96 protein-coding genes are annotated in these 115,343 nt (G+C 74.5%); 52 read left to right on the top strand and 44 right to left on the bottom strand.

The features are described 5' to 3' along the window. Nucleotides 1–602: 602 nt before the first annotated feature. From LPU43_RS21430 to LPU43_RS21405, 6 genes are all read right to left on the bottom strand, one after another. Nucleotides 603–1,505 carry an NAD-dependent epimerase/dehydratase family protein gene (locus LPU43_RS21430; protein ID WP_229402396.1) on the bottom strand — a complete coding sequence of 301 codons (903 nt, stop codon included), beginning with the start codon at nt 1,503–1,505 and terminating at the stop codon, nt 603–605. A 47-nt stretch (nt 1,506–1,552) separates the two neighbouring features. Then, nucleotides 1,553–2,707, bottom strand: a complete 1,155-nt coding sequence (locus LPU43_RS21425; protein WP_229402288.1) for a cytochrome P450 — start codon at nt 2,705–2,707, stop codon at nt 1,553–1,555. Then, nucleotides 2,700–4,190: a class I adenylate-forming enzyme family protein gene (locus LPU43_RS21420; RefSeq protein ID WP_229402287.1), complete on the bottom strand. Its 1,491-nt coding sequence runs from the start codon at nt 4,188–4,190 to the stop codon at nt 2,700–2,702. Before LPU43_RS21420 ends, LPU43_RS21425 begins: the two co-directional genes overlap by 8 nt. 24 nt (nt 4,191–4,214) lie before the next feature. Further along, a complete protein-coding gene (locus tag LPU43_RS21415) occupies nt 4,215–4,952 on the bottom strand; it encodes a glycosyltransferase family 2 protein (protein ID WP_229402286.1) in 738 nt (245 codons plus the stop codon). Continuing rightward, complete coding sequence (locus LPU43_RS21410; RefSeq protein ID WP_229402285.1) at nt 4,949–5,980, bottom strand: 3-oxoacyl-ACP synthase III family protein; 1,032 nt, start codon at nt 5,978–5,980, stop codon at nt 4,949–4,951. The genes LPU43_RS21415 and LPU43_RS21410 overlap by 4 nt, the downstream gene beginning before the upstream one ends. A gap of 139 nt (nt 5,981–6,119) precedes the next feature. Then, nucleotides 6,120–7,484, bottom strand: a complete 1,365-nt coding sequence (locus LPU43_RS21405) for an alkaline phosphatase PhoX (RefSeq protein WP_229402284.1) — start codon at nt 7,482–7,484, stop codon at nt 6,120–6,122. Nucleotides 7,485–8,367: 883 nt separating this feature from the next. Here LPU43_RS21405 and LPU43_RS21400 point away from each other — a divergent pair. The 9 genes from LPU43_RS21400 to LPU43_RS21360 are packed head-to-tail and all read left to right on the top strand — an operon-like array spanning nt 8,368 to nt 20,708. Next, nucleotides 8,368–10,950, top strand: coding sequence for a lantibiotic dehydratase (locus tag LPU43_RS21400; RefSeq protein ID WP_229402283.1), 2,583 nt, complete (start codon nt 8,368–8,370; stop codon nt 10,948–10,950). A 30-nt stretch (nt 10,951–10,980) separates the two neighbouring features. Further along, nucleotides 10,981–12,336 carry a B12-binding domain-containing radical SAM protein gene (locus LPU43_RS21395; RefSeq protein WP_229402282.1) on the top strand — a complete coding sequence of 452 codons (1,356 nt, stop codon included), beginning with the start codon at nt 10,981–10,983 and terminating at the stop codon, nt 12,334–12,336. Further along, nucleotides 12,333–13,427, top strand: coding sequence for an arginase family protein (locus tag LPU43_RS21390; RefSeq protein ID WP_229402281.1), 1,095 nt, complete (start codon nt 12,333–12,335; stop codon nt 13,425–13,427). Before LPU43_RS21395 ends, LPU43_RS21390 begins: the two co-directional genes overlap by 4 nt. Beyond that, complete coding sequence (locus tag LPU43_RS21385; protein ID WP_229402280.1) at nt 13,424–14,473, top strand: hypothetical protein; 1,050 nt, start codon at nt 13,424–13,426, stop codon at nt 14,471–14,473. Before LPU43_RS21390 ends, LPU43_RS21385 begins: the two co-directional genes overlap by 4 nt. A gap of 8 nt (nt 14,474–14,481) precedes the next feature. Then, nucleotides 14,482–15,414 (top strand): PHP domain-containing protein, encoded by a 933-nt coding sequence (locus LPU43_RS21380; protein WP_229402279.1) that lies wholly within the window; start codon nt 14,482–14,484, stop codon nt 15,412–15,414. Further along, a complete protein-coding gene (locus LPU43_RS21375) occupies nt 15,404–17,977 on the top strand; it encodes a lantibiotic dehydratase (RefSeq protein WP_229402278.1) in 2,574 nt (857 codons plus the stop codon). Before LPU43_RS21380 ends, LPU43_RS21375 begins: the two co-directional genes overlap by 11 nt. Before the next feature lie 11 nt (nt 17,978–17,988). Then, a complete protein-coding gene (locus LPU43_RS21370) occupies nt 17,989–19,206 on the top strand; it encodes an MFS transporter (RefSeq protein ID WP_229402277.1) in 1,218 nt (405 codons plus the stop codon). After that, nucleotides 19,199–20,104 (top strand): phosphotransferase family protein, encoded by a 906-nt coding sequence (locus LPU43_RS21365; protein ID WP_229402276.1) that lies wholly within the window; start codon nt 19,199–19,201, stop codon nt 20,102–20,104. Before LPU43_RS21370 ends, LPU43_RS21365 begins: the two co-directional genes overlap by 8 nt. 28 nt (nt 20,105–20,132) lie before the next feature. Beyond that, entirely contained in the window at nt 20,133–20,708 is a 576-nt protein-coding gene (locus tag LPU43_RS21360) for a cob(I)yrinic acid a,c-diamide adenosyltransferase (RefSeq protein WP_229402275.1), read from the top strand. 48 nt (nt 20,709–20,756) lie between these two features. Here the strand turns inward: LPU43_RS21360 and LPU43_RS21355 are convergent, their stop codons facing one another. Next, nucleotides 20,757–20,984, bottom strand: a complete 228-nt coding sequence (locus tag LPU43_RS21355; RefSeq protein ID WP_229402274.1) for a hypothetical protein — start codon at nt 20,982–20,984, stop codon at nt 20,757–20,759. Nucleotides 20,985–21,192: 208 nt separating this feature from the next. Here LPU43_RS21355 and LPU43_RS21350 point away from each other — a divergent pair, with 208 nt between their 5' ends. The 3 genes from LPU43_RS21350 to LPU43_RS21340 are packed head-to-tail and all read left to right on the top strand — an operon-like array spanning nt 21,193 to nt 23,783. After that, on the top strand, nt 21,193–22,452 hold the full coding sequence (locus tag LPU43_RS21350; RefSeq protein ID WP_229402273.1) for a sensor histidine kinase: 1,260 nt from the start codon (nt 21,193–21,195) through the stop codon (nt 22,450–22,452). Then, nucleotides 22,440–23,099, top strand: coding sequence for a response regulator (locus tag LPU43_RS21345; RefSeq protein ID WP_229402272.1), 660 nt, complete (start codon nt 22,440–22,442; stop codon nt 23,097–23,099). Before LPU43_RS21350 ends, LPU43_RS21345 begins: the two co-directional genes overlap by 13 nt. A gap of 54 nt (nt 23,100–23,153) precedes the next feature. Next, nucleotides 23,154–23,783, top strand: a complete 630-nt coding sequence (locus LPU43_RS21340) for a CG0192-related protein (RefSeq protein ID WP_229402271.1) — start codon at nt 23,154–23,156, stop codon at nt 23,781–23,783. Between the two features lie 19 nt (nt 23,784–23,802). On the opposite strand, the gene LPU43_RS21335 is transcribed toward LPU43_RS21340, so the two are convergent. From LPU43_RS21335 to LPU43_RS21325, 3 genes are all read right to left on the bottom strand, one after another. Continuing rightward, on the bottom strand, nt 23,803–24,723 hold the full coding sequence (locus LPU43_RS21335; RefSeq protein ID WP_229402270.1) for a phosphatase PAP2 family protein: 921 nt from the start codon (nt 24,721–24,723) through the stop codon (nt 23,803–23,805). Between the two features lie 98 nt (nt 24,724–24,821). Next, nucleotides 24,822–26,468: an MDR family MFS transporter gene (locus tag LPU43_RS21330; RefSeq protein WP_229402269.1), complete on the bottom strand. Its 1,647-nt coding sequence runs from the start codon at nt 26,466–26,468 to the stop codon at nt 24,822–24,824. Beyond that, nucleotides 26,465–26,929 carry a MarR family winged helix-turn-helix transcriptional regulator gene (locus tag LPU43_RS21325; protein ID WP_229402268.1) on the bottom strand — a complete coding sequence of 155 codons (465 nt, stop codon included), beginning with the start codon at nt 26,927–26,929 and terminating at the stop codon, nt 26,465–26,467. The genes LPU43_RS21330 and LPU43_RS21325 overlap by 4 nt, the downstream gene beginning before the upstream one ends. A gap of 173 nt (nt 26,930–27,102) precedes the next feature. Here LPU43_RS21325 and LPU43_RS21320 point away from each other — a divergent pair, with 173 nt between their 5' ends. Both LPU43_RS21320 and LPU43_RS21315 read left to right on the top strand, forming a co-directional pair. Continuing rightward, complete coding sequence (locus LPU43_RS21320; protein ID WP_229402267.1) at nt 27,103–29,913, top strand: M14 family zinc carboxypeptidase; 2,811 nt, start codon at nt 27,103–27,105, stop codon at nt 29,911–29,913. Nucleotides 29,914–30,087: 174 nt separating this feature from the next. Then, nucleotides 30,088–30,942, top strand: coding sequence for an AfsR/SARP family transcriptional regulator (locus LPU43_RS21315; protein ID WP_229402266.1), 855 nt, complete (start codon nt 30,088–30,090; stop codon nt 30,940–30,942). Here the strand turns inward: LPU43_RS21315 and LPU43_RS21310 are convergent. The 5 genes from LPU43_RS21310 to lanL all read right to left on the bottom strand — a co-directional run bounded on the left by LPU43_RS21310 (nt 30,933) and on the right by lanL (nt 39,805). Then, nucleotides 30,933–32,840, bottom strand: a complete 1,908-nt coding sequence (locus LPU43_RS21310; protein WP_229402265.1) for an ABC transporter ATP-binding protein — start codon at nt 32,838–32,840, stop codon at nt 30,933–30,935. The two genes, LPU43_RS21315 and LPU43_RS21310, sit on opposite strands and share 10 nt — an antisense overlap. After that, nucleotides 32,837–34,690, bottom strand: coding sequence for an ABC transporter ATP-binding protein (locus LPU43_RS21305; protein WP_229402264.1), 1,854 nt, complete (start codon nt 34,688–34,690; stop codon nt 32,837–32,839). The genes LPU43_RS21310 and LPU43_RS21305 overlap by 4 nt, the downstream gene beginning before the upstream one ends. Before the next feature lie 90 nt (nt 34,691–34,780). Then, nucleotides 34,781–34,933 (bottom strand): hypothetical protein, encoded by a 153-nt coding sequence (locus LPU43_RS21300; RefSeq protein ID WP_229402263.1) that lies wholly within the window; start codon nt 34,931–34,933, stop codon nt 34,781–34,783. Then, nucleotides 34,911–36,815, bottom strand: coding sequence for an alpha/beta hydrolase family protein (locus LPU43_RS21295; RefSeq protein WP_229402262.1), 1,905 nt, complete (start codon nt 36,813–36,815; stop codon nt 34,911–34,913). The genes LPU43_RS21300 and LPU43_RS21295 overlap by 23 nt, the downstream gene beginning before the upstream one ends. Next, entirely contained in the window at nt 36,806–39,805 is a 3,000-nt protein-coding gene (gene lanL / locus LPU43_RS21290; RefSeq protein ID WP_229402261.1) for a class IV lanthionine synthetase LanL, read from the bottom strand. Before lanL ends, LPU43_RS21295 begins: the two co-directional genes overlap by 10 nt. A 262-nt stretch (nt 39,806–40,067) precedes the next feature. Here lanL and LPU43_RS21285 point away from each other — a divergent pair, with 262 nt between their 5' ends. The 8 genes from LPU43_RS21285 to LPU43_RS21250 all read left to right on the top strand — a co-directional run bounded on the left by LPU43_RS21285 (nt 40,068) and on the right by LPU43_RS21250 (nt 46,250). Continuing rightward, nucleotides 40,068–41,042: a DUF8189 domain-containing protein gene (locus tag LPU43_RS21285; RefSeq protein ID WP_229402260.1), complete on the top strand. Its 975-nt coding sequence runs from the start codon at nt 40,068–40,070 to the stop codon at nt 41,040–41,042. A gap of 224 nt (nt 41,043–41,266) precedes the next feature. Then, nucleotides 41,267–41,668 carry a YbaB/EbfC family nucleoid-associated protein gene (locus LPU43_RS21280; protein WP_229402259.1) on the top strand — a complete coding sequence of 134 codons (402 nt, stop codon included), beginning with the start codon at nt 41,267–41,269 and terminating at the stop codon, nt 41,666–41,668. Then, entirely contained in the window at nt 41,655–41,975 is a 321-nt protein-coding gene (locus tag LPU43_RS21275) for a type VII secretion target (RefSeq protein ID WP_229402258.1), read from the top strand. The genes LPU43_RS21280 and LPU43_RS21275 overlap by 14 nt, the downstream gene beginning before the upstream one ends. After that, nucleotides 41,972–43,288 (top strand): WXG100 family type VII secretion target, encoded by a 1,317-nt coding sequence (locus LPU43_RS21270; protein ID WP_229402257.1) that lies wholly within the window; start codon nt 41,972–41,974, stop codon nt 43,286–43,288. The genes LPU43_RS21275 and LPU43_RS21270 overlap by 4 nt, the downstream gene beginning before the upstream one ends. Then, nucleotides 43,285–43,701 carry a hypothetical protein gene (locus tag LPU43_RS21265; RefSeq protein WP_229402256.1) on the top strand — a complete coding sequence of 139 codons (417 nt, stop codon included), beginning with the start codon at nt 43,285–43,287 and terminating at the stop codon, nt 43,699–43,701. Before LPU43_RS21270 ends, LPU43_RS21265 begins: the two co-directional genes overlap by 4 nt. 611 nt (nt 43,702–44,312) lie before the next feature. Further along, the gene (locus tag LPU43_RS21260) at nt 44,313–44,867 is read left to right on the top strand and encodes a Uma2 family endonuclease (protein WP_229402255.1); all 555 of its coding nucleotides are present in this window, start codon (nt 44,313–44,315) and stop codon (nt 44,865–44,867) included. A gap of 204 nt (nt 44,868–45,071) precedes the next feature. Further along, on the top strand, nt 45,072–45,884 hold the full coding sequence (locus LPU43_RS21255) for a phytanoyl-CoA dioxygenase family protein (protein ID WP_229402254.1): 813 nt from the start codon (nt 45,072–45,074) through the stop codon (nt 45,882–45,884). Nucleotides 45,885–46,106: 222 nt separating this feature from the next. Continuing rightward, the gene (locus LPU43_RS21250) at nt 46,107–46,250 is read left to right on the top strand and encodes a hypothetical protein (protein ID WP_229402253.1); all 144 of its coding nucleotides are present in this window, start codon (nt 46,107–46,109) and stop codon (nt 46,248–46,250) included. Between the two features lie 34 nt (nt 46,251–46,284). Here LPU43_RS21250 and LPU43_RS21245 read toward each other — a convergent pair whose 3' ends face one another. The 3 genes from LPU43_RS21245 to LPU43_RS21235 form a co-directional block, all read right to left on the bottom strand. Beyond that, on the bottom strand, nt 46,285–47,142 hold the full coding sequence (locus tag LPU43_RS21245) for a hypothetical protein (protein ID WP_229402252.1): 858 nt from the start codon (nt 47,140–47,142) through the stop codon (nt 46,285–46,287). 244 nt (nt 47,143–47,386) lie between these two features. Beyond that, nucleotides 47,387–48,295 (bottom strand): hypothetical protein, encoded by a 909-nt coding sequence (locus LPU43_RS21240; RefSeq protein ID WP_229402251.1) that lies wholly within the window; start codon nt 48,293–48,295, stop codon nt 47,387–47,389. A gap of 392 nt (nt 48,296–48,687) precedes the next feature. Next, nucleotides 48,688–50,277, bottom strand: a complete 1,590-nt coding sequence (locus LPU43_RS21235) for a DHA2 family efflux MFS transporter permease subunit (protein ID WP_229402250.1) — start codon at nt 50,275–50,277, stop codon at nt 48,688–48,690. Between the two features lie 350 nt (nt 50,278–50,627). On the opposite strand from LPU43_RS21235, the gene LPU43_RS21230 reads away from it, so the two are divergent. Both LPU43_RS21230 and LPU43_RS21225 read left to right on the top strand, forming a co-directional pair. Beyond that, on the top strand, nt 50,628–51,179 hold the full coding sequence (locus LPU43_RS21230) for a hypothetical protein (protein WP_229402249.1): 552 nt from the start codon (nt 50,628–50,630) through the stop codon (nt 51,177–51,179). Beyond that, nucleotides 51,163–53,889 carry a M48 family metalloprotease gene (locus tag LPU43_RS21225; RefSeq protein ID WP_229402248.1) on the top strand — a complete coding sequence of 909 codons (2,727 nt, stop codon included), beginning with the start codon at nt 51,163–51,165 and terminating at the stop codon, nt 53,887–53,889. Before LPU43_RS21230 ends, LPU43_RS21225 begins: the two co-directional genes overlap by 17 nt. A 27-nt stretch (nt 53,890–53,916) precedes the next feature. Here LPU43_RS21225 and LPU43_RS21220 read toward each other — a convergent pair whose 3' ends face one another. The 3 genes from LPU43_RS21220 to LPU43_RS21210 form a co-directional block, all read right to left on the bottom strand. Further along, nucleotides 53,917–54,594 carry a TcmI family type II polyketide cyclase gene (locus LPU43_RS21220; RefSeq protein ID WP_229402247.1) on the bottom strand — a complete coding sequence of 226 codons (678 nt, stop codon included), beginning with the start codon at nt 54,592–54,594 and terminating at the stop codon, nt 53,917–53,919. Nucleotides 54,595–54,684: 90 nt separating this feature from the next. Then, nucleotides 54,685–55,920, bottom strand: a complete 1,236-nt coding sequence (locus LPU43_RS21215; protein WP_229402246.1) for a cytochrome P450 family protein — start codon at nt 55,918–55,920, stop codon at nt 54,685–54,687. Beyond that, on the bottom strand, nt 55,917–56,237 hold the full coding sequence (locus tag LPU43_RS21210; protein ID WP_229402245.1) for a putative quinol monooxygenase: 321 nt from the start codon (nt 56,235–56,237) through the stop codon (nt 55,917–55,919). Before LPU43_RS21210 ends, LPU43_RS21215 begins: the two co-directional genes overlap by 4 nt. Before the next feature lie 353 nt (nt 56,238–56,590). Between LPU43_RS21210 and LPU43_RS21205 the strand changes: the two genes are divergently transcribed. Beyond that, nucleotides 56,591–57,490, top strand: a complete 900-nt coding sequence (locus tag LPU43_RS21205; protein ID WP_229402244.1) for an SIR2 family NAD-dependent protein deacylase — start codon at nt 56,591–56,593, stop codon at nt 57,488–57,490. A 36-nt stretch (nt 57,491–57,526) separates the two neighbouring features. Here LPU43_RS21205 and LPU43_RS21200 read toward each other — a convergent pair whose 3' ends face one another. The 3 genes from LPU43_RS21200 to LPU43_RS21190 all read right to left on the bottom strand — a co-directional run bounded on the left by LPU43_RS21200 (nt 57,527) and on the right by LPU43_RS21190 (nt 60,358). Further along, entirely contained in the window at nt 57,527–58,750 is a 1,224-nt protein-coding gene (locus LPU43_RS21200; protein WP_229402395.1) for a multidrug effflux MFS transporter, read from the bottom strand. Between the two features lie 268 nt (nt 58,751–59,018). Continuing rightward, on the bottom strand, nt 59,019–59,219 hold the full coding sequence (locus tag LPU43_RS21195) for a hypothetical protein (RefSeq protein WP_229402243.1): 201 nt from the start codon (nt 59,217–59,219) through the stop codon (nt 59,019–59,021). 89 nt (nt 59,220–59,308) lie between these two features. Then, complete coding sequence (locus tag LPU43_RS21190; RefSeq protein WP_229402242.1) at nt 59,309–60,358, bottom strand: sodium:calcium antiporter; 1,050 nt, start codon at nt 60,356–60,358, stop codon at nt 59,309–59,311. Nucleotides 60,359–60,795: 437 nt separating this feature from the next. On the opposite strand from LPU43_RS21190, the gene LPU43_RS21185 reads away from it, so the two are divergent. The 6 genes from LPU43_RS21185 to LPU43_RS21160 all read left to right on the top strand — a co-directional run bounded on the left by LPU43_RS21185 (nt 60,796) and on the right by LPU43_RS21160 (nt 70,751). After that, entirely contained in the window at nt 60,796–61,338 is a 543-nt protein-coding gene (locus LPU43_RS21185) for an NUDIX hydrolase (protein WP_229402394.1), read from the top strand. A 31-nt stretch (nt 61,339–61,369) separates the two neighbouring features. After that, a complete protein-coding gene (locus tag LPU43_RS21180; RefSeq protein ID WP_229402241.1) occupies nt 61,370–62,581 on the top strand; it encodes a class I SAM-dependent methyltransferase in 1,212 nt (403 codons plus the stop codon). A 31-nt stretch (nt 62,582–62,612) separates the two neighbouring features. Continuing rightward, nucleotides 62,613–63,617 carry a GDP-mannose 4,6-dehydratase gene (locus tag LPU43_RS21175; protein WP_229402240.1) on the top strand — a complete coding sequence of 335 codons (1,005 nt, stop codon included), beginning with the start codon at nt 62,613–62,615 and terminating at the stop codon, nt 63,615–63,617. Nucleotides 63,618–63,892: 275 nt separating this feature from the next. After that, nucleotides 63,893–65,596 (top strand): tetratricopeptide repeat protein, encoded by a 1,704-nt coding sequence (locus tag LPU43_RS21170; RefSeq protein WP_229402239.1) that lies wholly within the window; start codon nt 63,893–63,895, stop codon nt 65,594–65,596. A 99-nt stretch (nt 65,597–65,695) separates the two neighbouring features. After that, a complete protein-coding gene (locus tag LPU43_RS21165; protein WP_229402238.1) occupies nt 65,696–67,222 on the top strand; it encodes a hypothetical protein in 1,527 nt (508 codons plus the stop codon). Nucleotides 67,223–67,475: 253 nt separating this feature from the next. Continuing rightward, entirely contained in the window at nt 67,476–70,751 is a 3,276-nt protein-coding gene (locus LPU43_RS21160; RefSeq protein WP_229402237.1) for a DEAD/DEAH box helicase, read from the top strand. A gap of 87 nt (nt 70,752–70,838) precedes the next feature. Here the strand turns inward: LPU43_RS21160 and LPU43_RS21155 are convergent, their stop codons facing one another. The 3 genes from LPU43_RS21155 to LPU43_RS21145 all read right to left on the bottom strand — a co-directional run bounded on the left by LPU43_RS21155 (nt 70,839) and on the right by LPU43_RS21145 (nt 74,507). Beyond that, entirely contained in the window at nt 70,839–72,401 is a 1,563-nt protein-coding gene (locus LPU43_RS21155; protein WP_229402236.1) for an aminotransferase class I/II-fold pyridoxal phosphate-dependent enzyme, read from the bottom strand. Nucleotides 72,402–72,424: 23 nt separating this feature from the next. After that, a complete protein-coding gene (locus LPU43_RS21150; protein WP_229402393.1) occupies nt 72,425–73,744 on the bottom strand; it encodes an NAD(P)/FAD-dependent oxidoreductase in 1,320 nt (439 codons plus the stop codon). Between the two features lie 301 nt (nt 73,745–74,045). Next, a complete protein-coding gene (locus LPU43_RS21145; protein WP_229402235.1) occupies nt 74,046–74,507 on the bottom strand; it encodes a hypothetical protein in 462 nt (153 codons plus the stop codon). Nucleotides 74,508–74,837: 330 nt separating this feature from the next. Here LPU43_RS21145 and LPU43_RS21140 point away from each other — a divergent pair, with 330 nt between their 5' ends. The 3 genes from LPU43_RS21140 (at nt 74,838) to prfH (ending at nt 76,929) form a co-directional block, all read left to right on the top strand. Beyond that, on the top strand, nt 74,838–74,981 hold the full coding sequence (locus LPU43_RS21140; RefSeq protein ID WP_229402234.1) for a DUF4334 domain-containing protein: 144 nt from the start codon (nt 74,838–74,840) through the stop codon (nt 74,979–74,981). A 179-nt stretch (nt 74,982–75,160) separates the two neighbouring features. After that, entirely contained in the window at nt 75,161–76,324 is a 1,164-nt protein-coding gene (locus LPU43_RS21135; RefSeq protein ID WP_229402233.1) for an RNA ligase RtcB family protein, read from the top strand. Further along, a complete protein-coding gene (prfH, locus tag LPU43_RS21130; protein ID WP_229402232.1) occupies nt 76,321–76,929 on the top strand; it encodes a peptide chain release factor H in 609 nt (202 codons plus the stop codon). The genes LPU43_RS21135 and prfH overlap by 4 nt, the downstream gene beginning before the upstream one ends. 148 nt (nt 76,930–77,077) lie before the next feature. Here the strand turns inward: prfH and LPU43_RS21125 are convergent, their stop codons facing one another. After that, complete coding sequence (locus tag LPU43_RS21125) at nt 77,078–78,502, bottom strand: MFS transporter (RefSeq protein ID WP_229402231.1); 1,425 nt, start codon at nt 78,500–78,502, stop codon at nt 77,078–77,080. 330 nt (nt 78,503–78,832) lie between these two features. Next, nucleotides 78,833–79,912, bottom strand: a complete 1,080-nt coding sequence (locus LPU43_RS21120; RefSeq protein WP_229402230.1) for a helix-turn-helix domain-containing protein — start codon at nt 79,910–79,912, stop codon at nt 78,833–78,835. A 190-nt stretch (nt 79,913–80,102) separates the two neighbouring features. Here LPU43_RS21120 and LPU43_RS21115 point away from each other — a divergent pair, with 190 nt between their 5' ends. Genes LPU43_RS21115 through LPU43_RS21105 form a run of 3 tightly spaced genes read left to right on the top strand, consistent with a single transcriptional unit; the run spans nt 80,103 to nt 81,698 of the window. Then, nucleotides 80,103–80,267: a hypothetical protein gene (locus LPU43_RS21115; protein ID WP_229402229.1), complete on the top strand. Its 165-nt coding sequence runs from the start codon at nt 80,103–80,105 to the stop codon at nt 80,265–80,267. After that, entirely contained in the window at nt 80,254–81,456 is a 1,203-nt protein-coding gene (locus tag LPU43_RS21110) for a helix-turn-helix domain-containing protein (RefSeq protein ID WP_229402228.1), read from the top strand. Before LPU43_RS21115 ends, LPU43_RS21110 begins: the two co-directional genes overlap by 14 nt. A 2-nt stretch (nt 81,457–81,458) precedes the next feature. Then, the gene (locus LPU43_RS21105; RefSeq protein WP_229402227.1) at nt 81,459–81,698 is read left to right on the top strand and encodes a hypothetical protein; all 240 of its coding nucleotides are present in this window, start codon (nt 81,459–81,461) and stop codon (nt 81,696–81,698) included. A gap of 32 nt (nt 81,699–81,730) precedes the next feature. Here LPU43_RS21105 and LPU43_RS21100 read toward each other — a convergent pair whose 3' ends face one another. The 12 genes from LPU43_RS21100 to LPU43_RS21045 form a co-directional block, all read right to left on the bottom strand. Then, on the bottom strand, nt 81,731–82,687 hold the full coding sequence (locus tag LPU43_RS21100; RefSeq protein WP_229402226.1) for an amidohydrolase family protein: 957 nt from the start codon (nt 82,685–82,687) through the stop codon (nt 81,731–81,733). Nucleotides 82,688–82,817: 130 nt separating this feature from the next. Continuing rightward, nucleotides 82,818–83,588 carry a GntR family transcriptional regulator gene (locus tag LPU43_RS21095; RefSeq protein ID WP_229402225.1) on the bottom strand — a complete coding sequence of 257 codons (771 nt, stop codon included), beginning with the start codon at nt 83,586–83,588 and terminating at the stop codon, nt 82,818–82,820. 179 nt (nt 83,589–83,767) lie between these two features. Further along, a complete protein-coding gene (locus tag LPU43_RS21090) occupies nt 83,768–84,649 on the bottom strand; it encodes a fumarylacetoacetate hydrolase family protein (protein WP_229402224.1) in 882 nt (293 codons plus the stop codon). Next, nucleotides 84,646–85,059, bottom strand: coding sequence for a RidA family protein (locus tag LPU43_RS21085; protein ID WP_229402223.1), 414 nt, complete (start codon nt 85,057–85,059; stop codon nt 84,646–84,648). The genes LPU43_RS21090 and LPU43_RS21085 overlap by 4 nt, the downstream gene beginning before the upstream one ends. 19 nt (nt 85,060–85,078) lie before the next feature. After that, nucleotides 85,079–85,615, bottom strand: a complete 537-nt coding sequence (locus LPU43_RS21080) for a cupin domain-containing protein (protein ID WP_229402222.1) — start codon at nt 85,613–85,615, stop codon at nt 85,079–85,081. Further along, nucleotides 85,612–85,983 (bottom strand): cupin domain-containing protein, encoded by a 372-nt coding sequence (locus tag LPU43_RS21075; protein WP_229402221.1) that lies wholly within the window; start codon nt 85,981–85,983, stop codon nt 85,612–85,614. The genes LPU43_RS21080 and LPU43_RS21075 overlap by 4 nt, the downstream gene beginning before the upstream one ends. Before the next feature lie 29 nt (nt 85,984–86,012). Beyond that, on the bottom strand, nt 86,013–87,626 hold the full coding sequence (locus LPU43_RS21070) for an FAD-dependent monooxygenase (RefSeq protein WP_229402220.1): 1,614 nt from the start codon (nt 87,624–87,626) through the stop codon (nt 86,013–86,015). Then, a complete protein-coding gene (locus LPU43_RS21065; protein ID WP_229402219.1) occupies nt 87,623–88,357 on the bottom strand; it encodes an SDR family NAD(P)-dependent oxidoreductase in 735 nt (244 codons plus the stop codon). Before LPU43_RS21065 ends, LPU43_RS21070 begins: the two co-directional genes overlap by 4 nt. A gap of 1 nt (nt 88,358) precedes the next feature. Then, entirely contained in the window at nt 88,359–89,477 is a 1,119-nt protein-coding gene (locus LPU43_RS21060) for an Ldh family oxidoreductase (protein WP_229402218.1), read from the bottom strand. After that, the gene (locus tag LPU43_RS21055) at nt 89,474–90,274 is read right to left on the bottom strand and encodes an ABC transporter permease (protein ID WP_229402217.1); all 801 of its coding nucleotides are present in this window, start codon (nt 90,272–90,274) and stop codon (nt 89,474–89,476) included. Before LPU43_RS21055 ends, LPU43_RS21060 begins: the two co-directional genes overlap by 4 nt. Further along, the gene (locus LPU43_RS21050) at nt 90,271–91,038 is read right to left on the bottom strand and encodes an ABC transporter ATP-binding protein (RefSeq protein ID WP_229402216.1); all 768 of its coding nucleotides are present in this window, start codon (nt 91,036–91,038) and stop codon (nt 90,271–90,273) included. The genes LPU43_RS21055 and LPU43_RS21050 overlap by 4 nt, the downstream gene beginning before the upstream one ends. 55 nt (nt 91,039–91,093) lie before the next feature. Next, nucleotides 91,094–92,092: an ABC transporter substrate-binding protein gene (locus LPU43_RS21045; RefSeq protein ID WP_229402215.1), complete on the bottom strand. Its 999-nt coding sequence runs from the start codon at nt 92,090–92,092 to the stop codon at nt 91,094–91,096. A 578-nt stretch (nt 92,093–92,670) separates the two neighbouring features. Between LPU43_RS21045 and LPU43_RS21040 the strand changes: the two genes are divergently transcribed. The 3 genes from LPU43_RS21040 (at nt 92,671) to LPU43_RS21030 (ending at nt 98,432) form a co-directional block, all read left to right on the top strand. After that, entirely contained in the window at nt 92,671–93,861 is a 1,191-nt protein-coding gene (locus tag LPU43_RS21040) for a cytochrome P450 (protein WP_229402214.1), read from the top strand. 157 nt (nt 93,862–94,018) lie between these two features. Further along, entirely contained in the window at nt 94,019–95,506 is a 1,488-nt protein-coding gene (locus LPU43_RS21035) for a M28 family peptidase (RefSeq protein WP_229402213.1), read from the top strand. Nucleotides 95,507–95,714: 208 nt separating this feature from the next. Then, nucleotides 95,715–98,432, top strand: a complete 2,718-nt coding sequence (locus LPU43_RS21030; RefSeq protein WP_229402212.1) for a PQQ-dependent sugar dehydrogenase — start codon at nt 95,715–95,717, stop codon at nt 98,430–98,432. A 48-nt stretch (nt 98,433–98,480) separates the two neighbouring features. On the opposite strand, the gene LPU43_RS21025 is transcribed toward LPU43_RS21030, so the two are convergent. Further along, complete coding sequence (locus tag LPU43_RS21025) at nt 98,481–99,194, bottom strand: hypothetical protein (RefSeq protein WP_229402211.1); 714 nt, start codon at nt 99,192–99,194, stop codon at nt 98,481–98,483. A 150-nt stretch (nt 99,195–99,344) separates the two neighbouring features. On the opposite strand from LPU43_RS21025, the gene LPU43_RS21020 reads away from it, so the two are divergent. Together LPU43_RS21020 and LPU43_RS21015 are read left to right on the top strand one after the other, a co-directional pair. Beyond that, the gene (locus tag LPU43_RS21020) at nt 99,345–99,515 is read left to right on the top strand and encodes a hypothetical protein (RefSeq protein ID WP_229402210.1); all 171 of its coding nucleotides are present in this window, start codon (nt 99,345–99,347) and stop codon (nt 99,513–99,515) included. Between the two features lie 284 nt (nt 99,516–99,799). Continuing rightward, complete coding sequence (locus tag LPU43_RS21015) at nt 99,800–101,428, top strand: isovaleryl-CoA dehydrogenase (RefSeq protein WP_229402209.1); 1,629 nt, start codon at nt 99,800–99,802, stop codon at nt 101,426–101,428. A gap of 56 nt (nt 101,429–101,484) precedes the next feature. On the opposite strand, the gene LPU43_RS21010 is transcribed toward LPU43_RS21015, so the two are convergent. Continuing rightward, nucleotides 101,485–103,269, bottom strand: coding sequence for an N-acetylglutaminylglutamine amidotransferase (locus tag LPU43_RS21010; RefSeq protein ID WP_229402208.1), 1,785 nt, complete (start codon nt 103,267–103,269; stop codon nt 101,485–101,487). Between the two features lie 346 nt (nt 103,270–103,615). Here LPU43_RS21010 and LPU43_RS21005 point away from each other — a divergent pair, with 346 nt between their 5' ends. Then, nucleotides 103,616–104,746 carry a carboxylate-amine ligase gene (locus LPU43_RS21005; RefSeq protein ID WP_229402207.1) on the top strand — a complete coding sequence of 377 codons (1,131 nt, stop codon included), beginning with the start codon at nt 103,616–103,618 and terminating at the stop codon, nt 104,744–104,746. Between the two features lie 73 nt (nt 104,747–104,819). Here the strand turns inward: LPU43_RS21005 and LPU43_RS21000 are convergent, their stop codons facing one another. Continuing rightward, a complete protein-coding gene (locus tag LPU43_RS21000; RefSeq protein WP_229402206.1) occupies nt 104,820–105,278 on the bottom strand; it encodes a DUF4383 domain-containing protein in 459 nt (152 codons plus the stop codon). A gap of 244 nt (nt 105,279–105,522) precedes the next feature. Here LPU43_RS21000 and LPU43_RS20995 point away from each other — a divergent pair, with 244 nt between their 5' ends. The 9 genes from LPU43_RS20995 (at nt 105,523) to LPU43_RS28580 (ending at nt 115,283) form a co-directional block, all read left to right on the top strand. Next, nucleotides 105,523–106,752, top strand: coding sequence for a trypsin-like serine peptidase (locus LPU43_RS20995; RefSeq protein ID WP_229402205.1), 1,230 nt, complete (start codon nt 105,523–105,525; stop codon nt 106,750–106,752). Between the two features lie 213 nt (nt 106,753–106,965). Beyond that, nucleotides 106,966–107,667, top strand: coding sequence for a GntR family transcriptional regulator (locus LPU43_RS20990; RefSeq protein WP_229402204.1), 702 nt, complete (start codon nt 106,966–106,968; stop codon nt 107,665–107,667). Nucleotides 107,668–107,808: 141 nt separating this feature from the next. Further along, entirely contained in the window at nt 107,809–108,693 is an 885-nt protein-coding gene (locus LPU43_RS20985; protein WP_229402392.1) for a dihydrodipicolinate synthase family protein, read from the top strand. After that, a complete protein-coding gene (locus LPU43_RS20980; RefSeq protein WP_229402203.1) occupies nt 108,693–109,694 on the top strand; it encodes a proline racemase family protein in 1,002 nt (333 codons plus the stop codon). The genes LPU43_RS20985 and LPU43_RS20980 overlap by 1 nt, the downstream gene beginning before the upstream one ends. Beyond that, nucleotides 109,691–111,106, top strand: coding sequence for an aldehyde dehydrogenase family protein (locus tag LPU43_RS20975; protein WP_229402202.1), 1,416 nt, complete (start codon nt 109,691–109,693; stop codon nt 111,104–111,106). Before LPU43_RS20980 ends, LPU43_RS20975 begins: the two co-directional genes overlap by 4 nt. 62 nt (nt 111,107–111,168) lie before the next feature. After that, on the top strand, nt 111,169–112,512 hold the full coding sequence (locus LPU43_RS20970) for an aminopeptidase P family protein (RefSeq protein WP_373321778.1): 1,344 nt from the start codon (nt 111,169–111,171) through the stop codon (nt 112,510–112,512). Continuing rightward, nucleotides 112,509–113,651 carry an NAD(P)/FAD-dependent oxidoreductase gene (locus LPU43_RS20965; protein WP_229402200.1) on the top strand — a complete coding sequence of 381 codons (1,143 nt, stop codon included), beginning with the start codon at nt 112,509–112,511 and terminating at the stop codon, nt 113,649–113,651. The genes LPU43_RS20970 and LPU43_RS20965 overlap by 4 nt, the downstream gene beginning before the upstream one ends. After that, nucleotides 113,638–113,892: a (2Fe-2S)-binding protein gene (locus LPU43_RS20960; protein ID WP_229402199.1), complete on the top strand. Its 255-nt coding sequence runs from the start codon at nt 113,638–113,640 to the stop codon at nt 113,890–113,892. Before LPU43_RS20965 ends, LPU43_RS20960 begins: the two co-directional genes overlap by 14 nt. Beyond that, entirely contained in the window at nt 113,889–115,283 is a 1,395-nt protein-coding gene (locus LPU43_RS28580; protein WP_255686425.1) for an FAD-dependent oxidoreductase, read from the top strand. Before LPU43_RS20960 ends, LPU43_RS28580 begins: the two co-directional genes overlap by 4 nt. The last annotated feature ends 60 nt before the right edge of the window (nt 115,284–115,343 follow it).

Here is a 115,343-nt window from a genome sequence, read left to right as displayed (position 1 = left end):
GCTCGAGGGCCTGCAGCGGGGCGGTGAGGCGCTGACACCGGCGCGAGCAATCACCGTGAGTCACCGAAGACGATGACACCGCCAGCTGTCACGGTGCGTACCCGACAGTGCCCCGCCGCCACCCCGCGCCGTCTCCTTTGCTCTGCACCCACGGACGCAACAGCTTGGTGAGCAGGGCCGACGAACGCAGGGCCGGTCGCAGCGCGACTACCCAGCGTCACTGTTGCATATGTGGAAGCAGAGCAAAGGCGGCAGGGCAGGGTGAGGCAGGTTACCCAGGGGACTACGCGGCGTACAGCGCGGAGAGCTACGGCACGCTTCAGGTAGTCGCCTCTCCCAGGATTAGCGGTGCCTTGGTCGTCCGCCCCCATGCGGAAAGCGTGGGTCGAGCCGGCCCTCGACACACACCGGAGCGAATCGATCGGCCTGAGCCGGCAGTAGACGGGCGCCCGGCCTGCGGCCGACGGCGGGGCCGGCGGGTCAGCGGGTAGTCCGGCCGGTCACCGAACCGGCTTCGGTGTGATTCGGGATGACCCGTTCCGTGCCGCTGGTCGGCTCGCGGTGGCAACCAGGGCGCCCGCAGATCCTTCGCCTGCCGCGCGTCACGAAGCGCGGAGCCGGGCCAGGTGGTCGGCGAGGGCCCGGCGCGGCCGGTAGCCCCGGGCGCGGGCCCGGCTGATGTCCAGCACCATGCCCCGGGCGAGCTGGTCGACGGCGTACCGGGTCAGCGTCGGCGCGCGCCGGGTCAGCCGGGACAGGGCGGTCGCCGCGCCGGCCGCGCCGCCGGCCAGCCCCACCGGCAGGTGCAGCAGCCGCGCCGGCTGGCCCGTCGCGGCGAGCACGTCGCGCAGCACGGCGTCACGCGAGTACGGCCGGTCGTCGGCGACGTTGTACGCCCCGGGCGGCCAGCCGGTTGCGGCGAGGCAGGCGTCGGCCAGGTTCTCCACGGCGGTGAGGCTGAGCCGCACGTCGGGGCCGGGCACGGGCAGCCAGCGGCCCCGGCGGGCTTGCAGCAGCCGGGGCAGCAGGTGCGGGTCGCCCGGCCCGTAGACCGCGCGGGGGCGCAGCACGACGGCCCCGGCGGCCAGGGCGAGCCGCTCCCCGGCCGCCTTGGTGCGCCCGTACGCGGTGAGCTGCCCGTCGACCGGGTGCTCCTCGGCGACGAGGGTCGGCCCTCCGGGCCGGTAGACGCTGGCGCTGCTGACCCAGACCACCGGGCGGGCGGCGGCGGCGTCCAGCAGCCGGGCGGTGCCGTCCACGTTGACCGCCCGGTAGGCGCGCTCGGTCGCCGGGCCGGGCACCGGGTCGCCGACCGCCGCCGCGAGGTGGACGACCAGGTCCGCCCCGGCGAGGTCGGGGACGTCGCGGGCGGCGTCCCACGGCACGTGCCGGCCGAGCGGGCCGGGCCGCCGGCCGAGGCAGCGCACCCGGGCCCCGGCGGCAGCGGCGGCGCGGGCCACGGCAGCCCCGCAGAACCCGCTGGCCCCGGTGACCACCACCTCCATCCCGGCCAACACGCGCTCCGCCCCGGTCGGCACACGATCCGCCCCGGTCAGCACGGCTCGGTTTCCGGCCGGGACGGGTCGGCCCGGACGACGAGGCGCGCCCAGCCCGGCAGCGCCGCGCGGGCGTCGGCGCGGGCGGCCACCACGACCGGCCGGTGCGGCGCGAGCGCGGCGAGGGTGTCGGCGAGCTGCGCGCGGGCCAGCCGGGCGCCCGGGCAGGAGTGCGTGCCCGCCCCGAAGACGAGCCGGGCGATCCGGGTCGGCGCGGGGTCGGCGCAGTCCGGGTCGGTGCGGTGCGCCCCGGCGGCGTGCCGGGCGACCAGCAGCAGGCGGTCCCCGGCCCGGACGGGGCAGCCGCCCACGGTGCCGTCGCCGGCGGCGACGCGGGGCAGCAGCGGGGTCGGCGCGGTCACCCGAAGCAGCTCGTCGACCAGGGCATTCCGGGTGTCGGCCGACTCGGCGTGCGCCCACAGCCGGTCGTCGGCGCACCAGGCGACGGCCCGGGGGATGCCGGCGACGGTGGTGTTGACGGCGGCGACGGTCAGCATGGCGGCCAGGCCCGCCTCGTCCGGGGGCACCGCCAGCAGGTCGGCCAGGTCGGCGACGGCCCGGCGGGCGGCGCGGGCCCGGCCGGGCGGGCGCGGGCCGGGTAGCTGCTCGGCGGCGGCCGTGGCGGCGGCCCGCCGGGCCGCCGCCGCCAGGGCCAGCGGATCGGCGTCCACCCCGAGCAGGGCGGCGGTGGTGGCGCCGGCCAGCTCGGCCACCACCGGCACCAGGTCCACCGGCTCGCCGGCACCGAGCGGGGCGAGCCGCCGCCGCAGCACCTCCGTCCAGACGGGACGCAGCCGGTCCACCCCGGCGGGCCCGAGCCCGTCGTGCAGGCGGCGGCGCAGGAGCCGGTGCTCGGGGCCCTCCTGGTCGAACAGGAGCCCGTCGCTGCCGAGCCGGCGGGCGGTCCCGCCGACGGTGCCGGCGGCGAGCCGGTCCAGGGGCACCCGGGTCAGCGCGGCGAGGTAACCCTCCGGGTCGTGGACCAGCACGGTGCGGCCCAGCCGCAGCGCCGGGCGGCGGCGGGTGGCGGAGAGCAGGGCGAACAGCACCGGGTACCGGCGCAGGTAGACCCGCCGGTCCCGGCGTCGCCCCCGCCCGCCCGACCCCCGTCGGTCCGGGCGGGCGGGGGTCACGGTCGGCCGCTCAGGCACGGCGGTACCTCCGGGGCGTCGAGGGAAAGTCGGCTCGGGCGGCGGCGAGGATGGCGGCGGCGGCCCGGTCGGGCTTGCGGGACCGGCCGCTGGTCGGCACCGGGGCGAGCAGCAGCGCGTCGGGCCGGGCGGCCCCCATCCGGGCCAGGACCGGCGCGAGGGCGGCGCGCAACCGGCCCGGGTCGGCCCCGGGCTCGGGTTCGACGACGGCGACGAGCCGTTCGTCGCCGTCGCCCGCCGGTACGCCGACCAGCACCGCGAGGTTGACGCCGGGGACGTGCAGCGCCGGCTCGTACAGGCCGGGGTAGATGTTCTCCGCCCCGCGCAGGATCATGTCCTTGCAGCGGCCGGCGAGGACGATCCGGTCGCCGTCGAGCCGGGCGACGTCGCCGGTGTCCACCCAGTCGTGCGGTTCCTCGCCGAGGTAGCGGTGGGCCTGCCCCGGCCCGGTGAGCAGCAGCCGCCCGTCCGGCCCGACCCGGGTCCGCACCCCGGGCAGCGGCGCGCCGACGAGGTCCCCCGCGCCGGTGAAGGCGGCCTTCTCCCGGGCCTCGACGGCGGCAGCGGGGAAAAGCTCGGTCAGGGCGTAGACGCCCCACGCCTGCTCGGCGCCGGCCCGCCGCACCCGGTCGAGCAGGGTGGCGCTCACCGGCGCGGAGCCGCTGTAGAACCGGCCGGTGAGCCGGGGGTTGCGCGCGAGCAGCGCCCGGAGCTGGGGCGGGGTGAGGTAGCTGGCCTGCGGGCGCAGGCGCGCCACCTGCCGGGCCAGGGCCTGGGGCGAGCGGGCCGGCAGGGCCACCGGGGCGCCCCCGGCCAGGGCGGGCACGAGGACGAAGAACATGCCGCCGAGCACCGGAACGTCGGGGCGCGGCCCGACCAGGTCGGACACGGCGCGCATCCCGGCGTCCAGGCCGGAGCGCCGGTGCACCACCGCCCGGGGTCGGCTGGTCGTGCCCGAGGTGAAGATGACGACCGCGTCGCCGTCGTCGCCGCGCCGGTCGGGGGTCGGCCCCGACCGGGGGCGCAGCGCGGGGGCGCAGCCGGGCAGCCGGGGGCCGGCGGTGCGTACCGGCCCGAGGTCGGCCAGCGGCGGCAGGGCCAGCCGGGCGCGGCCGGCCAGCGGTCGCGCCCACCCGGCGACCGCCTGCGCCGCCGCGTCGGCGACGACGAGGGCGGGGCGGGCCAGGGCCAGCCGGGCGGTGAGCACGTCGGGGCCGGCGCTGGGGTCGAGCACCGCCACCCGCACACCGAGCCGGTGCGCGGCGAGCAGGACCGACAGCGCGCGGGGGCCGGGGCGTACGGCCAGGCCGAGGGTGTCCCCGGCGGTCAGGCCGTGGTGGTGCAGGGCGGCGGCGTACCCGTCGGCGAGGTCGGCCAGCTCGCCCCGGGTGGCGCGGACGCGGGGCCGGCCGGACGCCCCGGCGGTGAGCACCGCCGGCCGGTCCGGGTGGCGGCGCAGCGCCGTGGCCAGTTCGTCGAGCATCGGTTCTCCTGGGCGCAGGCGGGGTCAGCGGGGGTCCGGGGTCAGCGGGCCGCTGCCCCGGTCCAGGTACCAGGCGGCGGCGCGGCGCAGCCCGTAGGCCCGCAGCCGCCGGGTGGAGTTCTCGACCACCATCGAACGGTCGTGGACGATGGCGGCGGTGTGGCGGCGTACCCGGTTGAGGAACTCCCGGTCCGTCGGCGACGGGCGGCGGGGCATCCCGCCGCAGGCCAGGTACGCGGCCGGGGTGATCGCCATGTTGTTGCCCGCGTGCATGCGGTAGGGGGCCCGGTAGCCGGGGGCGCGGTGGGCGGGGCGCAGCCGCCCGAAGGCGGCGGCGACGGCGACCACGGCGCGGAAGGCGGCCCGACCCAGCGGGCCGTGCTCGTCGCGGCGGGCCACGATCCGCCCGCACGCCATCTCCGCACCGCCGGTGAGGGTGCGGCGGGCGGCGGCCACCCAGCCGGGCCGGGGCAGGCAGTCGGCGTCGGTGCGGGCCAGCAGCGTCGCCCCGTGGGCGATGGCGTGCCGGAAGCCGGTGTCGACGGCCGCGCCGACGCCCCGCTGCCGCTCCTCGAGCAGCAGGGTCGGCACGGGCGAGCGGGCCGCGAAGCGGCGGACGACGTCGGGGGTGCCGTCGGTGGAGGCGTTGTCGACCACCAGCAGGGTGAAGTCCCCGTCGGTCTGCGCGGCGAGGGCGTCGAGGGTGGCCCCGATCCGGGCGACCTCGTTGTACGCGGGGACCACCACCCACAGCGCGGTCACGACTTCTCCCAGACCATCGTCATCAGGCTGACGCCGCCGCCCAGACCGATGAAGAGCACCCGGTCGCCGGGGCGCAGCCCGGCGTCGACGCGGGCGAGCTGGACGCCGAGGGTGGCGCTGGCCAGGTTGCCCAGCTCGGTGACGGTGACCTCCAGCTTCTCCCGGGGCACGCCGGTCACCTCGACGAACCGGTCCAGGTAGGGCAGCGTCACCTGGTGGACGAGCACCCGGGCGTAGTCGGCCCAGTCGAGGCCGGTGCGGTGCCGGACGCGGTGGAGGATGTCCGTGCCGACCTTCTCGAAGACGTCGCGCAGCGCGCGCCCGTCGCCGGTGAAGTAGGTGTGCTCGTCGCCCCGGGGGTGCCGGGAGCCGCCGCCGGGGATGCCGCCCACCGTCCAGTGCTGCGACCAGGTCTCGGTGTCGACGTCGACGATGCCGCCGGAGGCGACCGGCTCCACCAGCACGGCGGCCCCGGCGTCGCCGAAGGTGTACCCGGCGAAGGCGTCGCGGGCCTGGTCGAGGTCGGTGAGCTGCCAGCGCATCGCCCGGGTGGGCGTCTCGCCGGTCACCACCAGGGCGCGCCGGGCGCGGCCGGCGAGGATGGCGCAGCGGGCCAGGTCGACGCCGTTGAGGAAGCTGTTGCAGGCGTTGCTGACGTCGAGGGCGTGGGCCCGGCCGCCCAGCTCGGCCTGCACGATGTGGGCGGTGGCCGGCTCGGCGACGTCCCGGGTGGCCGAGGCGAACAGCAGCAGGTCCACCTCCTCGGGCTCCCGGCCGGCGGCGGCGAGCGCCTGCCGGGCGGCGCGGACCGCCAGGGTGGAGGCGTACTCCCCGTCGCCGGCCATCCGGCGGGAGGCGATCCCGGTCATCCGCGACAGCAGGCCGTCGGGCAGGGAGATCCCGCTGGCCTCGGCGAGGCGTCGGTGCAGTTCGGCCGTGGGCACGACCCGGTCGGGCAGGCTGGCCCCGACGGCGGTGATGCCCACCCGTACCGGGGCCGGCGGCGGTGCTGTCGTGGGGTCGATCATGCGCTGAGCTTGCCGAACGCCGTCGCCGGGCGGATGAGTAGGGGTGCTCATGTCCACTGGTGCGACGGGCCCGGGCGCCGTCGTCGCGGCGGGAGGGCCGCGACAACGGCGGGAGGGCCGCGACGACGACGGGACGGGCCTACCGGCGGAAGGGCCCCGTGATGGCGAACGTCGTGCCCGGGGCGTAGCAGTTGACGTACATCGTGTGCCGGTCGTCGGAGAAGCAGGCCCCGGCGAACTCACCGTACGCGGGGGCGGTCTCGGTGCCGACGTTCTGGCGGTTGCGGGCGAACAGGTACGGCTCGCCGTCGACGGTGGTGCCCATGAGGTAGCTGTCGCCGTCGCCGTCCTGGCAGAGCATCAGCCCGCCGGACGGGGTCATGCAGATGTTGTCCGGGCTCTCGAACAGCTCCGACCCCGGGCCGGTGGCGTGGAAGACGACGACCAGGGTCAGCTCGCGGGTGGCCGGCCGGTACCGCCACACCTGGCCCCGGTGCTCGGCCTGGGAGCCGCTCGCGCGCTTGGCGAAGGAGGAGACGAAGTACGCCGCGCCGTCCGTGCCCCACCAGGCGCCCTCGAGCTTCTGGGCGTGGGTGACGCCCGCCGGGCCGTAGTCCTGCAACCTGATCGGGACGGTGGTGGCCAGCGGGTCCGGCACGTCGAGCCACTCGACGCGGGCGAAGGTGGCGCCGGGTTCCTGGACGGTAGAGAGGTCGGCCACCCCGGGCACCCGCATGACCTGCAACCGCCCGCCCGCCCGCAGGCTGCCGTGCCCGCCGAGCGGCCGGTTCGGCAGGAACCGGTAGAAGCAGCCGAACTTCTCCCCCGAGGCGTCCTCGGTCTCGTACACCGCGCCCGTGCGGGGGTCGACGCAGACGGCCTCGTGCGCGAAGCGGCCCATGGCCGTGAGCGGGGTCGGATGCGTGTTGCGGGCGGGATCGTACGGGTCGACCTCGAAGATCCAGCCGTGGTCGCGCTCGTTGCCCTGCTCGCCCCGGCGGACCTCCAACTCCTCGCAGGACAGCCACGTCCGCCAGGGCGTCGGCCCGCCCGCGCAGTTGGCCCACGTGCCGCCGAGGCTGACCCGCTGCTCGACGCCGCCCGGCCGTAGGACGAGCGTCGTGGTCCCGCCGAGGGCGGCCGGGTCGTAGGTCAGCTCCGGGGGCGCGGCGACCGGCACGGCGGCGGACCACGGCCAGCTCTCGTGGTTGCGCACGAGGCGAACCTGGGGGCCGGGGCCGGAGAACGCGGCCATGCCGTCGCAGTTCCCGGGCACGACGCCGCCGCCGGACATCGGCTCGCCCTGGCGGGAGAGGACCCGGTAGCGGAAGCCTCGGGGCAGGTCCAGCAGGCCGGCCTCGTCCGGCACCAGCGGCCCGTAGCCGCCCCCGCCGGTCGCCAGGGCGGGCACCGCCGTGAAGAGCGCGTCGATGACGCCGGACAGCGCCACCCCCGCGCCCACGATGCCTGATTGCGCCAGGAAGCGTCGCCGGTCGAGACTCAAGGCAGCTCCTCAGTGATCGGAAGGCGAGCCATAGTAACCGCTCGATGCCGAAGATGTCTCTCGTCCCGGCCCGGAAACCGTTGGACGCCGGCGCAGCCGGGGCGGGCGATCCCGGGGGCGCGGCTCGCCGTCGACGCGCGGATGACGGCAGCCACGCCGCGCCTATCGGGCCATTCGCGCCACGGCCGGGTCGACGCGTTCACGACCGGCCGGGACGCCTTCCCACGGGATACGTCACCTGCCCCCACACGACCGTTCAACGCCGGGATTTTCAGCGCTGGAACCACCACACGGCCCGACAATCCGCAGCCCCGTAGCGCAATTTAACATTCGAAACATCTTTCGATGTGCCGGCGGCCCGAGACCCGATCGCAGCCGATTCCTTCGCCCGCCGGCCACCTCGACCGGGCGCGATTGCCCTCGCCTGCGGCGACGACCCGGACCGAGCACCGGCCGACGCGACGCCGTCGCCGAACCGCCAGCTCACGGGCCTTTCAGCAGGCGATCGCACCCGCCCGGACGGCCCCGCAACTGCGCCGGCGGAGCGTCCACATCTCTTTCAGGATGGGATTCCCAGCGTCGCCCCTCTATCTCACCCACTCCCGCCCGCAGGCGCGCTGGAGACCAATCGGAGCATCCGCAGCGAGGGTCGCCATATCGACATTGCATTGACTTGCGCCACCTTCCGCGATAATCCTTTACAGGTGGTTCCGCCGGGTCCCGAAGATTCGGCGTTCATCCGCTGCACGCGTCGGCGCACGGCAGGCCCGCGGAAAAGTGGCCGCCGATCGGCGCGATATCGACTACGAACAGCCATTACGTGCGCAGACCCCCGCGAAGTTCCGGCGGTCCGGTCCGCCACGCGAGTCGGGAGGTACGTCGAATGAGCATCGCGCCGCAGCGGTCGCCGGGGCGGGACGACCTCACCGGGCCGGGTGGGTGGTCTCTCGTGCCGATCGCACTGCTGCGGCAGGCCGGCTTCCCGTTCTCCACGCTGGACGGTCTCGTCGACCGGGCCGCCGCCGAACGCGCGGACGACCTCCTCGCCCGGCGCGACACGACCCGGCTGCTCGCCCAGCGGCTGAAGGCCGTCATGCGCTCCGCCGGCGTCGGCGTCCGGGGAGACCTCGCCTCCGGCGTGGGCATGCTGCGGCCGTTCGCCGAGGACGACCTCGCCCGGCTACGCCGGGAGACACCGGCCTCCGCCGGCGCCGTCGTCGAGGCGTACCAGGAGACCGCCACCGGCCTCGACCGGGCCTGGGCGGCCTGGACGACGCAGCTCGCCGACGCGATGGACCGGGCCCGCCGCGAGGTGGTCCGGCTCTGCGCGGATCCCGCGTTCCGGCAGGTTCTCCTGCTCTCCAACGACGCCCGGTACGCGGAGTTCTCGGCCTGGATCGACCGGGGGGCCGCCGGCTCGCCGGGGCACCTCCGACGGATGACGGACCTGCTCGCGATGTACGTGCAGCGGGTCGCCACCAAGAACGAGACCCACTCGCACTTCGGGCCGCTGTCCGTGGCGCGGGTGGCGCCCCTCTCCAGCGGCGTCACCTGGGAGACCGGCCCGCTCCAGCGGATCGTGTTCCTCTCCCACTGGGCCGGCGAACGGCTGGCCGAGGTCTTCAGTCAACGGCCCGACGCCTACGCCCTCGTCCGGCCCCGCCGCCGGCCGCTGGCGTTCCTGACCGGATCGAGCCTGGTCCTCTACGCGTTCCGGCCGACGACCGGCATGCCCGACGGCTGGCGGTTCGACGCGGTGTCCACCACCGAGCTGGACGACGACCGCCTGTGGCTGTGGCAGAGGTGCGACGGCGTACGGACCGTCGGCGACCTTCGGGAGGCATGGTCGCGGCGGGTGCCCGCCCCGGCGGCGACCCTCGAGGAGGCGCTGGACGACCTGACCGGGGCGGATCTGCTGGTCTGCCGCTGGGAGATCCCGATCGGTTCGGCCGATCCGCTGCTCGTGCTCGACGCGCACCTGCGTGCGGGCGGGTCGCCGGAGACGCCGTCGACGGTCGGCGACCTGGCCACGGTGGAACGCTTCCGCACCGCGCTCGACGCGTTCGCCGCCGCCGCGCCGGCCGAACGCGCGACGCTGCTGGCGCGGTTGAAGGACGACTTCGAGACCGTCACCGGCACCTCGCCGAACCGCACCGGCGGCACCCACTACGCGGACCGCGCCATCGTGTACGAGGAGGCGTACGGGCCGGTCAAGCGGCTGCGCCTCGGCGGGGACGTCGCCGCCCTCGTCGGCGAGGAGCTCTCCGTCGTCTACGACGTGGCGCTGCTCGGCCCCCGGATCCGCGTCCGGCGGGAGCGGGACCTGCTCGCCGACTGGATGCGGACGCGGTTCGGCGCCGGGGCCCGCGTGCCGCTCGTCCGCTTCTACACCTCGTTCTACGCCGAGCGGGAGGCGCTCGCCCAGCGGTGCGAGAGGATCGACCAGGAGATCGCGGCGGCCGGCCGCACGGTGCTGGAAACCCTGCTCGACGGGCACCCCGGCGGGCCGGCGGAGGCGGTCGTCGACCGGGATCGGCTCGAGGAGACGCTCGCCCGCCTCGGGGTGGCGGAGCCGGCGGTGTGCAACCCGGACGTGATGATCGCCGCGCCCAGCGCCGAGGCGATCGCCCGGGGCGACTTCCTGGCGGTCGTCGGCGACTGCCACGGCGTCCGGGAGGCGCTGACCCACTCCAGCTTCGCGCCGCTGATCCACGCCGAGACGCCCGACGTCCTCGACGAGGTGTACCGGCGGTACCGGGAACTGCTCGACGACGACGAGCTGCTGGTCGACCTGTCCCGGTCACACCCGGACAAGACCGGCGCGCAGCTCAGCTATCCGTGCCCGGACCTCGAGGTCTACGGGCTGTCCCCCAAGGGGCCCGACCAGGTGCTGCGTCCCGAGCAGCTCTACCTGACGGTGCGCGACGGGCGGCCGGAGCTGCGCGCGCACGGCGTCGACCGGCGGCTGAGGCTGCTGGCCCCGCTCGCCGGCGGGCCCAGCATCCGCCAGGACCCGCTCTCGCCGTTCGCGTTTCCCCGGCACTTCGGCGGCATCGGCCTGCGCGCGGACGACCGCGCGCACCTGCCCCGCATCCGCTGCGGGCGCGTGGTGCTGCAGCGCGCCCGGTGGCGGATCCCGGCGAGCGCGTTCCGTGGGTGGAGCCCGGGCGTGCATCCGGCCGCGGGCGACGCGGCCGAGTTCGCCGCCGGCCGGGACCTGCGGCGTCGGCTCGGGCTGCCCGGTACGGGCTTCGTGAAGATCCCCGGCGAGCCCAAGCCGGTCTTCGTCGACTGGGACTCGCCGATCCTGGTCCGGCAGGTGTTCCGGCTGGCCCGCAGGTCCGACGGGCCCATGGAGTTCAGCGAGATGCTCCCGGCCAGGAACGATCTCTGGCTCGACCTGGACGGTGAGCGGTACACCAGCGAGCTGCGATGCGCCCTGTTCTCACCCGGAACAGGTGGATAGCTCCCCCGCGACTCACGCCAAGGAGGAACCGTGCTCAGAAGCTGTGTGGTTCAGTTGCCGTTCCCCTCCACGCAAGAGCCCGACCGGCGGCTCTCCGACTACTACCTGGACTACGACCGGGCGTTCCGGGCGTTCTTCCCGGAGTACTTCATCCCGTCCGACGGCCTGTGGGAAATGCCGCTGTGGGTGGCCCACCTCACCGCGTTGCTGGACACGGCCGGGATCGACTCCACGTTCCAGGACCTGTCGCGGATCCCCGCGGACGTGACCGCCTGCACCGAGGCCCTGATGTCCGCGACCGCCCCCGGCGACCTGGTCCTGGCCTCCCCGCTGGCCCAGAACCTGCGCCTGGCCCTCGACGTCGCCAAGCACCTGGAGGCCGAGGGGCGTCGCGTCGTCCTCGGCGGCAACATGGCGCCGCTGGCCCCCGAGGGCGCCGTGCACCTCGTGCACCGGGGGCAGCTCGACACCGCCTTCGTCCGCCGGCTCGCCGCGCTGCACGGCGCGGGCGGCGGCACCAGCGAGCGGCCGAGCGTGCGGGGGCTGTCGAAGGACCGCATCACGTGGGCGCCCGACTACCGGCATCTGGACGGCTACGGCGGCAAGGTGCCGCTGCTGCGCCTCAACGCCAGCCACGGCTGCCTCTACGAGTGCGCGTTCTGCGGCGACGCCTGGAGCAAGAGCCTCACGCTCGTGGACAAGGGCGCCCTGGCCGCCGAGGTGGACCAGTTCGCGGAGCGGTTCCCGGAGACCCGGCTCATCTACATCGGCGACAAGACGTTCGGCCAGTCACGGGAGGCGGTCCAGAACCTCATTGACGTGTTCCGGGACCGGCCCGGCTACCGCTTCATCGCGCAGACCCACGTCATGCAGGTGAAGGAGTGGGTCATCGACAGCATGCGCGAGCTCGGGGTGATCGCCGTGGAGCTCGGCTTCGAGTCGGCCGACTCGCAGATGCTCAAGCGGCTGGCCAAGCTGTCGCGCGGGCTCGACCACTACACCGGCAGGATCCGTGAGCTCAGCGACGCCGGCCTCAAGGTGGTCCTGAACCTCATGGGCGGCCTCGACGAGGAGACCGAGGAGTCCCATCGGCAGACGCTCGACTGGCTCGACGAGAACAGCTCGCGGCTGTGGCTGTTCAACCTCTACAACTTCGTCCCGTACCCCCTGGTCCCGGACTTTCCCCGGTTGCGCGACCGCATCTTCGACTGGGACTTCTCGCGCTGGCGGGAGGACGCGCCGGTCGTCTACCGGCCTGCGCACCTGAGCCCGGAGCGTAGCTGGGAGCTCTTCCAGGAGAAGGTCGCCACCGCGCACCGCATCGTCCGTGCGGGGCTGCCCGCACGACCGGATCTGTTGGCCGCAGCCGAACTGGAGGCGAGATGACCGAGTTGCCGGACTTCGAGGCCCTACAGCACAGCGTCAAACCGGAGGAGTTCGAGCAGGACCCGCTGCCCGGCTGGGCCGGCCTGGGCACGCTGTTCGGGGCGCCCGCGGCGAGCGCGGCCGGCGTGGACGTCGGCCCGGACGGCTGGGCGGTCGCCGGCGTGCCCTTCGACGGCACGGCGAGTTCGCGCCCCGGCGCGGCCGAGGGGCCCCGGGCGATCCGGCAGGCGAGCCTGGTCTTCGCGAGCTACCTCAACAGCCTCGGCGAGTGGCAGATGCTGGACACCCGCCGCGGTGACACGTTCCGCTACCGGGCGCCGCGCGTCGCCGACGTGGGCGACCTGCACGTCTATCCGACGAACACGGTCCGAACCTTCCAGGCCGTGGCGGTGGAGGCGCGTCGGCTGGCCCGGTCGGCGCCGCACGTGATCTTCCTCAACGGCGACCACTCCAGCACCTTCCCCACGTTCGCCGGCTTCCGCGCCGGGCGGCTCGACGGCGGTCCGGCCCGGATCGGATTCATCAACATCGACCACCACTTCGACTTCGGGAACGTCAGCACGCTGCACGGGCCGCTGTACCACGGGTCGAACTCCCGCCGGATCAGCGAGATCCCCGACATGCGGCCCGAGGACATCGCGTTCGTCGGCGTCGGGGACGTGACCAAGTTCGACCAGTTCCAGAGCCTGCTCGGCCGCGGCTTCCACGTCGTGCCCGGCGCCCAGATCAGGCGCGACGGCGCCGCCGCGGCGCTGGCCCCGGTCATCGCGCGGCTCGGGGAGCAGTGCGACACGATCTACGTCTCGCTCGACATCGACGTGCTCGACAGCGCCTCCGCCACCGGCACCGGGCACGTGACCATGGGCGGCATCGGCATCGGCGACCTGCTCGACATCTACGAGGAGCTCCGCGCCCTGCCGATCGGCGGCGTCGACGTCGCCGAGGTGGCGCCGCGCTACGACCAGTCGGGCAGCACGGCCCAGATCGCGGCCCACCTGCTGTTCAACTTCCTGTTCCGCGCCGACTCCCGCCCGTCCGGCCTGGCGCCGTGGACCACGTCGGCCGGACGCGACGCCGAGGAGGCACGATGAGATTCGCACCCGCTTCGGCGTTCGTCGACTGCGCCGACCTGGCCGGCTCGTCGCCGCGGGACCGCGCGGACGTGGTGCGGCGGCTCGCCGGTGCGGCCGTCGAGCTGCTGCACGGGACCGGCTTCGCGGTGTTCCGGATCGGCCGCCTCCGGCTCGGCGTGGACGACAGCCGGCGCATCGCCCTCGACCTGGCGGAGCAGGTCCGGCGAACCCTGATCGACCGGGGCGCTCCGGGCGGGTTGCGCCTGGAGGTCGACAAGCCGCAGACGACCTACGTGCCGGAGGGTTTCCACACCCGGACGCTGCTGCCGCACCACGACGGGCAGCACTGCTCGTACCTGACCCCCAGCCTGCTGGACGTGCCCGAGTGGGATCCCGGGCTGCGCGAGTTCGGCACCGCCGGATACACCACGACGCCCGCCCACAAGATGTACCAGGGCATCTTCCTCGCCGACCCGGGCGAAGGGCTCAGCGTCACCACGTACTACGACTGGCTCTCGATACTCCAGGACGTGCTGGGCGAACGCGGCGTCAAGGGGGCCGACGACCCGGCGACCGTCGCCGGCTGGCTCGGGGACAACCTCCGCGCGGCGGTGCGTGGCCAGGCCGAGCACGGCTGCCCCTACCCCTCGTTCGGCGGGATGCTGGGACTGGTCGAGCCGATGTGGCACGGGCTGTCGTTCCACCACAGCGAGAGCCCGTTGAGCTCGCGGGACGCCGAGCGCTACCCCGCCGCCGTGCCACTGGCGCGGCGCTGCGCCTGCGGGACCTGCGCCGGGGACGCCGCCCGGCTGTTCTGCCACCAGATGACGATGGCGACCGGCCGCAACTGGGCGGAGTTCCGTGACCGCTGGGAGGTCCTCGCGCCGGGCGAGCACTGCGACCTATTGATCGGGCACAATCTCACGATGATCCATGGTGGACTCCAGGGTGGCCCGGGTCGCCTGTTGGAACCGCTCTGCCTGGTGGTCGACGACCCCGAGGGCACGGAGTACGAACGCTGGCTGGCCGCCGCCTGGCGGCGTCGCCTGCCGGGGCCGCTGTGAGTCGGGGCGTGCCGTGCACCGGCACCACCCCGGTCGACCTGCACGTGCACACCAGACGATCGGACGGCGACGACCCCCCGGCGGCCGTCGCCGCGCGTTGCCTGGCCGCCGGCCTGCGGGTGGTCTCGGTCGTCGACCACAACACCATGGGGGGCGTCGAGGAGTTCACCCGGGCCGTGGACGGCCGGATGACCGTCATACCCGGTTGTGAGATCACCGCCGAGTGGCGCGGCGAGGAGGTGCACTGTCTCGCGTACTTCGTCGATCCCGGCGACGCCCGCCTGTGCCGCCGCCTGCGTGACGTACACGACGGCGAGGTGCGCTGGTGGCGTACCTGGACCGAGCGCGTCGCGTCGATCGGCGTGCCGCTCACGCCGCGACGCGTGACGGCGGAGATCGGCGCGGACCGGGTCGCCTACGTCGGCGACTACCTCGCGCTCCTGGCCGACGCCGCCGGCGACGATCCCCGGTTCGCCGGATACGGCCCGGACACGTACGGCGACATCGCGGCGGACTGGTGCCGCCCCGGTCAACCGCTCCACGTGCCGGTGCCGTGGCGGCCCGACCTGACCGAGGTCCTGGCCTGGGTCACCGAGGCGGGCGGCGTCGCGGTGCTGGCTCACCCGGCCCCGCTGCTGTCAGCCCTCGACGACGCGCGGTGCCGGGCCCTGTTGGAGCCGCTGGCCGAGGCCGGGCTCGGCGGCCTGGAGGTCTGGACCAGCTGGCACCGGCCAGCCGACAGCGCCCGGCTGGCCCAGCTCTGCGCCGCCGCCGGCCTGGTGGCGACCGCGGGCTCGGACTACCACGGCACACGGGTCAAGCCCTGGGTGCCGGAGCCGGGGCGGCTGCCGACGCCCCCCGGCGACCCCATGGCGATCGTCGACGCCCTGCACGAGCGCAGGCCGTCCCAGCTACCGGCGAGGCAGAACAATGACCACTGACACGTTCTCCGGGGCCGCCGAGGGACTCCCCGACACCGGTCGACCGTCGTTCGCGGAGCGGGCCTGGAGCCTGGTGCCGGTCGTCGTGCTCCGGCAGGCGGGGTTTCCCCTGGAGATGCTGGCCCCGCTCGTCGACGGCGAGCACGCGGCGCGGTCTGCGACGCTGATCGCCCGCCGGGCTCGGCTCGCCGAACTCGCCGCGGAGTTGAAGACGCTGCTGCGGGCGCACCGCCCGACCGGCGTCGAGAGGATCCTGTCCCGGGTGGGGCAGCTCCGGCCGATCGCCCCGGCGGAGCTGGGCCCGGCGCTCGACGGGCTGCCGGGTTCGTCCGGTGACGCGCTGCGCGAGTACCAGTCCGCCGTCACGGCGCTGGCAGCGGACTGGGCGGCCTTCGAGGACCGGCACCGCGAGCTGCTCGACGCGGCGGGGGACGCGGTGGCGCGGGCCTTCGCCGAGGAGCCGCTGCGCGAGGTGCTGCTGCTGTCGAACGACGCCGCCTACCCCACGCTCGCCGCCTGGCTGGACGGCTACCGGGGCGAACCGGGAAAGCACACCCGCAAGATGGCCGACCTGCTGACCATGTACCTGCAGCGGGTCACGACGAAGAACGAGACGCACTCCCACTTCGGTCCGTTCACCGTGGGCCGCGTCGGCACCGAACCGGGGGTCACCTGGTCGGCGGAGGGCCCGTTGACGCGTACCGCGTTCTTCACCCACTGGGCGGCGGAACGGCTCGCCGTCGCGGCCGGTGAGATCCCCGGCCTCGCGGAGCACGTCCGCCCCCGGCGGCGGCCTCTCTCCTTCCTGCGGGACGGCCGCGTCATCCAGTACGCCTTCACGACGCGCGACGGCCTCGACACGGAGTGGAACTTCCGTAAGCTGGGCGAGACGGATGCGTCCCCCGGCGAGCAGTGGCTGTGGCAGCGGGCCGACGGCACCCGGACGGTGGGTGAGCTGCGGGCGCGGTGGAGCGATCCGGAGCCCTTCGACGAGGTGCTGCGCCGGGCCGTCCGCGACGAGTGGCTCATCGCGGAGTTCGAGATCCCGGTGGGCGAGTCCCGGCCGTTGAGCGCCCTGCGGGCCCTGCTGCCCCGCGACGACCCTCGGGCCGCGCCGATGCTGGCCGCGATCGACGGCTTCGAGCAGGACCTGCTCCGTTTCTCCGCCCTGCCGGCGGCGCAGCGCCCGGCGCTGCTGGCTGCCGCCAAGCAACGGTTCCAGGACCTGACCGGCGTGGCCGGCAACCGCAACAGCGGCCTGCACTACGCCGATCGCAGCATCCTGTTCGAGGAGGCGCGTGGCCGGCTGCGGGGGCTCACCATCGGCCCGGACCTCGCCCGGTTCGTCACCGACGAGCTGGCCGTCGTCTACGAGCTGGTCCTGGCCGGTCCGCGCCTGCGCATGCGCCGCGAGCTCGACGTGCTGACCCGCTGGGTGCGGGACCGTTTCGGCGACGACACCGAGGTGCCCCTCGACCAGCTCTACGCGCGGTCCTTCGCGGACCGCGAGCACCTCGTGCGGGAGTGCGCGCCGATCGAGGCCGAGCTGGCGGACCTGGACGACTGGATCGTGCGCGCGCTGCTGGGGCCGGACACGGACCGGCGGGAGGTAGAGGTGCCCCGGGACACGCTGGAGGCGATCCTCGGCACCCAGCCGGCCGCGCCGTCCGCGCTGTGCAACCCGGACGTGCTGTTCGCCGCGCGGAGCCGCGACGCGCTGCGGCGCGGCGACTTCACCGCCGTGATCGGCGACTGCCACGCCGTCCGCGAGGTGCTCACGCACACGAGCTTCAGCCCGCTGGTCCAGGAGGTCGCCCCCGATCTGCTGCCCGAGGTGCATCGGGGCTACCTGTCGCTGCTCGACGACGACGAGGTCCTGGTGAACCTGTCGCGCGGCCACCCGGACAAGTCCTCCACCCAACTCGTCCACCCCTGTCACGACCTGGAGGTGTACGGGCGGTCCCCACAGACCCGCGACCGGGTCCTGCAACCCTCCCAGTTGTACCTGGTGATCCGGAACGGACGCCTCGAACTGCGGGCGCGGGGCGTCGAGGGCCGGATCCGGCTCATGGCCCCGCCGGCCGGGGGGCCGAGCATCCTGCAGGACCCGCTGTCGCCGTTCGCGTTCCCCCGGCACTTCGGCGGAGTGGGGCTGCGGGCCGAGACGCTGGCGCACGTGCCCCGGATCCGCTGCGGCCGGGTGATCCTGCAACGCGAGACGTGGCGGGTGCCGTCCGAGCGGCTGCGCGGGCTCACGCTGACCGGTGACCGGGTGAACGCGGGAGACGCCGCGCAGTACCTGGCCGCGTGCCTGCTACGGGCGGAGTACGGCCTGCCCAGGCACGTGTTCGTCAAGGTGTCCGGCGAGCCCAAGCCGATCTACGTCGACTGGGAGGCCCCGCTGCTCGTCCGCCAGTTGTGCCGGGTGGCCCGCCGTGCCGAGGGGACGATGGAGGTGTCCGAGATGCTGCCGGCGCCCGAGGAGCGGTGGCTCGACGTCGGCGGCCACCGGTACACGACCGAACTGCGGTGCGCGGTCTTCTCGCCCGGACGGCCACGTTGACGGCTCGCGTCGTGGTGGATTCGCCCGTCGCGTACCGGCGTCTGCTGGGCGCGGCGGGCGTCTCCGGGATCGGTGACGGCATCCGGTTCGCGGCGTTGCCGCTGCTCGCCGCCGCGGTGCTGCGCGACGGCCTCCAGGTGGCCGTGGTGACGGCGGCGACGACCGTGCCCTGGCTGCTGTTCGGTCTGCAGGCGGGCGCGTACGCGGACCGCTTCGAGCGGCGGCGGTTGATGGTGATCGCCGACGTCCTGCGCGCGGTGACGCTGGTCGGCGCGGCCGCGCTGCTCGCCGCCGGATGGCTGACGTTCTGGCCGCTGGTGACGGTCGCCTTCCTGCTCGGTCTCGGCGAGGTGCTGTTCGACTGCGCCTCGTTCGCGTTCCTGCCCAGCGTGGTCGCGGCCGACCTGCTGGAGTCGGCGAACGGCCGGCTGTTCGTCATCCAGACGGTCGGCCGCGATCTGCTGGGGCACGTGCTGGGCGGCTTCCTGTTCGCGATCGGCCGGGCCGTGCCGTTCGTACTGGACGCGATCTCGTTCGCCGTCTCGGCGGCCCTGCTCACCGGGCTGCCCGACTCCCGCCCGCAGCCCGCGGCGGGCGGCCGGAACCTCCTGGCGGAGATGCGGGAGGGGGTGGCACACCTGGTTCACGATCCCCTGCTGCGCCTGCTGACGGTGACCGCCGGTCTGATCAACGCGGTGTACCTCGGTCAGGTCGCCGTCTTCGTCATCCTGGTCCGCGACGTGCTGCGACTACCCTCCGCCGCGTACGGCGCGCTCGTCGCGGCCGGCGCGCTGGGCGGCGTGCTCGGCGGCGCCGTGGCGGCGCGGGCCGCGCACCGGTACGGCCGGGTGCCCACGCTGATCGGCAGCCTCGCGCTGATCGGCGCGGCGGCTGTGGGCGTCGCGGCCACGGACGAGACGGCCGTCGTCGCGGTCGCGTACGCGGTCTCGGGCGCGGGTGTCATGGTGTGGAACGTCATCGCCGTGGCGCTGCGCCAGGGGGTCGTCCCCGATCGCCTGCTGGGGCGCACGACGGGCGCCTACCGGCTCGTCGCGTGGGGCATGATGCCGGTCGGCGCGCTCGTGCTCGGCTCGATCGGCGAGGCGGCCGGCCCCAGGGTGGCGTTCCTGGCCGGCGGGGTCGCGTTGCTGGCACTGTGTCCGTGGATCGCACCGACGCTCCGGCGCGATCCCCGGATCCGCTACGCCGCGAAGGACGACGATGACTGATCTCGATGCCGTGCTGGACCGACTCACCGACCGGTGGGAGTTGGACGGGCTGGAACTCGTCGGCCGGGGCCTGGAGTTCACCGTCTTCCGGGCGCTCGGCCCGGACGGCGCCCCGGTCGCGCTGCGCCTGGCGGAGCGCCGTTTCGAATCCAACGCCAACGACCCCCGCGTGGACACCCGGGTGCTGCTGGCCCAGGAGTACGAGATCACCCGGCATCTGTCGGCGCTGGGCTTTCCGGTGGCCGAGCCGCTCGAACTGCGCCTGGGTGACGACGACACCACCCCGGACCTGCTGCTGTCGCGCTTCGTGACGGACGACGGCAGCGGGCTCGACGGCCACCACCTGGGCGCCCTGCTGGCCCGCCTGCACCGCCTGCCGGCGCCGCGGCTGACCCCGGTGGCCGCGGAGGGCACGACCACGGCCGGGGTGCTGGCCGCGCGCATCCTGCGTCGGTGGGCCGAGGTGGGCCGCCTGGTCGACGGCTGGCCCGCGCCGCCCGACCTCCCGCGCCTCGCCGCGCCGCTGAGCGGCATCGGCACCTCCGGGCTGGTCCATCTCGACGTGCGCAGCGACAACGTGCGCCGCGTCGGCGGGCAGGTCGAGGCGCTGGTGGACTGGTCGAACGCGCTGCTCGGCGACGCCGTCGTCGAGTTCGGCCGGCTCACCGAGTACGCCCGCTACCCGGAGAACGACCTCGACCTGCCGGCGATCCGGGCCGGGTACGCCGAGGCCGGTCACCTCCCGCCGGCCGACACGCCGGCGGAGCTGGTGTGCCGGCTGGACGCGGCCCTGATGCTCGCGCTCGTCTTCCTCTCCGAGGCACCGGATCCGCAGCGCGGTCCGGCAGCCGCCGACCACGCCCGTGCGCTGGGCGAACAGGTGGCCGCCGCCGGGTGACGCCGCCCTACCCCGACAGGAGCTTCCCATGGTGAATCTGACCCGCATCTACACCCGTACGGGCGACGGCGGGACGACCGCTCTCGGCGACATGAGCAGGGTGGGCAAGACCGACAGCAGGCTGGTCGCGTACGCCGACGTGGACGAGACCAACTCCGCGATCGGCGTCGCCATCGCCGCCGGTGATCTCGACGAGGAGATCCGGCTCCTGCTGGAACGCATCCAGAACGATCTGTTCGACGTCGGGGCCGACCTCTGCACGCCGATCGGCCCGGACGACTCCGGCGTCCCGCGACTACGCGTCGCCGCCGGGTACGTCACCTTCCTCGAGGAACAGTGCGACCGCTACAACGAGAGCCTCGCCCCGTTGCGCAGCTTCATCCTGCCGGGCGGCACGCCGGGTGCCGCGTTCCTGCACCAGGCGCGGACGGTGGCGCGCCGCGCCGAGCGGGCCACGTGGCTGGCGCTCTCGGAGTATCCGGACAGCATGAACCGGGAGACCGCCCAGTACCTGAACCGCCTGTCGGATCTGTTGTTCATCCTCGCCCGGCACGCGAACCGCGCCCGCGGTGACGTGCTGTGGAAGCCGGGCGCCAACCGCTGACGTGTCGCCCGGCGGGCCGCCCGTGTGCCGGGCGGCCCGCCGGTGGCGTCAGCGGTTGCGGCGGTAGCGGACGACGAGCGCCCACGCGCAGGCCAGCACCACGACCCCGAACGCCGCGCCCAGCAGGACGTCCACCATCGACAGCGTGGCGTTGAGGACGGCGCTGACCACCAGCGCCACCCAGAGCAGCGGGCGGGCCTGGTCGCGCCCCGCGCGGGCGGGCCGCCCGGCCTGCGTCGTCGACTCGCCCTCGATGCTGCGGTACACGTCCGTCACGGTGTCCTCCTCGTTGCTGCCGTCGGCCGGTCGCGTCACCGGCTAGCGATCACGACGCTACGGAGCACGGCGGCGGCGAACGATCCCGCCAGGTGGACGAGTCGGGTGCAGCAGGCTGTACTTCCTTCCCCCGGCCCTGCCGGCACGACCGCGCGGTGGCCTACTGTCGCTGCTGTCCCGCACCACGGGAGCGGGAGGGGAGGCGGCGATGCACGCGGAGGACACCGGCACGGGCACCGCCCGGCGGCGGGACGCGACCGCCCGCCTCCGCGCCGGGCTGACCGCGCTGGAGCGCCTCGTGGGCGGGCTCGGCACCGCCGTGCTGGCCGTGGTGACGCTGGTGCTGCTGTTGTTCACGGCGGCGGCCTGCCTGTTCGGGGTGGGCCTGCTGGCCGTGCCGCACGCGCTGCGGATGCTGCGGCTGGTCGCCGACCGGGAACGCGAGCGGTTGTCCCGTACCGGCCCGGAGATCCCCGGTGGGCGGCCGCCGCCGGAGAGCCTGCGGACCGCCGCCACCGACCCGACCGTACGGCGGGAGCTGCGTTGGCTGGCCACGCACGGGACGCTGGGGCTGCTCCTCGGCCTGCTCGGGCTGACGTTGCCGATCAACGTGCTGCGCGATGGCACGTTCCCGCTGTGGTGGCGGCTGCTCCCGGCCGGCGAGGCGACGTCGTCGCTCGGGTTCCCGACGGTCCACGACACCGTCGGGGCCCTCGGGGTCAGCCTGCTCGGCGTCGTCTGGCTGGCCCTCGTCGGCTACGCCACGCCCGCGATGGTCCGGTGGCAGGAGCGGCCCGGCCGTCGGCTGCTCACTCCCGACCAGGACGACCTGGTGCTGCGGGTCGCGGAGCTGACCGCGACCCGGGCCGCCGCGCTGGACGCCCACGCCACCGAGCTGCGGCGCATCGAGCGGGCGCTGCACGACGGCACGCAGAACCGCCTGGTCGGGGTCAGCGTGCTGCTCGGGGCGGCGCGGCGGGCGGTGGCCCGGAACCCGGCCGACGCCGACGCCATCCTGGAACGGGCGCAGAGCGCCGCCGAGGAGGCCCTGGCCGAGCTGCGCGCGGTCGTGCGCAGCATCCTGCCGCCGGTGCTCACCGACCGCAGCCTGCCCGACGCGCTCGCGTCGCTGGCCGCGACCTGCCCGGTGCCCGTCCGGCTCGACGCGGACGTGCCGGGCCGCTGCGCCGCCTCGGTGGAGGCGACGGCATACTTCGTGGTGGCCGAGGCGCTGACCAACATCGCCCGGCACAGCGGGGCGCGGGGGGCCACCGTGCGGGTGCGCCGCGACCGCGACCGGCTGCGCGTGACGGTCACCGACGACGGTCGCGGCGGCGCGGGCGAGCGCCCCGGCTCCGGGCTGCTCGGCATCCGCCGCCGTGCCGAGGCACACGACGGAACCCTGACGCTGACCAGCCCGCCGGGCGGTCCGACGACCCTGGAGGTGAGCCTGCCGTGCGGATCGTGATCGCCGAGGACGACGCGCTGCTGCGGGAGGGGCTGGCGCTGCTGCTACGCGCCGAGTCGCTGGACGTGGTGGCCACCGCCGAGGACGCGGCGACGTTCCTGGCCGCCGTCGACGCGTACGAGCCGGACGTGGCGATCGTCGACGTGCGGATGCCGCCGACCCACACCGACGAGGGGATCGTCGCCGCCGTCGAGGCGCGCCGCCGCCGGCCGGGCCTGGCCGTGCTGGTCCTGTCCGCGTACGTCGAGCAGGCCTTCGCCACCGACCTGCTCGCCCAGGGCGGGGCCCGCCTCGGGTACCTGCTCAAGGAGCGGGTGGGGCGGGTCGAGGAGTTCCTGGCGGCGCTGCGCCGGGTGGCCGGTGGCGGCACGGCGATCGACCCGGACGTGGTGGCGCAACTGCTCACCCGGACCCGCCCCGACGCCCGGCTGGAGCGCCTCAGCCCGCGCGAGCGGGACGTGTTGGCGCTGATGGCCGAGGGGTTGGGCAACACGGCGATCGCGGAGCGGCTCTTCGTCACCGACGGCGCGGTGCACAAGCACATCCGCAGCATCTTCGCCAAGCTCGACCTCGCCCCCACCGACCGGACCGATCGCCGCGTCGCCGCCGTCCTGCACTACCTCGAGGACACCGCCCGCCGGGGCTGAGGGCGACCGGGTACGGCGGGTGCCATCGTCGCCCGTGTCCCCTACGATCCCGGGATGGCGTTGCTGTACCGGGCGACTCTGCGCCCCACGAAGCTCGAACTCCTGACCTCATGGCTCCCCGACCGCCCCTGGTTCCGGGGCGAGGGCGGCGCGGACGCGGTACGCGTCGCGTCGTACCGCTTCGACGACCCCGCCGGCGAGGTGGGCATCGAGACGATCCTGGTCCGGTTCGGTGCCGGGCCGGTCCACCAGGCGCCGCTGACCTACCGGGCCGCGCCGCTGGACGGCGCGGATGCCTGGCTCGTGGGCACCCTCGAACACTCGGTGCTGGGGCGACGCTGGGTGTACGACGCCTGCGGCGACCCCGTCTACGCGGCGGCGCTGGCCGACGCGATCCTCGCCGGCACCGGCCAGGCGCACGAGTACGTCGAGGTGGACGGCCGACCCGAGCAGCGGGCGCCCAGCATGGAGATCGCCTCCGAGGGGGCGGGTCGGGGCGCGGCCGAGGTCGGCTCGCTCGATCGGGTCGAGGACGGCGACCCCACCCGCGTCGTCACCGGCTCCGTCGAGCTGTCCGTGGTCCGGCTGCTCGGCGGCGACGACGGCTGGGGCGGGGCGCGGCTGACGGGCACGTGGCCCGGCCAGCAGACCCCGCTGCCGCTGGCGTACGCGGCACCGCGCTGACCGTCGACCCGCCCGGCCGCTACCGGTCCCCGGCGGCGGTCAGGTCGGGGGCGACCCGCTCGGGCGCGCGCTGCGCCGGCAGGCGAGGCGGGCCGGAACCGGAATCGGGCACGGGGTCGCTGCCTGGCTCCGGCGTAGGAACGCGGCCGGGCTCGGGAACACTGCCTGGCTCCGGCGTAGGAACGCGGCCGGGCTCGGGAACACCGCCGAGGGCGGTGACCGGGGCGGGTCTGGAGAGGGCGAGGAGGATCAGGGCGAGCATGACGGCGGCGACGACGCCGTCGAGCCAGTAGTGGTTGCCGGTGACGACGACGACCACCATCGTCACGAGCGGGTGGGCCAGCCACAGCCAACGCAGCCGCCCGGCGGTCGCGGCGACGAGGGCGACGGCGACGGCCAGCGCCCACCCGAGGTGCAGGGAGGGCATGGCGGCGTACTGGTTGCTCAGCGCGTCGGTGTCGGGCGGCCCGTAGACGGCGGGGCCGTACCGTCGCCCGGTGTCGACCATGCCGGTGAGGGGGGTCAGCCGGGGCGGGGCCAGCGGGACGGCGAGGTGCAGCACCAGCGCCGCCGCCGTGAGCAGCGCGAGGGCCTTGCGCGTCCAGCGGTAGTGCGCCGGGCGGCGCAGGAACAGCCAGACGAGGCACGCCGCCGTGGCCGGGAAGTGCACGTACGCGTAGTAGCCGTTGGCCAGGTACGCGAGCAGTGCGTGGACGAGGACCGGGCCCTGGACGGCGGCCTCGTCCGGCAGGCGCAGCAGACGCTCCACGCGCCAGATCAGCTCCCCGTTGTCCAGCGCGGTGTCGGCGCGGTCGACCACCGCGAGGCGGCCCAGCTTGTACGCGAGGAACAGCACGGCGACGAGCGCCAGTTCGCGCGACGCCCGGCGCAGCCGGCCGGGCGCGGTCGGCCGCGTCGGCGCGGCCTCCGCAGTCTCCACAGGTCCCTCGACTCGTCACGGCCGCCGGTGGCGGCCCTCACTGGACGGGCCGGGGCCACCGCCGTCCCGTCAACAGCGGTGGCCCCGGGGTCGGTGCGTCAGACGCCGGCGGACGGCGGCCGGCCGGGCCGCCCGGCGTCGACGGGCGTCTGGTCGAAGGCGGGCGCCCCGTCGACGGCGTCGGCCGCGACGGCGGCGGACTTCGCCGGGTCGGGAAGGTCGATGCTGCTGCGCAGCGTGACCGGCTTCAGCAGGAGCGCCGCGATGATGCCGACGACCGCGATGGCGGCGGAGATGATGAAGATGTGCCCGGTGGCGTCGCCGTACGCGGCGCGGATGATGTTCTGCACGGGCTCGGGCAGGACGTCGATGTTGAGGCTGCCCCCGCCCGTGCTGCCCGAGGCGGGGATGCCCGCCGCGGTCAGGTCCCGGGTGATCTGGTCGCTGACCTGGCGGGCGAGGACGGCGCCGAGCACGGAGACGCCGATGGTGCCGCCGAGGGAGCGGAAGAACGCGACGGTGGAGCTGGCCGCGCCGATGTCCCGCAGCGGGACGGTGTTCTGCACGGCGAGGACGAGGTTCTGCATGGTCATGCCGACGCCCACGCCGACGACGAGCATGGCCGCGCCGACGAAGACCAGCGACGTGTCGTGGCTGACGGTGCCGAGCATGCCGAACCCGATCACGAGGATCACCGAACCGACGACGATGTACGGCTTGACCTTCCCGCTCTTGGTGATCATCCGACCGGCGATGATCGACGAGCCGAGGACGCCGGCCATCATCGGGATGGTCAGCAGACCCGCCTCGGTGGGGCTGTAGCCGCGCCCGATCTGGAAGTACTGGCCGAGGAAGACGGCCCCGCCGAACATGGCCATGCCGACGGCGAGGCTGCCGAGGATGGCGAGGGCGGTGGTGCGCTGGCGGACGATGGCGAGCGGGACGACGGGCTCGGCGGCCCGGGACTCGACCCAGGTGGCCAGGGCCAGCAGGAGCAGCGCGCCGCCGACCATCGCGCCGGTCTGCCAGGAGAGCCAGGCGAACGAGCTGTCGACGAACGAGATCCAGATGAGCAGGACGCTGACGCCGGCGGCGATCAGGGACGCGCCCAGGTAGTCGATCTTCACGTTGTCGCGGCGGACGGTGGGCAGCTTCAGGGTGAGCTGGAGCAGGACCAGCGCGATGGCCGCGACGGGCACGCCGACGAAGAAGCACCAGCGCCAGCCGAGCCAGGAGGTGTCGACGATGAGTCCGCCGAGCAGGGGGCCGCCGACCGTCGCGACGGCCATGACGGCGCCGAGGTAGCCGTTGTAGCGACCCCGCTCGCGGGGCGGGATCATCGCCGCGATGGCGACCTGGACGAGGGCCTGGAGGCCGCCGACGCCGATGCCCTGGAAGGCGCGGGCGGCGATGAGCTGGCCGGCGCTCTGCGAGAAGCCGGAGACCACGGAGCCGGCCAGGAAGACGACGATGGCGACCTGCACCAGGGTCTTCTTGTTGAACAGGTCGGCCAGCTTGCCCCAGATCGGGGTGGTGGCCGTGGCGGTGAGCAGCGTGGCGGTGACCACCCAGGTGTACTGGGTCTGGGAGCCGTTCAGCGCTCCGATGATCTTCGGCAGCGCCGTCGAGACGACGGTGCCGCTGATCATGGCGACGAAGAGCACCAGCAGCAGGCCGCTGAGTGCCTCCAGCGTCTGCCGGTGGGTCATTGGCGCTTCCGCGGCCGTCGTGGTGGGTGCGCTCATCGCGCGGCCTCCAGGTTGTCGTGATGTGCGAGGGCGACCTCGACGTCGCGGGTGAACCGGCCGAGCGCGGCGCAGAGCGCCGCCACCTCGTCGGGGGTCCAGTCGGCGAGCGCCCGGTCGAGCAGTTGGCCGTACCAGTCGTGGGCGTCGGCCAGCGCGGCGCGGCCGGCGGGCGTGACCGTCAGACAGCTCGCCCGCCGGTCGGCGGGGTCGGCGCGCCGCTCGACCAGACCGTGCGTGACGAGCGTGGCGACGGCGCGGCTGACGGTCGACGGATCGAGCCCCGTGCGCTCGGCCAGCTCCCGGGCGTGGGAGCCGGCGGAGAGCTGCTCGATGTGCCGGAGCATGCCGACGAGCCCGAGCGGCACCGCGGGCCGGTCGCCGGCGCGGCGCTGCTTGATCAGCCGCACGCTCTTGAGCAGGTCCTGTAGCCGCGCGGCGAGTTCCCGGGTGGTGTCCACGCTGCCCCTCCGCCATGATGGTTGCCGCACGCAACTATCCGCCTGTCGCGACCGACGAGCAAATCCGTGCGATGAGAAGTAGATCACCACGCGCCGTCATATTGACCAGCTCAAATTCCTGCTCATACGCTCGGAGCCCGCTGGTCCACTGCCGGAAGGAATACGGGCGACAGATGCGACGATCAGATCACCGACACCGCACGATTCCCCGGCCGCGCCTGGCGGGCGCCGCCGTGGTCGTCCTGCTGGCCGCGACGGCACCGCTGCTGACCGGCCCGCCGGCCGACGCCGCGCCCCGCCCCCCGGCGTGCGACGCCGACCCGACCGTCCGCCTGGCGTCGGTGCCGAGCCCGGAGAGCTTCCTCGGTTTCCCGCTCGGCGCCGGGCAGGAGCGGGTGGTCACCACCGACGAGATACGCGGCTACCTCGACGCCGTGGACGCCGCCTCCGACCGGGTCGTCACCGGCAGCATGGGCAGCAGCGTGCTCGGCCGGCCCCTGCCCTACGCGGTCGTCTCCGCCGACCGCAACGTCCGGCCGGGCACCCTGCGCCGCATCGCCGACGACGTCCGCGCGCTGCGCGACCCCCGCCGCGTCAGCCGACGCACGGCCGACCGGATCGCCGAGGAGACCCCGGCGATCGTGTGGGTCACCGCCAACGTCCACGGCGGCGAGAAAAGCGGCGCCGACGCCGCCCTGAAGACCCTCTACGAGCTGGCCGCCGGGCTCTCCTGCGAGGTCGAACGGCGCACCGACAACCTCGTCACGATCATCGTGCCGACCCAGAACCCGGACGGCCGCGACGCCGGCCGGCGGCAGAACGAGTACGGCTTCGACCTGAACCGGGACTGGTTCGCCCGCACCCAGCAGGAGACCGACGGCAAGGTCGAACTCATGCGGCGCTACCCGCCGCAGGTCTTCGTCGACGCCCACGAGATGGGCGGCCGGCAGTACTTCTTCCCGCCCAACGCCGACCCGATCCACCACGAGGTCCCCGGCGAGACGGTCGACTGGATCAACCGGATCGGGGAGGCCAACAAGGCCGGGTTCGGGTTCAACGGCCCCTGCGGCGGGGCCGTCACCACCGAGTGCTACTTCAACTACTCGACCTACGACCTGTTCTTCATGGGCTACGGCGACAGCGTGCCGGCCGCCGGCTTCGGCGCCGCCGGGATGACCTTCGAGAAGGGCAGCGCCTCGGCGGTGGCCGACCGGGTCCAGCAACAGTTCCACACGCAGTGGGCGACGCTCGGCTGGGCTGCGGCGTACCGCCGCGAGGTGCTCGACGGCTACTCCACGATCTGGCGGGACGCCCTCGGGCAGGGGCGCGCCGGCGCGCTGGAGCCCAACGAGGTGGTCCAGCCCGACAACGCCGTGCAGTTCCCGGTGCCGGCGCAGACCGTCCGGTCGTACTTCCTGCTGCCCGACCGGCAGCTCGCCGACGCCCGCCGGCTGGTCGAGCGGCTGCGCCGGATGGACGTCGAGGTGTACGAGGTCACCAGGCCACTGCGGCTGCCCACCGCCCGCGTCTTCGGCGGCCGAACGGCCAGCGACCTGACCGTGCCCGAGGGCGCGTACTGGATCCCGATGGACCAGCCGCAGAAGCACTGGATCCAGGCGATCATGGGCGAGGACCCGTACGTGCCGTTCCCGTACTTCTACGACGTGTCGTCCTGGAGCAACCCGCTGCTGATGGGGCTCGACGCCGTCTGGACCGGCGCCGACGTGCGGCCCCGCGCCCGCCTCGTGACCCGGACCGAAAAGATCGGCGGCGGCCGGGCCTCGGTCGCGCCGGGCCGGGGCTCCTACACGTACGAGCTGGACTCCGCCGCGGCGGCCGAGTTCACCTTCACCCTGCTCGGCCGGGGCCTCCCGCTCGTGCGCGACCTGGCCGGCGGCGCGGTCGGGATGCCGGCCCGCGCGCTCACCGGCGAGCTGGACCGGGCGGCCCGCCGACTCGGCGTGACCCTCCAGGCGCGCCGCTCGGCCGCCGCCGGCACCCCGCTCGTCCGGCCCGACGTCGGGCTCTTCGCGGGCGCGGGCGTCTCCACCACCTCCGGCTCGCACGGCGAGGCCCGGTACGTGCTCGGCAGGCGGTGGGGGCTCGACCTCACGCCGGTGACCACCGCCGACATCAACGACAACACGCCCGCCTTCACCGGCCGCACCGTCCTCCTCGTCCCGGACGGCAGCAGCCCGACCGGCGGGCTCACCGCCGCCGGGCAGGCCAACCTGCGCGCCTGGGTCGCCGCGGGCAACACCTACCTGGGGCTGCGCAACGAGGGCACCCGGATGGCGCGGGCCGCCGGCCTCACCTCCACCACCGAGCGGCCGAAGCCGACCGGGTACACGGTGATCGGCTCGCACCTGCGGGTCGACGTGGACGGCGACAGCCCGGTCGCGCTGGGCCGCCCGGCGGAGGACTTCGGGTTCAACAACGACGACCCGATCCTGGGCCCGAGCAGCACCGGCACGAACGTGCTGCGCTACCCGACCGGCGACACGTTCTGGGCCAACGGCTACACCGTCGGGGCCGACGCCCTGAGGGGGACGGTCGCGCTGGTGGAGGAGCCCACCGGCGCCGGGCGGGCGGTGCTGTTCGCGTTCAACCCGCTCTTCCGGGCGTACAACGAGAGCGGCCTGCACCTGGTGGCCAACGCGCTGCTGCACCCGGGCGGGGGCGGGGCGGCCCGCGCGACCGGCGTCGACCCGGCCCGCGCCGCCGCAGCCGCCACCGACGTGCCGGAGAACCTCGGCGGCGAGTGGCGGCCGTTCACCGTCGAGGTGGCCGCCGCCGACCGGGCCCGGACGGAGGCGGTCGTCCGCCTGTTCACCGACGCCGCCCGGGTCTCCGTCGCGGCCGGCTCGGCGTACCTGGTGATCCCGAACCCGGACGGCCGCCAGGTCGACGAGCACCCGTTCCTCGGCGACCTCGTGCGCGCCCTGCGCGCGGAGCGGATCCCGCTGCGCTCCGTGGTGGGCTGACCGGGCGCGGCGGGGTGGCCGCCGGGTCACCCCACCGCGCCGTACTTGTCCCGGGCGGGCCGGGCGGATGTCCCGCCCCGCCCGGGTCACCCGTCACTGGAGCCCCCGCGCCGGCCTCGGCGATGCTCGGTGCAGCCCGGCCGGACGGCCGTGGGGACGGGCGGCGGAGGCGACATGCGGTGCGCAATCCTCGGTACGCTGGCGGTCGAGGCCGCCGACGGTCCGGTCCCCCTCCGGGGCGGGCGGGTCTCGGTCCTGCTCGCGACGCTGCTGCTCGACGCGAACCGGACGGTGTCGACCGACCGGCTGATCGAGTCGCTGTGGAGCCTGAGCCCGCCGGCCACCGCCCGCTCCCAACTGACCATCGTGGTCTCCCAGCTCCGCCGCCTGCTCGCCGGGGCCCGCGCGGACGCCCCGGCGGTGGTCACCGAGGGCGTCGGCTACCGGGCGTGCGTGTCGGCCACGGACCTCGACGCGCTGGTCTTCGACCGGCTGGCCGCCGAGGGCGACCGGGCGGTCGCCGACGGGCGGCCCGAGGACGCCGTCGACCGGTTCCGCGCGGCGCTGGCCCTGTGGCGCGGCCCGGCGCTGCCCGGCCTCGACAGCCCGGTGGTGCGGGCGGCGGCCGAGCTGCTGACCCGGCGGCGGACCGCCCTGCGGGCCCGGTGCGCGGAGCTGGACCTCACCCTCGGGCGGCACGCCTCGGTGGTCACCGAGCTCTCCGAGCTGGTGGCCGACGAGCCGCTCGACGAGCGGCTGAGCGCGAGCCTGATGACCGCCCTCTACCGCCTGGGCCGGGCCGCCGAGGCACTGGACGTCTTCCACGGCATCCGGTGCAAGCTGGCCGACGAGCTGGGCATCGAACCGGGCCGGCAGCTCACCGAGCTGCACCGGCGGATCCTGAACCGGGACCCGGCGCTGGACGCCCCCGCTCCCCCGGCCCGCCCCTCCCGGCCGACGCGCGGGCCTTGCCCCGGCTGCCCCGGCGGGCGGGGCACGCGGCGCTGGTCGCCGCCCGGCTACCGCTGACCGGCGGGGAACGCGGCCGACTCCGGGGTGACGGGCTCCGGGGCGGCCGACTCCGGGTCGACGGCTTCCGGGTCGACGGGTCCCGAGGCGGCCGGCGGATCGCCCGGCTCGGCCCGCCAGTGCCGCACCAGCTCGCGGTAGCGGGCGCTGCCGGCCAGCAGATCGGCGTGGCTGCCGGCGACCGCCGCGCCGCCGTCGACGAGCAGGATGCGGTCGGCCCGCCAGGCGCTGGCGATCCGGTGCGCGACGACGACGAGGGTGCCCGGACGCTCCCGGAACAGCAGCTCCGCGCGCCGCTCGGCGGCCGGGTCCAGGTGGCAGGTCGCCTCGTCGAGCAGGACCAGCCGGGCCGGGGCGACGTACGTCCGGGCCAGGGTAACGAGCTGCCGCTCGCCCGCCGACAGGCCGGCCCCGCCGGCCGGCACCAGCCCGTCGAGGCCGCCGAGGCGGCGCAGCACGTCGCCGAGCCCGAACTCGTCGGCGGCGGCCCGCAGCGCGGCGTCGGGCAGGTCGGGGGCCAGGTAGGCGAGGTTCTCCCGGACCGTTCCGGCGAACACGTACGCCTGCTGCGGCACGAGCGCGACGTCGCGGTGCCGGCGGGCCGGGGGCAGCTCGGCCAGCGCCGTCTCCCCCAGCGTGACCGTGCCGGCATCCGGTTGCCGTACCCCGCCGAGCAGGGCGACCAGGGTGGACTTCCCGGAGCCGCTGGGGCCGATGACCGCCAGGTGCTCGCCGTAGGGCACGTCGAGCGAGACGTCGCGCAGCACCGGGGCGGCGTCGGGCGAGTAGCGGAACGTCAGCCCGCGCAGGCGCACCGCCGGGCGGTCCGCGACACCGGCCTGCGGGTCCGCGAGACCGGGCTGTGGGTCCGCGACGCCGGCCTGCGCTTCCACACGCGGCGACGGGGCCGCCTCGGCTTCGGGCCGGGCCGGCGGGGGGTCGGTCGCCGGCAGGACCTCGGCCAGCCGGGTGGCCGCGCCGAGCACGCCCACCACCCAGTCCGCCGCGCCGTGCACCACGAACCGGACCGCCGGGCCGATCGCCGAGGTCAGGTACAGCACCGCGCCGACCGCGTCCCCCCAGGTGAGCCGGCCGGCGGAGATCAGTCCGGGGCCGAGGCCGACCACCAGCAGGACCGGCGTCTCCACGGCCAGCACGGTCACCGCCAGCCGGAGCCCGCCCAGTCGACCCAGCGCGATCCACCCGGCCGCGACCGCGTCGGCCTGCCGGCGTACGTCGCTCGCGACCGCCTCCCCGGCCGCGCAGCTCGCGATGTCCCGCTGCGCGGCGAAGACCTCGGCGGCGCGCTCGGCGAGCTGTTCCTCGGCGAGCACCGCGCGGCGGTACCGCCGCACCGACACGGCGATCAGCGGCCCGTAGAGGCCGAGCCCGACGAGCAGGCAGGGCAGGGTGATCAGCGCGACGACCGGCTCGAGCAGCAGCAGGCCGAGCACCGCGCCGAGCACACCGGCCACCGTCATGTGCAGGTTGCGCAGGATCGCGCCGACGGTCGCGCGGATGCCCTCCACCTCGTCGGTGGCCCGCACGGCGTCCGCGCCCGGGGCGGCGTCGGCCGCCGCGACCGCCCGATCCAGGCCGGCTGAGACGACGAGGGTGACCAGTTGGTCCCGCAGCGGCTCCACGGTGGCGGCCAGCAGCGGGAACAGGGCCCGGTTGAGCGCCACGGCGGCGATCCCGAGCGCCGCGAAGAGGCCCAGCCAGGCCAGCCCCACCAGCGGCGCCTCGACCAGGAAGCCCCGGTCGAGGGCGCGGGCCACGACCAGACCGCTGGCCCCGGTCGGCACCGCCAGCGCCAGCGACAGCGCGCCGATCAGGGTCAGCGCGCGCCGGTGCGGGCGGAGCTGCGCCCGCAGCAGCCGGACCGCCGGGCCGGTCACCGCGCCACCGCCGGCTCGTCCGCGCCGCTCGCCCCGGCCAGCTCGTCGACGGGGTCCGCCACGGCCGGCCCGGCGACGGTCCCGGTCGTCGGATCGGCAGCGGCGGTCGGGGCGGCGGCCCCGGCGCTCGTGGCGGTCCCGTCGGGCGGGGCGGCAAACATGGCCCGGTAGGCGGGGTCGCGCCACAGCTCGGCGTGCGGGCCGAGGGCCCGGACCCGGCCGTCGTCCAGCCAGGCGACGAGGTCGCAACCGGCGGCGGTGCCGGCCCGGTGCGCCACCACCAGGGCGGTCACGCCATCCCAGGCGGTGCGCAGGGCGGCGGTCACCTCCGCCTCGGTGGCGGTGTCGAGGCTGCTGGTGGCGTCGTCGAGCACCACCAGCCGGGCCGATCGGGCGATCGCCCGGGCCAGCCCGAGGCGCTGGTGCTCGCCGCCGGACAGGGGCGCCCCGGCCAGCGGCGTGTCGTAGCCCCGGGGCAGCCGGCGCACGAAGGCGTCGGCGCGGGCCAGCCGGGCGGCCCGCCGTACCTCCTGCGCTCCGGCCGCGCCGACGCCGATCGCCGCGGCGACGGTGCCGCCGAACAGGCGGGGCTCCTCGAAGGCGTACGCGACCTCGCGGCGCAGCGTCGCCAGCGGCCAGTCCGCCACGTCCCGGCCGTCGAGCAGCACCCGGCCGGCGTCGGGGTCGACCAGCCGCCCGGCCAGGCCGACCAGGGAGGACTTGCCGACGCCGGAGCGGCCCACCACGGCCACGTGCGCGCCGGCCGGCACGGTGAGGCTCACCCCGTCGAGCAGGTTCCGGCCGTCGCGGCGCAGGACGACGCCGTCGAGCCGGAGTTCCCCCCGCCCGGGCGGCGCCTCGTCCGGCCCGGCCCCGTCGGCCTGCGCGGGCGCGTCGAGCACCTCCGCCAGGCGGCGCGCGCCGGCGGCCTGGACGGCCATCGCGCCGAGCTGGTCCACCTGGTCGAGCACGCCGGTGGCCAGTCGGTGGAACAGGTACACCGCCAGCAGCCCGCCCGCGCTGAGCCGCCGGTCGTACACGGCCAGCCCGGCCAACGCCAGCACGCCGATGCGGGCCGTCGGCCCGATCACGGCGGTGCGCCAGGCGACGTCGCGCTGCGCCGCCCAGCCGTCCGTCCCGGCGGCCCGGACGGCGGCCAGCGGCGCGAGGACGCGCCGCCGTTCCCGGGCGAGGGTGCCGGCGGCGCGGATGGTGCGGACGCCCCGGTGGGCGTCGACCAGCCGGGTCGTCAGCTCGGCCCGGCCGGCCTGGTAGCGGGCCGCCGCGTCGCCCTGCCGCCGCACGAACACCCGCGCGACGAAGGCGGTGACGGCGACCTCCACGGCGGCCAGCGCGGCGACCGGCCAGTACAGGGCGGCCAGCACGGCGAACGACACGACGCTGGTGGTCAGCCCGATGCCGACCCGCAGCGCGGAGCCGGCCAGCGCGCCGGGCGCCTCGGCGTCGCTGCTGAACCGCACCAGCAGGTCCCCCGAGGCGGGAACCCGCCCGTACGGGGGCAGGCGCAGCACCCGGTCGACCAGGTCGGCCCGGTAGCGCCGGGCCGCCAGGGCCGCCCGGTACTGGGTGAGCTGGCCGAGGGCCGCCGACGCCGCGACCGCGACCAGCAGCACGGCGGCGAGCCCGGCCAGCGCCGGCCCGACCGGCTCGCGCCGGATCAGGGCGTCGACCGCCCGCTGGTACGCCAGCGGCTGCACCAGCACGCAGCCGACCTGCACCGCGCCGGCGAGGACCGACAGCGCGTACGGGACGTGTCCGGGCCCGGTCACGTCCCGCGCCACGAGCCGGACCACGTCCCGCCGCGACACCCCGACCGCTGTCGCCCCCACCGCTCCCCCTCTCGTCCGTCCCCCTCGTCGACCGGCGTCGCCGGCGGCGGTCTCCCGCCGCCGGCGACGCCCTGCCGCTGACGTCCGCGCTCAGCAGGACGTGTAGCCGCAGGAGCCGCTGCACGTCGCGCCGCAGCTGCCCGAGCAGGTGCACTCGCACGGCTGCAGGCCCACGGCGTGCTCCCGCACGGTCCGCTCCTTGCGCGGCAGCGACCGCAGGTCACGCACACTCCGCCTGGTCATCGAAATCACCTCCCCCCACATCCGTCGGTTTCCGGTCACCCCGCGCGTCGTACGGGCGCGCGGGGAGTCTGTGGGCGGCCCGCCGCTCGGGGGCCAGCGCGGTGAGGAAGTCGCGGACGGCGGCGACGACCCGCTCGCCGGTCGCGCCGTGCGTGAGCTGGTGCCCGGCGCCGTCGATCTCCAGGTACGTCGGCCGGCGTCCCAGCTCGCACAGCAGCCGGTGCAGGCGGCGCGACTCGGCGACGGGGACGACGCCGTCCCGCGCGCCGTGCACCAGCAGGGTCGGGGCCCTCAGCCCGCCGGCGAGCCGCAGGACGTCCCGCTCACCCCACCCGTCGTCGACGCCGTCCCGGCCGGCGAGGTCGTCGATGAGCGCGCGGACCCCGGCGGAGCCCGCCCGGTGCAGCCGGCGCGCCGACGTGAACGCCGCGAGCGCGACGCAACCGCCGATCCGGTCACCGGCCACGGCCCCGGTCAGCAGGGCGAGGAACCCGCCGTAGCTGAGGCCGAGCACGGCCGGCGGCGGCAGGCCCCGCCGGTGCGCGGCCAGCCCGTCGAGCACCGCGAGGACGTCGGCGAGATCGGGGCCGCCCCACGCGCCGGCCACGGCGACCGCGTGCGACCGCCCGTACCCGGTGCTGCCGCGCTGGTTGGGCGCGAGCACCGCGACGCCGTCGGCGGCCAGGGAATGCAGCAGCGGGTCGTGGGTGTAGCTCCACCGGGCGTGCGGGCCGCCGTGCAGCGCGACGAGCAGGCGCTCGGCCCGCCGCCAGTCGGGGCCGCCGCCGTGGACGACGCCCTGCACCGGGCCGGCCGCGCCGTCGAGGGTCACCGTCCGGGCCGGGGCCGCGCCCGGGTGGTCGGCCAGGACCGGCGGCGGTCCCGCCGGGTCGAGGTGGACGGTCGCGTGCGGCACGGTCGGTGCGGACCACGGCAGCACGATCCCGTCGGCGGTCCAGGCGGCCGGCCCCCGCGGGCAGCCCGGCGGTGTGGCCAGCGGGCGCGTCGACCCGGCCGGCACGTCGTGGACGGTCAGTTCGGCGTGCGCCCCCCGTCGGCGGTGCAGCAGGACGTACCGGCCGGTGGGGTCCACCGCGAGCGGTTCGGCCCGCTCCTCGGCGGCCAGCTCCTCCGGGAACCAGGGGTCGCCGCCGGAGCCGGGCCGGGCGAAGCCGATCCACTCGGCGTCACCGGCGTTGGTGGTGGCCACCAGCAGGTCGTGGTCGGGGTCGGTCAGGGCCACCCGGTCGTCGGTGTCGGGGCCGACGTCCAGCAGGACGTCGGTGGCGCCGGTGCCCGGGTCCAACCCGAGGACCCGGGTCACCCCGGCCGGGTCGGTCCAGGTGAGCGCGAGACGCGGGCCGGGCAGCCAACCCTGCCCGCTGGTGAGGCCGGGCAGCGGCGCGCCGAACGGGACGAGGGAGCCGTCGGGCAGCAGCCACCAGAACCGGGTGACGGTGCCGTCGTACCCGATCAGGCAGGCCAGCGCGGTCGGCTCGCCGGGCGGGGGCGGCGCGAGGCGCACGGCGTGCTCGGGGCGGCGACACAGCTCCACGGTGGAGGGGCGCTCGGCGGGGCCTGCCTTCACGGCGGACGGGCGGCCGGGGCGGGCGTCGACGAGCAGCACCGTGGCGCCGGCGTCGTCGGGGCGTACCAGCAGCAGCCGGCCGTCGGGCAGCGGCAGGAGCTGGTCGTCGAGGTCGGCGGGGACGCCGGTCGGGCTCGGGGCCCACCCCGAGGCGGTCGGCCGCCAGGTCTCCACCGTGAGGCCGCCGCCGGGGTCGGCGCGCAGCGCGGCGGCGCTGCGGCCGTCGGCGGCGAAGGTGAAGCCGTACCGGGGGCGGGACCTCGTGGTCGTCGGGGGCGTGACGGTCACCGACATGCCGCCTCCTCGACGCGCGTCCCCGCCGGCCGGGCCGGCGCGGGCTCGTCCCGGGCGACCTCCGGGTCGGGGTGGAACAGGCGGGGGCCGCCGTGCCGCAGCCGGAGCAGGAAGGCCAGGTGGCCGGTGAGTCCCGCGCCGTACCCGCCGGTGACGGCGTGGTTCGACTCGTCGGGCAGCAGCGGTACGCCGTCGCGGTGCACCCGCATCGCCCACAGCCGCCCGGCCAGCGCCTCGGCCCACCGGGCGTACCGGGCGTCGCCGGTCGCCCGCGCCAGGTCGAGCAGGAAGTCGCCGTCGCCGGCCAGCCCGTGGCAGTACGCGGTGCCGGCCGCCCAGCGGGTCCGCATCACGGCGCGGGCGGCGGCCAGCGCGGCGTCGCGGTGCCGGGCGTCGCCGGTGCGGGCGTACAGCCGGCACAGGAAGGTGCCGACGCCGGAGGAGCCGTTGCACCAGTGCGTGCGGGCGTCGCCGGAGGTGGGGGTGCTGGGCCAGAAGGCGGCGTCGGCGTCGTACCGGGCGGCGGCGAGCAGGGTGTCGCCGCACCGCTCGGCGGCGGCGGTCAGCTCCGGCCGCCCCAGCCGGTGACCGGCGGCCAGGAGGAACGCGCCGATGCCGGCGGTGCCGTGGGCGAAGCCGTACGAGCGGTAGCCGGCCAGGTCGGAGTCGAAGCCCGGGTCGACGGTCCAGAGCATCGCTTCGCCGTCGTCCACCGTGGCGAGCAGGTGCTCGGCGGCGGCGGCGACCCGGTCGCGCAGCTCGGGTCGGCCGGTCTGCTCCCACAGGTGCAGCAGGCAGGTGCCCAGCCCGGCGACGCCGTGGGTGAGGTCCGGGCTGGGCCACACCACCGGCAGCCGCAGCGCCAGCTCGACCGCCCGCTCCACCAGGTGCGGCCGGCGCAGCACCCGGCCGGCGTCGCAGAGCGCCCAGGCGGTGCCGGCGAAGCCGAAGTGCATCCCGGGCAGCCGGTGCACGCCGCCGTCGAGGTGGCGCAGCAGCCGGTCGAGCAGGTCGTCGAGCAGCCGCGCCGCGACCTGGGACGCGTCGTGTTGGGGGGCGGCCTGCTCTTGCGCGGCCTGCCGGCGTGCTCCCGGGTCCGGCGCGTTCTGCTCGGGCGCGGCCCGCCGGGGCGCGCCCTGGGCCGCCGGTAGTTCCAGGAGTCGGGCCAGCACCGCGACGGTGCCCGCGACGCCGTGCTGCACGGTGCAGGGCTCGATCCGCCGGCCGAAGGCGGTCTCCGCCCACGGCCGCACGGCCGGGGAGGCGGGGCTCCCGGCGAGCCACCGGACGATGCCGTCGACCAGCTCCCGCCGGTGCCGCTCGGGGAACCGGGCCAGCCCGGCGGTGGCCTCGGCGCTGCTCGGCGTGGCCCACAGGTCCCGGTCGGGGCCGTCGAGGCCCGCCGCGCACAGGGTGAGCACCTCGTCCAGCCCGATCCGCTCGGCCGGCTCGGTGCGCAGCAGGCCGGTGACGATCCGGCGCAGCGGCTCCGGCACCGGCCGGGGGGCGAACGGCGGTTCCAGCACGGCGGCCACCCGTTGCCCGTACGAGCGGGTCGCCGGGACGTCGGGCAGCAGGTCGGGGTTCATCCGGCCGACCAGGTGCAGGGCCACCGCGCCGAGGCTGAACAGGTCGGCCCGGGGGTCCGGCGGGGCGCAGTCCAGTTGCTCGGGCGCGCTGACCCCGACCGTGCCCCCGCCGACCCCCAGGTACGACCACCCGCCCGGCTCGGGGCCGCGCAGCGCGGCGAGTTCCAGGTCGATCAGGCGGAGTTCCCCGTCGGGCAGCAGCATCACGTTGTTCGGCGACAGATCCCGGATCACCACCCCGGCGGCGTGCACGTCGCGCACGAGCCGGGCCAGCCGCTCCAGCACCCGCAGCAGCGCGTGGTAGCCCAGCCCGGTCGACCGGTCGTCGAGCGAGCCGTCCACCCCGTCGCGCAGGGAGCGGCCGGGCAGCAACTCCTCGACCAGGAACCGGTGTCCCTCCTGGACGAACTCGTCGTGCAGCCGCGGCACCACGCCCAGCGGCGCGAGGTGCCGCAGCAGCCGGGCCTCGTGGGCGAGCACGTCGCGGGCGTCGCGGCCGAGGGCGTCCGTGGCGACGTGCGGCCGGGCCTCCTTGAGCACCACGTCGACGCCGGTGCGCAGGTCCCGCGCCTCGTACACCCCACCCTTGTTGGCGTGCTGGAGCGCGGCGGTCACGACGTACCGGCCGTCGATCGTCACCTCCGCCGCCCCGGCTTGCTCCCCCGGGTCCTCCCCGGCGTCGTCGCCCGCGTCGCCCACCGGCCCGAACGGCGGCGGGGCCCAGGACGGCGGCCGGAACGTGCCGTCGCGCACGTCCTCGACCGGGTTGCCGTCCGGGTCGAGCACGCAGCGGCGGTGGTTCCCGTCGTGGCCGAGCACGGTGACGCCGTCGAACTCGCCGTACCGGTAGTGCACCAGGCCGCCCGGCCGGTACGGCTGGTCGGAGAGGATGGCCGGCCCGGGCAGCCCGGCGGTGGCCTCGTCCAGCCGCTCGACCAGCTCGCGGAACAGCTCGTCGGTCGCCGGGTACGCGGTGACGAACTTGCCGGCCCCGCCCGGGGCGGCGCGCAGCTCGTTGAGGTCGGCGAGCATCGGCACCGTCGCCACGAACTTGAAGGCCGTCCCGGTCTCCACCAGGATCGGGGCGCACGCGGCCAGCACCTGAGGTGCCGACACCACGGTCGCCGAGACGTGCAGCTTCCAGCCCTGCATCCGCCCCGACGGCACGGGCGGGGTGACCAGCGTCCAGCGGTCGCGCGGGTGCGCCGTCCAGCCCGCCCGGACGATCCGGGCCAGCAGGTCGGTGACCAGGGCGGCCGGCTCGGGCAGCGCCGCCCACCGCGCCTGACGGGCGTCGACCGCCCCGGCACCGGCCGGGTCTACCCGCTCACCCGAGTCGGCCTGCCCGGCCGACCGGCGCACGGGGCCGCCCTCGGCGGTCGGCTTCGGCTCGGTCGTCATGCGCCTTCCCTCCGGTGCCCCGCCGGCACACCTGGCCGCGCGGGAGATGTCGGTGCACCGGCCCGGCGCCCTCGGGGGCGAGGCGGAGGAGCGGTGCTGCCGACGAGACTGCCGACCGGGGGCATCGACCGGGCATCGTCCCGGCATCGACCGGGATCTCCCCCGCGCGGCTGATCATCCGGGGAACCGAACGATGCGAGCATGGGCTAGCGCCGGCCGACGGACCCACCGTCCCGGAGCCGGCCGTCCAGAGAGGAGCACTATGCGTCTGAATCGTGCGACGAGGTCGTTGACCCGCCTGCTCGCGCTCGCCCTCGGGGCCACCGCGCTGGTCGCGGCCCCGGCCGCCGCGTCGGCGGCCGCCCCGGCCCCGGTCGGGCAGCAGGCCGACGCGTCGACCACGTGGACCCCCGTGCCGGGGGCCCCGGAGGCGCCGTCCGGGCCCGGCACGGTGGTGTACGGGGGCGACCTGCACCTGTTCGCCCTCGGCGACAACGGCGACATCCGGGTCAACCGGTACACGCTGACGACGTCCGCGTGGTCCGGCTGGACCACCGTCCCCGGCACCGCCGGCGCGGAGTCCGCCCCCGCCGCCGCCGTCTACGGCGGCGACCTGCACCTGTTCACCCGGGGCGCCGACAGCCGGATCCGCACCAACCGGTACTCCGTGACGACGTCCGCGTGGTCCGGCTGGACCACCATCTCCGGCGCCGTCGCGAGGTCCGCCCCCGCCGCCACCGTCTACGGCGGCGACCTGCACCTGTTCACCCGGGGCGCCGACGACACGATCCGCACCAACCGGTACTCCCTGGCCACCGCCGCGTGGTCCGGCTGGAGCACCGTCCCCGGCACCGCCGGCGCGGACACCACCCCGGCCGCCGCGGTGTACGGCGGCTACCTGCACCTGTTCACCCGGGGCGCCGACGACCGGATCCGCACCAACCGGTACTCGGACCTCGCGTCCGAGTGGTCCGGCTGGAGCAGCATCCCCGGCGCCGTCGCGAAGTCCTCTCCCGCCGCCACCGTCTACGGCGGAGAACTTCACCTGTTCACCCGGGGCACCGAGAACACGATCCGCACCAACCGCTACACCGGGTCGGCCTGGACGGGCTGGACCGGCTTCCCCGGCCCGGCCGGAGTCCGGGGTGCCCCGGCCGCCACCGTCTACGGCGGGGAGATCCACCTGTTCGCCCGGGGCGCGCAGTACGGCGTCTACGAGCACCTGATCGGCCTGTAACCGACTCCGCTCCCGGGGTCGAACCGCCCGGCCGGGAACCTCCGGCCGGCTCCGGGTCCCCCCGGGCCGATCTGTGGCGGCCCGGGGGGACCCGGGGCGTCAGGCGTCGACGACCGCCGGGGCCAGGATGAGGTTTCCAGGACACCACACTGCGCGACGGATTGGTAACGTGACGGCGGCAGCACGGGCCGGTCGAGGTCGACATCCGTTCGGGAGGGTCACGCATGTGGTCGGACGAGGCCGCGCTGGACGAGGCCGCGCGCCGGCTCGACGACTGGGAGTCGTCCGTCGCGGCCCGAGCAGCCCGCGCCAAGGCCCTCTCCGCGCAGGTCCAGGCACTGACCGGCACGGCCGCCAGCCCCGACCGGAGGGTCCAGGTCACCGTCGACTCGTCGGGGTTACTGGTCGGCCTGCGGCTGGACGAGAGCACCCGGCAGAACTCGGCGGCGCAGACCGCCCGGCAGATCCTCGACACCACCCGTGACGCCCGCGCCAACCTCCTGAGGAAGGTCGCCGAGGTCGCCACTCTCACGTTCGACGTCGGCGACCCGACACCCTCGTTGCTCGTCGACTCGTACCGTCGCCGGCTCTGCCCCGACCAGGGCGCACCGGATGCCCGACGGTGACGGCATCCGGGTCGACCCCGCCGACCTGACCCGCCACGCCGCGCGCCTCGACCGCAGCGCCGGCAACCTCGACACGGCCCACCAGGCCGGCCGGCACGTCCGGTTGGGCGCGGACGCGTACGGGCAGCTCTGCGCCGTCATGCCACTGCTGCTCGAAGGGCTCCAGCAGACCCTCGTCCAGGGTGTGGACGCCGCCGCCGGCTCGGTGCGCGACACCGCCGGCAGGCTGCGCACCAGCGCCGACCGCTACCGGGCCTCCGATATTCGGGCCGAGCAGTCGCTACGGCGCGCACGGGGAGCGCCTTGACCGCCAATCCCCTCGTCGCCCCGGCCGCCGACACCCCGCCCGGCGCGTGGGCCGGCGTCTGGATCTGCGAGGACATCGAGCTAATCGCCCAGGGCGTACGCGACGGAAACTGGATCGACGGCACACTCGGCGTGGTCAGCGCGGGCCTGGACGCCCTCGCCTTCGTCTCCGATCCGGTCGGCGCGCTGCTCCAGTACGGCATCGCGTGGCTGATCGAGCACGTCAAGCCGCTCAGCGAGGCGCTGGACTGGCTCGCCGGCGATCCGGCGCAGATCACCGCCCACGCCCAGACCTGGCGCACCGTCGCCGCCTCCCTCCGCAAGGAGGCCGCCGAGCTGGCCGGCGCCGTCCGCGCCGACGTCGCCGGCTGGGGCGGCAGCGCCGGCCCCGCCTACCGTTCCTGGGCCGGCGAGCAGCGGCAGGCAATCACCGGCCTCGCCCAGGGCGCGGACACCCTCGCCGCCATCACCGAGGGAGCCGCCGGGCTGGTGGCCGCCGTCCGGCTGCTGGTCCGCGACGCCATCGCCGCCTGCGTCTCCCGGCTGATCGTGTACGCGACCGAACTGGTCGTCACCGGCGGGTTCGCCGCGCCCCTGGTGGTGGAGCAGGTCACGACGTTGGTGGCGTCGTGGGCGGCGCGGATCGCCCGGCTGCTGCGCGGGCTGCTGGCGAGCCTGCGGCGGTTGATGCCGCTGATCCGGCAGCTCGGCGAGCTGATCGAGAAGCTGAAGCAGGCGCTCCACCGGCTCGCTCGAATCAGCCCAACCGACCGGATGGGCACACGTCGCGACTGGGCAGATCCGCGAGTCCGGCCGAGGCCCCCGACGGCATGGCCGGACTCCCACCTCCCGGCCGGCGACCCGGTCTACTACACCGGCCACTCCACGGTGATCGGATACGACGCTCGCACGATGCGGAACATGCAGAAGTCCCTACCTCTCGACGGGCACCACGATGTCGTCGTCCATGGCACCGACCAGGGCTACTTCCTTCCCGGTAAGGTTTCGGCCGAGGGGGCGGACATGAACGGCAACCCGACCAGCGCAGTGCAAATTGCTGCGGCGTTGAAGGAGAACCCGGCCTACGACGGGGGGCCCGTCCGGCTGGTTTCCTGTTACTCGGGCACCGTTGATCCTGATGTCCTCCACGGCGTGCCGCTCGCACAACAGGTCGCCGACGAACTTGGCGTGACCGTGGTCGCCCCGACGAAGAGAGTGGGCACGGAACGATGGGCGGCGGAACCCGAGCCCCCAGTTGTCGAAGTTGGGGGCACCTGGGAGAGCTTCAGCCCGCGACCTGGAGGTCACCGATGAAGACAGCGGGGTTCTTCCAAGAACTCGGCCCGGACCCGGTCGAGGTCTACGCCGACAGCATCCATGCTCACCTGGCCTCAGAGCCGCTACCCGACATCGATCGCGTGATCCGGTATCTCCAAGACGGGCACGGCCTGATCGACGTGATGGGCGCGGAACCCGACGTCCTGGGCAGCGATCGACGCCTTGTTGGTGGCGCCTCGATCATGACCGACGGTGAATGGATCTGGCGCGACGACTTGGAGTTCTACGTGACCACCTACCGCGTACGGCTCCCTGATGACTTCCTCGCCTCCATCCGGGCGAACGGCTATCAGGTCCCTGACCTCCCGATCGAGGATCTTCGTGCGGCGGGCAAGGAAGCGATGCGCATTCTCGGCTACCATCGGCCTCCGGCACCATCGCCCCACTGACTCTCGCGGCCTCAATGGCGCAATCCGAGGCACCTCGATCAGCAGACCGGAGATGACCCCTCCGACCATTCTTGGCCAATGCCCTGACCCAGGTTCTTTGGGGCGACCCAGAAAGCGGAATTCTACACCATCGGCTACGAGATGGCCTGGCAGCTCGCTACGCAACTCCCGGGCCGGTAGCGCACCGAGCACTTCGATGGACTAAGAAGCCACCTGGCCCGTGATGGCAGATAGGAGAGACGTGAAACAAATTCAGCCATCGTGCGTCCGTTGCCGGACCACAGGTTTCATAGAAAAGTGATGGCCGGCATCATCGTGTTGAGGCCCGGGGTCGACTGGACGGCAACAGGAGGTCTGTTGCGCGCTGGTTGAGCTGAAAAGGTCCGGCCCATTTTTCTCCCCTGTGGGCGAACCCACTGGACGTTAGCGTTCCGACAGTGCGCGTCATGGCGCAATACGACTGTCACCCGACCTGACTGACCGGGTCCGCTGGCATCAGCAACGTCGACCCCGGCGAGCTGCCGATTTCGGGCAGCCAGGACGACGCTGGCCGCGCCAATCCGCTGCCTCGCTCCAACAGCCATCGGCCGCGGAGCGGTACGATCGCCCGCATGAGCGCAGAGGCGGTTGGCAGGTACATGCCCTCGGTCGTGACGCTCGACGACCTCACCGCGATGATGTCCGCGGATGCACACCACCGGTACGAGATCAGCCCCGAGGGAGTGCTCTCGATCATGCCGCCTCCGGGATATGCGCATGCGATCATCGCGACCCGGCTCATGGTGTGGCTCGCCCAGGGCGGCATTCCGGCGGACCGCATCGCCCAGGCCGTCGGCCTGCGCATTCCTGGTCGCCACGGCGGTGTCGGTGGTCGCATCCCGGACCTGGTCGTCTGGAGCAAGGCCCAATCCGACGCGGTCTGGCTGCCGGTCACCGACGTGCTCCTCGCCGTCGAGATCGTCTCCCCCGGCTCCGAGGGCGTGGACACGGTGACCAAACGCAACGAGTACGCCGCCGCCGGCATACCGCAATACTGGATGGTCGACCAGGATCCGGCGCAGACCATCACCATGAACCGCCTCGACGGCGACAGCTACACCGTCCGGGCGACCATGCCGCTCGCCTGGGTCCTCAACGCCACCCCGGCGGACCACGATCTCGACTGATTACGGGCATGCCGCGCACCAATGACCCGAGGTGCCGGCCGGATGCCCGCCGCGCCGCTACGCCGGTTCGACAGGCAACCAGAGCTCGCAGGTCGCGGCGCTGAAGTCGTCGCCGGGTCGGGCACCGCGCTGTTGCGGCACACCCGACAGAAGCGGCGCGGAAAGTGTCGGGTGATCGGGAGCGGAGTTCCCCACGATGGGGGCATGGATGACACGACGTTGGTATCCCGGTTCCTTCGCGACGGCTTCGTGAAGTTGGCGGGCGCCGTCGCACCGCGCGTGGCTGCGGACTGCGCGCGGCTCCTGTGGCGGGAGACGGGCTGCGACCCGGACGACCCGGCCACGTGGACCAAGCCCGTGCACTGGGTGCCCGGCCTGGCGCAGGGGCCGTTCGCCGCCGCACCCAACTCCCCGTTCCTCCATCACGCGTACGACCTGCTCGTCGGCGCGGGACGCTGGGAGCCGCGCTACTCGCTGGGCACGTTCCCGTTGCGCTTCCCGCACGAGGAGGAGCCGAACGACGCGGGCTGGCACATCGAGGGCGGCTACCTGCCGGAGGGTGAGAGCTGGTACTTCACGAATCTGCGCTCGCAGGGCCGGGCGCTGCTGATGCTGTTCCTGTTCACCGAGGTCGGCGCGGAGGACGCCCCGACCCGGATCCGGGTCGGCTCACACCTCGACGTGCCGAAGGTGCTGGAGAAGTACGGGGAGGACGGGGCGAGCGGGCTGGACCTCGCGCCCGAGTTGGTGGCGGCGTCCGACCACCGGCCACTCGCCCTGGCCACCGGGTCCCCGGGCGACGTCTTCCTGTGCCATCCGTTCCTGGTGCACGCGGCGCAACCGCACCACGGGACGCGACCGCGCTTCATGGCCCAGCCGCCGCTGATGTCGGCCGTGCCGTACGAACTGGAGCGGGCCGACGGTGCATACTCCCCTGTGGAAATCGCGATCCGTCGAGGTCTCGGGCAGGACACCCCCGCTCTGGAGGGGGCAGGCACCAGCGGCGGTGCCGGGTAGCCGCGCCGGGCGCAGCGGGCGACGTGTGAGTGGCTGATGTACGACCCGAAGGCGGTGCGGGCGCGCACCATCACGACGGTGCCGGCGAGGGGGCCGGTGACGGGCAGGAACTCGGGGGTCAGATCGACGTCGCCGGCCGCCCGGAGGCCGACGAGCCATCAACCCGTCCGGTACGCCGAGCGGCGCGCCCGCACCCTTCGGAGACAGCACGAGTGCCGTGAGGTGACCAACGTCGTGCAGGACGGCTTCCACGGCGGCGGGGCCCGTCGGGCTCCCCTGCCCCGCCAGCTTCCCGGCGACGTACGCGGCTTCGTCAATCGGGTGGAGGAGCCCGCCGCCGACGCCCCCGCCCCGGGGCGGCGGTGAGAAGAACGTAGCGCACCCGCGACGTGCCTGACAGTCAGGATGCGAGCAGGTCCAGGACGGTGCCGAAGATGAGGAAGAGGAACGCCAGCCATCTCAGCCAGATGAGCGGGCGGGGCTCGTGCAGGTCTCGTCCAACGGCCCGTTGCAGGCCGCCCACCAGCCGATGGGACAGGGTCGACATCGTCAGACGCACCCGCCACGACCAGGAGAGTGGCATGAGCAAAGCGCCGGGTACCGCAAACCTCATGTCCTCTCTGGCGATTCCGATAAAGAGAACGACCATCCCGATGGCCGAGCCGATGACCGCGCCGTAGCTGCCGATCTCCGCCTCAGCGGCCCGCTCGACGAGATGGCGCTCCTCCGGGGGACGCTGCGCCTCCACCAACTCGTCGATCCTGCGCCATACGTCCACCTGGAGTTTCCCGCACGTCGAGTTGCGCGGATCCGTGCAGGTGTGTTCGCGCATGACGTCCTCTATCACCTGCCGGTGGTGGGAGCGGTACGCCTCCAGGCTCAGACGGATTCCGTCAGGCACGCGAGTCGGCGACGCGGGCACCAGAACTACCCAGACCACCCCCGACGTGGGCCCAGTGGCGAAGCTTCTGTCGTGGAGGAAGTCCCGCCCGACCTCCTCGCGCAGGCGGACGATCTGGCGAAGCGCGCGGCGCTCGACGGAGCGGCGAGAGAACAGGCGCGACCAGCTTTGCAGGGCGTTGCCGCAGCGCCGGAACCAGGCGGGGCTGAGCAGATCGAGCACGACGACTCCGCCGGCGACAAGCTGGATGACCTTGCCCACCCGCCCCCAGATGAGCATGCTGTGTCCCCATACGACGACGTCGCTGGTCTGTTTCCCGTCCCACCACAGCCGCAGCACGTCGAGGATGTCGCTCACGTTGGCCTCTGACCGACGCCTAACATGCCGACATCGTCGCAACCCGGAGCAATGCCACGCGGCCGGCGAGCGCGACCTCGACCGACGCCGGCCGGCAGCTCAGCGTGACGCACTTCCCGCCCGGTACGCCCTGCCCCGCCCCCGACGCCCCGGCCCCGGCCACCAGGGCGTCGAGCGGGCCGCGCACGGGGAAAGGCCCCACGCCCCGCAAGCGGGGAATGGGGCCTTTCCGCGTCGCAGCGGCTCAGGACAGGAACTTGTCCAGGGCCGCCTCGATGGTGCCGCTGTCCGGCGCCGCGTACGACTTCATCGTGATCTTGTTGTACGAGATGAAGCTCGGGCAGCGGCTCGCCGGGGCGTTCACGGTGCCGCCGTCGCCGATCTTCTCGCCGGTCTTCGCCGCGTAGAACGTCATCTCGTAGCGAGACGAGATGTAGTTGACGGTGACGCTCTTACCGGAGCTGTCCTTGTACTGGCACGCCCTCGGCTCGCCCTCGCTGCCCTCGACGAACTTCAGGCAGGCCACCACGGACACCGACGTGAAGTCGGTCGTCTTGGCGTAGTACCGCTTGCTGGAGCTGATCCCCTTCGACGACCAGGACGACGTCCGCTCGGGCGCGTTCGAGAAGGCGTACGCCTTGGCGCCCGACGGGCCGTTGTAGGCGGCGGCGTTGAGGATCGGGCTGCCCTCGCAGACGTTGGACAGGTCGCTGGAGTACCGCGCGGTCATCGCGTTGTTGTTGTTCGGCTGCTCGTCGTCCGGCTCGTCCGACGTGCTCGGGCCGGGCTGGGGGGTGCCGTCGGTAGGCGCGGGGGCGGGGGCGGAGGCGGTGGCGACCGGCTTCGGGTCGTCGTCGTCGCCCATCACGGCGAAGGTGATGCCGACGCCGCAGAGCGCGAGGAGGACGACCACGGCGGCACCGATGGACAGCCCGATGACCAGGCCCCGGTTCTTCTTCTGGGGCGGCGGCGACGGGAAGGACGCACCGTACTGCGGGGGCTGGTACTGCCCCGGCTGGTCGTATCCGGGGTATCCGGCGGACTGCCCCTGCTGGTCGTACCCGGGGTATCCGGCGGACTGGGCCGGCGGCCCGCTCCACGGGGTGGCGTTCGGGTCCGGCTGCCCTCCGTACGGAGGAGGATTGTTGCTCATCTGAAGCCCTTATCGCTATTCGGCGGGTGCCAGGCACGGGATCACGATCAGGGTAATGAGGGGCACAAATCCTGGCCCCGTCGGTGATCCGCGGCGGGCCGCCGCCGAACACCTCACGTCACGGGCCATCACGCTGCGTCCCCGACGGCATGCGTCGCGGCCCGCCCGTCCCGGGCCCAGCGCAGCGTCCGAGCGCCGGATGCGGCCCCAGGGAAGGGAATCCGGCCCTGGGAGGCGGCGCGGAGGGGTTCCCGGGCCCGCCGGGGCCGGATGTGACGAAGTTAACCGGCTCGGTCGCGGTCGACGCGCCTCGTCGCCGGCCTTGACGGGCCGACCAGGGCCCCTCGGGCGGGGGTGGGCGTGGGGCCGGTCCGCCCCACGCCCACCGGCGGTCAGTGCATGACGACGGGGGCTGCGGGACGGCCGTCGCCCTGTTCGTCGTCGAGCAGGTGCGACCTCTCCCGCCGGCGCGGCAGGAGGAAGGCCGGGACGAACGTCAGCAGCATCAGCAGGAAGGCCACCCAGAACACCGCGCCGAACGAGTTCGCCACGAACTCCAGGCCCCGCTGGAGCAGGCCCGGGTCGACGGGGAACTGCTGGGCCAGCGCCGGGTCCCGCTCGACGGCGATGGCGAGGCCGGCCTCGGTGACCGGCGCGCCGGTGTTCGGGTCGATCGCGCCCGGGATGACCGGCGAGTCGTTCAGCTCGTTGGTCAGGATCACCGACATGATCGCCGAGCCAACCGAGCCGGCGATCTGCTGGAGGATGTTCAGCAGCGTCGAGCCGCGCGCCACCTCGTGGTTGGTGAGCGTCCGCAGCGCCGACGTCATCACCGGCATCATCGTGCCGCCCATGCCGAGGCCCATCACGAACAGCGAGCCGCACAGCAGCAGGTACGACGTGTCGGTGCCGACCTGCGTGAAGGTGAAGAAGCCCGCCGCGATCAGCACCAGCGCGAAGGGCACCGTGCGGCCCACGGGGATCTTGTCGGCCAGCATCCCGGCGATGGGCATGGTGACCATCGCGCCGATGCCCTGCGGCGCCATCAGCAGGCCCGCGTCGAGCGTCGACTCGCCGCGCACCTGGAGGAAGTAGCTCGGGAAGAGCAGGCCAGCGCCCATGAACGCGATCGTGAACACCGCCAGGGTCAGGGTGGCGACGGTGAGGTTGCGGTCGCGCAGCAGCCGCAGGTCGAGCAGCGGGTGCTTCGGCGTGAACGAGTACAGGACGAAGCCGACGACCAGCAGCCCGCCGCCCAGCATCGGCAGCCACACCCGCTCGTCGCTGAACGTGCCGGTCTCCGGCAGCGACGACACCCCGTACAGGAAGAGGGCCAGGCCCGGCGAGAGCATCAGCATGCCGACGAAGTCGAACGACTCGGACGGCTCGGGCCGGTCCCCCGGCAGCGCCCACTGCGCGTAGGCCAGGGCGACGGCGCCGATCGGCAGGTTGATCAGGAAGATCCAGTGCCAGCTCGCGACGTCGATCAGCCAGCCGCCGAGGATCGGGCCGCCGATCGGGCCGAGCAGCATCGGGATGCCCAGCACGGCCATCAGCCGGCCGATGCGCTCCGGCCCGGCCGCCCGGGTCATGATCGTCATGCCGAGCGGCATCAGCATGCCGCCGCCGAGGCCCTGCAGCACCCGGTAGGTGATGAGCTGGCCGATCGAGTCGGCGGTGGCGCAGAGGCCGGAGCCGAGGGTGAACAGGAGCAGCGCCGCCATGTAGAGCCGCTTCGTGCCGAAGCGGTCGGCGGCCCAGCCGGTCAGGGGGATGACCGTGGCCAGCGCCAGCGTGTAGCCGGTCATCGTCCAGGCCACCCTGGCGTACGAGGCGTCGAACTCGGCCTGGAAGGTGGGCAGCGCGACGCTGACCACCGTGACGTCGAGGATCGACATGATCGCACCGAGGACCACGACCCCGGCGACCTTGAGAACGGCAGCGTCGAGCCTGTTCGGCGCTGCCACGGGTTGACTACTCACACATATCTCCTGGTGGGCCGGCGGTTGACGCCGATCGCGCGCGTCGCACCGCGCACGCGCCTCGTCCGGTCATAAATCGGGCGGGGTCGTCGGCCGACGGCCCCCCGTGCACCCCGGCTCCGCGTGCCTGTCGCGCACGCATGATCCCCCGTGGACACCGGGCGACGGTAACAAGCCAACCTCGTTTTCTACCTGCCGTTATCGGCTCGCGCCGCTGTGGCCGCGCTCACGAGATCGATGAGTCGCCGATGGAGTGGCGGCTGGCTGTCCGGTTGCCGACCGCCACTGTCCGCCCTGCGTCGTACGGTGACGGCGGAACCCGTGGGCAGCCCGCGGGAGACGGGAGCGGGATGGCCCGGACCACGCCCACGCAGGCCGCCGGAGACGGGATCGAGGACGATCTGGTCCGGCTCGCGATCCGGTCGGCGGCCCCCGACGAAGAGCCCCTGCTGGCGTTGCTCGGGCCCGCCTACCGGCGGCGTCCCGGCCGCTGGCGCCACGACCCGGCGCGGCTGGTGCGGGTGGGCGGCGGTGAGGCCGGCGGCGGGGGCTTCGACGCCGTCGTCGAACCGCTCCTGCCGTACGTGCTGGTCCTCACCGGCATCGCGATCGAGGCCCTGCGCGACGGGGTGCGGGACCACGCCACCGAGGCCGTGCGCGGCGGCCTGCGCGGCCTCGGCCGGCGGTGGCGGGCCCGCCGGGCGCGCGGCGAAATCCCGCCGGCGCCCGCGCCCCGGCTGCGCCCCGGCCAACTGCTGCGCATCGAGGAGGCCGTCACCGTCGCCGCCCGCGACCCGCGCTGGGAGCTGACCGACGACCAGGTCGCGGTGCTGCGCGACGCGGTGCGGGAGGCGTTCGTCCAGCGGTTCGGCGTCGCCCCGGACGATGTCGACGGCGGCTGACGGCCCGGGCCCGCCCGACGGACCGGCCGGCACGACAGCGCCGCCGCTGCCCTCCACCACCCTCGGCCGGTTCGTCGCCACGGTGACCGCGGTCGTGGGCACGAGCATGTTCGGCTGGCAGACCGTGCTCGTCGACGCCGACGCCACCCGCGCCCGCGCGGAGTGCCTGGCCGGCCTGCGCGGGGCCCCGCCCCCGATCGACGTCCGCGCCGGCACGGTCAACGAGGAGTCCGTCGCGGCGGTGCAGCGGTGCCTCGGCGCCCTGCACGGGGACATGAGCCGTCAGATGGCCGTCGGGCTGGCCGTGCTCGCGGCGGTGACGGCCGCCGTCTACCTCGCCGCGCCCTGGTGCGAGCGCCGGCTGCGCGGCCTGCGCCGCCTCGACCGGCTACCCGGCACCGAGGCGCTGCGGGCCGACCTGGCCGGCCTGGTCCGGGAGGCGGGCCTGCGCCGCCCGCCGACCTTCGTGGTGTCCCGGTCCGCGCGGATCAGCGGCAACACGTTCGGCGCGGGGCCGCTGCGGTACGTCCGGCTGGACCTGGGGCTCCTGCACGCCCACCGGAGGGCCCCGCACCTGTTCCGGGCCGTCGTCCTGCACGAACTGGCCCACGTGCGCAACGCCGACGTCCACCTCACCCGGCTCACCATCGCCCAGGCGTGGGCGTTCCCCCTCGCGGTGCTCGTCCCGGTGGCGGTCAACTACGCCGGGTCCGTACCGGTGCGGAACCTGCTCGACGACGCCTGGCGGCTGGCCGCGTTCGCGTTGATCGCGCAGGCGTCGGCGTGGTCGGTGCTGCGCGCCCGGGAGTTCGCCGCCGACGCCCGGCTCGCCGGCGGCGACGGCGCGGCCGTCCGGGCGCTGCTGCGCGGCGACCGTCGGCGGGTGGGCCGGTGGGCCCGCCTCGGGTCGGCGTTCCGGTTCCACCCCCTCGCCCGGGCCCGCGCCGACGCCCTCGACCACCCCGGACGCCGCTTCGCCGCCCGCCCGGTCGAGGCGCTCGGTGCGGGCCTCGCCGCCGGCATCGCCGCGCCGCCCCTGCTGGACCTGATGTCCAACCTGGCCCACCCGCTGTCCGGTCCCGACCCGCAGACGGCCGGCGCCTTCGCCGCCGGGGTGCTACTCGGCGCGCCGCTCGCGCTGGTCACCACCGGCGCGCTCTGGCGCTCCGCCTGGTGGGCCCGGCGCACCGGCGCGCCGGCGGCCTCCGGCACGGCGTTCGGCGCGGCGCTGGCCTGCGGCCTGCTCGTCGGCCGACGACTGGCCTGGTCCGCCGGCTACACCGACCAGCGGCACGCCTGGTGGGTCGAGGCGCTGCTCGGTCTGCTCTGGCTCGGCGGCGGCGCGCTGCTCGGCCGGTGGGTGGCCGGCGGCGCCCGCGCGCACCTGCGACGCCTCGCGCCCACCGGGGTGTCCCGCGCCCGACTGGCCTGGGCCGGCGCCGCGCTGGCCACGACGGTGGTCACCGCCGCCTACGTGGCGTCGGTCCTCCTGCTGGACGCCTGGTCCGTCGACACCGACCTGAGCATGCTGCGCCTGCTCGCCGCGCGGGAGGGGCACCCGGACACCGTCACCCCGCTGACCCTGCTCCACCTCCTCGGCTTCTCCGTCCGCATGGTCGCCGCCCAGGGGCCGTACCTGATCTTCCTGCCGCTGGTCGCGGCGCTGTTCCCGGCCCTGGCCAGCCGCCGGGCCAGCCGGCGGGCGGTGCGCCTGGGCGTCGCGGCCGGCGCGGTCGGAGCCCTGCTGATGCCGCTGGCGACCCTCGGCATCGGCGTCGTCGCCCGCGACCCGGGCCTCGCGACGGCGACTGCGGCGGCCCTCGTCGACGGCCACACCCTGCTGCCGGTCACGTTCGTCCAACTGACCGTCGCCGTCGCGGCGGTCGCCACCCGGCGGCTGTCGCTGCCCCACGCACTGCTCGCCGCCCTCACGGCGGGGCTGTTGATGGTCCCGGCGATCCCGGCCGCCGACGCGCTCCTGTCCTGCGTGGTCGGCGGTAGGGCGGGCTGCCTGCCGATCCTCGACGGGGTCACCGCCGACCGCGCCCTCACCCACGCCCTCGTCGTCGCGCCCGCGACGGCGCTGCTCGCCGCCGCGCTCGGGGCCGCCGTGACGGCCGGGCCGGCCCTCGTCGGCCGGCACCGACGATGGGCGCCCGCCGCGATCGCCGTTCTGCTCGCCGCCGCCGCGACGGCGGCGGTGGCCCACCGGCGGCCGGCGCCCACCCCCGCCACCGGCCGCGATCCCTGCCTGGTCGGCGTCTGGCGGCTCGCCGCCGGCCGGTACCACCTCACCGTCGCCGCCGACTCGCCGCTCGGCACGCTGGCCGGCCTCACCCGCGACACCGCCCTCGATCTCACCAGCGGGCCGGACACCGGGTACGCCACCGCCTACCGGGCCGACGGGACCGCCACGGACCTGCACGACCTGTTCGCCGCCGAGGGCATCCTCGACGGGCACGCCGTGCGGCACGTCCGCCGGGGCCTGCTGACCTACCGCTGGTCGGCCGACGCCGGGCGGTACGCCCAGCGCGACCCGGTCGCCTCCGGCGCGGTGGCGGTGCTCCGGGTCGACGACCGCGAGCTGGACGTGACCACCGCGCCGGAGGCGAGCGCCGGCACGTACCGCTGCGCCGACGACCGGCTGACGGTCCGCCTGGTCGACGGGGCGGCGTGGAGCGAGGAGACCTACGTCCGCAGCCGTGCCTGAGCGCGGGCGGGGGCGTGCCCCCGCCCGTCAGTCCTCGGCGCGCCAGCGGTAGAACGGCGTGGCCACGGCGTCCTTGTGGCCGCGCCAGGTCTGCGGGTCGTACGGGGTGAGGTACGCGCTGAGCTCGTCAATCAGCTTGGCGAACGGCGGCTCGCCGTGGCTCTGCCGCATGGCCTCGTCGACGGGCGCCTCGCGGCTGGTGAACAGGTGCAGGTAGACGTCGTCGATCGAGTACAGCCACCGCCCGGTCACGCCCATCCTGGCCGGCAGCGGCCCCGCGTCGGACTCGGCGAAGACCTGCGCGACGGTGGGCTCCGCGCCGGGCTTGATCCGGCTGACCACGACGGTCAGGTTCTCCCCGTCCTGCGGGTCCGCCGCCGCGCCGCCGTCCGGCTCCCAGCGGTAGAACTCCCGGGCGACGGAGTCGGACGGGTTCCGCCAGTCCCTCGGGTACGGCGTCACATACGGGGCGATGGCCTCGGCGATCTGCTGGAACGCCGGCAGCCCCCGGGTCTGCCCCGAGACCGCCGGGTCCGCGTTGCGCTCGATCACGTGGATGTACAGGTCGTTCAGCGACAGCAGGGTCCGCCCGATCACGCCGAGGTCCTGCGGCCGGGTGGTCCGGTCGTAGTGGCCGAACACGTCGCCGACGATGCTCTCGCTGCCCGGCACCATGCGACAGACGATCACGTTCCGGTAGGTCATGACTGCTCCTAGGGTCGAGGTGGGTGAGACGTGCGGGCGGCGGTTCTCCGCCGTCCCCGGACGTGCGGCCGTGGTTCTCCGCCGCCCCGGTCAGCCGGGCGTGACGTCGAAGCGGACCGGCAGTTCCAGCAGGCCACGGAACGGCGACGCCGCCGGCAGGCGGCGCAGCTCGGCGGCCGGCACCCCGAGCCGCAGGCCGGGCAGCCGGCGCAGCAGCGCCCCGAGGCCGATGCGCGCCTCCATCCGGGCCAGCGAGACGCCGAGGCAGTAGTGCACGCCGTAGCCGAAGCCGATGTGCGGGCCGCGCTCGCGGCTCAGGTCGAGGCGGTCCGGGTCGGCGAAGTGCGCCGGGTCGTGGTTGGCCGCGTTGATCGCCACGCCGACGATCGACCCGCTCGGGATGCACACGCCCCCGTACTCGACGTCCTCCGTGGCGATGCGCGGGCTGGCCACCGGCAGCGGGCCGTCGAAGCGCAGCAGCTCCTCCACCGCCGACGGCAGCAGCTCCGGCCTGGCCCGCAGCAGGTCGAGCTGGTCGGGGTGGGTCAGCAGGGCCGCCGTCGCGTTGCCGATGAAGTCCGCGGTGGTCTGGTGCCCGGCGAACAGCAGCAGGAACGTGGTGGTGACCAGCTCCGCCTCCGCCAGCTCCCCGTCGCGGTCGCACGCCTGCACCAGCGAACTGACCATGTCGTCGGCGGGACGGGCGCGCTTCGCCTCGACCAGGTCGGCGAGGTAGTGGTGCAGCCACGCCTGCGCCTCCTGCACGGCCGCCCGGTCCTCCTCCGGGGGGCGGCCGGACGACCCGGACGTCCGGATCACCTGCGTCCAGTCGAGCACCCGCGCGTGGTCTTCCTCCGGTATCCCGAGCAGCTCGGAGATCACCGTCATCGGCAGCGGGATCGCGAAGTCCTCCATCAGGTCGCACCGCCCCCGGGGCACGACCCGGTCGAGCAGGGCGTCCACGACCTCCGCGATGCGGGGCCGCAGCGCCTCCACGCGGCGCGGCGCGAACGCCTGCGACACGATGCGGCGCAGCCGGGTGTGCTCCGGCGGGTCGGAGTTGAGCATGTTCCTGTTCAACCCCTCGGAGTTCGGCCCGAAGATCCGCAGGTAGTGCTGCCCCGGGCCGTAGAGGTCCTTGGAGAGCCGGGAGTCGGTCAGGGCCTCGCGCGCGTCGTCGAACCTGGTGATCAGGTACGAGTCGAAGCGCGGGGAGCTGACCGGGCACACCGGGGTCTCGGCCCGCAACCGGGCGAAGGTGGGATAGGGGTCGGCGGCGAACTCGTCGGTGTAGACGTCCGACGCGCGGACGGCCTGCTCGGTCATCTCGACTCCCCCGGCTCGTCGCCCACGATGTGCAGGACCTGGTACGTGTGCCGTTCCGCGGACTCCCGAAGCTCGCGCACGAGGCGCAGCAGCCGGTCGCGGTGCTCGCTGCGGCCGAAGGCGTCCAGCCGCTCCCGGTCGGCCCAGTCGCTGATGATCAGGTAGCGGCGCGGGTCGTCGGCGTCGCGCACCAGGTCCTGGTGCAGGCACCCGTCGAGCGCCCGGATCTGCTCGGCGGCCGAGAGCCACGCCGCCTCGAACCGCGCCTCGCAGCCCTCCCTGGTACGCATCGCCAGCACCGTGCGTACTCTCTGCATCTCGCACCTCCGGATGTGCCGGCGGCCAACGCCGACGTCGATCGCCTCCCCCGCTTCCCGGCCGCCCGCGACCGGTGACCGGCGCGGGTCCGGCACGCGGGCCGGGCCCGGGCCCCCGGGGCCACTCGCCAGTCTGGGAAGTCGGCGTCACCCCGCCGTCACGATGCGTCGGGCGACCGTGGCGGCCCCGGTGACACCGCCGTGACGGCCGGGACGGGCGGCCCCGGCGTCGCCGCCGCCGGCCGGGGCGGCGGGCGTACCCGCGTTTTCCCGGAATCGGTGTGGCGGGCGGTGCCAGTGGCTGTGAGACTCACCCCGCGCGGGGCCCGCCCGCGCACCGGGAGGGGGCGACGATGGAGCAGGCCGGGCTGCGGGACGCGGCGGCACTGGTGGGGCGGGCGCGGCGGGTGGTCGTGTTCACCGGCGCGGGCATGTCGGCCGAGAGCGGCGTGCCGACCTTCCGGGACGCCCTCACCGGGCTGTGGCGGCGGTTCGACCCGCAGGCGCTCGCCACCCCCGAGGCGTTCGAGGACGACCCCGCCCTGGTGTGGGGCTGGTACGAGTCGCGCCGCCGGGCCGTCCTGTCGGCCCGGCCGAACGCGGGGCACGCGGCCGTCGCCGCGATCGAGGCCCGCGTCCCGGGCAGCGTCGTCGTCACCCAGAACGTCGACGACCTGCACGAGCGCGCCGGTTCGGCCGCGCCGGTCCACCTGCACGGCAGCCTGTTCGCGCCGCGCTGCTCGGCCTGCGCCCGCCCGGCCCCGCTCCCCGACGACCCGACCGACGGCGGCCCGGTCGACAGCCGGCCGCTCCACGGCGGGCCGGCCGACGGCAGCCCGGCCGACAGCCGGCCGCTCCCCGGCGGCCCGGCCGACGGTCAGCCGGTCGACGGCGGGTCGGTCGACGGGCCCGCCGGGGACGGGCGGGTGCCGCCGCCGGAGTGCGCGCGGTGCGGAGCCCCCGTCCGGCCCGGGGTGGTGTGGTTCGGCGAGGCGCTGCCGGAGGCGGCGCTGGAGGCCGCGGTCGACGCGGCGTCCTCCTGCGACCTGCTGCTGACCGTGGGCACCTCCGGCGTCGTGTACCCCGCCGCCGAGATCCCCCGGGTGGCGGCCCGGTTCGGCGCCCCGGTGATCCAGGTGAACCCGCAGGAGACGCCGCTGGACGAGGTCTGCGACGTGAACCTGCGTGGGCCGGCCGCCCGGGTCCTGCCCGCCCTCGTCGAGGCCGCGTGGGGCGTCCCGCGCGTCTCCTGACGCCCCGCCGTCCGGGGCGGTCGAGGTGGGTCGGCCTCAGTGCGCCGCCACGACCGCCGGGTCCGCCTCCAGGACGGCGAGCCGGGCCGGCCGCACGACGACGAACAGGACGACCGTGGCCGCCACCATCCCGCCGGCCACCACCAGGGCCATCGCCACCGCGCCGGTGCCGAGCACGCCCACCAGCGGCGCGGCCAGTGCGCCCACGCCGAACTGCACGGCCCCGAGCAGGGCCGAGGCCGTGCCGGCCGCCTCGCCGTGCCGGGACAGCGCCAGGGCCGGCGCGTTCGGCATCGCCAGGCCCGCCGACGCGAGCACCACCCACAGCGACACCAGCAGGCTCGGCAGCCCGCCGAACCCCGTCGCGGCGACGGCGAGCAGCGCCAGCCCGGAGACGGTCCCCACGCCCAGGGCGGCGACGAGGATCCGCTGGGACGAGTACCGGCGCAGCAGCCGTACGTTGAACTGGGTCGCCGCGATCAGTCCGACCGCGCCCGCGCCGAAGGCCAGCCCGAACTCCTGCTCGTCCAGCCCGTACTGCTCCTGGAGGACGAACGACGACCCGGCCACGTACGCGAACAGCGCCGCCATCGCCAGGCCGGCGACGAGGACGAGGCCCACGAACGTGCGGTCGGCCAGCAGCGCCCCGTACACCCGCACCGTGGCCGCCGCCCCGCCGCGCGTACGCCGCCCGACCGGCAGCGTCTCGCGGAGGCCGAGCGCGGCGACCACGACGAGCAGCACGCCGAAGACGGCCAGGGCCACGAACACGCCGCGCCAGTCCGTCCAGCCCAGCAGCCCGCTGCCGAGGGTCGGGGCGAGGATCGGGGCCGCGCCCATGACCAGCAGCAGCCGCGACAGCAGCGTGGCGAAGGCCGACCCGCTGAACAGGTCGCGGACCACGGCCATCGCGACCACCGACGCCGCCGCGACGCCGAGGCCCTGCACCACCCGCAGGACGCCGAGGACCGCGATGTTCGGCGCGAACACGCAGAGCACCGACGCCACGACGTGCAGCGCGAGACCGGCGATCAGCGGCGCGCGCCGTCCGACGGCGTCGGAGAGCGGCCCGATGAGCAGTTGGCCGAGGGCGAGGCCCGCCAGGGTGCCGGTGAGGGTCAGTTGGACCGCCGCCGACGTGGTCCGGAAGTCGTCGACGATCGCGGGGAGCGCCGGCAGGTACATGTCGATGGTCAGCGGGCCCACCGCGATCAGCGAGCCGAGCACGAGGACGAGCCGCAGCCGCTGCCGGGGGCTCATCAGGTCGCCGGGCGTCGGGGCGTCGTCGGCGGCGGTCTTCGGGTGGCCGCCGACCGGGCGGGAAGCGGGGGTCATCGGCTGGCCGCCGACCGGTGGCGGGGGCGCGGTGGGAATGTCACACCTGGCTGCAAAACCGGCCGGGGCGGTCTGATTCCCTCCCCGGCCGGAGGTGACACAGCTCACCGCCCGTCGCCGGGTCGCGCGGCACCGGCGGCGGGCCTCCCGGCCAGCCGGTACGGACAGGCCGGGAGCGCCGGTGCACGGGCGGCTAGAAGTCGGCGGCGACGGCCAGGTTGAACTTTTCGAGGGCCGCCTTCTTCTCCGGGGGGAGCGCCTCGACGTCGATCCGGTTCGTCTCGCTCCTGTCGTCGTGGGTGTCGACCCCGTCGATGAGGTGGTCGACGATCGACTTCGCCTCGTCGGGGGTGAAGCCCGCATCGGTCAGGATGTGCAGCGGAAGGTCAGTCATGTCGATGCCGTACCCGCCGCCGCCGATCGCCACACACCGCGCGGGAACGACTACCCATCGACGTGGGCCCTCGCGGGGCGGCGGTTCGCTCACCCGTGCCCTACGGCGAGGACGACGGTCATGGCGGCGTAGGTGGCCAGGAGCAGCACGCCCTCGAAGCCGAGGCGTCCCCACCCACAGGTCTGCCGGATGAGCAGGCCGCCGAGCAGGGTGGCGGTCATGAAGAGGCTGGTGGTCGTGGCGAGCAGCTCCGCGTCGCCGACGGTGTGGTAGAGCGAGCCGCGCCGGTAGGCGAGGTCCCCGGCGACGAGGGTGAGCACGTCGAGGATGTTGCCGCCGAGCACGGCGGCGACGGCCAGGGTGACCGCGCCCCGGCGTACGGCGGCGATGGCCGTGACCGTCTCCGGCAGCGCGTTGACCACGCCCATGAGCACCCCGCCGACGAAGCCGGCGGTGAGGCCGGTGACCTCGACGAGGCTCTCGGCGGCGAGGGCGACGAGCCACCCGCCCCCGGCGACGAGCAGCCCGACGGCGGCGAACCGACCCCACAGCCACGCCGGTGGGCGGCGGTTGAGCGGGTTGTCGTCGTGGGGGACGTCGGGCCGGGTCTCGGCGGTGGCGATGGCCTGCCACATCGGTTGGGCGCCGGCGCGGCGGATGAGGACCAGCCCGCCGACGTACGCGCCGACGAGGACGGCGGACATGGGGTCTACGCCGACGACGGTGGTCTCGGGCACGTAGCTCGCGAGCAGCGCCAGGGCGAGCAGCGCGACGAGCAGGCAGCCCGAGAGCAGGTTCGACAGCGAGGCGGCGGCGTGTTCGAGGTTGGCACGGCGGTGGAAGGCGTCGGCGACGGCGACGGCGGTGGTCTGCGCGGCGATGCCCCCGACAACGTTGCTGTAGGCGAGGCCGGGCTGGTCGCTGCCGGCGGCGACGACGGTCATGATGATGCCGGACAGGCCGGTGACGAGGCCGAAGAAGAGCACGCCGAAGAGGGCCTCGCCCCAGCCGGTGCGGTCGGCGAGGGCGTCGCCGAGCCCGGCCAGGCGGACGCTGCCGGCGACGGTGGCCACCCCGGCGAGGAGGAACACGACGACGCTCCAGCTCAGCGGCCAGGGCTGGGCGGTCAGGTCGGGCACCGGCCGGGGTTTCCCCGATACCGACGGAAGAATCCCGTTCCGCTGCGGAAGGTGCGCCACGGGGGCGGCCGACGGCCCCGACACCCGGGCGTACGCCTTCCTCTGCCGTTCCCCGCACGCCTGACGGGCGCTCGGGCGGCGTGGATTTTCCACGCCGGGGCATGGACAGTCGACTATCAATGTGCCACAGTGAACCCGCTGCGACGGTGTCGTCACCGACAGTCCCAGGTGGGATCGACGTCGACCCGGGCGGGCCGTCCGCCCGTCACCGGTGCCGGCGCTCCCCTTCCGCTCGGGCCGCCGCGCGGCGGGTCGAGTGCGGTTCGCGCCCGGCCCATCGGCGGGGGTTCCCCGCGTCCGAGACTCTTCGATCCGTACGCCGCGCGGCCGTCGACGCGACACTCAGGCGAGGACTAGGAGCGCATCCGTTGGAACAGGTGATCCAGGAACTGGTGGAGGACGACTTCACGACCCGGGAGGTGCCCGAGTTCGGGTTGGCCGAGGACGACTACGCACGGGCGCTGGATCACCTGGTGCAGGCCAACGTCGACGTCATCGTGCACACCGGCGACGGGCGGGTGCTCCTGGGGCACCGCGAGGACCTGCCGCTGCGGAACATGTTCTGGGTCTTCGGCGGCCGGATGAAGGTGGGCGAGACCCTCGTCGACAGCGGCGTGCGGGCCCTGCGCCGCGAACTCGACCTCCACGCGGATCCGGATCGCCTGCTGCTCAGCCGCACCTACAACGTCCGGTGGGGCACCCGCAGCGTCGCTCCCGAGGAGCGGGGCTTCCAGACCCTGCTGACCCTGATGACGTACCGGTGCACGGACGAGGAGGCCCGCCGCCTCGCCCCCGCCGACCGGACCCACGGATGGGTTCGCTGGCACTCCCGACAGGAGCTGCGGGAGCTTGCCCGGAACGGGTCTCGCCTGCTGCACCCGTTCCTGCCCATCGTGTTGCGCGACGCCGGGTTGTTCTGACGCCGCGCGCCCACGCCAACCTGGAGGCGCCATGATCTGCCGGTCCTGCCACGGGTCGGGGCTCACCGAGGTCCTCGACCTGGGCGAGCAGTACCTGAGCGACTTCCGCGACGACGACCTCCGGCCACCCCGCTGGCCGCTCGTGCTGATGCTGTGCGGCGAGTGCGGGCTGGCACAGCTACGGGACACCACGCCCCGCGAGCTGATGTACCACGACCGTTACGGCTTCCGGTCCGGCGTCAACGAGGCGATCCGCGAGGACCTGCGCGACGTGGTGCGCCACGGGCTGGACGGCCACCCCGGCGCGCGACGGTGGCTGGACATCGCCTGCAACGACGGCACCCTGCTGTCGTTCGTGCCCGAGCGCCTGCGCCGGGTGGGCGTGGACCCGGTGCGGACGTTCGCGCCGGAGTCACGGCGGCACGCCGACCGCATCGTCACGGACTTCTTCGCCGCCGACCGGTTCCGGGCCGCCGGCCCCGGCGCGGGGTACGAGACGTTCGACGTGGTCACCAGCGTCTCCATGTTCTACGACCTGGACGACCCGAACCTCTTCGTCTCGGACGTGGCGAAGGTCCTCGCCGAGGACGGCATCTGGTTGGTCCAGCAGAACTACGCCCTCACGATGGTCCAGCTCGGCGCCGTCGACAACGTGTGCCACGAGCACGTCACGTACTGGTCGCTGGTGGCGCTGGAGCACCTGCTGGGTCGGCACGGCCTCGAGGTCAACGACGTGCGGCTGTCGGGGGTGAACGGCGGGTCGTTCCGCACCCTGGTCTCGCCGCGGGGAAGCCGGCCGGTGGAGGCGTCGGTGCCGGAGCAGCGGCGGCGCGAGGCGGAGTTCGGGCTGCACCGGCCCGAGGTGTGGCACGAGTTCGCGTCGCGGGCCAGGAGGGCCTTCGGCGAGCTGCGGCAACTCGTCGACAGCATCAACGCCGAGGGGCAGCGCTGCTACATCTACGGCGCCAGCACCCGGGGCGGGACCATCTGGCAGGCCGCCGGGCTGGACGTGCGCCACCTTCCGTTCGCGGTGGAGCGCCAGGCCGCGAAGGTGGGCCGCAGGATCGCCTCGATCGGGGTGCCGATCATCTCCGAGGAGCAGGCGCGCGCGGAGCACCCGGAGTACATGCTGGTGGCCCCGTGGTTCTTCCGGGACGTCTTCGTCGCACGGGAGCGCGCCTACCTGGAGCGGGGTGGAAAGTTGATCTTCCCTCTGCCGGACCTGGAGATACTCGGGGCGTGAGGGGGCCCGCCGGCCCCGACGAGGAGTTCCCGTGCCACGTGCACTCATCACCGGTGTCACCGGCCAGGACGGCAGCTACCTGGCCGAGTTCCTGGTCGCCAAGGGTTACGAGGTGTTCGGCCTGGTCCGGGGCCAGAACAACCCCCGGGTGCCGGCGGTGCGGCGGGTCGCCCCCGCCGTGCGGCTGCTCAACGGCGACCTTCGCGACCTGCCCAGCCTGATCGGCGCGCTGGACGCCGCGCAACCCGACGAGGTCTACAACCTGGGCGCGGTCAGCTTCGTCGGCATGTCCTGGAGACAGGCCGAGCTGACCAGCGAGATCACCGGGATCGGGGTGCTGCGCATGCTGGAGGCGGTGCAGATCCACACCCACAACGACATGGGCCGGATCCGCTTCTACCAGGCGTCGAGTTCGGAGATGTTCGGCAAGGTCCGGGAGGTGCCGCAGAACGAGGCGACCCCCTTCCATCCCCGCTCGCCGTACGGGGTGGCGAAGACCTTCGGCCACTTCATGACGGTCAACTACCGGGAGTCGTACGGCGCGTACGCGTGCTCGGGAATTCTGTTCAACCACGAGAGCCCCCGTCGCGGACACGAATTCGTGTCGCGGAAGGTGACCCGGGGGGTGGCCCGGATCGCGGCGGGCCTGGAGGACACCATCAGCCTGGGCAACCTGGAGTCGCGCCGGGACTGGGGCTTCGCCGGCGACTACGTCGAGGCGATGTGGCTGATGCTCCAACAGGACGAGCCGGACGACTACGTGGTCGCCACCGGCGTCACCCACTCGGTGCGGGACCTGCTCGACATCGCCTTCAACCGGGTGGGGATCAGGGACTGGGCCCGGCACGTCGCGCAGGACCCGGGCCTGCTCCGCCCGGCCGAGGTGGACCTGCTCGTCGGCGACGCGTCGAAGGCCCGGTCGCGGCTCGGGTGGAAGCCTCGCGTCGACTTCCGCACCCTCATCGAGTCGATGGTCGACGCCGACCTCGCCGCCACCGAGCGGGAGGCCCGCAGCCGGCGTCGGGTGATCTCCTAAGCGGGCGGGTCGACCCCTATTCCGTTCGCCCAGGAGACGACGATACGCGAGGCCCCTTCATATAACCGCCGATCGCGGTTACGCTCTGGGCAGTCCGAAGTGGATCACACCGGAGGTGCCCATGAAGAAGATGACCGTGCGTCGTACGAGCTCGCTGCGTCTGCTCTCCGGCGCGCGCCGGCTCTGGATCGAGTGGTGCTGGTAGTCGCCGGCACGGCGGGCGCCCCCGGGCGCCCGCCCCTGCGACGCCCGGCCCGGCCGTGAGCGGCCCGGTCGTGAGCGGCGAGCCGGACGGCTACGACTGCCACCGCGACGGCGGGCCCTACGCGGGGGTCGCGGACTTCCTCGGCCGGATCGCCGCCGACCGCCCCCGCCTGGCCTCCCGCCACGCGGTCGAGCTGCACGCCATCGCGCCCCGGCTCGACCCGGCGGCCCGCCCGGCCGCCGAGGAACAGCCGATCCGGTTCCACCCCGCGCGGCGCACCGCCGCCCTCGCCTACGGCGCGGCGGAGTTCGCGGCGGCCTGGGCGGGCACGCTGCGCCGCCCGGTCACCGTCCGGTTCGACCACGTCGCCGACGCCGACGAGACCACCCGCGAGCTGCTGGACGCGCTGGCCCGCCGCACCGGGCCGACCGCCCTGCACCTCGACCTGCGCGACGGCGGCCCCGCCCGCCCCGAGGCGGCCGACCCGACACCGGAGGCGCTGCGCGCGGCCCTGGGCGACAGCCTGGCCCGGGGCTTCTACCACCACGCGGCCCGCACCGCCCGGCGCGGCCGTGCGACGGTGACCCCGCACGGCGACCTGCGGCACTGGTGGGGGTTCACCACCGGCCTGGCCACCGCCCTGGCGGCGCTGGACGAGACCACCGAGGCGCTCGACCTCTACCGCGAGGCGCGCGCCGCCACCGACGACCCGAAGATCACCATGTCGGCCGCGTACGCCACCGCCATGCTCTACGCCCGGCACCTGCCGGCGGCCGACCAGGACCCGGAGCAGGCGCGGCGCTGGCTGGCCGAGGCGCTGCGCCTCGCCGCCGACCTGGACGACCCGCGACAGCGGACGCTCTCCACGGTCTTCTACGAGCAGGGCGTGGCGCTGCTGGACAGCAGGGCGGGCGAGCCCGCCCGCGCGCTGCGGCTGATCGACGACGGGCTGGCCCGGCTGGCGGCGGTGCTCGCCCCGGGCGAGCGCCCGCAGGACCTGGCCCGGCTGCGCCACAACCGGGCGCAGGTGCACCTGGCCCTGGGCGACCCGGCGCGGGCGCTGGCCGACCTCGACGCCGTGATCGCGCACGACCCCGACAACTGCGAGTACTACGTGGACCGCGCCGCCCTGCACCGGGCGGCGGGGCGACGCCGGGCCGCGATCAGGGACCTCGACGCCGCGATCCGGCTCGGGCCGCACCTGCCCGAGGCGTACTACAACCGGGCCACCCTGCAACAGGAGCGGGGGCGCGCCGAGCGGGCCCGCGCCGACCTGGAGCGCGCGCTCGCCGTCGACCCGGGGCACCTCGACGCCCGGATCGCCCTGGTCAACCTGCACCTGCGGCGCGGCGCGCTCGACGCGGCCGAGGCGGGCGCGCGGGCCGGCCTGGCCCTGGCCCCGGACGAGGCCGCGCTGCTGTGCACCCTCGGGCTGGTCCTGGCGGAGCGCGGCCGCCTCGCCGAGGCCGACGAGCTGTTCACCCGGGCCCTGGCCGGGGACCCGAAGCTGGTCGAGGCGTGGACGAACCGGGCGGCCGTCCGCTTCGACCGCGACGACGTGGCCGCCGCCGTGGCCGACCTGGACCGCGCGGTGGCGCTGTCGCCCGACCCGGTGCCCCGCTACAACCGGGGCACGGCGCTGCTGCGGCTGGGACGGTGGGACGACGCGGCCCGCGACTTCGCCGACGCGCTCGCCCGCCCCGACCTGGACCGGGCGCTGCGCCGCGACCTGCGCGCGGAGCTGCGCCGCGCCCGCCGCGCCGCCGCCCGCTGACCGCGCGCCCGGACGGGCGGCGGGGCCCGCTTGACCGACTGGAATAGGGTCGGGGCCCGCCGGGTCGAGAAAGGGACGTCGATGGGTCGGACGCCTCGGATGGTCACGCCGGTTCTCCTGCTCCTCCTGCTGGGCGCCGTCGCCTGGTACGCCTCCTACGCCACCACCATCGCCGTGTGGGAGCTGCGCAAACTGCTGCCCTGGCTGGTCGCGCCGGCCCTGGTGGCGCTGCTCGCCGGGACGCCGCTGCTGGCGCGGCTGCCCGCCCACCGCTCCCGTGGACGCCGGATTCCGCCGCCGGGGCGGGGGGTCGTCGTCCTCGGCTGGCTGGGCGCCGCCGTGGGGCTGGCCCTCGGGGCGCTCTGGCTGGCCTACGGCGAGTACCTCCAGGACCGGGCCTACGTGACCACCATGCGCGTGGTGACCGACCCCGTCCCGGAGCTGGCCGCACGCGCGCCGTACCTGGTCGGCGAGGCGCAGGCCGCGCCGAACCTCGGCGACGTCACCGGCGAGATCACCGACGTCAGCTACCTGCCCGACTCCGACCGCTTCGCCGTGCTGGTCGAGCGCCGGGGCTGGCTGACCGGCTACGAGGTGGGGCTGGTGCAGGAGGTGCCGCTCGGCGGCAACAGCCGGGCCCAGCAGCGCTGCCGGTTCGACGAGTCCGCCGCCGCGCGCATCGGCGGCTGGTTCACCCACAACCTGGGGCGGAAGATCTCCGCCGAGCGGCGCTGGGTCCGCTTCTCCGCCGAGGACGCGTACGTCCACTGCCAGGGCGACACCCCCGTCGTCGTGGTGCCGCTGAAGCGGCAGACCGGCCTCCTGGTGGTCACCGAGCGGCCCGCCGGCGTGGCCCTGTACGACGGGTCCACCGGGAAGGTCACGATCACCGACGACACGGCCGGGGTGCCCGGACCGTCGTACCCGATCAGCCTGGCCGCCCGGCAGCGCGAGGGGACCGCCGCCATCAGCACGTTCGGCGACTGGTGGTTCGAGCGCAGCGGCTGGGACGCCTCGGAGGACGGCGCGAACGAGGGCAACGAGTCGGAGTTCACCCTGCGCCACCGCGACGGCGGCGGCCCCAGCGCCTACGTCACCCCGCTCACCCCGCAGGGCGAGGCCAGCTCGGTGGTGGCGGTGTCGACGGTGCCGACCCGGCACTCCGGGAGCGGCCTCGCGCCGCTGACCGTGCACCGGCTCAGCCCCACCTGGTCGTCGCCGGAGGCGATCGTCGCCCTGATCAAGGCGGAGTACCGGGACGTCTGCTGCTGGAACGACGACCAGGTCTTCGAGGTGGTGCCGACGGGCGGCGGCACGTGGACCGCCACGGTCGGCAGCCCGCAGAGCATCCGGTACCGGGTGGAGGGCCGGGGCCAGGTCAACGGCCGGGAGGCGACCTGCCTGAAGAACGCCGACGGCACCCTGGTCCGGTGCGCGTACGCAGCACCCGGCTCGCCGGAGGAGCAGGAGCTGCAACGGCGGGAGCAGCAGAAGAAGGAGCAGGAGCAGAAGCAGCGCGACGGCGGCACGGCCCCCGGCGACCTGACCGCGTACACCGACGAGCAGTTGGCCGAGCTGGACCGGCGCGTCTCCGAGGAGGTCGGCCGCCGCCTCAGGGAGCGGTAGCGGACCGGATACCTGTCGCCATGCCGACGACATGGGGCGATCACCGCCCCCCGGATACCGCCATGTCCGCGACATGGAGGCGAGCGGTCGGGCCGTCCCGGGTCGGGTGCCGGTCCCGCCCCGGCGGGCACGCGGGCCGCGACGCCGCTTCACCGGAGCGGGGCCCACGCCCACATCGCGGTGACGGGCACCCGCGTGCCGGCCCGGTTGCCTACAGTCGGCTCCGTCGCCGTTTCGGTAGGAGGTCGTTCGGGTGGTGGACACGGGCTCGGTCGCGCAACTCGTGTGGAGCCGGTGGCGGGCCAGTCCGAAGCTGGCCCACGAGCGGTTCGCCGAGCCCGGGTGGTCGTACGGGGAGCCGGTGTCGCGGCCCTGCCCGCGCTGCGGCGGCCAACTGCACAGCCTGCGCAAGCCGTACGTCAGCGGGGGCCGGACGTACCGGTACGTCGCCCTGGTCTGCCCCGGCTGCCCGGCGACGTTCACCCTGGCCGAGGTCGGCGCGAAGAAGTACGACGAGGTCATGCGGCCCACGTCGCAGGCGTCGACCGGTTCCACCGCCGGCCCGGGGGCACCCGGTTCGACGCGGGTCCCCGGCGTGGGGGCACCCCGTTCGACTCGGGCCGCCGACCCGGGGCGGCCGGACCGTCCCGCCGCCCCGGCGCGTGGCGGTGACAGGCGGCGTCAGACGACGGTGACCCTGACCGGCCGGCAGGTGACCGCCTGGGCCGAGGCCATGTGCGGGACTACCTGCGGGTCCGGCCCGGACGTGCCGCTGGGCGGGTGGCCCGCCCCGACGTCCCCTCCGCCTCCGCCCCCGCCCGCGCTCTCCGATCGGGCGTTGCACTGGGCGAAGGTGACCGATCCGGCGCAGTGGCGGGGCGCACCGGCGGGTGTCGATGTGCGGGTGCTCCTGCCGGACTCCGCGCGCACGGTGGCGCTCCGGGAGCGGCTGCGCGCGGACGGGGTGCCGTTCAGGGTGGTGCGGCACTGGGTGGAGGACGAGACGATCACCACCAACGCGCGGCTCGAGTTGACCGCGACGGCTCGTCCCTGTGCGTTGGCCGACGGAAGCGGCAGCGCGACGAGCCTCACCGGCCCGGGCGCGGCGGCGGCGCGGGACGCGTTCGACCTGGTGTGGCAGGCCAACGCGCCCCTCCCGCCGAATCCCCCCGGCCACGTGCCCATCACACAGCTCGCGCCGGAGCAGTGGGCGGGGCTGCTGCCGCACCCGACGTTCAATCCGGCCCAGGCGGAGGTCGTGCCCCACCTGCTCGCCCACGACCGGCACGTGCTGGTCGTCGCGCCGACCGGAGCGGGAAAGACCGTGATCGGGATGGTCGCCGCCCTGCACGCGGTGCGCGGGCAACGACGCAAGGCGGCGTGGCTGGTGCCGCAACGGTCGCTGACCGACGAGCTGGACCGGGAGTTGCAGCGCTGGCGCAGGGCCGGGTTGCGGGTGGAACGGCTTTCCGGCGAGTACGCGGTGGACCTGCGGCGGGCACGCGACGCCGACGTCTGGGTGGCGACCACGGAGAAGTTCGAGGCGCTGTGCCGGGCCGGCTCGGTCACCCAGGCTCTCGCGCAGGTCGGCTGTCTGGTCGTCGACGAGATCCACCTTCTCGGTGACGCGACCCGGGGGCCGGTGCTGGAGGCGCTGCTCGCCCGGGTCCGCGGCGCGTCCTCCGGGGTGCGCATCGTCGGCCTGTCCGCCACGGTTGCCAACACCGAGGACGTCGCCGGGTGGCTGGGCGCGCACCTGGTGCGGGTGGCGTGGCGACCCACGAGGCTGACGTGGCAGTTGCCGATGATCGCCGCGACCCCGGACTGGAAGGCCGCAGGCGCCTCCCGGGCCCGGCTGGCCGCCGCGCTGACCCGGCAGGTCACCGGGGACGGCGGCAGCGTGCTGGTGTTCTGCGGCAGCAAACACCACGTGCGCGCCACCGCGCTGGCCATCGCCGCCGACCGTGGTGCCCGGGTCCACGGGGTGGACCCGGCCGACCTGGACCGGGTGCACCGGGCCTGCGACCAGGTCGGCGTCGGGCTGCACTACAAGGACTGGCCGCACAAGCACGAGGCCGAACGCCGCTTCCGCGAGCGCACCATCGACGTCCTGGTCGCCACCACCACCGTCGCCGCCGGGGTGAACCTGCCCGCCCGCGCGGTGATCGTCCGCGACACCCAGGTCGGGCTCGACGACATCTCCGTGGCCACCGTGCAGCAGATGTTCGGCCGCGCCGGGCGGGTCGGCGCGGGGGAGGTCGACGGGTACGCCTACCTCATCTGCGACGAGAACGAACGCCCCGGCTGGCAGCAGCGGCTCGTCGACGGCTACACCGTCCTGTCGCAGATCCAGGGCTGCCTGCCCGACCAGTTGCTCGCCGAGGCCGTGCAGGGGCGCATCGCCACGATGCGGGAAGCCGAGACATGGTGGGAGCAGACCCTGGCCTTCCACCAGGGCGACCGCAGCACCGACGCGGTCGCGGAGGCGATCGGCTCCCTGGCCGCCGACGGCTACCTCACCGTGGGCAAGCATTCGTCCGGCGACACCGGCCTCTCCCCCACCGAGCTGGGCGTCCTCACCGCCCGGCTGATGGTGCCGACCGGTGCCGGCGTCGACCTCCGCACCGCGCTGGCCGCCCTGCCCGTACCCACCGACCCGCAGCAGGCCGAGGACCACGTGTTGGACCTGCTCGCCGTCACCGTCGCCGAACTCAGCGAGGCGCCCCTCGCGGAGGAGGTGCGTCCCGCCGTCGCCCGGGTCCTGGAGGTCGGCGGCCGGCTCGACCGGCTCTCCGCCACCCGTACGCCCGACGACCGGGGCTCCCAGACGGCGATCGCCCCCGGCGACCTGGCCAAGGCGGCCCTCAGGCTGTGTGTCCACAACCCCACGGCGATGCGGAAGCCGGGCCGCGCCGTCGCGGGCATCCCCACCGCCGCCATGTACCCGATCTGGGAACTGGCCCCCCGCTACCTGGGCTGGCTGGCCGGGCAGGGCTATCTGTCCGCCGTCCACCCCTGGATCGCCGTGACCGCCGCCGACCTGTCCCGTCGCATCCGCTGGCGCGCCGCCGCCCCCCAACGCGGGGCCGGGCGGCTGTTGTGGATGTGCGAGCAGATGGCCACCCCGTTGCACGCTGCCACCGCCGTGCCGGCCCTGTTCGCCGCCGCCACCGAGCGCGGGATCACCGACCCGGACTGGGCCAGCAGCGCCCGCCCCTCCGGCTGCCGGCTCGGCCCGGTGGACTACGCCGCCCTGCTGGGCGAGCGCGCCACCGCCGCCACCGTCGACCCGCAGCCCGGCGGCGTGAAGGTGACCGCGCCGCCCGGTGCCGTCCTGGTCGTCTGGTCGGGCGCGGCCACCAGCACGTACCGGTCGACCGGCGTCCCCGCCGACCTCGCCTACCCGCCCGGCGACCCGGCCCCGCGCTCGTCCGGCATCGCGATCTTCACCCGGCGCGGCGACGTCGTCGCCACGGACTGGTTGGGCAGCTACCGGCGCTGCGTCGGGCACGAGGAGCACATCCCGTAGCGCGGGGGCCTATCCGGTTCGCCCCTCCCGTCGCCCACGCCGGGAGGCGGGGCGCCGGGCCACGTCGGCCCGGCGCCCTGCCGGCGGCTACCGGGGCGCGCTGCCGAACGCGCTGGACAGGTACGCCCGCGAGTCGGCGATGGCCCCCTCGATGATGCGGGCCGCCTCCCGGGCCTCCTCGGGCCGGTGCCCGGCCTGCACCTGGAGCCGGAACCGGGACGACCCGGTCGGCGTGACCGGGAACTCCACCATGAAGGCGAGCACCCCCCGGTCGAACAGCAGCCGGTTCGCCGTACGGGCGAGCTTCTCGTTGCCGATCAGCAGCGGGACGATCGGCGACGGCTCCCCCATGCAGGTCAGGCCCCGGCCGGTCAGCTCGTCGCGCAGCGCGTGGATCGCGGTGAAGAGCCGGGCTCGCAGCTCGTCGCCCTCGGGGGACCGGATGATCCGCGCGGCCTCCCGCACCACGGCGGTCTGCACGGGCGAGAGCGCGTTGGAGAAGAAGTGGCTGCCGCCGAACATCTTGATGTACTGCTTCAGCGCCGGCGAGTTCGACGCCACGAAGCCGCCGTTGGAGCAGAACGTCTTCGAGAACGCCCCCATCGCGATGTCGACCTGGCCCAGCAGGTCCTGCATCCCCAGCACGCCCGTGCCGCCGGGCCCCATGGAGCCCAGGTCGTGCGCGACGTCGACCAGCAGCGTGGCGTCGTGCTCGCGGCAGACCCGCTGGAGGGTGACCAGGTCGGGCCAGTCGGCGTCGACGGAGAAGAGGCCGTCGGTGACCACCAGGATGCCGTTGCGGCTGTCGTGCGAGCGGATGTCGGCCAGGTGCTGCCGGACCGCCTCGACGTTGAGGTGCTCGTAGCGCACCACGTTGCGGGTCGCCGCCCGCGCGCCCTGCTGGAGGCAGGAGTGCGCCAGCCGGTCGATGACGACGTGGTCGGACTGGCGGACCAGGCCGACGATCGCGCCGAAGCCCGCCGCCCAGCCGGTCGGGAAGAGCGTCACGTGCTCCAGCCCCGTCAGCTCGCCGAGGGCGACCTCCAGCTCGTCGGAGATCCGGGTGTTGCCCAGCACCATCGGCGAGCCGGCGCTGTGCGGGCCGTAGTCGCGCATGGCCCGCGCCGCCGCCTCGCGGATCGCCGGGTGGGTGTTGAACGACAGGTAGTCCTGCGAGTTGAAGTTGATGCCCCGGGTCCGCTTGCCCAGGTCGTTGGTGATCTGGGCGACGCTGTCCGGGGCCGCCTCCAGCACCCGGGAGTACTGCCAGGTCTCCGTGCGGCGGCGGGCCTCCACCCAGCCGTAGAAGTCCTCCGTGCGGGCGAGCAGGTCGCGCCCGGCGGGGCGGTAGAAGTCGTAGGCGTTCTTGTCCAGCGCGTACTCCTCGTCGGGGTCGACGGGGTTGCGCAGGTGGGCGGGCTCCCACATCTCCGTCAGGTCGGCGACGACCCGGGCGAGTTCGCCGTCGGCCCCGGACGGGTCGAGGTCGGCGAGGTCGTCCCACGGGATGTGGCCGGCCCAGTTGCGGGTCATCTCGGAGACCTCGGCGGCGGTACGGGCCATCGCCTCGACGTCGCCGCTGCGGGCGGCGCGCAGGATCTCCTCGATCAGCTCGCCGTCGTCGCGCTGGTGCAGTTCGGTGGTGGTCACGGTGTCGGCTCCCTGGTGCGGCATCAGGCGAAGGGGTTCTGCTGGTACATGCGGGACGTGGCGGCGAAGTCGTCGAAGACCGCGTAGTCGGCCGAGGACTCCTTGGCGGCGTCGTTGAGCAGGAAGAGGTTCGACGCCTGGAAGAACTCCGAGACGGGCGCGACGTCGCCGTGGGTGGCGATGAAGCGGTCGGTCTCCTCCTGGTTGCCGCGCAACGCGACGAAGAGTTGCAGCTCGTCGTGCCGGTACGGCCGCATCTCCGCGAGGGTGCAGACGTAGTCGTGGTAGGCGGCGGCGTTCTGGCTGCGGCGGCGGCCCTCGTACGCGGCCATCGCCTCGTCGAGCGCCGTCTCGCCGGCCAGCCACCCGTGCAGGGCCGCGCTGACCAGCTCCGCGTCCCGGAAGGCGTGGGTGATGCCGATGGCGGTGCACTGGTCCTTGGCGGTCTGGGCGTCACCGACGAGCACCCAGCCGGGGCCGTGCAGCGGCCGGAGGAAGCCGGACTGGTCGAGGGTGCCGTAGATCCGCTCCTCCCGGGTGCCGCCCCGGACCGCCTCCCCCAGCTCGGGGCTGATGAAGTCCAGCGCCCGCTGGTAGTTGCCCGGCACGTCGGCGCGGAACTCCCGGGACCACTCGCTCGGCCCCCAGGCCAGCACCATGTTCTGCCCGAAGTTGGTTGGCACCACCGCGCCGCCGAGCCGGCCCCGCCGGTGGATCTGGCCGCGCCCGGGTTCGAAGCCGGACCAGTAGCTCCAGTAGGCGAAGGTGCAGCGGGGCCGCTCGTCGAACTTGGGCAGGTCGAGGGCGCGGGCCACGAACGAGTTGCGGCCGTCGGCGCCGATTACGACGCGGGCCCGCTCCTCGTACGTCCGGCCGTCGGCCGCGCGTCCGCGTACGCCGACGACCCGGCCGTCCTCGGTGATCAGCTCCCGTACGGTGAAGCCGGTACGGACCTCGGCGCCGGCCTTGGCCGCCGCCTCCACGAGGATCTGGTCGAGCACCCGGCGGCGCACGGAGGCGTAGCTTCCCACCACGCCCGAGTCGTCGCCGTGCAGGTCGCGGAAGTACTCGCGCAGCAGCTCCGGCGGCACCGACCCGCTGAGGGTGATGCCGTCGTTGACGATGTCGATCGTCGTGTACGTGGGGGTCACGTCGGTGACCTGCTCCAGCAGGCCCCAGCGGTTGAGGTAGGACATCCCGTGCGGCCACAGGAAGTGGGTGGAGATGACGTCGCTGGGAAAGGACGACCGGTCGACCAGCAGCACCCGGTGCCCCTGGCGGGCGAGCAACAAGGCGGTGGAGGCGCCGGCGCAGCGCCCACCGACGACTATCGCGTCGTACATCATTGGCGGTTCCTTCGACGAAGTTGGAGCGTCCCGCCGGCCGTGCGACCGGGCGGGAACAGACCGTCAAAGTACACAGTGGACGAACGTGTTCCGTCGAAGGTAGGAATTTTTACGGCGCGAATTTTCGCGCCTTTCCCGGCGCTATCCCGATCCCCGCGCGGATGCTTAGGGCGTCCGCCAGTAGGTCATCGGATGCGTGGGTTTCGAGGGCGGGTGTTCCAGCGGTAGAGGGTCCAGGCGTGTCGAATCAGGCAGCGGACCGTGATGACGGTGCAGGGATCCGGCCAACGGCTTCGGGTCAGGTCCGCTTGCGGCTCGCGATCTCCTCGGAGAGCCGCTGCACGTGGGCGGGGTCCGCATCCCGGGCAAGGGCGACGTAGTGGTCCATGACGGCCGGCCGGTAGCGCACAGGCAGCGTCTGCCCTGGGGCGAGTCGGGTGAGCTCGGTGATCGTGAGGTCTTCGTCTGCGATACCGCGGAACGAGATGCCGCCGACGGTCTCCACGTCGAACATCAGGACCACGCGCGGGTTGCTGTTGACCTCCCGCCAGTCGACGAGAACGCCGAGCGCAAGCGCCCCCATACGCAGTTCCGCATTGCGCTTCCGTGCATCACTGCTCAGGAGCGGGTTCGGGGCGACGCCCGGGAAGTCGGGCCCGACGCCGAGCGATTCCCGACTCAGGTCGGGCCTGAGCTGTACCATCAGATCGTCGAGGTTCTTCTGCGAACCGACCATCCTGACCCACATCCTGCCGAACATCCTGACCCCATCCCTCGCACCGGTGCCGGAATCTCGGCCTGGCGCTTCGCCCTCCGCGCGACTGTACGAGTGTCCGCCAGTAGGTGCTGGCAGCAGGGCATGCACGGTTCCCCCGATCATGGAGTTCTCTACGCTTCACGAACACCGGGGGATCCGTGCCTGCCGTCCCATCATGCATTCTCGACCCGATCCGCGACCAGTTCCTCGCGCTCCTACCCGTGCGGCCGGGCGACCACGCGGTCACGGAGCTGCCATCATGTCGGGTGCGGCGGACCCCCTGCGGCAGCCGTCCTGCCGGCCCCGGGCGACCTGGCCACGGCCCTCGCCTTGGTGTCGGCGGCGATGCTCTACGACCGGCTCCCCATCCACAACGTGTTCCGCCGGGTCGACGCCCGCACGCTCTTCGGGGTCATGGACCTGCACGGGGCCGCCCGGCCGTTCGTGTTCGTGCTGACCCGCGACGGGGCGCGGTAGGTCCCCGCCCGGGAGCGGGCGTGGGGCCGGCGCGCGGCGGAAAACGGGTTGCCGCGCGACGGCCGGCTCCGACATCGTGGCGGCCATGACGTTCTGACGGACCGCCCCGTTGCCCCCGCGCCCACGGCACCCACGCGTGCCGCCGGCCGCCCGTGCCTCCTCACCCCAAGAGAGCGTCGTTGTCCCAGCAGCCTTCCGTGCCGTCGTCCGCCCCGGCCACCGTCACCGTCTTCGCCTCCCCCACGAGTTGGATCGAGTCCGCCGCCGTCGACCAGTGCCACCAGGTGGCCGCCCTCGACGGCATGACCCACGTCGCCGCCATGCCCGACCTGCACCCGGGCAAGGGCGCCCCGATCGGTGCCGCCATGGCGTCGACGGTGCTGTACCCGTTCCTGGTCGGCTCCGACATCGGCTGCGGCATCGCCGTGTTCCCCATCAGGCTCAAGCGCGCCGTACCCGAGCGGCTCGCCGCCCGCTTCCCCGACCTCGACCGCCCGCTCAACCCGGAGCGGGACGCCGACGACCCCGCCTGGGCCGTCCTGACCGGCGACGTCCCCGCCGGCCACACCGAGGGCCTCGGTACGGTCGGCCGGGGCAACCACTTCGTCGAGCTGGCGCGGGTCGGGGCCGTCCTCGAACCGGACCACGCGGGCCGGCTGGGGCTCGCCGCCGGGGATCTCGTCCTCGTCGTGCACAGCGGCTCCCGGGGCCTCGGCGAGCGGATCCTGCGGGCGCACACCGAGCGGCACGGCGCGGGCCCGGCCCCCGATCCCGCCGCCTACCTGGCGATGCACGACGAGGCCGTCCGCTGGGGGTCGCTCAACCGGCGGCTGCTGGCCGCCCGGGTCGCCCACGCCCTGGGCGCCGAGCCGACCGCGCCGATCGTCGACCAGTGCCACAACCTGGTCGAGGTCCGCGACGGCGGCTACCTGCACCGCAAGGGCGCCGCCCCGGGCGACGGCCGCGACGTGCTCGTCGCCGGCACCCGGGGCACCCCGTCCTACCTCGTCGCCGCCCACGCCGGGGCGGAGGCCAACCACTCGGTGGCGCACGGCGCGGGCCGCAAGATGTCGCGCGCCGACGCCCTGCGCCGGGGCCGGGCCAAGCACACCGTCGAGGAGCTGCGCCGGACCCCGCTCGGGTCGCGGGTGGTCTGCGGCGACCGGCAACTGCTCTTCGAGGAGGCGCCGACGGCATACAAGCGCATCGAGCAGGTGATCACCGACCTCGTCGACCATGGGTTGGCCACGCCGGTCGCCACCACGGTCCCCCTGGTCACGTACAAGACGCCCGACGTCGGGCCCGGCACGGGACGCGGCCGACGGGATCGGGGCGGGCGGTGAGCGCACACCTGCTCCTGTCGGCCGGGCGCGGCCCGCAGGAGTGCGCGTGGGCCCTGGCCCGGCTGCTGCGTCGGCTGGAGGCCGACGCGGCCCGGCGCGGGCTAACGACCGGTCGGGTCGACGCCGTGCCCGGCGAGCGGCCCGGCACCTACCGGTCGGTCCTGCTGCAGATCGACGGCGGCGACGCCGAGGCGTTCGCCGACTCGTGGACCGGGACCCTCTGCTGGCAAGCCCCCAGCCCCTACCGGGCGGGCTGCGGCCGGAAGAACTGGTACGTCACCGCGCAGCCGTGCCAGGTCGACGCCGCGCGCACCGGCTTCGCCGAGGCGGACGTCGACGTCGTCGCCTGCCGTACCGGCGGCCCCGGCGGGCAGCACCGCAACAAGGCCAGCACGGCGGTACGCGCCACCCACCGTCCCACGGGGATGGTCGTCGTGGTCGACACCGAGCGGAAGCTCAGCCTCAACCGGCGCATCGCGGTGGAGTTGCTGCGGGAGCGCGTCGAGCGGCGCGACGAGGCGGCCAGGGACGCGCTCACGGCCGACCGGTGGCGCGTACACGACGGGCTCGTACGGGGCGACCCCACGCGCATCGAACGCCCCTGATGTCGGCTACTCCGGTTTCGGAATTGGTACGAGCCAGGCAAGGGCTGACCGGTAGGAGCGGCGTCCGCGAGAGGGAGCAGACCACCGCCCACCCGCCGGGGAACGCCACCCTCGACAGTCGGGGCGGCGCAACCCGGCGGGACGACGGTCAACCGGCCTGTTCCCGCAGATTCGCGGCGGGGGCCGCCGCAGGCGTGCGCCAGGCCACGACCGCGCCGGTCACGAGCCCCAGGGAGGCCAGCAGGGTGGCGACCAGGAACGGATCGAGAGAGTGCAGGGTCGGAGCGAACCCGATCCCGACGCAGACCGCCACCCCGGTGGCACCGCCCAGTTGGTCGGCCGCGCGCTGGACGCCGGAGGCGATCCCGGCGTCGTCCTCTTTGACGCCGCTGACCGCGATGTACTGCAGTCCCACGAGGCCGAAACCCATCCCGGCCGCGATCAGGAACATGGCCGGAACCATCACCATCCCGCCTGCCCGTGAGGCCGAGACAAGCGCGATCACGGCCATCGCGGCCGCGGTGAACCCGAGGCCGGCAAGCACACACGCACGTGCCCCCCAGCGGTCCAGCAAACGCGGCACGAGCATGGAGAACACGATCAACGAGACCGCCAGAGGCAGCATCGTCAGGCCCGCACCCAGCGGGCCGATACCCAGCCGATCCTGCAGGTAGAAGGTGAACAGCAGGAACGAGGTCGACAACGCGCCACTCAGCAACATGGTGACCAGGTTGGCCGCCACCCGCACGCGGTTGGCAAAGAAGCGCAGCGGCAGCAGCGGGTTGCGCGAGCGTGCCTCGACACTCACGAAGCCGGCCCCGGCCGCCACCGCCCCGGCCAACGCCCCCGGGACCACCCAGGCGGGTGTTCCGGGTTCACCGGCCTCGATCACGCCGAAGGTGAACAACAGCGGGCAGGCGGTCAGCAGCAGTGCGCCGGGCAGGTCAGTCGAGGGGGCGTTCTGGGCCACGGGCCGGTCACCCTCGACCAGGAAGACGGCCGCCAGCAACACGACCACGATGAACGGGACCGAAACCAGGAAGATCCACTGCCACCCCAGATAGTCGGTGATGATTCCGGACAGGACGAAACCGAGTACGAGACCGCAGCTGGCCACCGCCGCCCACACGCTCAGGGCCCGCGACCGGCGCGGGCCTTCGGGGAACATCAGGACAATGGTGGCCATCGCGGCAGGCAGCGCGACGGCCTCACCGGCGCCCTGCAGCAGGCGCGCGGCCACCAGCAGCGCGAACGTCGGGGCCAGACCCGCCAGCAGGGACGCGGCACCGAACAGGCCGGTGCCGAGCAGCAGCACGCGCCGCCGCCCGAGCAGGTCGCCCAGCCGGCCACCGAGCATCAGCACCCCGCCGCCGGTGACCGTGTACCCGACCACGACCCAGGTCAGCGTGTGCCCGTCGACGCCGAAGTCAGCGCCGATCGAGGGCAGGGCGATGTTGACCACGGTCACGTCGACCGCGATGAAGAACTGCAGCATGGACATCGCGCACAGGACCAGCCATGCGCGTACCGGGGACGGGCTGTGCCCGCGTGACAAAAGGATGCCTGGAAGCATCAGGTACTCCGTCGCTCAGAAGAAGCTCTGAGCAGCACGAACGTGCCGCTCCGGTCTGATCACGAAGCGGCTGGACGTCCAGGAAAGTGTGAGTCGAACGCCCCGCCGCTAGCGGGACGTCCTGGTCACTGCGGCACAAGCGGCCGCGCACGAGGCAGCAGACATGCCGTAAACGCTACCAGGGAGGGGGCACCCGGGTCAGGCACCTGCCTACCGTCTCATGTCTTCACTCGTAGGCCCGTTCGCCAGAACTTCCGGACACGGAAAGCTTCACGTCGTGAAGCACCCATCCGCGCGGCCTCTAAGCAAAGCGTCGATGTTCCTGGCACGTCAGTTGGATCGACGTGCTGCTCGTTCGACTTCTCGTAGTACGAGGCTGAGGGTCTGTGAGCGGCGGTCTGCCGGGAGGGCTGCCCATGCTCGTCGGGCGTGCTTGAGTCCTCCGGGGCGGTCGCCGGCTTTGGTCATCATGAGTGCGCGGTGTAGTTCGATGTGGGTGGCGAATCGGGTCAGCGATGCGGGTCGGAGCCGGTCGGCATCTGTCTGGGCCTGCTCGCCGGGGCCGGTCATGCCGAGTCGGGCGTAGAGCATGGATCGGAAGGTGGCCATGCGCCAGGCGGGTACGGCGGCGTCGGAGATTTCGTCGTCCGGTGAGCCGGTGAGGTCGAAGACTCGTCGTGCATCCTGGTCGGCGGCGACGGCTGCGGCGGTGTCGCCGCGTCCGGCGGCGACGTGTGCGCGGGCCATCAGCGCTTGGAGGCGGCCCAGTGAGGGGCGGTCGGATAGAGCGAGTGCCTGGTCTGCGTATCGCTGGGCGACGGTGGGTGCGGCGCCCTCGTAGGCGAGGGCGATGGCGGCGCGGCCGCGTACCCAGACTCGGACGGCCAGGTCGTCGGAGCGGTCGGCGGCGATTCGGGCGGTGTCGTACCAGGCGATGGCCTCGGTGGGGTCTTTGGTGGTCTTTCCGTAGGTGGTGAGTGCGCGGGCGGCGGTGGCCCACATCGTGGGGGTGTCGAGTTGTTGTTGCATGACGACGAGGTCACCGGCGAGACGGTTCTGAAGGGACTCGGCCCCGATGTCCATGTAGTCGCGGCCGTACTGGTCGACCCGGTCTCGCCAACGGTCCTCGCTGTCTCGCTGCCCGGCCAGGGCGGCGGTGAAGCCGGATCGGATGAGTTCGTTGGCGGCGATCGGGCCGATGGTGGCGGCGGCGAGGAGGTCTCTGCGTCTCACGTCCGCGTCTCCCAACGCTCGCGCGTAGGCGAGCACGATGTCCGGCGTCGCGGTCCGGCGTCCCGCTTCGACGTTGCTCAGGTGCGAGGCCGAGTAGCAGGTGCGGGCCGCGATGGAGGCGAGCGTCACGTCCGCCTCGATACGAGCGTGCCTCAGTTGTGCGCCGAGGTCATCCATCGATCCCCTGGTGAAAGCTCTTGAAAGCATCGAGGTGCTTCCGACCGTAGTCGTCTGGTCACAAGAGTAGAGCCCAGGCGCGGCCAGCGCGGCTCGTGCGGGACGTGAGTTCTGGTCGTGCCGCCAGCCGGGCGCGGCGGTGTCGATCCTTCCCCGAGCACGCCGCCGCGCCCCTACGACGGAGGCAGCGATGAGCGACGACGAGCCGGCCAAGAGTCGGGGCGAGCAGATCCAGGAGGCGGAACGGGAAGCCGCGAGGCAGCGCATCCTGGCGTTGGCCGAGGCGGAGCGGATACCGGCGGAGGAGACGACACGGGCGATACCGGACCGGCGGTGGCGGCGTGGACAGCGGTGACCTGCTGCCGGTCGGCCGGCGGGTGGCGTACTGGCGGGGGCGGCGGAAGTTGTCGCAGCAGGTGTTCGCCGACCGGTTGGGCAAGTCGAAGAGCTGGGTGGACAAGGTCGAGCGGGGCGTGCGGACCCTGGACAAGGTGACGACGTTGCACAAGATCGCCGCCGTCCTGCGCATCGACACGGCGGTCCTGCTCGCCCGGGACGCCCAGCCCGCCGAGACGAGCGCACACGGCCAGGGCGTCGAACAGCTCCGGGCCGCCCTGTCCCGCTACGAGGTCCCCCTCGACAGGCCGACCGCCCGCCGGCCGGTGCTGCCGGCCGACCAGATGGCCCGGCAGGTCGCGCACGCCTGGACGACCTTCCAGCACGCCCGCTATCCCCAACTGGCCGACCTGTTGCCGCACCTGCTGGCCGACGTCGAACGCGCCCACGTCGGCGACCCGGAAGCGGGTCGGGTGCCGCTGGTGGAGGCGTACCGGGTCACCGCCGCCCTGCTGGTGAAGCTCGGCGACCCGGACCTGGCGTGGCTGGCCGCAGACCGGGCCATGAACGCCGCCACCGGCGACCGGAGCATGGTGGCCGCCGCAGCGGTGCAACTCGGTCAGGTGCTCCGCGCCCGTGGGCAGGCGCGGGCGGCCACGTCGGTGATGCTCGCCGCCGCGTACCGGATCGCCCCGCCCGTGGTCGAGTTCGGCCTGCCCCCGGAGCTATCCCTGTGCGGAACGCTGCTCGTCCAGGCGGCCCTGGCCGCCGCCGCCCACGGCGACGCCCGCGCCGCCACCGACCTGCTCGACGAGGCCGCGACCCTGGCCGCCCGCGTCGACGACGGCCACGACCACCACCGCACCGCGTTCGGACCCACCGCCGTCGACCTGGCCCGCGCCGCCGCAGCCGTCGAACTCGGCGACACCCGAGAAGCGGTGACCCGACACGAAGCGGCCGTCCGGCGCGACGGCTGGCGGTGGCTGCCCACCGAACACCGCGCCGCGCACCTGCTCGACACCGCCCGCGCCCACCTCCACGCAGACGACCCGATCAACGCCGGCCGGCTCCTCATCGACGTCGACCGCATCGCACCCGCCGAAATCCGGCAGCGGCCCGCCGCCCGGGATTTGCTCGCCCACCTCGCCCGCGACCCCCGCACCCCGACCAGGATCGTTGAACTCGCCGTCACCCTCGGGGTGGGCTGAGGATGACCGCACCGTTCCTGTCCCTGGCCCAGATCCGCAACCGGCTGATCCTCACCGCCCGCTGGATCCTCCGCGACCACCGGCCCGGAACCGACGGGCGCTGCCCGATCTGCCGGACGACAGACTGCCCGGTGGCCGCCGCCGCCCGTGACGTCCTGCGCGCAGCCAAGGACGTGCAACTGTGGAGCACGGCAGCCCATTGCACCGAACCTGACCGCGACGACCCTCGGCAGGCCGGATGACCTCGGCCAAGGGCTCATCCGACCGGTCGGCGTCACCGGCCGTCCGGCCCCCGCCCCAGGGCCCGCGCGGCGTTGTCCACGGCCACCTGTCGCGCGTAGTCGCCGCCCCGGTGGGTCACCGACGCCGCCGGGTTCTCGTCGCCCATCGGGAACGGCCAGTCGCTGCCGAGGACCAGCCGCTCCGGGCCGAAGACCGACACCGCCAGGTCCACCACCGCCGGGTCGTGGGCCAGGTTGTCGACGTAGAGCGCGCGCACCGCCTCGGCCGGGGTGGGCGACAGCACCGGTACGCCGGGCCGGGTCGTGGTGTGCCCGCGCTCCCAGCGCCCGACCACGGCCGGCACGACGCCGCCGCAGTGCACCAGCACGAACCGGATCCCCGGGTACGCCCCGAGCACCCCGCCGAAGACGAGCTGCGCCACCGCCACGGCCGTCTCGACCGGGTTGCCCAGCAGGTTCGCCAGGTAGAACGGCTCCAGCCGGGCGTCCGGTGAGTGCGCGGGGTGCAGTTGCAGGGTGCGCCGGTCGGCGTCGAGGCGCTGCCACAGCGGGCGAAGCGCCGCCGCGTCCAGCGGGCCGGTCTCCCCGCCGGCGGCGCCCACCACTCCCGCCCAGCGCGCGTCGGCGGCGATCCGGTCGTATTCGGCGAGCGCCACCTCAGAGTGCTCGAACGGCAGGTACGCCAGCGGGGTGAGCCGGGGCCGGTCGGCGACCACGGCGAGCAGGCCGTCGTTGACCGCGCGGGCCCACGCCGCCGCCTCGGGCGCGCCCAGCCGCTGCCGGTAGAAGGGCGGCGGGACGCTGACGATCGCCTCGTCCAGGCCGGCCCGGTCGAGGTGGGCTTCGAGCCGGTCGGGGTGGTACAGGTCGGCCGGGCCGATCCGTCGGCCGCCGAGCAGGGCCGTGCCGTCGGTGTCGACGGCGACCCCGGGCAGGTCGGCCGGGCGCAGGTCGGGGGCGAGGTGGGCGTGCATGTCGATGCCGGACACTGGCGTACTTCCTTCGGGTTTGTCGCACCGGCGGTGACGCCGACGGTGCGCGACGGTGACGTGGTACGGCCGCGCGGGGACGCGCCCCGCCGAGGCGGGGCGTCTGGTCGGGGCAGGCGGTGAGCCGGGGTCAGCCGCCGGTGGGCGCGGGGCGCGGTTCGCCGGCCGGGGGCACGGCGGCGGCGTCGGTGTTCATCTTGGCGATCACCCGGTCGGCGGCGTGCTGGATGTGCACCCGCACGGCGGCCACGGCCGCCGCGACGTCCCCGGCAACGCAGGCGTCGAGGATGGCCCGGTGCTCCCGGACCCGCCTCTCGCTGCTCCCGTCCGGCGAGACCGTGGCGAAGCGGTACCGCTCGCTGTTCTCCCAGACGGGCTCCAGGCCGCGCAGCAGCCACCGCGACCCGGCCGCCCGGTAGATGGTGAAGTGGAACTCGGTGTGGGCCCGGCGGGCGGCCGTGGCGTCGCCGCGCGCGGACGCGGCGATGTGCTCGTCGAGCGCCGCCTCGGCGCGCTGGGCGTCGGCGGCGGTGAACCGGGTCGCCGCCCGCTCGACCAGGGCCGTCTCCATCGCGATCCGCGCCTCGTGGGTGTCGATCGCGTCGGCGACGGTCAGCGGCATGACCCAGGCGCCCTTGTGCTGCACCACGTCGACCAGGCCGATGGCGGCCAGCCGGCGGATGGACTCCCGCACCGGGCTCATGCTCATGCCCAGCAGCTCGGCCATCTCGTTGAGGCGCAGCGGGGTGCCGGCCGGCAGGCGGCCGGTGAGGATCGCCTCGTGCAGGGTCGCGGTCGCCGAGTCGGCGAGGGTGCGGTGCTGGGCGTCGGCCCCGTTCGCGCCGGCCCGGCCGTCATCGCCGGCGCCGCCCTGGACGGTCCTACGATGCGCTGTCGCCACGGTGTGCCTTCCGGATAGAGCCGTTCATGGGACGTCGTCCGTGCCCCGTCGCCGGGGACATTGTCCTGGACCAGGGATGTCTCGGTTGATCCCACAAACGCGCCGGCGGGCGCGGGAAATGGTACCAATTTCCCGCCGCGGCAAGGGGTCCTGCCGCGCCGCCCCGCGCCCGCCGGCGGTCAGTGCAGCGCGGTCAGCCGCACCCGGTTGCGCAGCTCACCGAGCCCCTCCACCCGGGTCACCACCAGATCGCCGTCCTTGAGGAAGATCTGTGGGTCGCGGGCGTTTCCGATGCCGCTCGGCGTGCCGGTGAGCACCACGTCGCCGGCCCGCAGGGTCATCCCCCAGCTCAGCTCCGCGATGAGCCGGGCGAAGGGGAAGGCCATCTGCGCGGTGGAGGCGTCCTGGAGGGTCACCCCATTGACCTCGCACCGGATGCGCAGGGCCGCCGGGTCCGGCACGTCGTCGGCGGTGGTCAGCCACGGCCCGAGCGGCATGGTGGCGTCGATGCTCTTGCCCTTGAGCCACTGCCCGCCGTGGGCGCGTTGCAGGTCGCGTTGCGACACGTCGTTGGCCACGCAGTACGCCGCCACGTACGACATCGCGTCGGCCTCGTCCACCGACCGGCAGTCCGCGCCGATGACCAGCGCCACCTCCGCCTCGTAGTCCCACTTCGCCGAGATCCGCGGGTCGTAGGCGATGTCGTCGTACGGGCCGACGACGGTGTCCGGGCCCTTGGTGAAGAAGGTCGGGTGCTTCGGCGTCTCGACCGGGTCCTGCCCCTCCCGCTTCCCGCGCGACTCCTCGAAGTGGTCCCAGTAGTTCCAGCCGGTGCAGAGGATGTCCCGGTTGAACCGGCGCAGCGGGGCGTCGAGCCGCACCCCGGCCAGCGGCTCCGGCGTGACCCGCCGCGCGGCGTCGCGGAGCGCGTCGAGGGCGGCGGGGCCGCCCCGGATCGCGTCGTCGAGGTCGCCGCAGTCGGCCGGGAGCACGGCGACGGTGTCGCCGTCGACCACGCCGATGCGCCGGCCGCCGTCGGCGAGCACGCTGGCGAGCCTCATCGGTCGTCCCGGTCGTCGTCGATCACGGCGATGGCGTTGATCTCGATGAGGTAGTCCTTGTTCACGAACTTGGAGACCTCGACCATCGTGGACGCCGGCGGCTCGCCGGTGAAGTACTGCCGGCGCACCTCGTGGATGGCCTTGAAGTCCTCCATGTTGCGGACGTAGACGTCCACCCGCACGACGTCGTCCAGCGTCCCGCCGGCGGCCGTCACCGCGGCGCGCAGGTTCTGGCAGACCTGGTGGGTCTGGGCGGCGACGTCGCCGACGCCGGTGACTCCGCCGGAGCGGTTGCGGGCGGTCATGCCGGAGACGAACACCATCCGGCCCTGCGCCCGCACCTGCGTGGCCTGGGCGAAGTGGCCGTTCGGCTCGGCCAGTTCGGGGGAAACGATCTGCTGCTTGGGCATGGTCTCTCTTCTTTCCGGGCTAGCGGGCGTCCGCCGGGTCGGTGTACCACTGCGGCTGGGTCGGATAGTGCGGCCCGTCGTAGATCTCCAGCAGGACGCTCTCCTCCTCGGCGAGCGTCGGGCCGTGCAGGCTGCCCTTCGGGTTCCAGTAGAAGGAGCCCGGGGTGAGGGTCAGGCCGGTGGGGACGTAGGTGTACCGGCCGGCGAGGCAGAACATGAACTGGTTGGACGCGTGCGAGTGGCGCAGCGGGATGCCGGAGCCGGCGCGGAACCGCACCAGCGAGATGGACGCCTCGGTCTCCTCGTCGCGCCACAGCGCCTTGTGCGACAGGCCCGCGAGGGTCTTGTCGGCCCAGTCCAGCTCGCCGGTCTCCAGCAGGATCTCGCGGAACCGGGCCAGCACCACGCCGCCGGGGCCGGGCACCAGTTCCTCCCGGGACCGGTCGGCCGCCGCGCCGCCGTAGTTCGACGGCTCGGAGAGGTTGTTGGCCCACTCGGCCGGGTCGACCCCGTCCGGCACCGGCGGGGCGGGCACGACCGGCGGCTGCCCGCTCACTGCTCGTCCCGCCCGGCCACGAGGTTCTCCCCCAGGCACTTCAGCTCGACGAGCCGGCTGCGGTAGCGGGTCGTGCCGTTGTTGGTCAGCATGTGGATCTCCCCCGGCGCGCGGTAGACCACCCCGCCGATGTCCTCGTGCACCAGGCGCGGGTCGCCCCCGGCGAGCGCGTCGATCCGGTTGTCGGCGGCCTCCAGGGCGATCACCAGGTACGGGTTGAGGTGGTGGTGCCAGGGCTGCTGCTCGCCCGGGGCCAGCTCGATCTCCCAGACCCGCACCTGGTCGTTCTCGAAGACCACCCGCTGGCCGACGGCGCCCAGCTCCACCTGGGTGCCGTCGGGGGCGGTCGCGTGACCGTACTCGCTCATCGTCAGTCCTTTCGCGGACGTTGGTGTGGTCAGGCCCGCTCGCGCGGCGGCGGGCAGCCGGTGATCCGGGTGTAGAGCTCGGCCGCCGTGTCGACGCCGGCGGCCGGTGTGAACGGTACGATCGCCGCGACGTGCCCGTCCGGGCGGATCAGCACAAGCGTGTCGTCGGCGACCGCGAACCGGCGGCGCACCCGGTCGCCCGGGTCGAACAGGGCCCGGTCCCGCAGGCCGGAGTCGTGCGGGGCGTCCCAGCGGCTCACCACGTAGTGCCGCAGCGCGGGCGAGTCCTGCGGGGGCAGCGCCGGCACCCGGCGCGGGTCGGTGAAGTAGAGCGCCACGAACGCGTCGGCGACCAGGTCGTGCAGGTGCACGGTGCCCGAGGGGCCGAACAGCGGCAGGTCGGGGCTGCGCGCCCCGGCCAGCACCGGCAGGGGCTCGTCCCCGGCGGCGGCCATCGACCAGTCGCCCGTGCCGTCGACGTCGAGGCGTACCCCGAGCATGGCGCGGGTGAAGGCGTTGCCCCAGTTGCCGGTGGTCATCACGCCCGGGTCGTCGGCGCGGCGGGCCATGTACGCCCGCGCGGCGGCGGCCATCGACGCGGAGCCCTTGGTGGCGACCGGCTCCTGCTCGACCTGGTAGCCGTCGAGCAGGTGATCGGTGGCCCAGCCGCGCAGCACCCAGGCCATCCGCCAGGGCAGGTTGGAGGCGTCCAGGACGCCGGTGTTCAGGCCCAGCGCCCACATCGGCGTGATCAGGTGCGCGGCGTCGCCGAGCAGGAAGACCCGCCGGTCCTGCCAGCGGTCGGCCACCCGCTGGTGGACGTGGTAGATGTTCGTGCCGAGGATCTCCAGCGTCTTGGTGTCGCCGATGAACCGGCGCGCCTTGTCGGCCAGCTCCTCCCGGTCCGGCTCGGCCTGCCCGGCGGGCAGCGGGTAGAGGAAGCGCCAGCAGTGCGGCTGCCGCACCAGGATCATCCACTCCTGCGGGTCGCCGAAGTAGGCCAGGTACGGGTAGTCGCGTGGGTTCTCCACGTCCAGGTCGACCTTCAGGTCGACCAGCATGTACCGCTCCTGGTACGTCTCGCCCTCGACCCGCGCGCCGATCTGGTCCCGCACGGCGGACCGGCCGCCGTCGCAGGCCAGCAGGTAGCGCACCGGCACGGTCCGCTCCCCCTCGGCGGTCTCCAGCCGCAGCTCCACCCGGTGGTCATGCTGGGCGAAGTCGAGCAGCCGGTGGCCCATCCGCAGCGCGCCGGGGGCGAGGGCGTCGAGGCGCTGGCGCAGGATCGGCTCCAGCTCGTGCTGCGGAATGTTGATCACGAACGGGAAGCGGGTGTCCTCCGTCAGGTCGCCCGTGCGGACGCTGAGGGTCTGGGTGTTGGTGGCCCGGTCCAGCTCGCCGATCTCGTCGATGCGCAGCGACCCGGCCAGCACGTCGTCGAGCGCGCCGTAGCGGTGCAGCACCTCCAGCGTGCGGGTGAGGATCGTGCCGGCCTTGGTGTCCAGCGACAGCCGGTCGTCCTCCTCGAAGACCACCACCGACACGCCGTGGTGGGCCAGGCCCAACGCGGTGACCAGGCCGACCGGCCCGGCGCCGACCACACCCACCGGCAACTGCTCGTTCGTCTCGCTCGTGCTGGTCACTGCGCCTCGCTCCTCGGGTACGCCCGGTCACGGGTGAGGGTGGATCCGGTCATCGACGCGGCGGGCGAGAGCAGGAACAACAGCGGGCCGACCACGTCCTCGGGCGTGCCGATGCCGGTGGCCCGCGCCCAGTGCTCCCGTTCCCCGCCCGCCGGGTTGGCCGCCCGGAACTGCGGGGTGTCCACCACGCCGGGGAAGACGGTGTTCACCCGGACGCGGTGCTCGGCGACCTCGGCGGCCAGCGACTTGGCGAAGGCGATCAGCGCCCCCTTGCTCGCCGCGTACGCCGACGCCTGCGCCCGGCCGGCGGTGGCCAGGCCGGAGGCGAAGACGAGGATCGTCCCCGCGCGGCGGGCGATCATGTCCGGCAGGACCGCCTGCGCGCACCAGAGGACACCGTCGAGGTTCACCCCGAGGGTGCGCCGCCACTGCTCGGGGTCCATGTCGACCACGTCGCAGCGGGGCTGCACGGCCGCGCCCGCCACCAGGGCGTCGACGCGGCCGTGCTCGGCGAGCACCCGGGCCACCGCGGCGCGCACCGCGTCCCGGTCGGAGACGTCGACCCGGTGCTCGATCACCCGCCCGCTCGGGTGCGGACGGCCGGGTGCGACGTCGAACACCACGGCTGTCCCCCCGGCGTCGGCGTACGCGTGGGCGAGGGCGGCGCCGATCCCGTTGGCGCCGCCGGTCACCACGCACACCTCGCCGGTGGCGTCGAAACTGGCCCTCATCTCATTCCTTCCTTCCGGCACCGCCGGGCGGCGACAGCGGCACGCCCAGCCCGGCGGCGACCTCCGCCAGCGCGGCGGAGACCGACGGCGCGAGCGTGACGCCCTCGCGCAGCGCCCGGTCGTAGCGGTCGGCCTCGATGTCGCCCGGCAGGTGGACGCGGTCCGTGCCGGGGGCCAGCGCGGAGCCGAGCACCTGGCCGGCGAGGTCGTCGACCCGGCGGGCGATCTCGTCGGCGTCCTCGGCGAACGTCTCGGCGTCCAGGGCGAGGAAGAAGTGCGCGCAGTCGTTGGGCACGGAGACGTCGGCGTAGAGGCCCTGCACGCCCTGGCCGTACGCGCCGCCGGAGAGGACCCCGGTGAGCACGTCGACCATGAGGGCGAGACCGTATCCCTTGTGGGCGCCCGAGGGCAGCAACAGCCCCCGCAGCGCGGCGGCCGGGTCGGTGGTGGGCTCGCCCCGCTCGTCGGTCGCCCAGGTGGCGGGAATCGGCCGACCCTCGCCGGCGGCCAGCCGGATCTTGCCGAGCGCGGCCTCGGAGAGCGCCACGTCGAGGATCACCGGCCGCCCGCCAGCGCGGGGCACGCCCACCGCGAGCGGGTTGTTGCCGACCACCGCCGACGCGCCGCCGGGTGCGGGCATCAGCGGGCGGGTGTTGGCCGCCGCGATGCCGACGCAGCCGTTGCGGGCGGCGAGGTCCACGTACCGGAACGCCCCTCCGAAGTGGAACGCCCGGCGGACGGTGACCACGCCGACGCCGTACGTGCGTGCCTTGTCGACCGCGAGCCGCATCGCCTGGTCGCCGGTGAGCTGCCCGAGGGCGTGACCGGCGTCGAGCACCGCGACGGCGCCCTTGTCGCGGACCACCTCGGCCCGCTCCGCCCGGCTCACCGAGCCGGCCCGGATCCGGTCGACGTACATCGGCAGCAGCATCACCCCGTGCGAGCCGATGCCGCGCATGTCGGCGTCGACCAGGGTGCCGGCGACCAGGGCGGCGGCGGGGGCGGAGTAGCCCAGCGCGCCGAAGACGGCGGCGACGGCGTCGGTGAGCCAGCCGACCGGCACCGTCGGCGGCAGGTGCGCGGGGTCCACGACGGGTGCGCCCGCGTTCCGGGCGCTCACGACCGGTCCGCCCACGGCACGAAGAACCGCTCGATCGCCTCGAGCAGGTAGAACAGCACGACGCTCATGACGCCGAGCAGGATCATCGCGCCGAAGGCCAGCGCGGTGTCGGCGCTCGCGCCGGAGGCGACGATCGCGTAGCCCAGCCCCTCGGTGGCGCCGACGAACTCGGCGATCACCGCGCCGATGACGGCGAGGGTGATGGCGAGCTTGAGCCCGACGAAGAGCTGCGGGACGGCGGCCGGCATCCGGATCATGCGGAACGTCTGCCACCAGTTCGTCCGCAGCGACCGGCCCAGCTCCACCAGGTCGGCCGGGGTGGAGCTGAGCCCGGCGGCGGTGGAGATGACGATCGGGAAGAAGCAGACCAGGAAGACCAGGAAGACCTTGGGGAACTGGCCGAAGCCCATCCACACCACCAGCAGCGGCGCGACGGCCACCTTCGGTACGGCGTTGAGCATCAGCAGCAGCGGGTAGACGGTCCGCTCCAGCATCCGGGAGGCGGTGACGATCAGCGCCAGCGGCACCCCGACCGCGATGGCCAGGCCGAAGCCGAGCAGCGTCTCGGCGAGGGTGACCAGGGTGTTGTCCCACAGGTAGCCGGACTGCTCCGTCATGGCCCGCCCCACCTCGATCGGGGACGGCAGGATGAAGCTCTCCACGTCGAAGACGACGGTGATCGCCCACCACAGGGCGACGGCGGCCACGACGCCGAGCACGGGCGGCAGGTGCTGGGTCCAGCGGGCGTCCGGGCGCGGCCCGGCGCGGCGGGCCCGGGGGGTCTCGGCGACGGTCACCGCGTCACCTCCTCGGGGGTCATGAGCAGGTCGTGCAGGCGGGCGCGGAGTTCGCCCAGCTCGGCGGAGTGGCCGTCGTGCCCCAGCGACCGCGGGCGTTCGACGTCGATCTGGACGATCTCGCGGAGCCGGCCCGGTCGTGGGCTGAGCACCACGACCCGGTCGGCGAGCAGCACGGCCTCGTCGACGGAGTGCGTCACGAAGAGCACCGTGGAGGCCTGCTTCATCTGGAGGCGTTGCAGCTCCACCGTGAGGTCGGCGCGGGTGAGCGCGTCGAGCGCGGAGAACGGCTCGTCCATCAGCAGCACCCGGGGCTGCTGGATGAGGGCCCGGCACAGCGAGACCCGCTGCTGCATGCCGCCGGAGAGCTCGTGCGGCAGGCGCTTGTCGAAGCCGTTGAGCCCGACCAGGTCGAGCAGTTCGTGGGCGCGGGCCCGGGAGTCGCGCTTGTCCAGCCTGAACACCTCGGTGGGCAGCAGCACGTTGTCGAGGACCGAGCGCCACGGCAGCAGCGCCGGGCGCTGGAACATGAAGCCGACGTCGCGCCGGGGGCCCCGGACCGGGGTGCCGGCGACGGTGATCTCGCCGGAGGTGGCCGTCTGGAGGCCGGCGACCAGCCGCAGCAGGCTGGACTTGCCGCAGCCCGAGCGCCCGACGATCGCCACGAACTCGCCGTCGACGACGTCGAGCGACACCTCGCGCAGGGCCTCCACGTCACCGCCGCGGGTGCGGTAGATCTGCGAAACGTTGCTAATTCCGATCATGGGTTTACCCCTCGCGGTGCGCGCGGCGTCGCGCGCACCGCCGTCGAAGAGGAAGTCACGGCTTGACGACGTCGTAGACGCCGAGGTCGTCGGCGCTCGGCGTCGACTTCAGGGTGCCGGTGCCGGCGAGCAGGGTGATCATGGCCTCGATCCGGGCCCGGTCGAGCTTGCCGGCCGTCGCGCCGTCGCCGAGGACGTACGGGCGCATCTCGGTCAGCTCGGCGGCGGCGACCTTCTCGTCGGCCGTCCGGTCGTGCTTCTTGAGCAACTGGGCGGCCTCGTCGGGGTGCTCGACCGCGTAGACCAGGCCCTTGATCAGCGCCGCCGTGAACTTCTCCACCTGCGCGCGGTCGCTGTTGAGCTTGTCGGTCGAGACCAGCAGGCCGTTGCCGTACAGGTCGGGCAGCTTGTCCGCGTACGGCAGCATGGTGACGGTCTTGCCGCCCGCCGCCTTCTCCAGCAGCGGCTTGCCGGCGACGAACTGGCCGATCGCGTCCACCGAGCCGGCGGCGAGCAACTGCGGCAGCGACTGCGGCGAGGACGGGACGAACTTCACCGACTTCGGGTCGATGCCGGCCGCCTTGGCGTACGCCGGGAAAATGATCATGTTGGTGGAGCCGGAGGCGTCGGCGATGCTGGCGCCCGCCAGCTTCTCCGGCGAGTCGATCGCCTTGCCCAGCGAGGCGATGCCGGCCATGGACTTCTGGTGGACGGCGGCCACCGCGCGCACCGGGAGCTTCTCGCCGGCCATGGTGGTGATGACCCCGGACAGGTCGCCGGTGCCGTAGTCGGCCTGCCCCGACCCGATCAGCTTCATGACGTCGACGGTGCCGGTGCCCGGCTTGATGGTGACCTTGAGCCCGGCCTCCTCGAAGTAGCCCTTCTCCAGGGCGACGTAGGCGTACGAGTCCCGACCGAACGTCCCGAAGGAGGTCAGGTAGGTGACGGCGGTGGCGTCGGAGGATTTGCCCTCCTCCGAGCCACCGCAGGCGGAGACGGTGAGGGCGAGAGCCGCCGCGGCGACGGCTGCGGCGAGACGGTGACGACCTGACATGGGACCTCCTGCGTTGGCGGGATTTATCAAATGTCAAACCTCCCGGCCCGTCAAGACCCCGATCCGGCCGCCGCCACCCCGCCCGGCGGCCACCATCGAACCGAATGGATCGGGCACCGCCGCCGAGGCCCGCGCGCCGCCGCCCCGAGTCCCGGGTGACCCCGGCGACCACCCCTTACCACCAAGCCTTTTGAAACAATTACTTGCAACAATGTGACATGCCCTCCGTAGAAGGTTCACCATATGAGGATCACGGCGATTGCCGGCCGCCGGCGTTGACACCGACAAAGCCCTGTGGCAAGTTGGCGAACGGCACGGGGGCGCCGAACCTCTGAACATAATTGCGGCCTGGCCGCCGTTTCGGAGGATGCGACGAACCTGGCCTGTCCTGCCCGTGTTACGGGCCATCGCCGAATCGCCGCCGGATTCGTCCGGGCGATTCGACGTCGAGCGGAAGGGGGCCCAAAAATGCGTTACCTCCACTGATCCGTCGCGTCGCCGCGGCCATTCGGCGCGTCCGGATGGCCGCGGTGCCACGCGCCTGTCAACAGGCCATCACCTCGGAAGGGGCGTCCCTCGTGGCGGACGAGGCCACTGCCGTACGTGACCCGATCTACGATCCCCTGGCCCCGGCCGTGATCGCCGACCCGTACCCGTCCTACCGGGCGCTGAGGGAGAATGATCCGGTCTACTGGCACGGTTTCCTCGATTCCTGGGTCGTCACAAGCCATGCGCAGTGCCGACAGGTGCTCGGCGACACGACCAACTTCGGCTCCGACTTCCGACGGGTCGGCATCGAAATACCGGACACGCAGTTGAGTGTGCAGTCGCTCGATCCACCCGAGCACGGTGCCATTCGTCACCTGCTCGTTTCCGCATTGCACGAACAACCACCCGGCACGGTACGGGCACAGTTCGCGGAGATCGCCGCTCGGCAGCTCGCCGAACTGTCCGGCCGGCCCGGGCCCGTCGACCTGGTGAGCCGGTTCGCCCGCCCGGTCGCGCTGCGGACGATCACCGGCTTCCTCGGCGTCCCGTCACCCGACGGCGCGCGGTTCGAGCAGTGGTCCAACGCGATCGTGCGGAGCATGGACGCCGGCATCGAGCCCGACCGGGCGGAGCCGGGCAACCAGGCGCGGGCGGAGCTGAGCCGACTCGTCGCGGGCTGGCTCGCCGACGCCGACGAGCGCGGGTTCCTCGGGGCGGCCCGGCGGGCGGCGCGCGACCAGGGCGTGCCGGCGGCGGTGCTGGCCAACTCGACGCGCGCGGTGCTGCACGCCGGCTACGAGTCCGTCAGCCGCCTGCTGGGCGCCGTCCTCGCCCGGCTGGTCCGGCAGCCGGAGCTGCTGGCCGGTCCGGAGGACGCCGACGACGCGCTGGTCGACGAACTGGTCCGGCTGGACGGTCCGGTGCAGGCCGACGCGCGGGTGTGCGTACGCGACCACACGGTCGGCGGGCGGGCGGTGCGGCGCGGCGACGTGCTGGTGCTGTTCATCGCGGCGGCGAACCGCGACCCGGCGGTCTTCCCCGACCCCGACGCCGTGCTCCTGACCCGGCGCCGGGGCCTGCACCTGGCCTTCGGGCGGGGCGCGCACGCCTGCCTCGGCGCCGGCCTGGCGACCCTCCAGCTCCGCGAGGTGCTGGGGGCGCTGCGCCGGTCCGGGCTGCGGCTCGCGCCGGCCGGCCCGCCGACGTACGAGCCCACGGCCACCCTGCGGGGCCTGGCCGACCTCCCCGTGTCGGTGCGCCGCACCGACCGGGCCGGCTGACCACTCCCCCGGACCGGCCGACCGCACCTGCCGGCCGTTCTCCCCGGGCTGGCCGACGGCACCGACCGGCCGCTCTCCCCCAGGCCGGCCGACCGCACCGACCGGCCGTTCTCCTTAGGACGACCGACGTGACCGATCCCCAACGACCGGAGGTGTCGTGCGTAGCGTGACCGTGTTCCACAGGCTGGCCGGACTGGTCGGCGTACTGCTGCTGGCCGGCGTCGCCGTGCCGCCGGGCGTGGCCGCCCGGGCCGAAGCCGCCGGGGCCACCCGGTCCGCCGCGGGGGCGGGGCGGCACGCCGCCGCCGGATCCCTGGCCGACACGCTGGCGGCCGCCGTCACCGGCGCGGAGGTCCACCGCCACCTGACGGCGTTCCAGGGCATCGCCGACTTCAGCGGCGGCGACCGGGGCTACAACCGCGTCGGGTTCACCCGCTCGGCCTGGTACGTCACCACCCTGCTGCGCGCGGCCGGATACCAGGTCGTGGAGCAGACCGTCCCCTACACCGACTTCGACATCTCCGTCGAGCGGCTGCGGGTCGGCGGGGCCGGCGGCCGGGACGTGCGGGTGCTGGCGACCCGGTTCGGCCCGACCACGCCCGCCGAGGGCATCGAGGCGCCCGTGGCGACGCCACCCGTGGGGCGCACCGGCTGCGAGCCGGCCGACTACGACGGCGTCGCCGCCGCCGGGGCGGTCGTGGTGCTGGCCCGCGCCGCCTGCGGCTACGCCCGACAGCAGCAGGTCGCCGCCGGGGCGGGTGCGCGCGGGGTGCTGCTGTACTACGCCACCCCGTCGCCGGAGAACATCTACCGGTTCCACGCCTTCGACCCGGCGGCGTTCACGATCCCGACCGCCTCGGTGTCCCAGCGCGACGGCGAGGAGCTGGTGCGCGCCGCGCGCGGGGACGGTACCCGCGTACACCTGACGCTGCGGGCCCAGTCCGTCGCCCGGACCACGGTGAACCTGATCGCCGAGACCGCCGGCGGCGACCCGGAGAACGTGGTGCTGCTCGGCGCGCACCTCGACAGCGTCCCCGAGACGCCCGGGATCAACGACAACGCGGTGATGTCCGCCGCCGTCCTCCAGGTGGCCATCGCCCTGGGCGGGCGGCAGCACGCCGTCACCAACAAGGTCCGGTTCGTCTGGTGGGGCGCGGAGGAGATGATCAACGTCGGCTCGGGGCACTACGTCGCGAACCTCTCCGCCGGGGAGCGGCAGCGCATCGCCGCCGTGCTCAACGGCGAGCTGATCGCCTCGCCCAACCCCGGCCGCTTCGTCTGGGACCCCGGGACCGGCGGCGGGCACGTGCTCGCCAACCTCTTCGGGGAGTACTTCGACGGCCGGGGGCTGCCCTACGAGCGGACCGCGCCCGGATCCGTGGGCTCCGACCACCTGGCGTTCGAGGCCGTGGGCATCCCGACCGGCGGCCTCGACGGCGGGAACCTCGCGGTCAAGACGCCCCAGCAGCAGGCCCGCTTCGGAGGGCAGGCCGGGCAGATGTTCGACCACTGCTACCACCAGACCTGCGACCGGATCGAGACGATCAACCGGGCCGCCCTCGACGCGAACGTACCGGCGGTGGCGTGGGTGCTCGGGCGGCTGGCCGTCGACGTCTCCGCCGTCCGGGCGGCCACCGCCCCGTAGAGGTGAAAGGAGGGGTCCCTTCCTATCGCGTACGCGATAGGAAGGGACCCCTCGTTTCGGGTCCGGGGGACTTTGTGCCGATCACGGGCGGTAGGACCGTAGTCACGACATGCTCATTCCCGGCGGCCCCGGGTGTCCCCGCCCCGACCGCGCCCCTAGCGTCACCAACCACTGTGGACTGTCGGCCGCACCAGAGGGGGACGGAAGTATGCCACGAAGGACTCCACGGCCCCGGCTGGCCCGGATCGGCCTGGTCGCCGCCCTGGTCGCGGCGCTGGCCACGCCGGTCGCCACGGCCACGCCGGCGAGCGCGGTGACGCTGCCGACCGGCTTCCAGGAGCAGGTCGTCCTCACCGGCCTCGACCTTCCGACGAACGTCGAGTTCGCCAGGGACGGGCGGGTGTTCGTGGCCGAGAAGGGCGGCCGGATCAAGGTGTTCGACAACCTCGCCGACACCACCCCGACCCTCTTCGCGGACCTCTCCGCGAACGTGCACAACCAGCACGACCGGGGGCTGCTCGGCCTCGCCCTGCACCCGCAGTTCCCGACCCAGCCGTACGTCTACGTGCTCTACTCCTACGACGCCCCGCCCGGGCGGACCGCGCCCTACTGGAACGACAACTGCGCCGCCGTGGGCGGCAGCAACTCCGGGCAGTGCGTCGTCACGGGCCGGCTGTCCCGGCTCACCGCCGCCGGGAACGTGATGACCGGCGGCGAGCAGGTGTTGCTCCAGGACTGGTGCCAGCAGTTCGCCAGCCACTCGGTCGGCGACCTCCGGTTCGGCGCCGACGGGATGCTCTACGTCTCCGGCGGCGACGGCGCCAGCTACGACGTCGTCGACTACGGCCAGCGCGGCACCCCGCCCAACCCGTGCGCCGACCCGCCCGGTGGGGCGATGACCCCGCCCACGGCCGAGGGCGGCGCGCTGCGCGCCCAGGACCTGCGCACCACCGCCGACCCGACCAGCCTCGACGGCGCGGTGCTGCGGCTCGATCCGGCCACCGGCCAGGCCGCGCCGGGCAACCCCCTGGCGGGCAGCGCCGACGCCAACGCGCGGCGGATCGTGGCCCACGGGCTGCGCAACCCGTACCGGATGACCATCCGCCCGGGCACCAACGAGGTGTGGGTCGGCGACGTCGGCTGGACGAAGTGGGAGGAGCTGAACCGGATCGCCGACCCGACCGCCGGGGTCGCGAACTTCGGCTGGCCCTGCTACGAGGGCAACGGCCGGCAGAGCGGGTACGACGGCGCGAACCTCGACATCTGCGAGAACCTCTACGCCGGCCCCGGGCAGACGGCCCCCTTCTACGCCTACGACCACGCCGCCTCGGTGGTGCCCGGCGAGTCCTGCCCGACCGGCGGCTCGTCCGTCGGCGGCCTGGCCTTCTACCCCGCCTCCGGCGGCAGCTACCCGGCGGCGTACCAGGGGGCGCTGTTCTTCTCCGACTACTCCCGGGACTGCATCTGGGCCATGCTGCCCGCCGCGCCCGGGGGTCAGCCGGTGGCGGGCAACCGGCAGACCTTCGCCGCCGCCGCGTCCAACCCGGTCGACCTGGCCGTCGGCCCGGGCGGGGACCTGTACTACGTCGACATCGGCGGCGGGGCGCTGCGCCGGGTCCGGTACTTCCCCGGCAACCAGCCGCCCGTAGCGTCGATCACCGCCTCCCCCACCTCCGGGCCGGCGCCGCTGACCGTGAACTTCAGCGCCACCGGGTCGTCGGACCCGGACCCGGCCGACGCGGGCCTGCTGCGCTACGAGTGGGACTTCACCAACGACGGCGTGGTCGACTCCACCGCCGCCACCGTCTCGCACACCTACCCGGCGGGCGGGCCGTACACGGCGCGGCTGCGGGTCGTCGACACCCTCGGGGCGAGCGGCACCGCGACCGTGGCGATCCAGTCCGGCAACCGGGCGCCGACCGCCGTCATCGACACCCCGGGGTCGAGCTTCACCTGGGCGGTGAACACCCCCATCAGCTTCGGCGGGCGCGCCACCGACCCGGAACAGGGCACCCTGCCGGCGTCCGCGCTGCGCTGGCGGATGCTGCTGCACCACTGCTCCGCGCCGGGCAACTGCCACGCCCACCCGCTGCGGGACTGGGACGGGGTCGCAGGCGGCACGATCGCCGGCCCGGACCACGAGTACCCGTCGTACCTGGAGCTGGTGCTGACCGCCACCGACAGCGGGAGCCTGAGCCACTCGACCAGCGTGCGGCTGGAGCCGAAGACCGTCGACCTGACCTTCGACACCACCCCGTCCGGCCTGGAGTTGGTCTTCGGTTCCACGGCCCAGGCCACGCCGTTCACCCGCAGGGTCATCCAGGGCTCCACGAACACGGTCAGCGCGGTGACCCCGCAGACCGTCGGGGGGCGCACCTACGACTTCTCGTCCTGGTCCGACGGGGGCGGGCAGTCGCACTCGATCACCGCGCCGGCCACCCCGGCCACCTACACCGCCCGGTACGCCGAGCGCACCGCCAGCACCCGGCTGCCGCAGTCGCAGCTCGACGTGGCCGACGTGGACAGCCAGGAGACGGTGCTGACCAACGGCCGGGCGACGAACGTGCTCGACGGCGACCCCGCCACCTTCTGGCACAGCCGGTACCGGCTGTCCAGCCTGCCCCACCCGCACTGGATCGACCTCGACCTGAACGCCTCGCACCGGGTGAACCGGCTGTACTACCTGCCCCGGCAGGACAGCGCCGACGGCCGGATCACCGGGTACGAGGTGTACCTGTCCAGCGACGGCGCGACCTGGGGCAGCCCGGTGGCGAGCGGGACGTTCCCCAACTCGGCCGCCGAGCAGACGGTGACGATCCCGCCCACCACCGCCCGGTACGTCCGGCTGCGCGCCCTCGGTGAGGTCAACGGAAAGAACTGGACGTCGGTCGCCGAGCTGAACGTGGGCGTCGCCCCGACCGGCTGAGCCCGTCTCCGCCCGGTCGTGCCCGCCCGGCGGGCGCGGCCGGGCGGCTCAGACCAGCAGGCCCGCCCGCATCTCCGCGCCCGGGTTGAACCCGCCGACGAGGTAGGGGCCGGCCGGGTCGTGCACGTCGAGGGTGTGGTTGCGCCGCATCAGCTCGCGCACCGGGGGCGGCAGCGGGGGCGGGTCCCCCACGGCCTCGCGGATCTGCCGGCAGGTCGTGATCAGCCGGGCGGCCAGGGTGGCGGCGTCGGTGTCCACCCGGACCCGGCCGTACTCCCACCCGGCCACGGTGAGGTCGAGCAGCTCGAACAGGTGGGCCAGCAGCGGCAGCGGGTCGCTCGTCGCCACGACCCGGTCCGCCCGCGTGCCGAGGACCGTGACGGCTGCGGCCACCTGCGCGTACGGGTGCAGGCCGCCCGGCAGCGCGAACAGCGGCCACCGCAGGTGGGGCCCCGCCTCCTGCCACAGCGGCCGGTAGTTGCGGCGGTCCACCACGACTCGGTAACCGGTGCGCTGGTGCAGGTCGTACGCCTGGGCGAGCAGCTCCGCGTGCGCCTGCTCGGCGGCCTCCCGCACTATCCCGGCGGCCACGAGCAGGCCGTCGTCGCCGCCCAGGAGCCGGGTGACCGCCTCGACCTGCTCGGGGAACCGGACCTGCGCACCGGCGCCGAACCGGTGCCGCACCTCCCGCAGCAGGGCCTCCTGTCGGCTCGGATCGAGCTCGACGTGCCCCCTACCCAGCACACGCTGGAGCCACCGCATGTCGCCTCGTCTCCGCAGGCCGCCTCAGGACGCCGCAATGCTAACCCAGTCCCGGCGCGCACCCGATCGCGTCGGCGGGGACGGAAACGAAACTCGCCGCCGCGTCCGGCCCGTAACGTGGGGACCAGGAACGACAGGCGGGAGAGGCACGTGACGGAGCCGGAGGAGGACCGGGAGAAGACCCGAAAGACCGACCAGGTGCTGTTCTCGCCCGACGGGGACCCGCACCACACGCTGGCGGAGGCGCCCCAGCCGGACGAGCACCTGCCGGCGACGTTCACGCACGACGACCGGACCGACGTCGTCGACGACGAGCAGTGAGCGGGCCCGCCGCCCGTACCGGAGGACCGGTGGCGGACGGCGGGCCGCGCCGCTACCGGTAGGTCTCGAGGACGGCGCCGGTGGCCCCGTTGAGGAGTCGCCAGGCCCCGGTGTTCCCCACGGTCAGACAGGTGTGCATCAGTACGGCAAGGATCCGGCCCCGGTCGCGTCCGCATCCCGCCTTGCGGCGGCGAGGCGGATGCTGGTTCGATCCCCGGTAGCCGCCGGGGCACGGCACCCGTCCCGGGCTCGTCGCCCCCTCACCGCGCGCTGGGAGTCCCGCCGTGACCACACACGAGGTCGTCAACCAGGTCCCCCCGCTGGCCGGGTACGACGCGGCGGACGACGCCGCGCTGCTCGCCGGGCTCGACCGCGAGGGGGCGGGCTGGTCGGCCCCCGCCCTGCGCGAGCTGGGCCGGCTCGCCGGCACGCAGGAGGCGGCCGAGCTGGGGCGGCTGGCCAACGAGCACCCGCCGGTGCTGCGCACCCACGACCGCTACGGCCACCGCATCGACGAGGTGGAGTTCCACCCGGCCTGGCACGAGCTGATGCGCACCGCCGTGGAGCACGGCCTGCACGCCGCCCCGTGGGCCGACGACCGGCCCGGGGCGCACGTCGCCCGCGCCGCCAGGTTCTACACCTGGCGGGCCGACGCCGGCCACGGCTGCCCGATCTCGATGACCTACGCGGCGGTCCCCGCGCTGCGCCACGCGCCCGAGCTGGCGGCGCGCTACGAGCCCCTGCTCACCGCGACGAGCTACGACGCCGGGCTGCGCGCGCCGCAGACCAAGCGCGGGCTGCTGGCCGGCATGTCGATGACCGAGAAGCAGGGCGGGTCGGACGTGCGGGCCAACACCACCGCCGCGCACCCCGAGCCGGACGGCAGCTACCGGCTGGTCGGGCACAAGTGGTTCACCTCCGCGCCCATGTGCGACCTGTTCCTCACCCTCGCCCAGGCCCCGGGCGGGCTCACCTGCTTCCTCGTCCCCCGCGTCCTGCCCGACGGCACCCGCAACGCCCTGCGGCTCATGCGCCTGAAGGACAAGCTCGGCAACCGGTCCAACGCCTCCGCCGAGATCGAGTACGAGCACGCGGTGGCCTGGCGCGTCGGCGACGAGGGGCGTGGTGTGCGCACCATCCTCGACATGGTCAACCTGACCCGCCTCGACTGCGTGATCGGCGCGGCGGCCGGGATGCGTCAGGGCGTGCTCGCCGCCGTCCACCACGCCACCCACCGGCGGGCCTTCGGGGCGCACCTGGTGCAGCAGCCGCTGATGCGCAACGTGCTCGCCGACCTGGCCATCGAGTCGGAGGCCGCGACCACCCTCATGCTGCGCCTCGCCGGGGCCACCGACCGGGCCGCCCGGGGCGACGCCGGCGAGGGCGCCTTCCGGCGTATCGCCCTCGCCATCGGCAAGTACTGGGTCTGCAAGCGGTGGCCGGGCCACGCCGCCGAGGCGCTGGAGTGCCTGGGCGGCAACGGCTACGTCGAGGAGTCCGGGATGCCGCGCCTGTTCCGCGAGTCCCCGCTGAACTCCATCTGGGAGGGCTCCGGCAACGTCGCCGCCCTGGACGTGCTCCGCGCGCTGACCCGGGAGCCGGCCACCCTCGACGCGTTCTCCGCCGAGGTGGCCGCGGCCGCCGGCGGGGACGCCCGGCTCGACGCGGCGGCGAAGCAGGTGCGCGACGAGCTGGCCCGCCCCGACGACCTGGAGGTGCGGGCCCGCCGGGTCGTCGAGCGGCTCGCCCTCGTCCTGCAGGGCGCGCTGCTGGTGCGGCACGGCCACCCGGCCGTCGCCGACGCCTTCTGCGCCACCCGGCTCGGCGGCGACCACGGCCAGGCGTACGGCACCCTGCCGTCCGGTGTCGACTTCGCGGCGATCATCGACCGGGCCACCGCCAGGACGGCCTGAGCGGTTCGCGGTACGAGACCCTCCCGCTGCTGCGCCAGCAACTGCGCCGGCCGTGGTCAGTCGATCCCGTGCGACTGCAACCACAACTCCAGCAGGCCGAGCTGCCACAGCTTGTTGCTCCCCGCAGCCGCCCGGGCGCGCTCCGGCTCGGCGAGCAGCTCGTCGACGTACGCCCGGCGGAACAGCCCGCGCCGCCGGGCGGCGGGCGCGGCGAGCGCCTCGGTGACCAGGCCGCGCACCGGTCCGTCGACGTTGCGCAGCGCCGGGACCGGGAAGTAGCCCTTCGGCCGGTCGATCACCTCGGCGGGGAGCACCTCCCGGGCGACCTCCTTGAGCACGCCCTTGCCGCCCTGGGCGGCCTTGTGCTCCGGCGGGCACGCCGCGGCCAGCGCGACCAGGTCCTGGTCCAGGAACGGGGTCCGCACCTCCAGCCCCCAGGCCATGCTCATGCTGTCCACCCGCTTGACCGGGTCGTCGGGGAGCATCAGGTGGGTGTCGAGGCGCAGCACCGCGTCCAGCGCGGTCCGCGCGCCGGGCGCGGCCAGGTCGGCGGCGAGCAGCTCCCGGCTGACGTCGGCGTCCAGGGCGTACGCCGGGTCGACCACCCGGTTCAGCTCCGCGTGGTCGCGGTCGAAGAAGGCGGCGGTGAACGCCGCCGCGGCCCCGTCCCGGGGGACGTCCACGAGGCGCTGGTGGTAGCCGTAGCCGGCGAAGACCTCGTCGGCGCCCTGCCCCGACTGCGCCACCTTCACGTGCCGGGCCACCTGCTCGGAGAGGAGGTGGAAGGCGACGACGTCGTGGCTGCCCATCGGCTCGGTCATCGCGGTGACCGCCCGGCGCACCGCGTCGACCAGGTCGGCGTTGTCGAGCCGGATGCGCCGGTGGTGGGTGCCGAAGTCCCGGGCGACCAGGTCGGAGTAGTGGAACTCGTCCCCGGCCTCGCCGTCGCGGCCGTGGAAGCCGATGCTGAACGTGCGCAGGTGCCGCTGCCCGGCCTCGGCGAGCAGCGCCACGATCAGGCTGGAGTCCAGGCCGCCGGAGAGCAGCACCCCGACCGGCACGTCGGCGACCAGCCGACGGCGCACGGCGGTGCGCAGCGCGTCGCCGACGGCGTCCCGCCAGTCCCGGGCGTCCCGCCCGGCGTGCGCGGGGTCGCGGTCGTAGGCGGGCCGCCAGTAGACGTGCTCCCGGCTGCGCCCGTCGGCCTCCACCACCCGCACCGTGGCCGGCGGCAGCTTGCGCACCCCGCGCAGGATCGTCCGGGGCGCCGGCACGATGGAGTGCCAGGAGAGGTAGTGGTGCAGCGCCACCGGGTCGACGCCGGTGTCCACGTCGCCGGCGCGCAGCAGCGCCGGCAGCGTGGAGGCGAAGCGCAGCCGGCCCGGCGACTCGGCCAGGTAGAGCGGCTTGACGCCGAGCCGGTCCCGGGCCAGCACCAGGCGTCGCCGCCGCCGGTCCACCAGCACGACGGCGAACATCCCGACCAGGTGGTCGACGAACCGCTCGCCCCACTGCGCGTACGCCACCAGGACGATTTCGGTGTCGCCGGTGGAGCGGAACGTGTGCCCGGCGGCGGTCAACTCCTCGCGAAGCTGCGGGTAGTTGTAGACGCAGCCGTTGAAGACCAGGGCCAGCCCGAGGTCCTCCCGGACCATGGGCTGCGCCGCCGCGTCGGACAGGTCGATGACGGTCAGCCGGCGATGGCCGAGGATCACCCAGCCGTCGCTGAACAGCCCCTCGCCGTCCGGGCCGCGCGACCGCATCGCCTCGGTCATCCGCGCGACCGCGTCGGCGTCGGGCGGCGACCCGTCGAACCGGGCCTCCCCACCGATGCCGCACATCAGCGGCGGGGTTCCCGGCGCGGCGGCGGGCGGGTGTCAGGGCCGGCGGGTCGCGCCCGGCCTGCGCCGTCTCGATGGTTCATGCTTCCCCGGCCCCCCGCCGACTCGCCGAGCCCGCCCCGACCGTACAAGCGTCGTCCGGCGGCCGGGCCGGGATCGGGAGAACCCACACCGGAGGGGTGTCCCCGGAAGCGCCACGGCAGGCGGGCCGTCGGCCGTACGGTGGGGGTGCGGTCGGGCGACGGCCCGGCGGCGTCGGGAGGCCGGCCGTGGCCGGCTCCGCGCAGGGCACGGGGCCGCGCGACGGGGCGGACGCCCGGTTGGCCACCAGCAGGAACGGACCTCGATGACGTCACCGATCGCGCGCCCCGCCGCGCCGGCGGCCCCGTTCACCGTCGGGGTGGAGGAGGAGTTCCTGCTCCTGGACCCCCGGACCGGCGAGAGCATGCCGGTCGCCGAACGGGTCCTCGCCGCGCTGCTACCCGCCGACCGGCAGCACAGCCGCAAGGAGTTCCGGCACAGCATGGTCGAGATGGTCACCCCGGTCTGCACCGACCTGGCCGAGCTGCGGGGGCACCTGCTGACGGCGCGCCGCACGGCATGCCGGGCGGCCCGCGAGGCCGGGGCCCGGCTGGTGTCGGTGGGCGCCACGCCCGTGTGCGAACGGCGCCGGTCGGTGCCGGACGACCCCCGGTACCACGCCATGTCGCGCCGCTTCGGGCCCGTGGCGCACGACCCGGCCGTCTGCGGCTGCCACGTCCACGTCGGTGTGCCGGACCGGGAACTCGCCGTGCGGGTCTGCAACCACCTGCGCCCCTGGCTGCCCGTGGTGCAGGCGCTGACCGCCAACTCGCCGCTGCACGACGGCTGCGACACCGGCCACGCCAGTTGGCGCTCGATGCAGTTCGACCGCTGGCCCAGCGCCGGGCCGACGCCGCACTTCGACTCCGCCGCCGACTACGACGCCACGGTCGCGCAGCTCGTCGCGGCGGGCGTCATGCTCGACCCGACGATGGTCTACTGGTACGCCCGCCCGTCCGCCGCCTACCCCACGGTGGAGGTCCGGGTCGGCGACGCCTGCCCGACCGTCGACGACACCGTGCTGGTCGCCGCGCTCGTCCGGGCGCTCGTGGCCACCGCCGTCGCCCGCGTGCGCGCCGGGGAGCCCGCCCCGCGGCTGCGCGGCTGCCTGGTCGCCGCCGCGCACTGGCGGGCCGCGCACGAGGGCCTGTGCGGCGAGTTGGTCGACCTGCGCTCGGGCGGCCACCGCCCGGCGTGGGAACTGGTCGACGACCTGTTGGCGGCCGTCACGCCCGCCCTGGTCCGCCACGACGACCTGGGGTACGTCCTGGGGCAGCTCGGCCGGCTGCGGGAGGAGGGCACCGGGGCGGCCCGCCAACGCCGGGTCCTCGCCCGCACCGGCGGCGACGTCCGGGCGGTGCTCGACCACCTCGCGGAGCAGACCACCGCCGGCTGACCGGCCGCCCCGGTCGCGCCGCCGGCGCGTCGCACCGATGCCGATCCCGCGGCGGCGGGCCGGGCGGGCCGGGTCAGCGGGCGGCGGTCGCCGGGCGGCGGGTCAGCGCCACCCCGAGGGCGATCATGCCCACGCCGAGGAACAGGTGCAGCCAGTTGTCGGCCCCGTTGAGCGGTACGAAGTTCGCCCCGCTGTTGTGGTCGATCACCAGCCCGTAGAGCCACAGCACCAGGTAGATGGCGCCGCCGCCGATCAGGTAGGCGCGGGCGCCGGAGATCGTGCGGGCCAGGGCCAGCCCGGCGACGCCGAACGCCAGGTGCACCAGGTTGTGCAGGATCGACACCTGGAACAGGCCGAGCAGCTTCGCCTCGGACTCGTGGCCGGCGAACTTCATCGTGCCGTAGTCGGTGGTGATGCCCGGAATGAAGCCGAGGATCCCCACCAGCAGGAAGACCACGCCGACCACCTGCGCGGCGGTGCGTACGGGATGCCTGCCGGTGTTGGCAGTGCCCGGACCGGATCTGGTGACCATCGTCTACCTCCATCGAACGAACGGCCGCTGGTATGCCCCAACCGCCCGGCCGCAAACCGGACGGCGACGACACGATGGTGCGATCGGCGGCGGGCCAGGCGGTCGGCGAGGGCACCACCTCGTCGACCTCGCCGGAGCCGGCCGACACACGTCTGCAATACATCGATATTCTTGCATGTATGAGTCGGGTTCGTGTATGAAGGCGGAAAGCACGCCTGGGTGCTGGTATCTGGGAGGAGCGACGATGAGACAACCCCTGCGCCGCCTGCGGACGGCGGCGGTCGCGCTCGGCGCCTGCGTACTCGGGCTGAGTGTGCTGTCGGCGCCCGCCGAGGCGTACTCGGCCCGACCTGTCGCGCCACAGTCCGAGCGGGCACCCGAGACCCAGCAGTTCTCGGCCGAGGGCGTCACCACGGTCGGCGAGCTGCGCACCGTCGACGGCGCGGTCTCCTCCGCCCGCGACGGCGGGACCCAGGTCATCCGGCACCCCGGCGCGTCGTACGTGAAGGTGCACTTCAGCTCCCTGCGCCTGGCCGAGGGCGACTACGTGACGGTCTCCAGCCCCGACGGCCGGGAGAGCTACCGGTACGACCGCCACCTGAACCGGGCGACCGGCTCCGACTACACCACCGACGGGCAGCCGGGCTTCTGGGCGATGTCCGTGGAGGGCGACACCGCCGTGGTGACCCTGCACAGCAGCCGCCCCGCCCGGGGCAATGCGGCGACCATCGACCGGTTCTGGCGCGGCTACGACCGCGCGGAGATCGCCCAGTACAACTTCTCCGCCCAGTCCGTCTGCAGCACCGACGCCCGTCGGGACGTGGTCTGCTACAAGACCAGCCACCCGACCGAGTACGCCCGGGGGCAGGCGGTGGCGCGGCTGCTGATCAGCGGCGGCGGACTGTGCACCACCTGGCGGGTCGGCAACACCAACCGGATGCTGACCAACAAGCACTGCTTCTCGACGCAGGCCGCCGTCACCGGCAGCGAGATGCAGTTCAACTACGAGTGCGGGACCTGCGGCGGCGCGAACCCCGGGGCCGGCACCAAGGTCAGCGGCGCGACCCTCTACAAGGTGAGCAGCGGCGGCTCCGGTGAGCTGGACTACGCCCTGTACTCGGTGAACAACTTCGCCAACATCCAGGGCTTCGGCACGCTGTACCTGGCCACGGCCGCCACCACCACCGGCACGCGGATCTACATCCCGGGGCACGGCGACGGCAGCCCGAAGCGACTGTCGATCTTCGAGGACACCCAGAACGGCCCGACGTGCTCCGTGCGGAACGCGAACTTCAACACCTGGAACATCAGCTACAGCTGTGACACCTCCGGCGGCAACTCGGGCTCGCCGGTGCTCAACGCCAGCCACCGGGTGGTCGCCCTGCACCACCTCGGCGGCTGCCCGTCGAACCAGGGCGCGAAGGCCCACCTGATCTACAACGAGATCGCCACCCTGATCGACAACAACGGCTGACGAGGGCCGTACGACGGCGGGCCGCCGGGGTGCGACGCGCCCCGGCGGCCCCTCGGCGTGGCACCGATCGGTTGGTGGTGGCCGGCGCGCACGCCGAGCTCGCGGTGCGCCCACGCGGCCGGCCGTCGCGCCGACGACTGCCGGCGGCCGGCACTGGGTAGGCTGCGGGGTCGGCGTGAGGGCGCCGGCCGGCGAGCCGGGGGTGGAGTGGTGGTGGCAGCCAAGGTGGGCGCGGGGGACGCCGACGGGCCGGGGCCCGCGCTGACGGCCCTGCAGAGCCGGCAGAGCCTCCGGGAGGAGGCGGCGCAGGCGCTCCGCGCGGCGATCGTGGCCGGTCGGATCAGACCCGACGCGCTCTACTCGGCTCCGGTCGTGGCGAGCCAGTTCGGGGTCTCGCCGACCCCCGTGCGAGAGGCGATCCTCGACCTCGCCAAGGAGGGCCTGGTCACGATCGTCAAGAACAAGGGGTTCCGGGTGCGGTCGCTGTCGGAGCGGGAGCTCGACGAGATCACGCAGGTCCGGGAGCTGCTGGAGATCCCGGTGGTGGTTGAGCGGGTGGGTCTGCTCTCGACCGAGCAGTTGACCGAGCTCGGCGAGCTGGCGGACGCGATCGTCGCGGCGGCGAGCCGGGGGGACCTGGTGGCGTACGTCGAGGCGGACAACGACTTCCACCTGACCCTGTTGGGCACGGGCGGAAACCGGCGGCTGGTCGACATCGTGGCCGACCTGCGCAGCCGAACCCGTCTGTACGGGCTGGACGGCCTGGTCCGGGCCGGTCGGTTGGTGGCGTCGGCCGACGAGCACGTCGAGCTGGTGCGGCTGCTGGCGGCCGGCGACCGGGGGGCCGTGGTCGACCTGATGCGGCGTCACCTGCGGCACGTGCGGGGCATCTGGGCCGCGCGGCCCGAGTCCTGACGCGGGCCACCCGGCGGGCGTGACCGGGCTGGCGGCGCTTCCGCCACCCGCCGGGAATCTTCTCCATCGACATCTCTTGACGTCACGGCCGGCGCTGATACTGTGCTGTGTAACATATTACTGGAGGCCGCATTGGAGATTGTGCCCTGGCGGGGCGTCCTGGTGGCGACCGCCCTACCGCTGCGCCCCGCCGACCGGAGCATCGACCACGACGCCTATGCCGCACACGTCCGGTGGCTGGCCGCCAACGGCTGCCACGGGGTCGTCCCCAACGGCTCCCTCGGCGAATACCAGGTGCTCAGCCCGGAGGAACGGGCCGCCGTGGTACGCACGGCGGCGCAAGCCGCCCCGCCCGGCTTCGCCGTCGTTCCCGGGGTCTCCGCCTACGGCGCCGACGAGACCCGACGATGGGTGGAGCAGGCCGGCGAGGCGGGCTGCCCCGCCGTCATGCTCCTGCCGCCCACCGCCTACCGGGCCGACGACACGGCGGTGCTGGCCCACTACCGCGAGGCGGCCAGGGCCGGTCTGCCGATCGTCGCCTACAACAACCCGTTCGACACCCGCGTCGACCTCACGCCGGCGCTCCTGCGTCGCCTGCACGACGAGGGCCTGATCGTCGCGGTCAAGGAGTTCAGCGGCGACGTCCGCCGGGCCTACCAGATCAGGGAGCTCGCCCCCGGCCTCGACGTCCTGGCCGGCGCCGACGACGTGGCCCTCGAACTGCTGCTCGCCGGCGCGGTCGGCTGGATCGGCGGCTTCCAGAACGCCCTGCCGGCAAGCTGTGTCCGCCTCCACGAGGCGGCGGTCGCCGGAGACCTGTCCACCGCGCTACCGCTCTACCGGGCCCTGCACCCGCTGCTGCGCTGGGACTCCCGCACCGAGTTCGTCCAGGCGATCAAGCTGTCCATGGACGCCGCCGGCCGGGTCGGCGGGCCCAGCCGCCCACCACGACAGCCGCTGTCACCGGCGGACGCCGAGGGCATCCGCACGGTCACCGGGAAGCTGATCGCGGCGGGCCACCACTGATGCGCGGCACCCGCGTCATCCAGGTCGTCGACTCGCACACCGAGGGGATGCCCACCCGGGTGGTCACCGGTGGCGTCCCCGTGATTCCCGGCGCCACCATGGCCCAGCGCCGCGAGCACGTCATGGCACACCTCGACGACCTACGGACCTTCCTGATGTACGAGCCCCGGGGTCACGCGGCGATGTCCGGGGCGATCCTACAGCCGCCGTCGCGACCGGACGCCGACATCGGGGTGGTCTACATCGAGGTGTCCGGCTGTCTGCCGATGTGCGGGCACGGCACCATCGGTGTGGCCACCGTGCTCGTCGAGACCGGCATGGTGCCGGTCACCGAGCCCGTGACCACCATTCGGCTGGACACCCCGGCCGGGCTGGTCACGGCGTCGGTCGCAGTCACCGACGGCCGCGCCACCGGGGTCACGCTGCAGAACGTGCCCTCCTTCGTGCTGGGTCTGGACGCCCGCGTCGACGTGCCCGGCTACGGCACCGTCCGCTACGACCTCGCCTACGGCGGCAACTTCTACGCCATCGTCGAGCTTGCCGAGCTGGGCCTGCGCCTCGACCGGGCCGACAGGCAGCGGCTGCTGGACGCCGGCCTGGCCATCATGGCGGCGATCAACGACACGGCCCGCCCGACCCACCCGGACCGACCGGAGATCTCCGGCTGCCACCACGTCTACCTGGCGGCGGAGGGGTCGACCGCCCGCCTGTCCCGCCACGCGATGGTGATTCACCCCGGCTGGTTCGACCGCTCCCCCTGCGGCACCGGCACCTCCGCGCGGATGGCGCAGCTCCACGCCCGTGGCCTGCTCCCCCTGCACCAGGACTTCGTCAACGAGTCCCTGCTCGGCACCCGGTTCACCGGTCGGCTGATCGCCTCGTCCACCACCGCCGGCCGCCCCGCCGTCGTGCCGACCGTCACCGGCCGGGCCTGGCTCACCGGCACCGCGCAGTTCTTCCTCGACCCCGACGACCCCTTCCCGGCGGGATTCCTGCTGTGACCGAACCCATCCGTAGCCGTTCCCCCCAGAACCCCGACGACATCGTGGCCGAACACGCCCCGGTCGCCCCCGACGAGGTGCGGAGACTGGCTGCCTCGGCCCGCGCGGCGCAGGGCGAATGGCGCCGCGCGGGAGCTGCCGAGCACGCCTCGGCCCTGCGCGGCGCGGCCGACCGGCTGCGCGCCCGCGCCGACTCCGTCGCCGACCTCGTCGTCCGGGAGGTGGGCAAGCCGGTGACCGAGGCCCGCGCCGAGGTCGGGCGAGCCGCAGCAATCCTCGACTACTACGCGCAGTCCTGCTTCGCCGCCACCGGCGAGCTGCTCGCCCCCTCGCTGCCGGCGGACCAGCCGGGCCTGCTGTTCACCGAACGGCGACCGCGCGGCGTCGCGGGGCTCGTCACGCCCTGGAACTTCCCGCTGGCGATCCCGTTGTGGAAGGCCGCCCCGGCCCTCGCCGCCGGCAACGCGGTGCTGCTCAAGCCGTCCCCCGAGGCGCTCGCCTGCGCTGAGGTGGTGGGGCGGCTGTTCGACGGGCTGCTGCCCGATGGGCTGCTGCGCGTCGTACCGGGCGGTGCGGCCACCGGCCGAGCCGTGATCGCGGCAGCCGACGTGGTGTCGTTCACCGGGTCGGCCGCCGTCGGGGCGGAGGTGGTCGTCGCCGCCGCCCGCGCCGGGCTGCCCGTCCAGGCGGAGATGGGCGGGCAGAACGCCGCCGTGGTGCTGCCCGACGCCGACCCGGCCACGACCGCCGCGATGCTGGCCCGCGCCGCGATGGGGTACGCCGGTCAGAAGTGCACGGCAACCAGGCGGATCATCGTGGTGGGCGATGCCGCGCCGTTCACCGAGGCGCTCGTGGCCGCCGTGGCGGCGCTGCCGGTGGGCGATCCGGCGCGGGCCGGCGTCGAGGTCGGCCCGGTGATCAGCGCGGCGGCCCGCAGCCGGGTCGTCGACGCCGTCGACGCCGCCCGCGCCGCCGGCGGACGGCTGCTCACCTCGGGCCGGCCCCGCGACGGCGCGTTCTACGTCGCGCCGGTGCTGCTCGACCAGGTCGACCCGGCCCACCCGGTGGCCCGCGAGGAGACGTTCGGGCCGTTGGCCACCGTCTTCAGCGCGCCCGACCCGGCCGCCGCCGTCGCGTTGGCCAATGACGTGCGGTACGGGCTGGTGACCTCGGTGCACGGCCGCGACGTCGGCATGTTGCTGGAGGCGGCGCGCGGCGTCGACACCGGCCTGATCCGCGTCAACGCGCCGACGACCGGCGTGGACTTCCACGCGCCGTTCGGCGGCGAGAAGGCCTCCAGCCACGGCCCACGCGAACAGGGCAGCGCCGCGCTCGACTTCTACACCTCGGTACGCACCGTCACCCTCGCCGCTCCCCCGCCCCCCGCCCGCCCCGTCGAGGAGGCCGCGTGACCCGCGCCGAACCGCACACCGGCAGCCACGACCTGCCGGTCAGTCCCGCCCTGGCGCAGTTCATGCGCTCCGGTTGGGCGGACAGCGAACAGCGCGGCCTGGCCGCCGACGACGTCGCGGCCTGGGCCGCCGCCCGCCGGGGCCGGCTGCACGCCCGGTTCGCCGGTGAACGGCTCGTCGTCCCCTCCGGCGGGTACCAGCGGCGGTCCAACGACCAGAGCTACCGCTTCCGGCCGCACTCGGCCTACACCTGGCTCACCGGCGACCAGTCCTCCGACGGTGTGCTGGTGATCGAGCCCGACGGCGACGCCACCCTGTTCCTGCGTCCCCGCTCCGACCGCCGCAGCGGTGAGTTCTTCCGCGACCGGGTGTACGGCGAGTTGTGGGCCGGTCGGCGCCCCACCCTGGCCGAGAGCCGGGCGCGACTGGCACTGCCGACCCGGCACGTCGCCGAGCTGGCCTCGGCGGGGGCGGGCACCCCCACCCGCGTGCTGCGCAGGGTCGACCCGCGCGTCGACGCGCTGCTGGCGGACGTGGCGGGGCCGGGGGACGCGGAGCTCGACGCGGTCCTGGCCGAGCTGCGGCTGGTCAAGGACGCCTGGGAGATCGCGCAGATCGAGCAGGCGGTGGCCATCACCACCCGCGGCTTCGAGGACGTGGTGCGGGCGCTGCCGACGGCCAGGCGCACCTCGGAGCGTTGCCTGGAGGGTGTCTTCTGGCAGCGGGCCCGCCTGGAGGGCAACGACGTCGGCTACCACTCGATCGTGGCGGCCGGGGCCCACGCGGCGACCCTGCACTGGATCGACAACGACGGTCCGGTCCGCGACGGTGACCTGCTGCTGTTCGACGCCGGCGCGGAGACCCGCTCGCTGTACACCGCGGACGTTACCCGGGTCCTGCCGATCTCCGGCCGGTTCACTCCCCTGCAACGTGACCTGTACGAGCTGTGCCGGCGGGCCAACGACGCCGCCCTGAGTTGCCTGACGCCGGGCATCGAGTTCCGGGCGTTCCACCGGGCGGCGATGATCGTACTCGCCCACGGCCTGGCCGATCTGGGGGTGCTGCCCTGCTCACCGGAGCAGGCACTGGCGAAGGACTCCGGCCTGTATCGCCGGTGGACCCTGTGCGGCTCGGGCCACATGCTCGGCCTGGACGTGCACGACTGCGCCGCCGCGCCGTCCGGCGCCTACCTGGAGGGACGCCTCGAGGCCGGCAACGTGCTCACCGTCGAGCCCGGCCTGTACTTCCAGGCCGACGACGAGCTGATCCCGGCCGAACTGCGGGGGCTGGGCATGCGCATCGAGGAGGACGTCGTCATCACCGACGACGGGTACCGGGTCCTCTCCGACGGCCTGCCCCGCCGGGCCGACGACGTCGAATCGTGGATGCACCGGGTGGCGTCGTGACCGCCGGCGCGGACGTCGTGGTCATCGGCGCCGGGATGACCGGCGTCGCCTGCGCGTACTACGCGGCCCGCGCCGGCCTGCGGGTAACGGTCGTCGACCGGGGCGGCGTCGCCGCCGGCACCACCGGCGCCGGCGAGGGCAACATCCTGGTGTCCGACAAGCCACCGGGGCCGGAGTTGGCGCTGGCCCGGCACTCCGCCGAGCTGTGGCGGGAACTCGGGGACGCCGTGGGGGGCGCTGCCATCGAGCTGGAGCGCAAAGGCGGCCTGGCGGTGGCCGCCACGCCGGCCGAGCACGACGCGCTGCGGGCGTTCGCCGCCGGCCAACGGACCGCCGGGGTCCAGGCGTGCGAGGTGGCCGCCCACGACCTGCCCGACTACGAGCCGCACCTGGCGTCCGACCTCGCCGGCGGCGTGCACTATCCGCAGGACATGCAGGTGCATCCGATGCTCGCCGCCGCCCACCTGCTCCGCGCGGCCCGGGTGGCGGTGCTGACCGGCACCCGGGTCGTCGGCCTGCCCAGGGACGCCGCCGGCATCCGGGGCGTGCAGACCGACCGGGGGCTGTTGCCGACCCGGCTGGTGGTCAACGCCGCCGGCGTCTGGGCCGGGGAGGTCGCCTCGCTGGCCGACGCCCCGCTGCCGATCCTGCCCCGGCGCGGCTTCGTGCTGGTCACCGAACCGCTGCCCGCCCTCATCCGGCACAAGGTGTACGCCGCCGACTACGTCGCCAACGTCGGGCGCGGCTCCGCCGACCTGCGGGTGTCCCCGGTGGTCGAGGGCACCCGGGCGGGCACGGTGCTGATCGGCTCCACCCGGGAGCGGGTCGGATTCGACCCGGCCTTCCCGCTGCGGGCGCTGCGCGGGCTCGCGGCCGGCGCCGTCCGGCTGTTCCCGGTCCTGGCCTCCGTGTCGGCGATCCGCGCCTACCGGGGATTCCGGCCGTACAGCCCCGACCACCTGCCGGTCATCGGCGCGGACCCGCGGGTGCCGGGCCTGCACCACGCGGCCGGTCACGAGGGGGCGGGCATCGGTCTCGCCCCGGCGACCGGGCACGCCGTCGCCGCGCTGCTGATCGGACGTCCCCCGAGGGTGGACCTACGACCCTTCGCACCGGAGCGCCTCGATGTTCACCTTTGACGGCCGACCGATCCCCACCGACGGGCAGCGGACCATCGCCGCCGCCCTCCTCGCCGCGGGCGTCCGCTCGTGGCGGCGCACCCGCCTCGGCGACCGGCCCCGAGGGGTGTTCTGCGGGATCGGCGTGTGCTTCGACTGCCTGGTCCGGGTCAACGGGGTGCCGTCCCGGCGCGCGTGCCTGGTCGTCGCGCGCGACGGGGACGTGGTGGAGCCGCACGACGAGCGGCAGGTGGAGGCATGAGCGCGTACGACGTGGTGGTGGTCGGTGCCGGGCCAGCCGGCCTGACCGCCGCGGTCACCGCCGCCGACGCCGGCTGCCGGGTAATGGTGCTGGACGCCGAGCCGCGACCGGGCGGACAGTACTGGCGGCACCGGTCCGGCGCGGACGGCCGGGAGCACCCGGACTGGTCGACGTTCGCGGCGCTGCGCGACCGCCTGGGGCGGGTCGAGCGGCGCACCGACGCGGCCGTGCGGTTCGTCGAGGCGCGGCCCGACGCCGACGGCCCACGGTTCGCCCTGCACACCGGGTCGGGGGTGCTCGTGGGGCGCCGGCTCGTCGTCGCCACCGGCGCCTACGACCGGGTGGTGCCCTTCCCGGGCTGGGACCTGCCCGGCGTGGTCACCGCCGGCGCGGCGCAGGCCCTGCTCAAGGGCCAGGGGGTACGGTTCGCGCGCCGCGTCGTGGTGGCGGGCACCGGCCCGTTCCTGCTGCCGGTCGCGACCGGCCTGGCCGCCGCCGGCGGCAGTGTGGTCGGGGTGTACGAGGCCAACGACCCGCTCCGGTACGCCCGCCACGCCCGGCACGTCCTCGGCGCGGCCGGCAAGCTCACCGAGGCGGGGCGGTACGCGTGGCGGCTGCTGCGGCACCGGGTGCCCTACCACCGGCGGACGACGGTGCTGGCCGCGCACGGCGACGACGGGTTGACCGGAGTCACCGTGGCCGCGCTCGACGCGAACGGGGCGGTCGTGCCGGGCAGCGCCACGGAGGTGGCCTGCGACGGCCTCGCCGTCGGCTTCGGCTTCGTCCCCCAGTTGGAGCTGGCCGTCGCGCTGGGCTGCGCCACCCGACCGTACGCCGACGGCAACCTGGTGCTGGCCGTCGACGCGGACCAGGCGACGTCGGTGCCGGGGGTGTACGCCGCCGGTGAGGTCACCGGAGTGGGCGGGGCGGTGCTCGCCCTGGTCGAGGGGGAGCTCGCCGCCGGCGCCGCCGCTGTCTCCCTGGGTCTTCCGGCGCCCTGGTCCGCCCGCCAGCGCGACCGGCTGCGGCGCGACCGCCGCCGGTTGCGCCGGTTCGCCGCAGCGCTGCACGCGGTGCATCCCGTGCCGCCGTCGTGGCCGGACCGCTGCACCGACGACACGCTCATCTGCCGGTGCGAGGAGGTGCCGGCCGGGGCGATACGGCGGGCGACGCGGGAGCTGTGGGCGCACGACGCCCGGGGGGTGAAGCTGCTGACCCGGGCAGGCATGGGATGGTGCCAGGGGCGGGTGTGCGGTTACGCCACGGCCTGCCTGACCGCGCGGGAGGCGGGCCGTCCGGTCGGCGCGACGGATCTGGCGGGATACCTCGGCCGCCCGCTCGCGCAACCGGTCACGCTGGCCGAGCTGGCGGCCGAGGAGGGCGCCGACTGACCCGTCGCCGCCGCGCCGGGCGTCACCGCGCCTCCTCGCCGGGTCAGTGCTCGGCCCCGG

The organism is Micromonospora okii, assembly GCF_020884795.1.
Taxonomy (GTDB): Bacteria; Actinomycetota; Actinomycetes; order Mycobacteriales; family Micromonosporaceae; genus Micromonospora; species Micromonospora okii.
Note: the sequence above shows the minus strand (reverse complement) of the source record. Positions and strands in the feature narration are given on the sequence as shown.

Bases quoted from the DNA above. Each gene is read 5' to 3' on its own strand.
- LPU43_RS21400 (WP_229402283.1), top strand. From the start codon at position 8,368: ATGAGCATCGCGCCGCAGCGGTCGCCGGGGCGGGACGACCTCACCGGG.
- LPU43_RS21075 (WP_229402221.1), bottom strand. From the start codon at position 85,983: ATGAGCGAGTACGGTCACGCGACCGCCCCCGACGGCACCCAGGTGGAG.
- LPU43_RS21260 (WP_229402255.1), top strand. From the start codon at position 44,313: ATGAGCGCAGAGGCGGTTGGCAGGTACATGCCCTCGGTCGTGACGCTC.
- LPU43_RS21045 (WP_229402215.1), bottom strand. From the start codon at position 92,092: ATGTCAGGTCGTCACCGTCTCGCCGCAGCCGTCGCCGCGGCGGCTCTC.
- LPU43_RS21340 (WP_229402271.1), top strand. From the start codon at position 23,154: ATGGCGTTGCTGTACCGGGCGACTCTGCGCCCCACGAAGCTCGAACTC.
- LPU43_RS21215 (WP_229402246.1), bottom strand. From the start codon at position 55,920: ATGACCGAGCAGGCCGTCCGCGCGTCGGACGTCTACACCGACGAGTTC.
- LPU43_RS28580 (WP_255686425.1), top strand. From the start codon at position 113,889: ATGAGCGCGTACGACGTGGTGGTGGTCGGTGCCGGGCCAGCCGGCCTG.
- LPU43_RS21225 (WP_229402248.1), top strand. From the start codon at position 51,163: ATGTCGACGGCGGCTGACGGCCCGGGCCCGCCCGACGGACCGGCCGGC.
- LPU43_RS21265 (WP_229402256.1), top strand. From the start codon at position 43,285: ATGAAGACAGCGGGGTTCTTCCAAGAACTCGGCCCGGACCCGGTCGAG.
- LPU43_RS21230 (WP_229402249.1), top strand. From the start codon at position 50,628: ATGGCCCGGACCACGCCCACGCAGGCCGCCGGAGACGGGATCGAGGAC.
- LPU43_RS21205 (WP_229402244.1), top strand. From the start codon at position 56,591: ATGGAGCAGGCCGGGCTGCGGGACGCGGCGGCACTGGTGGGGCGGGCG.
- LPU43_RS21420 (WP_229402287.1), bottom strand. From the start codon at position 4,190: ATGCTCGACGAACTGGCCACGGCGCTGCGCCGCCACCCGGACCGGCCG.
- LPU43_RS21065 (WP_229402219.1), bottom strand. From the start codon at position 88,357: ATGAGGGCCAGTTTCGACGCCACCGGCGAGGTGTGCGTGGTGACCGGC.
- LPU43_RS21410 (WP_229402285.1), bottom strand. From the start codon at position 5,980: ATGATCGACCCCACGACAGCACCGCCGCCGGCCCCGGTACGGGTGGGC.
- LPU43_RS21360 (WP_229402275.1), top strand. From the start codon at position 20,133: ATGGTGAATCTGACCCGCATCTACACCCGTACGGGCGACGGCGGGACG.
- LPU43_RS21115 (WP_229402229.1), top strand. From the start codon at position 80,103: ATGAGCGACGACGAGCCGGCCAAGAGTCGGGGCGAGCAGATCCAGGAG.
- LPU43_RS21105 (WP_229402227.1), top strand. From the start codon at position 81,459: ATGACCGCACCGTTCCTGTCCCTGGCCCAGATCCGCAACCGGCTGATC.
- LPU43_RS21180 (WP_229402241.1), top strand. From the start codon at position 61,370: ATGATCTGCCGGTCCTGCCACGGGTCGGGGCTCACCGAGGTCCTCGAC.
- LPU43_RS21315 (WP_229402266.1), top strand. From the start codon at position 30,088: ATGCGGTGCGCAATCCTCGGTACGCTGGCGGTCGAGGCCGCCGACGGT.
- LPU43_RS21200 (WP_229402395.1), bottom strand. From the start codon at position 58,750: ATGAGCCCCCGGCAGCGGCTGCGGCTCGTCCTCGTGCTCGGCTCGCTG.
- LPU43_RS21330 (WP_229402269.1), bottom strand. From the start codon at position 26,468: ATGAGCGCACCCACCACGACGGCCGCGGAAGCGCCAATGACCCACCGG.
- LPU43_RS21320 (WP_229402267.1), top strand. From the start codon at position 27,103: ATGCGACGATCAGATCACCGACACCGCACGATTCCCCGGCCGCGCCTG.
- LPU43_RS21275 (WP_229402258.1), top strand. From the start codon at position 41,655: ATGCCCGACGGTGACGGCATCCGGGTCGACCCCGCCGACCTGACCCGC.
- LPU43_RS21255 (WP_229402254.1), top strand. From the start codon at position 45,072: ATGGATGACACGACGTTGGTATCCCGGTTCCTTCGCGACGGCTTCGTG.
- LPU43_RS21365 (WP_229402276.1), top strand. From the start codon at position 19,199: ATGACTGATCTCGATGCCGTGCTGGACCGACTCACCGACCGGTGGGAG.
- LPU43_RS20970 (WP_373321778.1), top strand. From the start codon at position 111,169: ATGCGCTCCGGTTGGGCGGACAGCGAACAGCGCGGCCTGGCCGCCGAC.
- LPU43_RS21300 (WP_229402263.1), bottom strand. From the start codon at position 34,933: ATGACCAGGCGGAGTGTGCGTGACCTGCGGTCGCTGCCGCGCAAGGAG.
- LPU43_RS20960 (WP_229402199.1), top strand. From the start codon at position 113,638: ATGTTCACCTTTGACGGCCGACCGATCCCCACCGACGGGCAGCGGACC.
- LPU43_RS21385 (WP_229402280.1), top strand. From the start codon at position 13,424: ATGAGATTCGCACCCGCTTCGGCGTTCGTCGACTGCGCCGACCTGGCC.
- LPU43_RS21125 (WP_229402231.1), bottom strand. From the start codon at position 78,502: ATGCTTCCAGGCATCCTTTTGTCACGCGGGCACAGCCCGTCCCCGGTA.
- LPU43_RS20980 (WP_229402203.1), top strand. From the start codon at position 108,693: ATGCGCGGCACCCGCGTCATCCAGGTCGTCGACTCGCACACCGAGGGG.
- LPU43_RS21375 (WP_229402278.1), top strand. From the start codon at position 15,404: ATGACCACTGACACGTTCTCCGGGGCCGCCGAGGGACTCCCCGACACC.
- LPU43_RS21025 (WP_229402211.1), bottom strand. From the start codon at position 99,194: ATGCGGTGGCTCCAGCGTGTGCTGGGTAGGGGGCACGTCGAGCTCGAT.
- LPU43_RS21195 (WP_229402243.1), bottom strand. From the start codon at position 59,219: ATGACTGACCTTCCGCTGCACATCCTGACCGATGCGGGCTTCACCCCC.
- LPU43_RS21085 (WP_229402223.1), bottom strand. From the start codon at position 85,059: ATGCCCAAGCAGCAGATCGTTTCCCCCGAACTGGCCGAGCCGAACGGC.
- LPU43_RS21145 (WP_229402235.1), bottom strand. From the start codon at position 74,507: ATGTTCGGCAGGATGTGGGTCAGGATGGTCGGTTCGCAGAAGAACCTC.
- LPU43_RS21005 (WP_229402207.1), top strand. From the start codon at position 103,616: ATGACGTCACCGATCGCGCGCCCCGCCGCGCCGGCGGCCCCGTTCACC.
- LPU43_RS21150 (WP_229402393.1), bottom strand. From the start codon at position 73,744: ATGTACGACGCGATAGTCGTCGGTGGGCGCTGCGCCGGCGCCTCCACC.
- LPU43_RS21430 (WP_229402396.1), bottom strand. From the start codon at position 1,505: ATGGAGGTGGTGGTCACCGGGGCCAGCGGGTTCTGCGGGGCTGCCGTG.
- LPU43_RS21285 (WP_229402260.1), top strand. From the start codon at position 40,068: ATGCGTCTGAATCGTGCGACGAGGTCGTTGACCCGCCTGCTCGCGCTC.
- LPU43_RS21390 (WP_229402281.1), top strand. From the start codon at position 12,333: ATGACCGAGTTGCCGGACTTCGAGGCCCTACAGCACAGCGTCAAACCG.
- LPU43_RS21000 (WP_229402206.1), bottom strand. From the start codon at position 105,278: ATGGTCACCAGATCCGGTCCGGGCACTGCCAACACCGGCAGGCATCCC.
- LPU43_RS21350 (WP_229402273.1), top strand. From the start codon at position 21,193: ATGCACGCGGAGGACACCGGCACGGGCACCGCCCGGCGGCGGGACGCG.
- LPU43_RS21120 (WP_229402230.1), bottom strand. From the start codon at position 79,912: ATGGATGACCTCGGCGCACAACTGAGGCACGCTCGTATCGAGGCGGAC.
- LPU43_RS21240 (WP_229402251.1), bottom strand. From the start codon at position 48,295: ATGAGCAACAATCCTCCTCCGTACGGAGGGCAGCCGGACCCGAACGCC.
- LPU43_RS21010 (WP_229402208.1), bottom strand. From the start codon at position 103,269: ATGTGCGGCATCGGTGGGGAGGCCCGGTTCGACGGGTCGCCGCCCGAC.
- LPU43_RS21220 (WP_229402247.1), bottom strand. From the start codon at position 54,594: ATGACCTACCGGAACGTGATCGTCTGTCGCATGGTGCCGGGCAGCGAG.
- LPU43_RS21210 (WP_229402245.1), bottom strand. From the start codon at position 56,237: ATGCAGAGAGTACGCACGGTGCTGGCGATGCGTACCAGGGAGGGCTGC.
- LPU43_RS20995 (WP_229402205.1), top strand. From the start codon at position 105,523: ATGAGACAACCCCTGCGCCGCCTGCGGACGGCGGCGGTCGCGCTCGGC.
- LPU43_RS21050 (WP_229402216.1), bottom strand. From the start codon at position 91,038: ATGATCGGAATTAGCAACGTTTCGCAGATCTACCGCACCCGCGGCGGT.
- lanL (WP_229402261.1), bottom strand. From the start codon at position 39,805: ATGACGACCGAGCCGAAGCCGACCGCCGAGGGCGGCCCCGTGCGCCGG.
- LPU43_RS21295 (WP_229402262.1), bottom strand. From the start codon at position 36,815: ATGTCGGTGACCGTCACGCCCCCGACGACCACGAGGTCCCGCCCCCGG.
- LPU43_RS21165 (WP_229402238.1), top strand. From the start codon at position 65,696: ATGGTCACGCCGGTTCTCCTGCTCCTCCTGCTGGGCGCCGTCGCCTGG.
- LPU43_RS21030 (WP_229402212.1), top strand. From the start codon at position 95,715: ATGCCACGAAGGACTCCACGGCCCCGGCTGGCCCGGATCGGCCTGGTC.
- LPU43_RS21280 (WP_229402259.1), top strand. From the start codon at position 41,267: ATGTGGTCGGACGAGGCCGCGCTGGACGAGGCCGCGCGCCGGCTCGAC.
- LPU43_RS21090 (WP_229402224.1), bottom strand. From the start codon at position 84,649: ATGAGGCTCGCCAGCGTGCTCGCCGACGGCGGCCGGCGCATCGGCGTG.